Source organism: Acidithrix sp. C25, assembly GCF_904848545.2.
The window spans coordinates 346,029-461,371 of record NZ_CAJHCI020000007.1 but is presented as its reverse complement, the minus strand read 5'-3'; the positions used below and the strand labels follow the sequence as shown (position 1 = coordinate 461,371).

86 protein-coding genes and 2 tRNA genes (2 of these 88 cut by a window edge) are annotated in these 115,343 nt (G+C 47.5%); 35 read left to right on the top strand and 53 right to left on the bottom strand.

What is annotated here, in order from left to right; genetic code table 11:
- A protein-coding gene (locus ACIDITHRIX25_RS83560) for an amidohydrolase (RefSeq protein ID WP_201731991.1) crosses the window boundary here: on the top strand, positions 1-678 show its 3' portion. Its footprint begins 513 nt before the window's first position; the window shows 678 of its 1,191 coding nt (coding positions 514-1,191); the start codon falls outside the window, past its left edge; its stop codon occupies positions 676-678.
- A 1,012-nt stretch (positions 679-1,690) separates the two neighbouring features.
- Here the strand turns inward: ACIDITHRIX25_RS83560 and ACIDITHRIX25_RS83555 are convergent.
- The 6 genes from ACIDITHRIX25_RS83555 to ACIDITHRIX25_RS83530 all read right to left on the bottom strand — a co-directional run bounded on the left by ACIDITHRIX25_RS83555 (position 1,691) and on the right by ACIDITHRIX25_RS83530 (position 9,653).
- Positions 1,691-3,046, bottom strand: coding sequence for a dihydrolipoyl dehydrogenase family protein (locus ACIDITHRIX25_RS83555; protein ID WP_052604512.1), 1,356 nt, complete (start codon positions 3,044-3,046; stop codon positions 1,691-1,693).
- Positions 3,047-3,055: 9 nt separating this feature from the next.
- Positions 3,056-4,639 (bottom strand): acyl-CoA mutase large subunit family protein, encoded by a 1,584-nt coding sequence (locus tag ACIDITHRIX25_RS83550; protein WP_201731990.1) that lies wholly within the window; start codon positions 4,637-4,639, stop codon positions 3,056-3,058.
- Between the two features lie 557 nt (positions 4,640-5,196).
- Positions 5,197-5,733, bottom strand: a complete 537-nt coding sequence (locus ACIDITHRIX25_RS83545; RefSeq protein WP_201731989.1) for a hypothetical protein — start codon at positions 5,731-5,733, stop codon at positions 5,197-5,199.
- On the bottom strand, positions 5,730-6,518 hold the full coding sequence (gene istB / locus ACIDITHRIX25_RS83540) for an IS21-like element helper ATPase IstB (RefSeq protein ID WP_201731988.1): 789 nt from the start codon (positions 6,516-6,518) through the stop codon (positions 5,730-5,732). Before istB ends, ACIDITHRIX25_RS83545 begins: the two co-directional genes overlap by 4 nt.
- Positions 6,505-7,743, bottom strand: a complete 1,239-nt coding sequence (istA, locus tag ACIDITHRIX25_RS83535) for an IS21 family transposase (protein WP_201731987.1) — start codon at positions 7,741-7,743, stop codon at positions 6,505-6,507. Before istA ends, istB begins: the two co-directional genes overlap by 14 nt.
- A gap of 269 nt (positions 7,744-8,012) precedes the next feature.
- Positions 8,013-9,653 carry an NRAMP family divalent metal transporter gene (locus ACIDITHRIX25_RS83530; RefSeq protein ID WP_201731986.1) on the bottom strand — a complete coding sequence of 547 codons (1,641 nt, stop codon included), beginning with the start codon at positions 9,651-9,653 and terminating at the stop codon, positions 8,013-8,015.
- Between the two features lie 163 nt (positions 9,654-9,816).
- Here ACIDITHRIX25_RS83530 and ACIDITHRIX25_RS83525 point away from each other — a divergent pair, with 163 nt between their 5' ends.
- The gene (locus tag ACIDITHRIX25_RS83525; protein ID WP_201731985.1) at positions 9,817-10,035 is read left to right on the top strand and encodes a hypothetical protein; all 219 of its coding nucleotides are present in this window, start codon (positions 9,817-9,819) and stop codon (positions 10,033-10,035) included.
- An 87-nt stretch (positions 10,036-10,122) separates the two neighbouring features.
- Here ACIDITHRIX25_RS83525 and ACIDITHRIX25_RS83520 read toward each other — a convergent pair whose 3' ends face one another.
- The 4 genes from ACIDITHRIX25_RS83520 to moeB all read right to left on the bottom strand — a co-directional run bounded on the left by ACIDITHRIX25_RS83520 (position 10,123) and on the right by moeB (position 13,849).
- The gene (locus ACIDITHRIX25_RS83520) at positions 10,123-10,863 is read right to left on the bottom strand and encodes a GntR family transcriptional regulator (protein ID WP_052604515.1); all 741 of its coding nucleotides are present in this window, start codon (positions 10,861-10,863) and stop codon (positions 10,123-10,125) included.
- A 2-nt stretch (positions 10,864-10,865) separates the two neighbouring features.
- Positions 10,866-11,306 (bottom strand): DUF1634 domain-containing protein, encoded by a 441-nt coding sequence (locus ACIDITHRIX25_RS83515; protein WP_052604516.1) that lies wholly within the window; start codon positions 11,304-11,306, stop codon positions 10,866-10,868.
- A complete protein-coding gene (locus tag ACIDITHRIX25_RS83510) occupies positions 11,307-12,143 on the bottom strand; it encodes a sulfite exporter TauE/SafE family protein (protein ID WP_052604517.1) in 837 nt (278 codons plus the stop codon).
- Positions 12,144-12,664: 521 nt separating this feature from the next.
- Positions 12,665-13,849, bottom strand: coding sequence for a molybdopterin-synthase adenylyltransferase MoeB (gene moeB / locus ACIDITHRIX25_RS83505; protein WP_052604519.1), 1,185 nt, complete (start codon positions 13,847-13,849; stop codon positions 12,665-12,667).
- 191 nt (positions 13,850-14,040) lie between these two features.
- Between moeB and ACIDITHRIX25_RS83500 the strand changes: the two genes are divergently transcribed.
- Together ACIDITHRIX25_RS83500 and ACIDITHRIX25_RS83495 are read left to right on the top strand one after the other, a co-directional pair.
- The gene (locus tag ACIDITHRIX25_RS83500; RefSeq protein WP_052604520.1) at positions 14,041-14,649 is read left to right on the top strand and encodes a nitroreductase family protein; all 609 of its coding nucleotides are present in this window, start codon (positions 14,041-14,043) and stop codon (positions 14,647-14,649) included.
- Between the two features lie 625 nt (positions 14,650-15,274).
- The gene (locus ACIDITHRIX25_RS83495; RefSeq protein WP_052604522.1) at positions 15,275-15,970 is read left to right on the top strand and encodes a hypothetical protein; all 696 of its coding nucleotides are present in this window, start codon (positions 15,275-15,277) and stop codon (positions 15,968-15,970) included.
- 240 nt (positions 15,971-16,210) lie between these two features.
- Here the strand turns inward: ACIDITHRIX25_RS83495 and ACIDITHRIX25_RS83490 are convergent, their stop codons facing one another.
- Both ACIDITHRIX25_RS83490 and ACIDITHRIX25_RS83485 read right to left on the bottom strand, forming a co-directional pair.
- Positions 16,211-17,686: a leucyl aminopeptidase gene (locus ACIDITHRIX25_RS83490; protein ID WP_052604523.1), complete on the bottom strand. Its 1,476-nt coding sequence runs from the start codon at positions 17,684-17,686 to the stop codon at positions 16,211-16,213.
- A gap of 252 nt (positions 17,687-17,938) precedes the next feature.
- Entirely contained in the window at positions 17,939-18,478 is a 540-nt protein-coding gene (locus ACIDITHRIX25_RS83485) for a cob(I)yrinic acid a,c-diamide adenosyltransferase (protein WP_052604524.1), read from the bottom strand.
- A 68-nt stretch (positions 18,479-18,546) separates the two neighbouring features.
- Between ACIDITHRIX25_RS83485 and metH the strand changes: the two genes are divergently transcribed.
- Complete coding sequence (gene metH, locus ACIDITHRIX25_RS83480; RefSeq protein ID WP_052604525.1) at positions 18,547-22,011, top strand: methionine synthase; 3,465 nt, start codon at positions 18,547-18,549, stop codon at positions 22,009-22,011.
- 280 nt (positions 22,012-22,291) lie between these two features.
- Positions 22,292-22,876: a class I SAM-dependent methyltransferase gene (locus tag ACIDITHRIX25_RS83475; protein ID WP_152625840.1), complete on the top strand. Its 585-nt coding sequence runs from the start codon at positions 22,292-22,294 to the stop codon at positions 22,874-22,876.
- Positions 22,877-23,619: 743 nt separating this feature from the next.
- On the opposite strand, the gene ACIDITHRIX25_RS83470 is transcribed toward ACIDITHRIX25_RS83475, so the two are convergent.
- From ACIDITHRIX25_RS83470 to rpe, 3 genes are all read right to left on the bottom strand, one after another.
- Positions 23,620-24,564 (bottom strand): phosphoribulokinase, encoded by a 945-nt coding sequence (locus ACIDITHRIX25_RS83470; RefSeq protein ID WP_052604528.1) that lies wholly within the window; start codon positions 24,562-24,564, stop codon positions 23,620-23,622.
- A gap of 128 nt (positions 24,565-24,692) precedes the next feature.
- Positions 24,693-27,626: a transketolase gene (gene tkt / locus ACIDITHRIX25_RS83465; protein ID WP_201731984.1), complete on the bottom strand. Its 2,934-nt coding sequence runs from the start codon at positions 27,624-27,626 to the stop codon at positions 24,693-24,695.
- Between the two features lie 65 nt (positions 27,627-27,691).
- On the bottom strand, positions 27,692-28,381 hold the full coding sequence (gene rpe, locus ACIDITHRIX25_RS83460) for a ribulose-phosphate 3-epimerase (RefSeq protein WP_082058457.1): 690 nt from the start codon (positions 28,379-28,381) through the stop codon (positions 27,692-27,694).
- A 321-nt stretch (positions 28,382-28,702) separates the two neighbouring features.
- Between rpe and ACIDITHRIX25_RS83455 the strand changes: the two genes are divergently transcribed.
- Together ACIDITHRIX25_RS83455 and ACIDITHRIX25_RS83450 are read left to right on the top strand one after the other, a co-directional pair.
- Positions 28,703-29,389, top strand: a complete 687-nt coding sequence (locus tag ACIDITHRIX25_RS83455) for a response regulator (RefSeq protein ID WP_235347556.1) — start codon at positions 28,703-28,705, stop codon at positions 29,387-29,389.
- A 69-nt stretch (positions 29,390-29,458) separates the two neighbouring features.
- A complete protein-coding gene (locus tag ACIDITHRIX25_RS83450; protein WP_201731983.1) occupies positions 29,459-30,610 on the top strand; it encodes a GAF domain-containing sensor histidine kinase in 1,152 nt (383 codons plus the stop codon).
- Between the two features lie 95 nt (positions 30,611-30,705).
- On the opposite strand, the gene cbbX is transcribed toward ACIDITHRIX25_RS83450, so the two are convergent.
- The 3 genes from cbbX to ACIDITHRIX25_RS83435 form a co-directional block, all read right to left on the bottom strand.
- Positions 30,706-31,647 carry a CbbX protein gene (gene cbbX, locus ACIDITHRIX25_RS83445; RefSeq protein ID WP_052604530.1) on the bottom strand — a complete coding sequence of 314 codons (942 nt, stop codon included), beginning with the start codon at positions 31,645-31,647 and terminating at the stop codon, positions 30,706-30,708.
- 243 nt (positions 31,648-31,890) lie between these two features.
- A complete protein-coding gene (locus tag ACIDITHRIX25_RS83440; protein WP_201731982.1) occupies positions 31,891-32,328 on the bottom strand; it encodes a ribulose bisphosphate carboxylase small subunit in 438 nt (145 codons plus the stop codon).
- A 21-nt stretch (positions 32,329-32,349) separates the two neighbouring features.
- On the bottom strand, positions 32,350-33,828 hold the full coding sequence (locus tag ACIDITHRIX25_RS83435; protein WP_052604532.1) for a ribulose-bisphosphate carboxylase large subunit: 1,479 nt from the start codon (positions 33,826-33,828) through the stop codon (positions 32,350-32,352).
- Between the two features lie 241 nt (positions 33,829-34,069).
- On the opposite strand from ACIDITHRIX25_RS83435, the gene ACIDITHRIX25_RS83430 reads away from it, so the two are divergent.
- Positions 34,070-34,981, top strand: coding sequence for a LysR family transcriptional regulator (locus tag ACIDITHRIX25_RS83430; protein WP_052604533.1), 912 nt, complete (start codon positions 34,070-34,072; stop codon positions 34,979-34,981).
- A gap of 566 nt (positions 34,982-35,547) precedes the next feature.
- Here the strand turns inward: ACIDITHRIX25_RS83430 and ACIDITHRIX25_RS83425 are convergent.
- From ACIDITHRIX25_RS83425 to ACIDITHRIX25_RS83415, 3 genes are all read right to left on the bottom strand, one after another.
- Complete coding sequence (locus ACIDITHRIX25_RS83425; RefSeq protein WP_052604534.1) at positions 35,548-36,744, bottom strand: aminopeptidase P family protein; 1,197 nt, start codon at positions 36,742-36,744, stop codon at positions 35,548-35,550.
- A gap of 133 nt (positions 36,745-36,877) precedes the next feature.
- Positions 36,878-39,097 (bottom strand): heavy metal translocating P-type ATPase, encoded by a 2,220-nt coding sequence (locus ACIDITHRIX25_RS83420; RefSeq protein WP_201731981.1) that lies wholly within the window; start codon positions 39,095-39,097, stop codon positions 36,878-36,880.
- A gap of 132 nt (positions 39,098-39,229) precedes the next feature.
- On the bottom strand, positions 39,230-39,436 hold the full coding sequence (locus tag ACIDITHRIX25_RS83415; protein WP_052604536.1) for a heavy-metal-associated domain-containing protein: 207 nt from the start codon (positions 39,434-39,436) through the stop codon (positions 39,230-39,232).
- 85 nt (positions 39,437-39,521) lie between these two features.
- On the opposite strand from ACIDITHRIX25_RS83415, the gene ACIDITHRIX25_RS83410 reads away from it, so the two are divergent.
- Positions 39,522-39,848 carry a metal-sensitive transcriptional regulator gene (locus ACIDITHRIX25_RS83410; RefSeq protein WP_052604537.1) on the top strand — a complete coding sequence of 109 codons (327 nt, stop codon included), beginning with the start codon at positions 39,522-39,524 and terminating at the stop codon, positions 39,846-39,848.
- Between the two features lie 493 nt (positions 39,849-40,341).
- On the opposite strand, the gene lipA is transcribed toward ACIDITHRIX25_RS83410, so the two are convergent.
- The 5 genes from lipA to ACIDITHRIX25_RS83385 form a co-directional block, all read right to left on the bottom strand.
- On the bottom strand, positions 40,342-41,985 hold the full coding sequence (lipA, locus tag ACIDITHRIX25_RS83405) for a lipoyl synthase (protein ID WP_052604539.1): 1,644 nt from the start codon (positions 41,983-41,985) through the stop codon (positions 40,342-40,344).
- A 142-nt stretch (positions 41,986-42,127) separates the two neighbouring features.
- On the bottom strand, positions 42,128-43,576 hold the full coding sequence (locus ACIDITHRIX25_RS83400; protein ID WP_201731980.1) for a dihydrolipoamide acetyltransferase family protein: 1,449 nt from the start codon (positions 43,574-43,576) through the stop codon (positions 42,128-42,130).
- Complete coding sequence (gene lpdA, locus ACIDITHRIX25_RS83395; RefSeq protein WP_235347560.1) at positions 43,569-44,969, bottom strand: dihydrolipoyl dehydrogenase; 1,401 nt, start codon at positions 44,967-44,969, stop codon at positions 43,569-43,571. Before lpdA ends, ACIDITHRIX25_RS83400 begins: the two co-directional genes overlap by 8 nt.
- A gap of 398 nt (positions 44,970-45,367) precedes the next feature.
- The gene (gene rnhB, locus ACIDITHRIX25_RS83390; RefSeq protein ID WP_052604542.1) at positions 45,368-46,060 is read right to left on the bottom strand and encodes a ribonuclease HII; all 693 of its coding nucleotides are present in this window, start codon (positions 46,058-46,060) and stop codon (positions 45,368-45,370) included.
- A gap of 58 nt (positions 46,061-46,118) precedes the next feature.
- Positions 46,119-47,225 (bottom strand): adenylate/guanylate cyclase domain-containing protein, encoded by a 1,107-nt coding sequence (locus ACIDITHRIX25_RS83385; RefSeq protein ID WP_201731979.1) that lies wholly within the window; start codon positions 47,223-47,225, stop codon positions 46,119-46,121.
- Between the two features lie 50 nt (positions 47,226-47,275).
- Here ACIDITHRIX25_RS83385 and ACIDITHRIX25_RS83380 point away from each other — a divergent pair, with 50 nt between their 5' ends.
- Positions 47,276-47,989 (top strand): glycosyltransferase family protein, encoded by a 714-nt coding sequence (locus ACIDITHRIX25_RS83380; protein ID WP_201731978.1) that lies wholly within the window; start codon positions 47,276-47,278, stop codon positions 47,987-47,989.
- A gap of 41 nt (positions 47,990-48,030) precedes the next feature.
- The gene (locus ACIDITHRIX25_RS83375; protein ID WP_152625842.1) at positions 48,031-48,786 is read left to right on the top strand and encodes a PIG-L deacetylase family protein; all 756 of its coding nucleotides are present in this window, start codon (positions 48,031-48,033) and stop codon (positions 48,784-48,786) included.
- 636 nt (positions 48,787-49,422) lie between these two features.
- Here ACIDITHRIX25_RS83375 and ACIDITHRIX25_RS83370 read toward each other — a convergent pair.
- The 5 genes from ACIDITHRIX25_RS83370 to ACIDITHRIX25_RS83350 all read right to left on the bottom strand — a co-directional run bounded on the left by ACIDITHRIX25_RS83370 (position 49,423) and on the right by ACIDITHRIX25_RS83350 (position 57,771).
- Entirely contained in the window at positions 49,423-50,961 is a 1,539-nt protein-coding gene (locus ACIDITHRIX25_RS83370) for an AMP-binding protein (RefSeq protein WP_235347561.1), read from the bottom strand.
- Positions 50,962-51,162: 201 nt separating this feature from the next.
- Positions 51,163-54,078, bottom strand: a complete 2,916-nt coding sequence (locus ACIDITHRIX25_RS83365) for a relaxase domain-containing protein (protein ID WP_201731977.1) — start codon at positions 54,076-54,078, stop codon at positions 51,163-51,165.
- 478 nt (positions 54,079-54,556) lie between these two features.
- Entirely contained in the window at positions 54,557-54,820 is a 264-nt protein-coding gene (locus ACIDITHRIX25_RS83360; RefSeq protein WP_052604547.1) for a DUF6295 family protein, read from the bottom strand.
- A gap of 11 nt (positions 54,821-54,831) precedes the next feature.
- Positions 54,832-55,572: a dienelactone hydrolase family protein gene (locus tag ACIDITHRIX25_RS83355; protein WP_082058460.1), complete on the bottom strand. Its 741-nt coding sequence runs from the start codon at positions 55,570-55,572 to the stop codon at positions 54,832-54,834.
- Positions 55,573-55,833: 261 nt separating this feature from the next.
- On the bottom strand, positions 55,834-57,771 hold the full coding sequence (locus ACIDITHRIX25_RS83350; protein WP_201731976.1) for a helix-turn-helix transcriptional regulator: 1,938 nt from the start codon (positions 57,769-57,771) through the stop codon (positions 55,834-55,836).
- A gap of 680 nt (positions 57,772-58,451) precedes the next feature.
- On the opposite strand from ACIDITHRIX25_RS83350, the gene ACIDITHRIX25_RS83345 reads away from it, so the two are divergent.
- Together ACIDITHRIX25_RS83345 and typA are read left to right on the top strand one after the other, a co-directional pair.
- Entirely contained in the window at positions 58,452-59,357 is a 906-nt protein-coding gene (locus ACIDITHRIX25_RS83345; RefSeq protein ID WP_052604549.1) for a cytochrome c oxidase assembly protein, read from the top strand.
- A 153-nt stretch (positions 59,358-59,510) separates the two neighbouring features.
- Positions 59,511-61,337: a translational GTPase TypA gene (typA, locus tag ACIDITHRIX25_RS83340; RefSeq protein ID WP_052604550.1), complete on the top strand. Its 1,827-nt coding sequence runs from the start codon at positions 59,511-59,513 to the stop codon at positions 61,335-61,337.
- Positions 61,338-61,555: 218 nt separating this feature from the next.
- On the opposite strand, the gene ACIDITHRIX25_RS83335 is transcribed toward typA, so the two are convergent.
- The gene (locus ACIDITHRIX25_RS83335; RefSeq protein WP_201731975.1) at positions 61,556-62,776 is read right to left on the bottom strand and encodes an acyl-CoA dehydrogenase family protein; all 1,221 of its coding nucleotides are present in this window, start codon (positions 62,774-62,776) and stop codon (positions 61,556-61,558) included.
- A 240-nt stretch (positions 62,777-63,016) separates the two neighbouring features.
- Here ACIDITHRIX25_RS83335 and ACIDITHRIX25_RS83330 point away from each other — a divergent pair, with 240 nt between their 5' ends.
- The gene (locus ACIDITHRIX25_RS83330) at positions 63,017-64,168 is read left to right on the top strand and encodes an acyl-CoA dehydrogenase family protein (protein WP_349632177.1); all 1,152 of its coding nucleotides are present in this window, start codon (positions 63,017-63,019) and stop codon (positions 64,166-64,168) included.
- A gap of 60 nt (positions 64,169-64,228) precedes the next feature.
- Complete coding sequence (locus ACIDITHRIX25_RS83325; RefSeq protein ID WP_052604552.1) at positions 64,229-65,086, top strand: 3-hydroxybutyryl-CoA dehydrogenase; 858 nt, start codon at positions 64,229-64,231, stop codon at positions 65,084-65,086.
- Between the two features lie 191 nt (positions 65,087-65,277).
- Here ACIDITHRIX25_RS83325 and ACIDITHRIX25_RS83320 read toward each other — a convergent pair whose 3' ends face one another.
- Positions 65,278-67,635: a xanthine dehydrogenase family protein molybdopterin-binding subunit gene (locus ACIDITHRIX25_RS83320; protein WP_201731974.1), complete on the bottom strand. Its 2,358-nt coding sequence runs from the start codon at positions 67,633-67,635 to the stop codon at positions 65,278-65,280.
- A gap of 244 nt (positions 67,636-67,879) precedes the next feature.
- Here ACIDITHRIX25_RS83320 and gltX point away from each other — a divergent pair, with 244 nt between their 5' ends.
- The 3 genes from gltX (at position 67,880) to ACIDITHRIX25_RS83305 (ending at position 70,037) form a co-directional block, all read left to right on the top strand.
- Positions 67,880-69,262: a glutamate--tRNA ligase gene (gene gltX / locus ACIDITHRIX25_RS83315; RefSeq protein ID WP_201731973.1), complete on the top strand. Its 1,383-nt coding sequence runs from the start codon at positions 67,880-67,882 to the stop codon at positions 69,260-69,262.
- Positions 69,263-69,305: 43 nt separating this feature from the next.
- Positions 69,306-69,935 carry a YdcF family protein gene (locus tag ACIDITHRIX25_RS83310; protein ID WP_052604555.1) on the top strand — a complete coding sequence of 210 codons (630 nt, stop codon included), beginning with the start codon at positions 69,306-69,308 and terminating at the stop codon, positions 69,933-69,935.
- A gap of 30 nt (positions 69,936-69,965) precedes the next feature.
- Positions 69,966-70,037: transfer RNA gene (locus tag ACIDITHRIX25_RS83305), tRNA-Gln, on the top strand.
- Between the two features lie 443 nt (positions 70,038-70,480).
- Here the strand turns inward: ACIDITHRIX25_RS83305 and ACIDITHRIX25_RS83300 are convergent.
- A tRNA-Glu gene (locus ACIDITHRIX25_RS83300) sits at positions 70,481-70,556 on the bottom strand.
- Between the two features lie 346 nt (positions 70,557-70,902).
- Here ACIDITHRIX25_RS83300 and ACIDITHRIX25_RS83295 point away from each other — a divergent pair.
- The 6 genes from ACIDITHRIX25_RS83295 to ACIDITHRIX25_RS83270 all read left to right on the top strand — a co-directional run bounded on the left by ACIDITHRIX25_RS83295 (position 70,903) and on the right by ACIDITHRIX25_RS83270 (position 77,822).
- Complete coding sequence (locus ACIDITHRIX25_RS83295; protein ID WP_052604556.1) at positions 70,903-71,736, top strand: aminotransferase class IV; 834 nt, start codon at positions 70,903-70,905, stop codon at positions 71,734-71,736.
- Between the two features lie 52 nt (positions 71,737-71,788).
- Positions 71,789-72,805 (top strand): XdhC family protein, encoded by a 1,017-nt coding sequence (locus tag ACIDITHRIX25_RS83290; protein ID WP_201731972.1) that lies wholly within the window; start codon positions 71,789-71,791, stop codon positions 72,803-72,805.
- A 373-nt stretch (positions 72,806-73,178) separates the two neighbouring features.
- Positions 73,179-74,234 carry an alanine dehydrogenase gene (locus tag ACIDITHRIX25_RS83285; RefSeq protein WP_052604558.1) on the top strand — a complete coding sequence of 352 codons (1,056 nt, stop codon included), beginning with the start codon at positions 73,179-73,181 and terminating at the stop codon, positions 74,232-74,234.
- A gap of 9 nt (positions 74,235-74,243) precedes the next feature.
- A complete protein-coding gene (locus tag ACIDITHRIX25_RS83280) occupies positions 74,244-75,617 on the top strand; it encodes an NAD(P)/FAD-dependent oxidoreductase (RefSeq protein WP_052604559.1) in 1,374 nt (457 codons plus the stop codon).
- Between the two features lie 137 nt (positions 75,618-75,754).
- Positions 75,755-77,020, top strand: coding sequence for an aspartate aminotransferase family protein (locus ACIDITHRIX25_RS83275; protein ID WP_201731971.1), 1,266 nt, complete (start codon positions 75,755-75,757; stop codon positions 77,018-77,020).
- 616 nt (positions 77,021-77,636) lie between these two features.
- Positions 77,637-77,822: a hypothetical protein gene (locus ACIDITHRIX25_RS83270; protein ID WP_213333478.1), complete on the top strand. Its 186-nt coding sequence runs from the start codon at positions 77,637-77,639 to the stop codon at positions 77,820-77,822.
- A gap of 599 nt (positions 77,823-78,421) precedes the next feature.
- On the opposite strand, the gene ACIDITHRIX25_RS83265 is transcribed toward ACIDITHRIX25_RS83270, so the two are convergent.
- On the bottom strand, positions 78,422-79,858 hold the full coding sequence (locus ACIDITHRIX25_RS83265) for a gamma-aminobutyraldehyde dehydrogenase (RefSeq protein WP_201731970.1): 1,437 nt from the start codon (positions 79,856-79,858) through the stop codon (positions 78,422-78,424).
- A 120-nt stretch (positions 79,859-79,978) separates the two neighbouring features.
- Complete coding sequence (locus ACIDITHRIX25_RS83260; protein ID WP_052604564.1) at positions 79,979-81,196, bottom strand: saccharopine dehydrogenase family protein; 1,218 nt, start codon at positions 81,194-81,196, stop codon at positions 79,979-79,981.
- A gap of 494 nt (positions 81,197-81,690) precedes the next feature.
- Between ACIDITHRIX25_RS83260 and ACIDITHRIX25_RS83255 the strand changes: the two genes are divergently transcribed.
- The 3 genes from ACIDITHRIX25_RS83255 to ACIDITHRIX25_RS83245 all read left to right on the top strand — a co-directional run bounded on the left by ACIDITHRIX25_RS83255 (position 81,691) and on the right by ACIDITHRIX25_RS83245 (position 85,847).
- Positions 81,691-82,182, top strand: a complete 492-nt coding sequence (locus tag ACIDITHRIX25_RS83255; RefSeq protein WP_052604580.1) for an Lrp/AsnC family transcriptional regulator — start codon at positions 81,691-81,693, stop codon at positions 82,180-82,182.
- Complete coding sequence (locus ACIDITHRIX25_RS83250; protein ID WP_052604565.1) at positions 82,179-83,567, top strand: aspartate aminotransferase family protein; 1,389 nt, start codon at positions 82,179-82,181, stop codon at positions 83,565-83,567. Before ACIDITHRIX25_RS83255 ends, ACIDITHRIX25_RS83250 begins: the two co-directional genes overlap by 4 nt.
- Before the next feature lie 651 nt (positions 83,568-84,218).
- The gene (locus tag ACIDITHRIX25_RS83245) at positions 84,219-85,847 is read left to right on the top strand and encodes a class I adenylate-forming enzyme family protein (RefSeq protein ID WP_201731969.1); all 1,629 of its coding nucleotides are present in this window, start codon (positions 84,219-84,221) and stop codon (positions 85,845-85,847) included.
- Here the strand turns inward: ACIDITHRIX25_RS83245 and ACIDITHRIX25_RS83240 are convergent.
- The 4 genes from ACIDITHRIX25_RS83240 to ACIDITHRIX25_RS83225 all read right to left on the bottom strand — a co-directional run bounded on the left by ACIDITHRIX25_RS83240 (position 85,844) and on the right by ACIDITHRIX25_RS83225 (position 90,356).
- Positions 85,844-86,620, bottom strand: coding sequence for an enoyl-CoA hydratase-related protein (locus ACIDITHRIX25_RS83240; RefSeq protein WP_201731968.1), 777 nt, complete (start codon positions 86,618-86,620; stop codon positions 85,844-85,846). The two genes, ACIDITHRIX25_RS83245 and ACIDITHRIX25_RS83240, sit on opposite strands and share 4 nt — an antisense overlap.
- 294 nt (positions 86,621-86,914) lie before the next feature.
- Positions 86,915-89,260 carry an MMPL family transporter gene (locus tag ACIDITHRIX25_RS83235; RefSeq protein WP_052604569.1) on the bottom strand — a complete coding sequence of 782 codons (2,346 nt, stop codon included), beginning with the start codon at positions 89,258-89,260 and terminating at the stop codon, positions 86,915-86,917.
- A gap of 83 nt (positions 89,261-89,343) precedes the next feature.
- On the bottom strand, positions 89,344-89,868 hold the full coding sequence (locus ACIDITHRIX25_RS83230) for a MarR family winged helix-turn-helix transcriptional regulator (protein WP_052604570.1): 525 nt from the start codon (positions 89,866-89,868) through the stop codon (positions 89,344-89,346).
- A 350-nt stretch (positions 89,869-90,218) separates the two neighbouring features.
- The gene (locus ACIDITHRIX25_RS83225; RefSeq protein WP_201731967.1) at positions 90,219-90,356 is read right to left on the bottom strand and encodes a hypothetical protein; all 138 of its coding nucleotides are present in this window, start codon (positions 90,354-90,356) and stop codon (positions 90,219-90,221) included.
- A 303-nt stretch (positions 90,357-90,659) separates the two neighbouring features.
- Here ACIDITHRIX25_RS83225 and ACIDITHRIX25_RS83220 point away from each other — a divergent pair, with 303 nt between their 5' ends.
- From ACIDITHRIX25_RS83220 to ACIDITHRIX25_RS83205, 4 genes are read left to right on the top strand one after another with little or no spacing between them, the layout of a single operon-like run.
- Complete coding sequence (locus tag ACIDITHRIX25_RS83220; protein ID WP_052607238.1) at positions 90,660-91,568, top strand: ABC transporter ATP-binding protein; 909 nt, start codon at positions 90,660-90,662, stop codon at positions 91,566-91,568.
- 16 nt (positions 91,569-91,584) lie between these two features.
- Complete coding sequence (locus ACIDITHRIX25_RS83215) at positions 91,585-92,358, top strand: ABC transporter permease (protein WP_052607237.1); 774 nt, start codon at positions 91,585-91,587, stop codon at positions 92,356-92,358.
- An 11-nt stretch (positions 92,359-92,369) separates the two neighbouring features.
- Positions 92,370-93,584, top strand: coding sequence for a sensor histidine kinase (locus tag ACIDITHRIX25_RS83210; protein WP_201731966.1), 1,215 nt, complete (start codon positions 92,370-92,372; stop codon positions 93,582-93,584).
- Positions 93,523-94,224, top strand: coding sequence for a response regulator transcription factor (locus ACIDITHRIX25_RS83205; RefSeq protein ID WP_201731965.1), 702 nt, complete (start codon positions 93,523-93,525; stop codon positions 94,222-94,224). The genes ACIDITHRIX25_RS83210 and ACIDITHRIX25_RS83205 overlap by 62 nt, the downstream gene beginning before the upstream one ends.
- Positions 94,225-94,349: 125 nt before the next feature.
- Here the strand turns inward: ACIDITHRIX25_RS83205 and ACIDITHRIX25_RS83200 are convergent, their stop codons facing one another.
- Positions 94,350-95,495 (bottom strand): EAL and HDOD domain-containing protein, encoded by a 1,146-nt coding sequence (locus ACIDITHRIX25_RS83200; RefSeq protein WP_349632175.1) that lies wholly within the window; start codon positions 95,493-95,495, stop codon positions 94,350-94,352.
- Positions 95,496-97,332: 1,837 nt separating this feature from the next.
- On the opposite strand from ACIDITHRIX25_RS83200, the gene ACIDITHRIX25_RS83195 reads away from it, so the two are divergent.
- A complete protein-coding gene (locus ACIDITHRIX25_RS83195; RefSeq protein WP_213333476.1) occupies positions 97,333-98,166 on the top strand; it encodes an HDOD domain-containing protein in 834 nt (277 codons plus the stop codon).
- 25 nt (positions 98,167-98,191) lie between these two features.
- On the opposite strand, the gene ACIDITHRIX25_RS83190 is transcribed toward ACIDITHRIX25_RS83195, so the two are convergent.
- The 5 genes from ACIDITHRIX25_RS83190 to ACIDITHRIX25_RS83170 all read right to left on the bottom strand — a co-directional run bounded on the left by ACIDITHRIX25_RS83190 (position 98,192) and on the right by ACIDITHRIX25_RS83170 (position 103,448).
- On the bottom strand, positions 98,192-98,377 hold the full coding sequence (locus ACIDITHRIX25_RS83190) for a hypothetical protein (RefSeq protein ID WP_052607232.1): 186 nt from the start codon (positions 98,375-98,377) through the stop codon (positions 98,192-98,194).
- 88 nt (positions 98,378-98,465) lie between these two features.
- Positions 98,466-98,876: a hypothetical protein gene (locus ACIDITHRIX25_RS83185; protein WP_201731962.1), complete on the bottom strand. Its 411-nt coding sequence runs from the start codon at positions 98,874-98,876 to the stop codon at positions 98,466-98,468.
- Positions 98,877-98,910: 34 nt separating this feature from the next.
- Positions 98,911-101,490: a penicillin acylase family protein gene (locus tag ACIDITHRIX25_RS83180; protein ID WP_201731961.1), complete on the bottom strand. Its 2,580-nt coding sequence runs from the start codon at positions 101,488-101,490 to the stop codon at positions 98,911-98,913.
- Positions 101,491-101,917: 427 nt separating this feature from the next.
- Entirely contained in the window at positions 101,918-102,358 is a 441-nt protein-coding gene (locus tag ACIDITHRIX25_RS83175; RefSeq protein WP_201731960.1) for a hypothetical protein, read from the bottom strand.
- On the bottom strand, positions 102,348-103,448 hold the full coding sequence (locus tag ACIDITHRIX25_RS83170) for a lysylphosphatidylglycerol synthase transmembrane domain-containing protein (RefSeq protein ID WP_213333475.1): 1,101 nt from the start codon (positions 103,446-103,448) through the stop codon (positions 102,348-102,350). The genes ACIDITHRIX25_RS83175 and ACIDITHRIX25_RS83170 overlap by 11 nt, the downstream gene beginning before the upstream one ends.
- A gap of 360 nt (positions 103,449-103,808) precedes the next feature.
- Here ACIDITHRIX25_RS83170 and ACIDITHRIX25_RS83165 point away from each other — a divergent pair, with 360 nt between their 5' ends.
- Positions 103,809-105,047, top strand: a complete 1,239-nt coding sequence (locus ACIDITHRIX25_RS83165; RefSeq protein WP_201731958.1) for an NAD(P)/FAD-dependent oxidoreductase — start codon at positions 103,809-103,811, stop codon at positions 105,045-105,047.
- A gap of 134 nt (positions 105,048-105,181) precedes the next feature.
- Entirely contained in the window at positions 105,182-106,558 is a 1,377-nt protein-coding gene (locus tag ACIDITHRIX25_RS83160; protein WP_201731957.1) for an acyl-CoA carboxylase subunit beta, read from the top strand.
- Positions 106,559-106,560: 2 nt separating this feature from the next.
- Here the strand turns inward: ACIDITHRIX25_RS83160 and ACIDITHRIX25_RS83155 are convergent, their stop codons facing one another.
- The 7 genes from ACIDITHRIX25_RS83155 to kdpB all read right to left on the bottom strand — a co-directional run.
- Positions 106,561-107,229 (bottom strand): DsbA family oxidoreductase, encoded by a 669-nt coding sequence (locus tag ACIDITHRIX25_RS83155; protein WP_201731956.1) that lies wholly within the window; start codon positions 107,227-107,229, stop codon positions 106,561-106,563.
- Between the two features lie 96 nt (positions 107,230-107,325).
- Positions 107,326-108,156: a maleylpyruvate isomerase family mycothiol-dependent enzyme gene (locus ACIDITHRIX25_RS83150; protein WP_052606844.1), complete on the bottom strand. Its 831-nt coding sequence runs from the start codon at positions 108,154-108,156 to the stop codon at positions 107,326-107,328.
- Between the two features lie 551 nt (positions 108,157-108,707).
- Positions 108,708-109,163, bottom strand: a complete 456-nt coding sequence (locus ACIDITHRIX25_RS83145; protein WP_201731955.1) for a hypothetical protein — start codon at positions 109,161-109,163, stop codon at positions 108,708-108,710.
- A 48-nt stretch (positions 109,164-109,211) separates the two neighbouring features.
- Positions 109,212-110,909, bottom strand: a complete 1,698-nt coding sequence (locus ACIDITHRIX25_RS83140) for a glycosyltransferase family protein (RefSeq protein WP_201731954.1) — start codon at positions 110,907-110,909, stop codon at positions 109,212-109,214.
- Between the two features lie 1,818 nt (positions 110,910-112,727).
- The gene (locus ACIDITHRIX25_RS83135; protein WP_201731953.1) at positions 112,728-113,405 is read right to left on the bottom strand and encodes a nitroreductase family protein; all 678 of its coding nucleotides are present in this window, start codon (positions 113,403-113,405) and stop codon (positions 112,728-112,730) included.
- Between the two features lie 156 nt (positions 113,406-113,561).
- The gene (locus ACIDITHRIX25_RS83130) at positions 113,562-114,095 is read right to left on the bottom strand and encodes a potassium-transporting ATPase subunit C (RefSeq protein ID WP_201731952.1); all 534 of its coding nucleotides are present in this window, start codon (positions 114,093-114,095) and stop codon (positions 113,562-113,564) included.
- Positions 114,096-115,343, bottom strand: the 3' portion of a protein-coding gene (kdpB, locus tag ACIDITHRIX25_RS83125) for a potassium-transporting ATPase subunit KdpB (RefSeq protein ID WP_052606465.1). It continues 810 nt past the right edge of the window; the window shows 1,248 of its 2,058 coding nt (coding positions 811-2,058); its start codon lies beyond the right edge, outside the window; the stop codon is at positions 114,096-114,098.

The following is a 115,343-nucleotide window of genomic DNA, read 5'->3' as shown; positions in this document are numbered from 1 at the left end:
GTTGAATTCTTGGGAAAAGAATCTCATGCAGCAGCATTTCCTCAACTTGGCATCAATGCTTTAGATGCAATGACGATCTCACAAGTTGCCATCGGACTGCTGCGCCAGTCGCTCTATCCGGGTGAGATGATCCACGGTTTCATTACCCATGGAGGAGAGGCTCCCAACATCATTCCAGCGAGGACAGCAGCTGACTACATCGCTCGCGCAGAGACCCTAAATCAACTTAAAACCTTAGTTCCACGCATAAGGAGATGTTTTGAAGCTGGCGCAATCGGAACAGGATCAGAGCTCAAATTCATTCATAAATTTGAGGCATACTCCGAGTTCATAACTGATGAAACATTAGCTGCAATCTACCGAAGAGAGGCAGTTGCCTCTGGAAGGACGATTTCAACCTCCCCAACCCCAGCCATGAGGGCATCAACCGACATGGCGAACGTTTCAATGGCCATCCCGTCAATTCATCCCATTCTTGGCATTGACTCTCTTCCTGCTGTCAACCATCAACCCGAATTCACAGCCGCCTGCATTACCCAAAGTGCCGATAAAGCAGTAGTGCAAGGTGCTCTAGCCATGGCAAGGACGATCGCCGCAGTCGCATCGGATCAAACATTGAGAGCCGAATTTATAAACGGTAAAAAACGAATTGCCCTCCGCCAGCAGATGGCCAGCTAACCGAAGCTAGCCATAAATCAAGTTTCATCAGCTTTCATCTTCCAACTTAAAAAGACAGCCACCGATGGTGCTTCGTCGTTATCGGTGGCCTCGACCAAGGAGAGCTGATAGAGCTATGGTGCAACTTTCGAATTAGAAATATCTCAGCCGAATCGGTATAAATCATCCCCATGGCTACTGTCACATTGATCATTTGCAACTTGGCGTTGGAAGCTATTAAAAACTCCTCTTTTGATCATCTGAATGATCTCAATATCTTCTAAGACTCTCTGCCAACCGCTAGGTCAGATTTAGCCTATCAATATTATTGATTCCCCATCTAATGATATTTATAAATCTTTAATTTAAAATATATTGGAAATACCAACAGCCATAATCACATAACCAAACCACCAATAAGTGTCAGTCTTGATATGATTTGTAGTTAGATGCAGTCCAAATAAAAATAGGCCAAAGCGACATCTCGATCCAATATTGCTTCATTATAGAATCGATATCCTTGGGATTTGCCAAGCAGAGATGCCTTTACGAACTTGCTCCAAAGGCTCCTCTAACAGCGCCTAATTTAGTCGGTCCAGAAAAATTTTAGTGACTATGACACGAGTCCGGTGACACATGCTCGACATCTTGCTAAATTATAGATGTGGTCTGGCCCAATAACATCTTTTCGATAAAATCCATTATAAGGATCACTTGCGAAACCATATCAAACAATACTCAGTTCATTATTCGGCTCGAATGATAGTTACCTGAATATTCTAATTTAAATCTATTTCAGCTTTTAGCCACATCATATTTAGCAAAATGCCAGACTATGCCGTTTAAAACCAGACCAATTTTACGAATATTTAATTGAATAATATAAACCATATCGTAATCAAACTAGGACAACTCTTAAAAATATGCCCGTGATAAATTAGCCCTTGTAAATATATAATAAAGATTGAATTCAAGCGCAATTGGCCCCTCGGCCGATCGCTTTAGCGATGTAAACCGGCCGACCAAGGCACTACTACTCCGCAGCGTCTGCTAGGGCCTCAGCCAGAGCTGGATGCACCATAACAGACTCTACGATATCATTTACCTTCAAATGTGCAGTCACCGCCAGAGCGATAACCGAGATAAGTTCAGCGGCATTATGGCCCACTATTGATCCCCCAAGGACGACACCAGTAGCTGGATCGGAGACAATCTTTACAAACCCGCGAGAATCACCGTCAATAAGGGCGCGAGCATTGGCGGCAAATGGAACTTTAGTCACTCGAATCTTTCGTCCAAGCGCAAAAGCTTCCGCCTCGGCTAAGCCTACGTCGGCGATCTCTGGTTCGGTAAAGATTGCAGATGCAGCCTTCTCGTAATCAAGATGACGGTGCGTCCTTGAGTCGAGTCCAAGAGCATGTTCTGCCACCTTGCGCCCTTGCATCGATGCCACAGAGGCAAGCGGAAGCTTTCCTGAGATATCACCGGCTGCATAGATATTTCTCAGGTTAGTAACACAGTGGTGATCGACAGGAATGTGGCCTGAACGATCAACATAAACACCAGCAGCGTCTAGCCCTAGCGAATCTGAATTTGGGATAGAGCCAATGGCAAAGAGCACGTGTGAACCACTGATAACCCTCTGATCGTCACATTCAATAGAGACGCCATCCACATCCTGTTTGAGGCCAATAGCCCTTGCCCCCTTATATAGCTTTACCCCCGACTCTAAAAAGTCTGCCTCAAGGGCTGCAGCCACTTCAGGGTCTTTAGCGGGCAATACTTGCTGACGTGAGACGATCAAAGAGACCTTAGAGCCAAAGGATCTAAACATATGAACAAATTCCACGCCCGTAACACCAGAACCAACGACGATCAAATGCTCAGGAATGACAGGCGGTGGATATGCATCCCTCGTCGATAGAATCCTTTGACCATCTACTACAGCCCAATCTGGAATACGTGGACGAGAGCCTGTTGACAAAAGTACTGCATCGGACTCTATCTCACGAATGCCGTCTTCAGCCTCTACCTGGATTCGAGTTGGAGAGACCATTCTTCCTACGCCGTTGATGATAGTCACGCCTTGACTCTTCAAAAGTGCCATCTTGGACGCGGCGAGACGCCCCGTTATCGATGAGACCCGACTCTTTAGCGAGTCCAGATCGATCTGTGCCGTAATTGGCATTAGGCCCATCTTTTCGGCCCGTTTTGTAAGAGCCAGAACGGCTCCAGTGGAGATCATAGCCTTCGAGGGGATGCAATCCCATAGATTGGCAGCACCACCCACGATATCGCGCTCAATCAAAACGACTTCGGCTCCCATACGGGCTGCGTGGGTCGCGGCCTCAACTCCTGCGGGTCCTCCGCCAATAATTACAAATTTCACGCCTCTAGGTTACCCTCTTGGAATATATATCCCAAATACACTTCTTAGCGTATCGGAAACTTCGCCTAATGTTGCATTTGCGCGCAGCGCAGCCTTCATTGGATACATCAGATTTGCATCACCTTTAGCTGCGCTATAGAGCTCTGAAAGTCGCTCTTTCACGGCCGAGTTGTCACGATCGGCACGTAGCTTAGCCACACGTTCACATTGCTCCTCTTGGAGCGCTGGATCAATCGGAAAGACCTCTGTTGCTACCTCTTCCTCTTCGACAAACTCGTTTACACCTACAATTATCTTTGCCTTAGAGTCGATAGATCGCGCGTAATCATAAGCCGCTTGCTCAATTTCATCCTGCATGTATCCATTTTCGATAGCCGCTATCGCTCCACCCATTTCCGCTATCTTGGCGAGATATTCAAGTGCCATCGACTCAACTTCGTTGGTCAAACTTTCAACAAAGTAAGAACCGGCAAGAGGATCAACTGTGTCGGTTACGCCTGATTCATATCCAATCACCTGCTGGGTGCGCAGAGCCAACTTAGCAGCCTGCTGAGTTGGAAGACCCAGGGCCTCGTCAAACCCATTGGTGTGCAAAGATTGAGTTCCCCCTAAAACTGCAGAAAGGGCTTGGATGGCTACTCTCACCAGATTCACCTGAGGCTGCTGCGCAGTCAGAGTGGAACCGCCGGTTTGAGTGTGAAACCTAAGCAATTGGCTCTTTGGATCCTTTGCTTCAAATTGATTCCGCATAATATCTGCCCAAATCCGCCGTGATGCGCGAAACTTGGCCACCTCTTCAAAGAGATTGTTATGCGCATTCCAGAAAAACGAGAGCCTCGGGGCGAATTCATCAACCTCTAAGCCAGCCGTTATTGCCGCCTCTACATATGCAATGGCGTTGGCAATTGTAAATGCAATCTCTTGAACCGCAGTTGATCCAGCTTCACGAATGTGATATCCCGAGATTGAAATAGTATTCCAAGCAGGCATGTGTTCATTACAGTAGGCAAAGATATCAGTGATTATCCTCATCGAAGGCCTCGGCGGGAAGATGTAAGTGCCTCTCGCCACATACTCTTTGAGGATATCATTTTGGATCGTGCCGCCTAGCTTGGATGACTCTATTCCAGCCTCTTCAGCAACCAACTGATATAGGAGCAAAAGGATTGAAGCGGTGGAGTTGATAGTCATCGAGGTTGTCACCCTATCGAGGGGAAGACCATCAAGTAGATCTCGCATATCTTCAATGGAATCTATAGCTACACCGACCTTGCCCACCTCCCCAAAGGCGCGAGGATGATCCGAGTCATAGCCCATCTGAGTCGGAAGGTCAAAAGCACACGACAAGCCTGTTTGTCCTGCCTTGAGCAGAAACTTAAAGCGCTCGTTGGTTGCCTTAGCGCTTCCAAAACCTGCATACTGGCGCATGGTCCACAGTTTGCCTCTATACATATTTGGATAGACCCCACGAGTATAGGGATACTGCCCGGGAGCACCTAATTTTGAGGCTGAATCAAATCCATCCAAATTAGTGCCATCATAAAGTGCGTCAATTTCAATACCAGAATCGGTTCGATGATCACCAAAAGTCATGGCATAGATGATACTCTAATGAGCGCACTGGAGTCGAGTTGACATCAAATCCGCATTAAAACCAAGAACAATTTTACATTTCCTAAAGAGGTAATGGATTAAATTAAGTCAACATCACATTTAGCTCAACTCTAAATAAGATGCCCAAAGACCAATAGATCGATTTGGATCACAATGTGACTATTCCACAACTGGCAACCACTCAATATTGAACCTTGCGACCACCATTAATGTACCTAAAATTCGGTATCAGATGCCTCGTTTATTTGAGATTTACTTGTGCGTCAACCTCCCATTACTGGATTTGAAAGTCATCTTCGTCTCTCCATAAGGATTATGGCCAACCCTAAACTGAGAGTAGTGCTAAAGGGCAGCCCTCTGAAGCTGGAGAAACTCTGGCTCTTCTATAGCGTTCGAGGATGTTCCAGGTGTGTAAACAGCGACGTTTTTTTGACCCACATCAGCGGTTTAAAATTGACCCACCCAATTGAGTTCAATAGTAGTTGTTGGTGTCAGTAAAAGTGTCTCATTTCTAAGTCACCGTGTATCTGAAAATCTCAGTAGAGAAATTCGTTTAGCCGAGCAGTAAGACGTTCTGCATTATCTCTAGTTTGACCGAAGGTGACTATCACTTCTTCATTATCTCGAAGTAACTTGACCATCCAGGATCGCTCCTCTGGTCTACTCCGAGTAGTTGCAGAACCAAAATGTACCTCTGCTCTAATCGGGCCTCTTTTCCTCTGTCTATGAGCTGCCATACGACAAGCTGCTGAGCAATACCTTTGTGGTCTTCCTATGCAATGTTCCGGAAGTATTTGATCACACCCCTGTCTCTCGCAGATCTTTGAGATAGGTAGTTCCGTAACGTTATGAAATGGTTCTCGGGTTCGCTCTAGTGATCCCAGCTGAGATAGTTCCGTAACGTTATGAAATGGTTCTCGGGTTCGCTCTAGTGATCCCAGCTGAGATAGTTCCGTAACGTTATGAAATAGGTATTGGCTCTTCGGTACTTGTATCTCTTCCACTGATTGGAAATCATTTGAGACCGGATTAGGTTCGCTTAGGTAGCGGAAGTGATGATAGGAAGTTTTCATTTTTCCACCTCTTCACCTTTCTTGGCGTTGTCACCAGTTTGTGGGTTGGTATAGATTCCTTGTTTGATTCGATCCTTGAGCCGGTAGCTGTTGCCCTTGATGTTGATTACATGGCAGTGGTGTAACAGTCTGTCTAAAATTGCAGTACTTAGTACTTGATCTGAGAAGAGATCGCCCCACTCGGAAAAGCCCTTATTGGAACTAAGGATTACGGTTCCGGTTTCGTATCTGGCGGAGATAATGTCAAAGAAATAATTCGCTGCCATTCGATCAAGTGGCCTATATCCCATTTCATCGATTATCAGTACCTTAGGAGAGGTGTACTTTCGCATCTTGGTTGGACTGTAGGAACTGGAAAGGTCGTTTGCAATTTTTGACAATGTAGTAAAATAACAAGAGAATCCACCAGCGATTGCCTCAAGACCAAGTGCTACAGAAATATGAGTCTTGCCGATCCCGGGCGGACCCAAAAGGACCAGGTTGGTGGCACTAGAGATAAAGGCCAGAGAACGTAGTTCAGAGATAAATGCCTTATCAATACTTGGACAGAAGTTGAAGTCGAAATCTGAAAATGACTTCCTAAACGGCAGTCCCGCGGTCTGCAGTCTTATCTCATAGGTCCTTTTTCTTTTTGATTCAATTTCAACTCCCAATAGTTCAGATAGAAATGCCAAATAGGAAAGGTCTTTTTCAGTTGCAGAAGATACCTTGGCATCTAATAGTTCAGCCATATGGCCAAGACCCAGTTCTACTAGCTGGTTTTGAGCTAATTCAAGATCTAACATTTGCAGCCTCCACATATTCATCAAGCGAACGGATCTCAACTGAAGTGTCAATGATTTGTCTTACAAGTACCGGAGGAGCCAGTCTGCCAGCTTCAGCAGTGATCCCGCTGTATTGATGAGGAAGGTAAACCAACGAGCGCTTTTGGTAGGTAAGTTGATGAGAAGCTATCAACTCTCCGTTTGAATAAATCTCAACGGTTCGCTCTTTTGGAAGTACCTCTACCTGTGAAAGTGAGTATTTCCAAGGTACTCCGTATTTGACTCCAGCAAATGAGACAAACGAATCAGCTGTTACCTTTCTGATTCTCTTTTCAAAACCGTACAATGTCTCCCGGGTTGGAAGTGGTCCTAAGTGTGGCTGTTCTACTATGAAGGCTTCATTTGGGGTAATACCGAGACTTTGATGAATCCGGTTATCTGCTTCGCTACACCAGATAAGGGCTTGTTGATTTAGATCAGCTAGATCGCTAAAGGTTCTAGCAGGCCAGAAGTTCTCCTTGGCATATCTAATCCCTCGTTCTACCTTGCCTTTGGTTTCTGGCCGTCTCACTCTGCATAGTTTGATTGATATTCCCAAGAAATTAGCCAGATCTGCCATTTGCGAGTTGAACTGATATCCGTCTTTTCCGTTTCCACCGATTACCACGGTCTTCATATGATCAGTGAGAAACACATCGGTTAGTCCACCAAAGTAGAAAAAGGCATTGATCAGACAAGTTATAAGACCGTATATATCGCCACTCAGTGCAAATTCCAGATAACTCCTGCGACTTCGTCCAAGTGTTACATATAGTCCGGGAATATGTCTTTTTGTTCCTCTCGAATCGACATAGCTAAATATTCCCCAATCGAACTGACACTGTTTACCTGGTTGGGTTTCATATCGCCTGATAGCTACCTGTTTTGGCTTTGCCGGTGGTCTGATACTACTGACATATGTTCTCAAGATACTTTCTTTACCGGTATAACCCAGTGGAACAATTCTTGACATGATTGCCGGAACGCTCAGAAGTCCTTCAGATACAAGTCGATCGATCTCAGACTTATAGGGATCGAGTTTTGAGTTTCGTTGTGGCTTTGTCTCGATTGGTTTAGAACTTGCTCCGTCTCTTAGATATTTACGTACGGTGTTTCTTGAATGTCCAGTTTCTCGGGCAATTTCTCGGTAACTGAGACCTTGTTGCTTCAAATCAAATATGTTCATAAGTGGCCTACCCTTCAGCATGTAAAACTCCTTCGTGAAAGTGGATATTCACTCAAGAGTATTGTCTGTTGGGTGGGTCAATTTTTATCGCTGATGGTGGGTCAATTTAATTCCGCTGTTTACAAGGTGACTTCAAAGAGTTGAATATTCGCCAACGGCCGCGCACAGAGAAGCGACTCACGAGTGAGTCGGGGAGAGAAAAAACCACAAGAACCACGAAAGGGACCTTCTGCCACCGGCCCAGCATCACGGAATCACCCCGTGGTGCTGGGCCGACAACAGTCGACATCTCAGCGAACTGCGACCTCGACGATCTTCACGACGACGAGGGCAAAAGCAATGATGAGGTAACCACGGAGCGTCATGAGCCCAATCTTGCGCTGGGTGGACATGACCGGTGTCTTCAGCGTTGCGAGTGCTGGCATCCTCCAGGTCCGACGATCCATTGGCTCGACGCTGGCAACAGCTAGAGCGATCGTCGTCCGACGGGATTGCACGAGCACGTAAAGGCCAAGAACGAGGCCGACTGCCACTCCGCCACCCATCACGGCCACGATCTGCATCGTCGTGATGCTCGGAAAGAGCACACTTGCCGTGAGGATGATAGACAGCAGGACAAGCACCCAAATGATCGCCGACGTGAGGATGTTGAGCTTCCTGCCGTTGACCCACGGGCCCAGCACTTCTTTGTCATTGCAAAGCAGCATGAGGAAGACGACAGCACTTGGTAGGAGCACGCCTGCGAGCGTCTGGACACCTTCGGTCAACAAGCCGAGCGGCACACCCGGAATGATGACGAGCGCTGCTGAGAGCGCTATCAATCCAGCGTAGGAGAGGTAGAAGCCCTTCGCCTTACTCACGGGACGGTGAAGGGAGTGATTGAAACCAAGCACGTCCGAGCTTGCGTACGCCGTCGCAAGGCCGACAGCAGCGGCTCCAATGATGCTCGCATCCAGGAGGGCGATGGCAAAGAGGTCCCCAGCAAGCGGAGAGACATACTTCGCAAGCCCCGCAGAGACACCTGCTGCGTTCGTGAAGTTGCCGAACTCCGGGTGCCCTGCAAACACGGCAGAGGAAAACCCAAACATGGCAGCCGCACCAATGACGACTAGCCCAATCCCAATCCAGAGATCGGCCCGCTCGTAGTTGATGAACCGAGGAGTAATCCTCTTATCGATGACGTACGACTGCTGGAAGAAGAGCTGCCATGGGGCGACCGTCGTTCCAACGATCCCGATGATGAGGAGCATGACCGTCGAGACCTGGGCTCCGTGCGGAAAACCAGGGATGACGAAGTTGTGCACCATCTGCCCGACAGGTGGGTGGACCATCAAGTAGATCGGAATGAGGACAAGCGACCCAGCAACGAGAATGAGGCACACCCGCTCGAAGCGACGGAAGCTCCCCGTGCTCGCTGCTCCAACAACGACGGCGCCTGCCAGGATCACGGACGGGACCTTGGGTAGCCCGAGGTATCCCGTCGCAAGCGTGACCCCGATGAACTCCGTTACGATCGTGAGGGCGTTGAGGATGAACAGGTCGATGACACTGAACGCTCCCCAAAACTTCCCGAACCTTTCCAGTATGAGGCGAGCGTGTCCGACGCCGGACACGGCACCAAGTCTCAGCACCATCTCCTGGCTCACGTACAAGACGGGAACGAGGAGGAGGAGGGTCCAGAGGAGGTGCGTTCCGTAGTTCTGTCCAGCCTGCGTGTAGGTGCCAAACGCACCGGCATCGTTGTCGCCAACCATAACTATGAGTCCTGGTCCAACGATAGCAAGGAGTGTCTTGAGCTTCGCCGACAGGTTACGGCGAGGGGCAACGTCGCCAAGGGCGATCGTGCCGAACGCACCCTGGATGTCGCCGAGGTGAGCGTCATCGAGAACGGCGGTGCCCTCGAGAGCTTCGGTAGTGGCGATCTTTATCATCGACGGCAACCCTCCAACACGTGTCGAGGCGAGCAGTCGAACAGGTGAGCTTGGAACTGGTTCCTATAGCTATCTCCGTGAAGCGTGTTCAACGCTTCAGCAGCAACGAAAAAAATGATCTCGGTCATGGTGGTATCCTGGAATCTGAGAATGGACGCGTCAAATGACGCTTCTGGGGCTGGGAACGAGTGCAGTCTTGGGCGTGCACGAGCAAACTGTTGGCAGGCGTTCTCCAAGCTCAGTAACCGATATGGATCTTGGCGTCCAGGTTGGTCGATCAATGCAGAATCCGACGAGACCACCGGTGGACGTAGGCAACAACTGTGTAGTTAGCCGATGTGTATCAATACCTGAGCAGAAGCTGGAGAACGCCAGTTACTAGGAGGTTCGAGTTTCATTGGCGCACCTCCTTCTCGCTCTTGACACTTAGGTAGTGAATCTATTATACCTGATTATTCCACAACGCTACCTAAAGAGTTGGCGACTCTCCACCGGGCCAATTTGCAACGAGGGCATAGCGATCTCCACGAATTAGACTTCTCCGCCATTCGATAGCCTCGTTTCCAGATATGGCAAGTCGGTTGATCGAAAAGGCCCCCACATCTTTTGATATGCCAAGGCGCATTCTCTCATAACTCGATGGAACGATTGGTTGAATCTTCTCCCAACCACCGGTTATCTTGATACCACAAAAGCGATCAAGTGCCTCGTAGAGGCCCCCTTTGGAGAGATCGGCCTCTAGAAGATTTGCCGCTCGATCCCAGGGCAACCAGGACCGATCCCACCCAATTGGATCGTCACCTGCAAAGCGAATTCTCTCGATATAAATGGCATCCACAACTGAACTTCCTAGAAATTCTCCCGCCTCAAAAGGTGGAGTTTCACGCTTGCGGGCCACGACTTCGCTACGCTCTGCAAAACCTTGCGAGCTCACCGTCGTGGCCATGCTATAGAGAGAGTGGAGTGGCTGCTCCAAAACCGTGCGAGAAACCAATCTGGTCCCTCGTCCCCTTTGACGAACCACCAAGCCCTCGGACTCGAGTCGTCGGATCGCCTCACGTACGGTCTGGCGACTTACTCCATAGAGACGAGCTAGCTCTTCTTCGGTAGGAAAGCGTCCATCAAATTCACCCGTGCCAGCTCGATCTCGCAAATCCTCACAGATTTGCGCCCAAAGCGGAAGTGGGCTTGAGCGATCTATCGCGCTCAAGCTCAAGCTCCTGCCAAAAAAAACGAAAGAATGAGCACAGCAAAGACGTAGATGGTAACGATAGTCATAGCTGGGTCCTTCTCGATTGAAAAAGAGACTATGGCGACCGCGACTCGTAAAACTGGAGTAATAATCAACACCATCGTACCGAGTACAATTATTCCCCTACCCTGTCCTTTGGCGAGCGAATTCCACAAGCCGCTAAATGAATGCGGAAATTGTGATGACGGCGATGTCAAAGAGTGAAAAGAGAGCGAACCCGACAGCTTTGCATATGCGGGGTGATGAGCAAACATCACCACCAAACCAACGATGAAGATTGCCACACTTAGAGCGACTCCGATTCGAAGCACGAGCGAAATGGTGATTTCGGTCATTCGAATCTTTTCGTTCATTACCTTGGCTTGTTCTTCTGTCTCAGGAGGACGCCTGGTAAGCCTCAACTAAAACACCCCCTTCTGCAACATCTCAAGCGAAATGACGATCAACACAACTACAAAGATCAAACGAATTACGTGACTCTTTAGCTTTCCCAAAACCTTCGAACCGACCGTAGCTCCAATTAGAACTCCGATGGCAACGGGGGCAGAGATGATGGGGTCAATCTGACCTCGAGCAAAATAAACCCCCGCACTAGCTGCAGCAGTTACACCGATCATAAAATTACTAGTGGCTGTCGAAACTTTCATTGGAAGATGCATAGCCAAATCCATTGCCGGCACTTTTAGAGCACCCGATCCAATGCCCAGCAGAGCACTCACCAAGCCGGCTACATACATCATGAACAAGCCAAGTTTGGTGCCGGTAACTTTATATGAAATCTCCTTTTGTTCCGCTTCATCAAAGTACTCACCATGAAGCTCTAGAACGTTAGCGATTCGATCGCTCGAGACGCTAAGAGGTGCCGCAGCACGACGACGCTGGAAGGTAGCGACCGCTGAATAGGCAAGAACCACCCCGAAAAGCAGAAACAAGAACCGAGTAGGCAACAGCGTCGTGAGGTAAGCACCCGTTACTGCACCAGTAGTCGTCGCAACCTCCAAAAACATACCGGCCCGTAAGTTCGTCATCTTCTCCCGGACATAGGCTGCTGCTGCACCACTTGAGGTGGCAATAACCGATACAATACTCGCACCAATGGCAAGTCTTATATCAACGTGAAATAGTAAAGTCAACACCGGAACGATGACCACACCGCCGCCAAGACCCACGAGCGAGCCGAGCATCCCAGCGGCAACTGAGATCAACCCCAGAGAAATGACAAAGTCAAGAGGAGTCATATGTACAATTGTACATACAAACGAACACCGATGTGTAAAAAAGACAAATATTTAAAGAGCAACCTCTCGGACCAAATCCTGCTTCATTGCATTGTCCCTAGTATGTTGGCATATGACCAGCCAGACGCCAAAGAGATTGTCTGAGGGCTTAGTGTCTTTTGAATCGTATAACCAAGAGCGACGATCCGTCTTAGCGATCTGCCCATAGAGATACAAGGGACTTCTTCAGACATAAATGTCAAAAAGCTAATAAAACCAGGCCATCACAAGAGTGATACCACAGCTGAAGACAAAACCTTGGTTTTCGCCAATGGCCAATGGCAGCTTTATGCCAAAACAGGCTCTACCACTGGCGCCGTAGTTACTGGCCCTGTGAATTGTCAGATTCTAGCCAAAGGCCGCCTGTATCCTTTGGCCTGAATCAACCGATAATGGCATAAATAGCTTTGGTGAAAAATTCATAATTAGACCAAAAAAGCAGTCTGCAATAACAGGACTGCGATTAGGTAATATCCGTGAATCTAGTGCAGACTCAAAACCGTAGTGGCCGATGGATGGGGCATGCAAAGTTCGTCGTATTCCGAAATCACGATCTCGGTGGGATCTATGGAGCAAGCGGGGCAATTGGGGTCTCGTCGAATCCTGAAGTTCCTAAAACTCTCTTCAAGCGCATCATATGACAATATTCTTCCTGCCAATGTCTCTCCTATGTTCAATAAGATCTTGATTGTCTCCATGGCTTGAATCGAGCCGATAATCCCCGGCAAAACGCCTAACACGCCTGCTTCTGCACAACTTGGCGCCAACTCTGGCGGAGGTGGTTCCGGAACGAAGCATCGATAACAAGGGCCTACGTAGGGTTGAAAGACTGTCGCTTGACCCTCAAATCTAAAAATCGAACCATGCACGACTGGGATCTTTTTGATCAACGACGCGTCATTTACCAAATATCGAGTTGGGAAGTTATCGGTGCCATCCACGATGACGTCATAACCATCAATAACAGAAAGGATATTTTCAGAATTCAAACGTAGATCATAGGTAACCACCGTCACATCGGGGTTCAAGGAAGAAAGGGTCTTCTTGGCCGAATCGACCTTCCTCTCTCCAATTCGATCCATATTGTGGAGAATTTGCCTTTGTAGGTTAGAAGCATCGACGACATCCATATCTAAAATCCCCAAAGTACCAACGCCTGCCGCAGCTAGATACAGGGCGGCTGGCGAACCGAGTCCACCGGCGCCCAGCAGAAGCACCTTTGATTCAAGCAACTTCATTTGCCCTTTAGTTCCGACCTCTGGAAGTAGAAGATGTCGCTGATAACGATTCCGCTGTTGCTCATTTAGAACCTTTGGAACTTGCCAATTGCGTCCCTCATCCTTCCAGCGATTAAATCCACCCGCCATCGATACGACATTTTCATAGCCGATCAAAGTCAACGAATGGACAGCTAGCGCAGATCGAACACCGCCCGCACAATAGACAACCATAGGCTGAGACTTGTCAGAGACTCGACCTTCGATTTGCAACTCTAGATTTCCACGTGGAATAAACAAAGAATCCGCGATTGCACCCTGTTCGACTTCATCCGCTTCGCGCACATCAACCCCAAGCCACCCTAACTCAAACAGTTCCTGGGCCTCTTGGGTAGAAACCTCCCTAATCTGACCCTTTATACTTCCAAGCAAATCTCTAAATCCGGCCACTGTCGTCTCCTTGGCTGAGCTTCCTAAAATACCTTACGAGATAAAACTCTACTATTTAAGTCGACATTCCCAAACGAAGGCTACTCTAAAACGGTGACAAAGGATTTTGAAGCGTTGACAAAGGACGTCTTGGTGACAGATCATAAGGACCAATAGCCTGGAGATTTGTCCGATTTATCATAAGGAGACCAGTGGAATTTTCCGAAGTTTTGAAGAAAAGACGCACGCATCGCCACTTCCTGGAAGACCCTGTTGAAAAAGAAGTCCTAGAGGCAATATTACACGCGGCGACACGGGCGCCATCAGCCGGATTCACCCAAGCAAGTCGGTTCCTAGTCCTAACCAACCCAGAGGCACGGGAAAAATTCTGGTCCATCGTCGCTACACCCCAGTGGCGCGAAAAATCCAAAAGCCACGCAGGGCTTGACAATGCTCCCGTATTGATAATTCCCTTCTCGAATCAGTCCGCCTACATCGATCGCTATCAAAGGGACGACAAACGATATGCGCAAAAAAAGATAGAGAGCGATTTTCCATCACCATATTGGACTATCGATACAGCATTCGCGGCAATGTTGGTCCAGCTAGCCATCGTAGATGCAGGTCTCGCATATCTCTTCTTCGGCCTCCCCGTGGATCGTTCGCTACTTCTTGAAGCGTTCAACATACCGTCAATCTATGAACCTATTGGAGTCATTGCCCTTGGGCATCCAGCCAACAATGATCCATCGGCTTCATCAAAGGTCCAAGTGCGGCTTCATCAAGATGACCTTATCTGGATGAATGATTTCAAGCGTTAACGAGGCTCTTTATAATTTTATATGAATTTTCAATTATCTCAACCTGGTGATTTGGACTTATGATTGCCGTTACGTCGGAAACGCCCAAAGGCAAACAGTGGTCCATTTGCGAAATTCCACAAACATTCAAGACCCTGACCTGGCTATCTATCCATATAACTAGCTGCATCTTCATATCAAATAGGGAACCTATCGTTGTAGATCTAGATAACATTTATTTAACCTAATCAAAAAATATTCAAGCAAATCCGAATCCTTAGGATTGGCCATAACGTTAACTAAGTCGTCATCCATTAGGTAAAAAACTGAGCATCCAAAATAATAGTATCGGAGGCTTCCGACCCTCGCGCATCTTCAAAAATGACCACGCAGCATAATTTGATTTTTTTAGTTCAAAACATTAGACAAGATGAAAAAAACGATGCCTTACAAGTAAATCAGGCTAAATACTGTAAATCAAAATTGATATTCACCGATAAAAAAGTAACTCAATTGGATTTCAGAGTCATATCCGGAAAATAGATTTCCAAAATTTCAAGATATTTCAAGATATTTCGATTTTATTTATGTAATATAGGTCAATCGCAATTATTGCCTCCAATCCCTATATTCGAAAGGTTCTCCTGTGACTGTCGACCGCTCTAATAGAAATCCCATTCCTAATGACTCAAGTGACCACACCAACAATCAATCGGAAATCGAATCTACAGCGATTTCAAATAATGGAATTGAAGAAGAAGACGGCAGAATCATGGTAGGCACCTGGGTAGATCCATTAGTGGAATCACTTGGCTTTGACCCTAGGACAAACTACGTCGAATATTTCTGGCTCCCAATTTTAGGGCCCAGCTGCATCTTTCTTCTGCGACGTATGGCGTATGCTTTCGACCTGAGTGGTGACTTCCGAGAGATGTCACTACACACAATTTCTTACGAAATTGGACTTGGATCACCAAAGGGATTTAGCAGTAGTATCACCCGAACGGTGAATCGATGCATCCAGTTCGACATGGCAAAGCTACTTCCTAATGGTCAGCTTGCCTTCAGGAGGTCACTGCCGCCGTTGAGTCAGCGTCAACTAAATAGACTGCCGATCAGACTTCAAGAAGTCCACGAAGCTCTAATTCTAGGATACGGCACGCCTGTAACACAAGAGGCTAAGGATCAGAGCGTAGCGATTGCCGTCTCGCTTCTTGAGTCTCATGAGTCAGAGGAGAGGGCCATCGAGGATCTAGCCAGGTGGAAGATCGAACCTACGGTAGCAAAGCGGGCTCTAGAAGCTTTGTTTCCACGAGACGATCTAGAAAATAATAAGCAATGAAGTGTGCATTTTTCCGTGCTTTGGATCAGACCAAGCAGATACTTAGTTCTGTCAATCTCGACTGATCGATAAAGTCGATTTGGCACTTTCAGGCCAGATAATAAATCATCAAAGCTGAAAGTGCCAAAGTTGACTAGCGCATTTGAAGCCGATGCGAGCGCTCAAGAAACTAGTCGTCGCCTCAATCTTTCGATGTCGTTCAAAGATCAACCTAGGTCACATCACCTAGGTCATAACCAACTACAGTGATCCCAGCAGCAGATAACACAGGAGCCTGGCACCGAATCCAGTTCCGCCACGGGAGATGTAACCTCGGTCAGAGTCCGATCGCGATGGACCCGCAATGTCAAGATGAGCCCATTTCTGACCTTCTACAAACTCACTTAGAAGCATTGCCCCAGCAGTTGCTCCTGCTTGACCAGCCTCGCCAATATTGCGCATGTCAGCGATCTCCGAACGGATGTGCTTTTTGTAACGTTGCGGAATAGGAAGTTCCCAAAGTGCCTCGCCGGACACTTCTCCCGCATCTATCAAGCGTGAGATTAGCTCGTCACTATTTCCAAGAACACCAGCGATCTCGGTCCCAAGGGCAACTACACACGCCCCAGTCAAAGTTGCCAAATCAACGATATAGTCTGGGGACTCCTCCGAGGCCAAAGTTAGTCCGTCAGATAGCACTAATCGGCCCTCAGCGTCGGTGTTGAGAACTTCAATAGTCTTACCGCTTCTAGTGGTAAGAACGTCACCTGGCTTAGTTGCGCTACCACTTGGCATATTCTCCGTCAACATCGCAAAGCCGATCACCTTCTTGGTGACATTTAGTCGGCCAAGGACCGACATAGCCGAAATTACCGCAGCCGCACCGCCCATATCGGTCTTCATCGTCTTCATTCCATCGAAGCTTTTAATGTTCAGACCACCAGAGTCAAAGGTTATGCCCTTGCCGACCAATGCAATGCTTTGGGTCGCATTTGCTGGGGCATAGGTCAACTTGACCACCCGAGGTTCTTGAGAAGATCCGGCCGCTACTCCCAAAAGCGCTCCCAGTCGCTCGCTTTGAATTCTTTCACCATCCCAAACCTCAATCGAGATAGAAGGATCGCGGGCAAATAGTTCTTCGGCCACCTTCGCGAACACTGTGGGTGTTAGAAACCCGGCTGGCTCATTTACTAGAGTGCGCGCCAGTTTGGTTGCATCCGAGATTGCTTCACCTTGAGCTATCGCTCTATCACAATCTGAGCTCTCTACATCTTCGCCAATCAAAAAGGTTACGTTGCTTAGAAGCGATGCTTTTTTGAGTTCCTTTGGATCGCTCTTATATTTGTCAAAGCGATAGCTAGACATGGCTATTCCCTCAACCAAATAACCTAAAGCATCAACTCCATACCGGGCAATAAAGTCTATGGTCGAAACTACAACCTCGCTAAAGCCATAACTAGCGCGCCCAATCAAAGCTCCAACTTCACGAATCTCATCAGCCTTTAAATCCTTGTTGGCGAGACCAATTAGCCCCATGGGCCCATTGTTCAGCCTTGGCAGGATCAGAACCTCATTTGCCCCAGCGCTAAAGCCCAGAGCATCAACTCCGTAGTCGGCCAAAGTGGCTCCTGCTAGAGCCTCTAGTGGACTGCTAATAGAGTCCGGAGAGACAAAGATGAAATTTGGCAAATCGCCATTTTCGTTAAACGAACTAACTCTATAGGTAACTTGTCCCAAGTGTTTTCAACTCCTTTTCATAAATTCGCCAATAACGACTCAACCGTATGCGAATTAAAGCTATGCGAATCTTATTAGCCAAAATTGCGAACTCTTGGCTAGTGAGAACCATTTTGAGAGGTTTTGATTCCCTGGGAGCCTTGATGTGGCATGGTCAGGCGGAGCCAAAACCTACCTTTTGTAGCTTTGGCCGCTAACCAAGAGTTACAAAAAGATATTCGCGCACCTCTCGCCCTCAAAGATTGGCGCCTACTAACCCCTTGCCAATAGGTGTTCAGCTTCACACCAACGAGCCAAGATCCAAGCAAGGTCGGATAATCTATTGAGATAGACCCCAACGACCGAATCAGGGATCTCTGAACAAAACCCCAAACTAAGACGTTCAGAGCGTCGAATCACGGTCCGAGCAAGATCCAAGGCCGCTGAAAGTTGGTTAGAGCCAGGAACCACAAACTCTTTTGGCATCTCGAACAAATCTGCGATTTCGTCGATCAATTCCTCAATTCGTTCCACCATCTTGGTTGAAACCCTGGAACTTCCCTCTTTCAATTTAGATCGCGATGCCTCAAGCGTTGCTACCTCAGCCATCAGCACCCATAGATCTCGTTCGAGACCAATCAAAATCTCATTCAATTTGCTATTGTTACCACAGAAAGATCTGGCAAGACCGAGTGCTGCTTGTGCCTCATCCACGGCGCCATTTAGCTCTATATGAATCGAATCCTTTGCGACCCTTGCACCATAGAGTAGGCCTGTAGTTCCGTCATCGCCTTTTCGGGTATATATTTTCACGATTTTACGTTGTCTCCTACGATTACCAAATAACTATGTAATCCAAATATCTTGGCTAGGTTAATAATATGAGCGATTATCTAGAGGCAATTAAAACCAGAGTATTACTTTTCGATGGCGCAACTGGTACCAACCTTCAATTGAGGAACCTAAACGCCGACGACTTTGGCGGAGCGAACTTGGAAGGACTGAATGAAAATCTTGTCTTAACCCGTCCTGACGTGGTAAGAGAGCTCCACGCTAGCTTCTTAGAAGTTGGAAGCGACGTAATTGAGACCAATACCTTTGGGTCATTTCCAATCGTTCTTAGCGAATATGGAGTGCAGGATCGAGCCTTTGAATTAAATCGCATAGGTGCATTGTTGGCTCGAGAGGTCGCAGACTCCTACTCCAGTAAATCCCATCGTCGCTTCGTGGCAGGATCTATGGGTCCCGGCACCAAACTTCCCTCGCTCGGGCAATCGACCTTCGATACTCTTAGGGATGGATATCAACTACAAGCAGAAGGGCTTTTAGTTGGCGGTGTCGATCTTTTTATAATAGAGACCGTCTATGACCTTCTAGGGGCTAAAGCTGCAATAACTGGGGCTCGGCTCGCCATGGAAAAGCTCGACAAGAAAGTTCCGATTCAACTCCAGGTGACAGTCGAACTGACCGGGAGGATGCTGCCAGGAACAGAGATATCTGCCGCGCTAATCGCACTTCGCTCGATGGGGATCGACGTAATTGGAATGAATTGCGCCACTGGACCCGAAGAGATGGGTGAGCACCTTCGATATCTCCATCAAAACACCACACTCCCGATCTCCGCGCAACCCAACGCAGGTCTTCCTTCGGTAGTGGACGGAAAGATGCACTACGACCTAACGCCAGAAGGACTCGCTAGACATCACCACCGCTTCATCAACGAACTCGGAGTTCGAATCGTAGGTGGATGTTGCGGGACAACACCCGAACATATCGCAGCAGTAAGAGAGATAATCACCGACCAGGTGCCGAAATTTGTGACCCTAGATGCACCACCAGCACTCGCCTCTCTCTATAGTTCCGCACCAATCACACAAGAACTGTCATATTTTTCAGTGGGAGAGCGAACCAACGCCAACGGATCCAAACGTTTTCGCGAGGCCATGCTCCAGGGTGATTGGGATACCTGCATCGAGATCGCCAAAGATCAAGTAAAAGAGGGTGCTGATGCAATTGACCTCTGCGTCGATTACACAGGCGCAGATGGCGTTGCAGACATGGAGGAACTCGCCAGTCGATTGGCGACGGCTTCAACACTACCGATCGTTTTAGATTCAACTGAGCCCCTTGTGATCGAGACTGGTCTCAAGCACCTTGGCGGGCGAGCGCTTTTAAACTCGGTGAACTTGGAAGACGGAGATGCTCCCGGAACTCGATTTGATCTATTTTGTCGCCTTGCCAAAAAATATGGAGCAGCTGTAGTTGCAACCTGTATCGACGAAGAAGGCCAGGCACGAACTAAAGAATGGAAGGTAGCGGCAGCTAAAGCCATCTATGAGATAGCGACTAATCGATATGGACTTAGCGCGGCAGATATCTTTTTTGACCCATTGGTGCTTCCAATCTCAACTGGCATGGAAGAATCTCGTAAAGATGGAATCGAGACAATAGAGGGCATCCGAAAGATCAAGGAGTCACTACCGGGGGTCTTTACCATAGTTGGCCTCTCAAACATCTCCTTCGGATTGAAGCCGGCCGCAAGAACGGTCCTCAACTCGGTCTTTCTTGCAGAGTGCACTGCTGCAGGATTGGATGCCGCAATCGTGCATCCATCAAAGATCGTTCCCCTTTCAAAGATTCCACCAGAACAAAAGCAGGTTTGCCTCGACCTCATCTACGATCGTCGCACCGCCGACTACGATCCCCTCTCGGCCCTTATCGACCTCTTCGAAGGTGTCAATGAAAAGGCGGCGGTGAAGGAGGATTTAGCGTCTCTTCCCATCTCCGAACGTCTCCAAAGAAGAATCATCGATGGGGACAAAAATAATATCGTCGCCGATCTCCATGACGCGCTAGAGAGTGGAATTCCAGCACTGGAAATTATCAATGAATATCTCCTATCTGGCATGAAGGTAGTGGGTGAACTCTTTGGAGCGGGCCAAATGCAGCTTCCATTCGTCCTCTCCTCGGCCGAAGCGATGAAACGTGCTATCTCGTATCTGGAGCCATATCTTGAAAAAGGACAAGCCAATAAAAAGGGAAGGATCGTCTTGGCCACAGTCAAGGGTGACGTCCACGACATTGGCAAAAACCTAGTAGATATCATCTTCTCCAATAACGGCTATGAAGTACACAACCTCGGCATCAAAGTTTCAATCTCTGAGATGATCGCCAAGGCAATTGAGATAAAAGCAGATGCAATTGGCATGAGTGGTCTTTTGGTCAAATCTACGCTTATCATGCGAGAAAACCTAGAGGAATTGAATTCCAGAGAGCTCTCATCGATTCCCGTCATACTCGGTGGAGCCGCACTGACAAGGACTTACGTCGAACAAGACCTCAGAAAAATCTACCAAGGTCGTCTCTTTTACGGCAAAGATGCATTCGAGGGCTTGGACGTCATGAACAAGTTGGCAGAAATAAGAGAGGGTTCAATACAAGATGACGATTTTGGACGCAAACTCTCCGAGCGAAAACTGGGGCCAAAGCGCTCAGAGACGATGTCATCTCTCCCAGAAGTTGCAGCCATACGGTCCTCTGAAGTTGCGATAGACAACAAGATCTACAAGCCTCCATTTCTTGGAACCCGAATAGTCTCTGGAATTTCAATCGACGAAATCGCAGGTTTTATAAATGAAACTGCACTCTTTCGCAATCAATGGGGATTTAGGCCCGAAAATGGTGAAAGCGACGGAGAATTCAAAGAGAGAATTCGATCAATCTTTCGATTGGAGCTCGAAGAGGCCAAAGCGAGCAACTGCCTAATCCCCAAAGTGGCCTATGGCTACTTTGTGGCTGCTTCAGCGGGAAACCAACTCCTGATATATGAAGACGAAAGCCGATCTAAGGTGATTGAAACCTTTGATTTCCCCCGTCAAAAGGTTGAACCCCACCTTTGCATAGCTGACTTTTTTAGACCTTATGATTCGCCCGAGGTCGACTACATCGCAATGCACGCGGTAACCATGGGATCTGAGGTCTCGGCCCGTACAGCAAAACTCTTTGAAGGCGGTGACTTCAATGCATATCTTCGCCTTCATGGTCTTGGCGTTGAGATGGCAGAGGCACTTGCGGAACTTTGGCACCTACGCATCAGGGTCGAAATGGGCTTTGGAGATGAGGACGACAATTCAGTCCTCGGGCTATTTCGCCAACGTTACCGAGGTGGTCGATACTCCTTTGGCTATCCAGCTTGTCCCAAGCTAGAAGACAATGAAAAGCTCGTATCGCTCTTAGGCGCGACACGGATCGGCATTGAAGTCTCAGAGGGCTTTCAACTTCACCCCGAACAGACAACTACTGCGATAATCTGCCACCACCCCCGAGCTAAATACTTTGTCGCCTAGAAACTCCCCACGGAGCCACTCATTACCAAAATAGCTGCTATCGACATCTTCTTTTACATCTCCGCATCCTATGGGAGACGTAAAAGAAGATAAACCCATGAGTAACAGGCGCAGGCACAATTATCAGAGATGGCGCGTTTTGGTGATTTGAAGGTGACGAAAAAAATCTCGATATACCGTTCTTTTGGCATCACCGCACCTATAGGTCAATCTGTAGTATATACTACAGTTAAAGGCGTAAATAGCATATGACCTCTACAACTTGGAAAGCAGGTTAATCGTGAGTAATGCACAAATGTGGAACGAGCGCTATGCAGGGATCGATCGACTTTGGATTCCAGAACCAGATCCCAAGCTCGCTGATGTTATATCAAACTTTTCCCCTGGCAAGGCGTTAGACCTAGGATGCGGCGAAGGCCGCAATGCAATGTACTTAGCTAAAACCAACTGGGAGGTGACAGCGGTAGATTTTTCCAGCGTTGCCCTTGAAAGATTAGCCAGAGCGGCAAATGAAGCGGGAGTGAAAGTAGATACGATCTGTAGCGACATCTTTGACTTTCTAGATCAAGATGACAGCTATGACCTAATCGTTATTGCTAACATTCACCCTTCAAGAACCTTGCGATTAGAGCTGTATAAAAAGGCCATTAAGAGAATAAGTTTGGGCGGACACCTATTTCTAATTGGACACCATATCGAATCGCTCGGAATAGTCGGGCCATCAGATCCAGACCTACTGATGGACGACTCCGAAGTCACAGAGGCCTTTGTGGATCAGAAGATCGTGCGACTTGAAAAGATCACGGATATCGCAGACCACGGTCATTCGGCACCCTCTCTATTAGCGGTGATCGAAAAACTTTGATCCCCTCGTAGGCGGCAACATCCGCTGAAGGGTTTCACCGTGAACTCACCTTCTTTTCTTTACAAACAGGACCTATGTGCTCACGGACCAGGCATTCAAAGATAGGCAATACCGCTGAAAACCAACCATATAGATTTAGTTTTCAGCGGCCACGGTAATTCACAAGACAAAACGACCTTTGAAGGCTATTACAAGAAATAGACAATCAAAATGGTCGCCTTCTTGCTTATGGCGTTGGCTTCCTGCCGCCAAACCAGGATGACATTGCCCATCTGGTATTGGTCGGGGAGTGGACTTTTGGCTTCAAAGCCTGAAAAGAATATCTTTCGATCAATCTTTGGTAATCGACATAAAAGCCACTATGTACGTTCAGCTGGTAGGAGATGCAAGAAAAGCCATTGACATGACGAACCATCGATTTGCAAAATCACCTATGAAACAACTTTTAGATCTCCCGGTGAAAACCGCCTTAATCTGGCACTTTACATCTAGAGCTAATTGGTTCGATCGCAAATCCACTACTCAATAAGAAATCATTCCGTTAGAGTGATGTCTCTCCATCCTCACCGAAGATAGACCCGACTAATTATTTGGCTGAAACGATGATCCCGTCAGAACCACGCTTAAATTAAGATCATCACAATCTCTAAAATGACAGTTAGAAGTACTCTAAAATAACCGTTACCAAGACTTCGACTAACCATTTGAACCGGGATAAATCCCGATAAGACATGTGACGCCAATCAGCCTTTGGCGGCCTGCAAAAGGTGATAAAGCAGGTACAGCTGTGCGATCGCTAATGGTTCGCTACGCTTCTCATCTGTAATTCGTCCCAGCGAACTTGGAAGAGGCTGGTCGATCCCTAGCCTCGACCAGATCGCCTCTTTTATTTCGCTCGCTACTTCTTTGGATGCATGACCATGTATGTGAAGCACGTCAACTGGCTTATTGTCATCGTCGCGCATCAGCTTTAGATGTATAGCCTCTCTCGTATCGGATGAGAGTAGGTCAGAGATAGCTGGGTGGTCAATCGTTGGCCTAAGAAGGATTGACACCGACAACGGAATCTCCTCGCCTTCGCCAGGTGAAGCCTTGGCGAAGCTCATGACGATATCTGCATTGGCTCGTTGCGGGCGGATATATGCGCCAGACTCCGGCTCACGCTTATCAAGATCTGCTAGAACCTGCTCTTTTGTATAACCACGTTGAGATACGTCGCGTTGTACCTTCCACTCACGTCGAACGCTCTCTGGGGGGTCCAAGAAGACCGTTACATCAAAGCAAGCCCTCGACAACTTAGACCAAAGGGGAAATAGGCCCTCTACAACGACAAAGTCCTTAGGTTCAAACAAAACTGGACGATCCAGAGTCCCGTGATGGTGGCTATAGAGTGGCTTTAGGATTGGTTGACCCGTTGCGAGCAGTTGCAGATGCTGCTCCATGATCTCCAAATAGTTGCAATTAGGGTGCAGCGGAGTAAAGGGAAGATTCTTCCGTTCATTTCGGTCGTAACGATGATAGTCATCGGTACAAAATGAAGATATGTTAGCCGGGCCGAGCGCCTCGACAAGGCCCCGAGTCAGGGTTGTCTTGCCGACCGCCGAATCTCCAGCGATTGCCAACATGGGTACGTGTCGGCGTAAACGATTTCGGTTAGCCCGTTCAATCATCGCAAGTCGATGCGGCATTGGTGCCCTTTCGTTATTGTACTAGTTCATTTTGGATACAAAAATCTAAAGGGCCCTAAAAAAGATTCTAAAATCTTCCTAGGGCCCTGAAATATAGAGTCCTAACTTCAAATCTGGGAATTTACAACCTAGGCAAATTGCGATACGACGGAATAGCTCCCATTTCGAATCAAAGCGCTAGATATGTAGAGGGATCCGTCTCGATAGGTGACGGGTTCCAATACGCCAGCTCCAGTTACAGAGGTTATGGCCACAACTGGCTCTGCTAAAATCAAGGCATCTTGATCAAAGACAGTGTCGATAATTGAAGCGTCAAAAGAAATTATCTGAGCTCGCTCAGCGTCACTCTGGGGGGTCAATTGACCTTGGAATTCACCGCCTAGGGCCTTGGTCATAGCTGCCATAATGATGCCCTCTGGTGCTCCACCAATCCCAAAGAGTGCATCGATATGACCGACAAGAACCTCGAACGCTCCCATCACATCGCCATCTGGGATTTCACGAACCCTGGCTCCAATTTTACGAATACGCGAGATAAGCTCCTTATGGCGAGGCTTGTCAAGTACAACTATCTCAATCTCACCGATCGACTTATCCAAGACCTTTGCCAGAGCTTCAACGTTAGATTCAATCGAATTCGAAAGAGTAAGCGCACCCTTGGCTCGAGAGCCAACGACCATCTTGTCCATGTAATATCCTGGCAGATACTTGAAGGTACCCCTCGGAGCTGCAGCAATTACTGAGACCGCACCTGGCTGGCCTTTTGCTACGTAATTTGTACCCTCAAGCGGGTCTACCGCAATGTCAAAGGTAGGTCCAGCTCCACTTCCTAAGCGCTCTCCGCGATAGAGCATTGGAGCCTCGTCCTTTTCTCCTTCACCAATTACGACTTCAAGTGCAATTGGAGCCTTGTTAAGAGCTCTTCGCATAGCCCCCACTGCCAATGAATCAGCAGAGTTGCGATCGCCCCTACCAACTTTTGAGAAACTAGCCTTAGCGGCGTCGACGCAGGCTAGAACAATATTGCGCTCTAGGACTAGATTTGCATTTAGGTACTCTAGGTCGTGGCTATCTTTTTTGGTCGACTCAATTCTTGACAAAGTTTCACGGAACGATTGCGCAACCTTTTCGCCCGAAAAACCAAAGTGGGCTTGGACTTCTGAGCCTTTACCGGAGGCGCCATACGAATGCATAGCGATTATGTCTGCTTCGCTAGCCACAACTGGCTCCCAGCCAAGAGGAATGCCTGCCTCTACGACAAGCGTGGGAAGTCCCGAAGTTAGAGCCTCGATTCTCCCTCGATAGACGTCCAAGAATCGCTCGCGCCACATTACCGAGACCACGCGCACCGAGATACCGTCATTTTGCTTCAAGATCTCTGCGGCCTCTAGTGCAATTACCACTTCAGATCCGCTCGAGATGATTACCCCTCTGGCATCTTGAGGGTCGGAGATTATCTGCATTCCAGAGTCGTTGACCCAAGCTGGATCACCATGTGTAGTAACGGTTGGAAGACCTTGTCGAGAAAGCACTAATACAGATGGCATCGAAGGGTCCCCAATGGAGGTTGCCCAGGCTGCAGCTGTCTCATTTGCATCCGCTGGACGCATTACACGAAGGTTTGGGATAGCCCTTAGAGCTGCTAGATGTTCAACCGGCTCATGTGTTGGGCCGTCTTCTCCGACTGCAATGGAATCATGGGTGAATACGAAATTGACGCCCAAGCCCATAATGGCTGCTAGGCGCACAGACGGACGACAATAGTCGGAAAAGACCAGAAAAGTTGATCCATAAGCCACAAAGCCACCATGAAGTGCAATCCCGTTTAGGAGTGCAGCCATCCCATGCTCACGAATTCCAAAGTTAATCTCTCTGCCTAGATAATTAGACGATGAGACAAAGTCCAGACCAAGGTTTGTACCAGTCGACTCGGCCAAGTCAGCAGAGCCGCCAATAAGGAAAGGTAGAGCTTCGCTCAACTGGATCAAGACCTCTTTGGAGGATATTCTCGTAGCCAATGCCTTATCTGGACTAAATGGTTTGATCGACCCAGCGATCTCACCTGGAGAAGGCACTACTGGAGAGATTATTTGACGCACCTCATTAGATAGCTCTTTATAACGTTCTCTCCATGCAGCCGCAAGCTTTTCGCCCTTTTGCACGCTAGAGCGGGCGTGGTCATAGATCGCTTGCGGCACTTCAAAGGGAGGATAGGTCCACTTGTAAAACTCTTTAGTGCCCGCGATCTCCTTAGCGCCTAAGGCCGATCCATGTACCGAGCTCTTACCCGCCTTGGTAGGAGCGCCATATCCAATTACCGTCCGCAGTTCAATCAGTGTCGGTCCGCCCGTGTTTTCGCGAGCCTTATTGAACGCTGATTCGATAAGATCGAGATCCTCATGATCTTCTACCAAAATGGTATTCCAACCATAGCTTTCGAAACGACCTCGAATATTATCTGTGCAGGACAGTGTGGCATCGCCTGTAATCGTTATATTGTTGGAGTCAAACAATACAATCAGCTTATTCAAACCTAGATGACCAGCCAAAGAGCCTGCTTCGTGAGAGATGCCCTCCATGAGGTCGCCGTCTGAAGCAAAGACGTAAGTGTGATGGTCTATTACTCCTTTAGCTCCTGCGGCATCAACTCGGCTCGCCATCATAGCTTCGGCAAGGGCCATACCAACGGCGCTAGAGATCCCTTGACCCAGCGGACCGGTCGTCATTTCAACGCCAGTTGTGTGATGGTATTCGGGGTGTCCTGGTGTCTTTGAACCCAATTGACGAAAGCCCTGGAGGTCTTGGACCTCAAGTCCATAGCCAAAAAGGTGCAAGAGCGAGTAGACGAGTGCCGATCCATGGCCAGCCGAGAGTACGAATCGATCGCGATCGGCCCAGGTTGGATCAGATGGTGCATGCTTTAGCACCCGAGAAAACAAAGTATATGCGGCAGGTGCAAGTCCCAGAGGAAGGCCCGGATGGCCCGAATTAGCGTGCTCCACCTGATCTATCGAAAGCATCCTTAGCGCGGTTACGCAAAGTTGATCATTGTCGTTTGTCATAAAATCTTTCCGATCGTTTAACGTTCATACCTCTTAGTTAACGGCTTTATGTCGCAAGAGGGTCTTTAGGCTTTTCGTTTGGCTTGACCTGCTAAATTGCGAATTTCAGTCACTGCGGCCTCAAGGCCGTCGGGATGTTTAAAGAGAGAAGAGCCAGCAACCAATGTTCTTGCGCCCGCACTCACAGCACCCTCAACGGTAGAGGAGGAGATTCCCCCATCAACCTCAATTTCAATTTCATGACTAAACGAGTTTGCCAATTCATAGGCTGAGCTAATCTTTGACTCCATCGTCGAAATGTAGGCCTGGCCACCAAAGCCAGGATTAACCGTCATAATCAGGATTAGATCTAACAAATCCACGACATTCTCTATGGCACAGATAGGGGTTGCCGGGTTCAGTGCCACGCCGACCTTAGCCCCAGCTTGTCTCACGCGACCCAGAGTCCGATGAAGATGTCGAGTTGACTCAGCATGAATGATAAGCAGCTCACAGCCTGCCGCTACATATTTTTCGATATATTGATCTGGATCAACAATCATAAGATGAGCCTCAAAACCAAGAGTCGTAACTTTTCGCGCCGACGCTATGGTATCTGGACCAAATGTAAGATTTGGTACAAAGACACCATCCATAACGTCCCATTGAATTCGATCCACACCCGCTTTTTCCAACTCCACAACCGCATTACCTAGTTGTGAAAAGTCAGCAGGTAGCACCGAAGGGATTACCAAAATATTCTGCTTTACACCCATCGTCAACCCCCTATTTGGAAAAACTGCGTACCTTTAGATCTTTCCTAAAAACAGTTAATCAACTCACAGCCTAAAGCGGTCCGCTGCATAGTGAATAATCCGAATTGATCATTACAATTTAGAAAAGAATCTAGGCGACCTAAACACCTATACTCTTCCCACATAAGAGGGATTTACCAAACTGAGATCGACCAATGTCACATTGAGGAGTACCATCAAATAAGGTGTTCATTATTGAAAAAGTCGCAAGTAACGGCTATCTCGCCCTTAAATTTTTTCTAACTGTAGCTTTCTAGCTATTTTCGCATGGGACCAACAGACGTGGAACAAGATAACGACACTAAAGATGCAATGACAGAGATGATCTCGGTCCTTTTAGTCGACGATCAAGACATCATTCTGGATGGAATCAGTTCAATGATGAAGCGATTCGAGAATCAGATCAAAATTGTGGGCAAGGTTAAGGATGCACAAAGCGCTATCGCCTTTGTCACTACAAACCAATTAGACATCGTAATCACCGACGTACGTCTCAAAAACGACAGCGGCATCGATCTCTGCAGGGAAATCTCCAAGTCATTTCCTGATGTTTCGGTCGTCATGCTAACTGTCTACGATGACGAGCAGTATCTATTTCAAGCCCTACGATCTGGAGCAAAAGGGTTTCTTCTCAAACAGATCACCGCTGCTGAACTGCTAGAGCAACTCCTACGGGTACAAAACGGTGATATCGTCGTCGATCCTCAGCTAGCGGGCAGGGTTGCACTATCTGCGGCACGTCTTCACTCGGGTGAATTCTGGCCAGGAGCACACCTAGGGTTAACGCAAAGGGAGTCAGAGGTCCTTGACCTTGTGACCAAGGGAAACTCAAACAAGGCAATCGCAGCGAAGCTCTTCGTTGGAGAAGAGACAGTCAAGACCCACCTGAGCGCGGTCTATCGCAAACTCGGCGTCAAAGATAGGACTGCAGCTGTAGCACTTGCAATGCGCGAAGCAATCTTTAGATAACAATAATGCAAAAGCCCCTTTTGAAAGGGATAAGGGAAATCCCAAAATGATGAGTCTTTGGAGTTCACATTGAAAGATCACTTGCTTCGTCAAATTATTGACGCAATGCCACACGTCACAGATCTAGAAGAGCTAGCAGATCACGTTGCTGAACTTGTGATAGGGGCTTTCGGTGCAGACGTATGCTTCGTCTATCTCCTAGACGAGGACCAAAGACATATCAGTCTGATTGGCGCGACACCTCCTTATTCGATCCATAGGGGCAAGATTCGCCTAGCCGTTGGAGATGGTATCTCGGGATGGGTCGCTCAATCCAAGATACCTTTAATTGTTCCCGACAAATGGGCGGACAGTAGATACCGTTATATGCCTGAACTGGAGGGGGAAAACTTCAATTTCCTGATCTCGGTGCCGATGATGAGACCTGGTGAGGTAGTAGTTGGCGTCCTAAATGTCCATTGGCGCGAATTGCCAAGCGAGAGCGAATCGATCTTGGTGGACCTGCAATATGTCGCCAACCTATTTGCCGGCAACGTCGAAATGGCCGCCCTCGTTGAAAAACTTGCCCGACGCGAGAGTCAACTTGAAAAATTCGCAGCTGACACTATCGATGCAGCGGAGTTAGAGCGAAAGCGAATCGCAAGAGATATTCATGATGGCCTTGGACAACTCCTACACTCGGCACTCTACCATCTAGATGCTGCAATGTATCCAGAATCGATGAACGCCTCACGTATAGAGATAACTGCGGCCAAAGATCTCGTCGTCTCGGCCATCTCAGAGGTAAAAGAGACAATATCCCGCCTTCGACCAGGAATCCTAGATGACCTTGGTCTTATGGCGGGCTTAGCAAGTCTTTGCAATTCGATAAAAAACCCCGAAGTTGACGTCGAACTTCCCGAGGTCTTCGATGCGATCCTCGCTAGCGCAGCCGAGATCACCATCTACCGAATTACCCAAGAAGCGCTGGCAAACATCATCAAACACTCCGGGGCAACTTGGGCATCGCTGAAGATTTGGCTCGACTACGAACTTCGGATTCTACATGCGATTATCTCCGACGATGGAGCGGGGTTCGATGTCGACGATGTCAATAACGGCCACGGAATTCAAGGTATGAGGGAAAGAGTTGAGCTAATCGGAGCAAGCCTCGAGGTATTTTCACGCGCAAACCATGGAACAAAGATCCACCTCAAAGTACCATTCTCCCTAAATCAATAGAATCATGTTTGGGTAAATTAGATTCCAAGCTCTCATCGCAGAAGCTATATCTCTAGCCAACCCTAAAACCTCCAAACACCAAGGGGTTTCGCGAATCAATCTTTAGGTCCAGGCTCCAAAAATATTCTACTGGCCAAGAAGTCAACATCTTCGATAGTCATTAGGTCTAACCGGGTAAGGCGATCTCCTCGACGTTCAAACAACCTATTCGCCTGTCGAAGTCGGGCTCTATCCAGAGCGTTCCGGATCGATCGTGCATTTGCAAAGAATGGCTGCTCCATCCGCCGTTGTACATATTGTTCAAAGACGGCTTCGGCTTTCCCGCTCATTACGTAGTTCTGCTCAGCTAACATCAACTTAGCGATTGTCACAAGCTCCGTCTTGGTGTAATCAGGGAAGTCGATATGGTGTGCAATCCGAGATGACATCCCAGGATTACTAGTGAAAAACTTGTCCATGCGATCTTTATAACCAGCCAAGATCACGACAAGATCGTCCCTTTGGTTCTCCATAACCTGTAGAAGAATCTCGATCGCTTCGCCACCATAGTCGCGCTCGTTCTCCGGCTTGTAGAGATAGTAGGCCTCATCGATAAAGAGCACTCCCCCCATCGCCTTCTTGAGAATCTCCTTGGTCTTAGGCGCCGTATGGCCGATATATTGACCCACTAAGTCGTCGCGAGTAACCGAGACCAAATGACCTTGTCGTACATATCCAAGACGATGCAGTATCTCTGCCATGCGCAAAGCCACAGTCGTCTTACCGGTGCCAGGATTTCCCGTAAAGCTCATATGCATCGAGGGTGCGCCAGAGGAAAGATCCAACTGACGACGCACTCGATCGACCAGCAAAAGTGAAGCTACCTCGCCAATTCGCGTCTTAACCGGTTTCAAACCAACGAGTTCTTTATCGAGCTTCTCCAAGATACTTGCGATATTCGACTCTTTGTATACCACATCCAAATCAACGAAATCATCTGCCGTGCCCAGAGAGAGGTTGTCTTCGTCGTCACTTACATTAGCGCCAAGGTCATCCATCTAAATTCTTTCTTCTCACTAAGCCACCAATAAGAGGTCCTCACCGCAAACACTCAAGCAAAGAGGCAAACAAGCTGACCATCTAAGTTCATAAATACTCATTCGACTGAGCCAATCACCTTGAATCTATTAGATGTGACAGAGAAAAATAGTGGAGTTTTTGAGAAAACAGCTCATAAAAGCCACCTCAGCCACTCCACCGTCAGTCATAAATAGTATTTTCAATAAAGGCGAGGGGTATCTCTATGGATACCTTTCACCCTCTGGTTGATCCGTGGCATAAGGGGTGATCGAGTATCTAATCGATCGACCATCGACCTCTTGTCGCATAAGTCTAAACCCTGGCTCGTTGGGTGGGCGATTCACCATAAATGACATAGTTGGGCTCTCCGTGCCTCGATCTGAACCAAATGCCATAACACGGATGTAATAGTTAGGAAAGGTCGCCCGGCACTGATTGATCTCCCCCATAATGCCAGCTGGGTCCTTTAGGTCAAACATTGGCATACCATACATCTCCCAGTAGGTATTACGGGGATGGGGGTCGTCGGTATACTCCACGCTAAGCGCCCAACCGTGGTCAATAGCCCACTTTATCTGTAGCATTATCTGCTCGTCGCTAAGTTCTGGAAGAAACGAGAATTGACCCTGAGTCACTCGATTTGCTGGATTGGTCATCATAATCTAATCGTCTCCCTAGATCTAAAAGCTTGCCGTAGGTGTGGGAACAAAATCTGCAGTGTCGGTAGATTCATAGTTGAAGGTAACGTCCTTCCAGGTATCCAATGCTGCTCTTAGAGGAGTACACCACTTTGCCGCCTGCGCCAAGATCTCTGGCCCTTCGTTGAGATAATCCCTACCTTCATTTCGAGCCATGATCATAGCCTCTAAGGCCACACGATTTGCAGTTGCTCCCGCTTGGATACCCATTGGATGGCCAATGGTGCCACCGCCAAATTGAAGAATTACATCTTCGCCTAGGTAGTGAATCAACTGATGCATTTGACCAGCGTGAATTCCACCGGAAGCGACTGGCATTACCTTATTTAAAGATGCCCAATCCTGATCAAAGAATATCCCGTTCTCGAGCGACATCGGAGTACGCACCTCTCGAAGGGTGTCATAGAATCCCTTGATCATCAAAGGATCGCCTTCCAATTTGCCAACTACTGTCCCTGCGTGGATATGATCAACGCCTGCCATCCTCATCCATTTGCAAATGACACGAAAGTTCATCCCGTGATTCTTCTGTCTGGAATATGTCGAATTACCAGCACGATGCAGGTGAAGAATCATATCGTTTTTCCTAGCCCAATTGGCCATCGATTGAATCGCTGTATAGCCAACTACTAGGTCGATCATGACAACAATGGATCCCAGCGATTTGGCGAATTCAGCACGCTCATACATCTGTTCCATCGTCCCTGCGGTAACGTTTAGATAGTGGCCTTTCACCTCTCCAGTTGCGGCTGAAGCCCGATTTACCGCCTCCATTACGTAAAGAAAACGATCGCGCCAGTGCATGAAAGGCTGCGAATTGATATTCTCATCGTCTTTCACAAAGTCGAGGCCACCTTTGAGCGCTTCGTAGACAACTCGGCCGTAGTTGCGACCTGAAAGCCCCAGCTTCGGCTTGGTGGTAGCTCCAAGAAGTGGACGTCCAAACTTATCGAGCCTTTCGCGCTCAACGATGATTCCCGTCGCTGGACCCTGAAAAGTTTTAAGGTAGGCGACCGGAAGCCTCATGTCCTCAAGTCTCAAAGCTTTTACCGCCTTGAAACCAAAGACGTTGCCAATGATTGAAGCAGTCAAATTGGCAATCGAACCCTCTTCAAAAAGATCCAAGTCGTAGGCAATGTAAGCAAAATACTGAGCTTCGGTATTGGTACCGACGCCGGTATTTGGAACCGGATCAACACGATAGGCTTTCGCGCGATAGAGCTCGCAAGCGGTCAATCGATCTGTCCACACGACCGTCCAGGTCGCAGTAGAAGATTCCCCAGCTACAGCAGCTGCTGCTTCCTCTGGATCAACCCCTGGCTGTGGTGTAATTCTAAAAAGTGCCAGAACATCTGTATCCTTGGGGATGTAATCGGGTTCCCAATAACCCATCTGCTTGTAGGGTATTACGCCAGACTTATAACGTTCGTTTGCTTCGCCACCGGCTGATGTTTTATCCATTTGATGGATAGCCTCCTTCGATTGTCAATGCGCAGTTACCGCTAGAGCCGCTCCAATAGATCGCACGGTCCTCAATCCCTACAGAATTTTCAGGGAGAAATAACCGGACGCCTTATAAGAAAACTATGAAAGCCATTAGCGAGCCACGCACCCTCTACATACCCACTCTAGACTCTTCAATAAGTCATACATCTGAAAAAAGCACGGTTTTTGACTCAAACAAGACGGTAAAATCAGCGCTATGACCTTCAATCAACTTCGAACCCTTGTAGCAGTCGTTCAAAACGGGTCGATTACCGGCGCCGCAGACGAACTCTACCTCTCTCAATCTGCAGTCTCTTCTTCTATTTATGCCTTGCGCGACGAACTTGGAATTGAACTTTTCTCTAAATCTGGACGAAACATCGAACCTACACCCGCATGTTTAGTTCTATACAAGCAAGCCAAGGTGATCTTAGGCATGGCGGAGAAGGCAAAGATTGAGGCTATCGCCACGTCAGACACTAAGAAAAGGATACTTAGAATGGCCTCAGTCACCACTGCAGGCGAGGCGTTGCTACCTCGGTGGATACGGTCATATATAGATTCACAAAGCGACGTTGAAATTCGCAGTCATGTTGAAAACCGTTCCCGAGTATTCGAATTGCTCGAATCTCACTCGGTAGACCTCGTTATTGCGGGACGTCCACCGCTTGGAATGGCCTTCAAAACCCTAGCCGTTCGCCCGCATAAGCTGATGCTTGTGGCATCTGCAAATTCCGAGATTGCCAAAATCTATGAAGCTGGAGGTGACGTCACCTCCCTCTTAGCTCGATCTACCTGGCTCATGAGAGAGGAAAAGTCGGGCACACGCAAAAGTCTCGAAGAGTTGCTTGACCTCCTGGCAATATCGCCTCGTATGCTGACGATCGGATCCAACGTGGCACTGCGAGAAGCTGTAGCCCTTGATATAGGTGTGACTTTATTGTCCTCAGATACGGTCAGTACTCAACTTGAAATGGGTATTTTGAAGGAAATTAACGTCCCTCCATTGCCAATTGTAAAACAATGGCATATTACCTCCCGGGACGAAGATGGAGTTCAAGCAGAGATTGCGGCCAACTTTGCCAACCACCTCATCGAGCACAAATTCGTCTCCGCCTTGCCCTCTTAGGTGAAAATATGCTATCTGCTCAACCGACCTTATGGCTGGCGAATTGGGTCATAGATCTCAATTTCTCAAATGAAACCTTAGTGGAACAGGCAAGTTCAAAAACTCAACGATCAAGTCCAAGTCAAGCTAGCTCTCGACAATTTAAACCTTGGCACACTTAAACCTTGGCATTGAATGGCTACCTCTAAACCCCAACTCAGATCGCCAGCCTTGTCCAAAAGCTTACGACAAATTTGGGTTCACCTTCAACGAGGGTAGAAAGTTTAGCTACTTCGTCTTGTGAGATTGGTTGTCTTGCGGGCCGTGCAATATGCAATCTCTTGTTCAAAAGCCAAAATCCAATTTAACATCGTGGCCCCATCCAAAGTAAAAACCAAAACGTAAAGACGAAGGAAGGAGTAAAAGCCACGAAGTAAAAGCAACAGAGAGCTTAAAACTGTTAGTCCCAAGCTCCCTTGAACTTTGCCATGGGTTTAGCGACAAAAGCGAACCCCACCAAAAGATGTAACGATCATTGCTTTGAAATTTAGTAGCTCCAAGTCAACCTCTAAAAAGCCCACAAATGACTAAGAGAGGATGCTCAATTCACGCGATGCTCGGTTCAAAGAGACACCCATATGCTCACCCACGACGCATATGTCCTCGATTCGCGCCCCGAACTTCCCAGGAATATAGATACCCGGTTCAATGGAAAAAGCAGCATAAGCCCCTAATAAAGTCGAGTTCGTAGAGGCAATATAGGGGTCTTCATGTTCCTCTATGCCAATGCCGTGGCCAGTCCGATGGACAAAGAACTCGCCATATCCGCTTGCCTCTATGACATTTCGTGCAATCGCATCTAGTTCTGCTCCTGAAAGCGCGCTAGACATCTCATCTCGCGCCTTGGTCTGAGCTCGACTCAAAACGCCATAGAGTTCAACAAATTCTCCCCCGAGGTCTCCAACTCCTATAGTTCGAGTGATATCGGAGCAGTAGCCGGGTTCTTCGCCCAATCGAAAGACTCCACCAAAATCACATACGACCGCATCACCAATAGAAATTATCCTATCGCCTGCCTCATGATGGGGACTTGCCGAATTAGGGCCAGAACCAACGATCGCAAAGTTGACCTTGGCCAGTCCTTCCGCTACAAGTCGGCTAGAGAGTTCATCGGAGACCTCTGCCTCAGAACGACCCAAAACTGCAATTTCTCCAGCCAACAACTGATCAGCGACTCGATCTGTTATATGTGCAGCCCGAGCAAGCATAAGAAGCTCAAGGCTGTCCTTTTGACCTCTCAAACCCTTCAGAAGACCAGAGGCAGAGATAAAGCGTGAATTTGGACAGGTATTTTGAAGCTCCAACAGTGCTGAGGCCCACATCCGATCGGAGACCCCTACAAGGTCCGCCTTTGAAAGAAGGGATCCAATCATCTCGTATGGATTTGAGCCCTCTTTCCATGGCCGTAATTCAAAAAGTTCCGCGTAGTGGCGAACTCGTGGCGCCTCCAACTCTGGAACGAACAAAACTGGAGCAACACCACGTCTAACCACAAGTGCAGTTAACCTCTCTAGGGGCATTGCTTCATATCCACTGAGCCATGGCAAATCAGCTCCAAGTGAAAGAATCAATGCGTCAACACCAGCCTCCTCAAGGGCAGATTGGGTTGATTCAAGACGGTTCAACCTTGAGGCATGAAAGCCATCATCACCGACGGCCCTCAGAGCATCCTTCACAAATACCTCGTCAGATAATTTGTCAATCAAAAAATGAGACTGAACCAATCAAAACACACCCTATCAATTCATATCGACTTACAGATTGCCCCAACATCACCGCCAGTCACATTGGCGAGACGGCGGTACCACCAAAAGATTCTACCAAAGAGATCTATGACATCGAGGATGCAAATCGTCTCTAGCGTCGCATAAAGCCGAAAAGGCGCAAAGAATTGCCAACGACAAAGACTGACGAGAAAGCCATTGCACTTCCAGCTATGACCGGGTTTATCAATCCGGCCATAGCGATTGGAATCGCCGCGACGTTATAAGCAAAAGCCCAAAATAAATTAGTGTGTATGGTTCTAAGAGTTGCTCGCGCAACCAAGATTGCCGAATAGGCCCCACTGACACCGCCTAAAAATACTGTGATGTCTCCGGACTCTTGTGCTATCGCAGATCCGCTTCCCATCGCCACTCCCAGATCGGCTTGCGCAAGGGCAGCTGCGTCATTAATGCCATCGCCTATCATTGCGACCCTTGCCCCCTGGGACTGTAACTCTCGAATGTAGTCTGCCTTTTCACTCGGTGTTGCACCAGCTACTACCCGTTCAATCCCTAATTGTGACGCGGTAATACGAGCACTTTCTTGATTGTCACCGCTCAAAAGAACAACATCTAAATTTGACTGGCGCATCTTTTTAAGGGTCTCAAAGGCGTCATCCCTTATCTCATCGCCTATGGCCATAAATGCCACGACGATACCATCAAGGCCAATATAGATACGGCTCAACCCAGTTGTAATGGAGACGTTAGAGATATAGGCGTCAACCTTGCTTTGAAAGGAAGTGGAGATTTCGAAGCCTGAACTTAGACAGAAATCCAACTTTCCGATTGCGACAGAATGGCCGGCGACTTGGGCCATGACCCCAGACCCCACATATGACTTGAAGAGATCCGCCTTTTGTACCTCCAGCTCCCTTTCCTCGGAGAGAGAGACGATAAAACGTCCAATGGGATGGGTGGTTGCCGCTTCAGCACTAGCGGCCATCGAAAGTACAAAGTCATAATCAAAACCAACTTCTAGGAGTATCTCCTGAAGTGTCATCGTTCCAGTTGTGAGAGTTCCGGTCTTATCAACAACGACCGTATCAATCTTTCCTGCAGCCTCTAGAGCCTCTGGACCACGGATAAGAATACCCATCTGCGCGGCACGCGACGTTCCAACCAGAATAGCCATAGGGGTAGCAAGTCCAAGGGCACAGGGACATGCGATTACCAAAACCGCGATCGCACTTGAAAATGAGAGTGCGATTGAATCACCGATAATAACTCGAAACAAGAAGGTAGCTATTGCGATTGCAATAACGCTCGGCACAAAGATTCCCGATACCTTATCGGCGATGGCTTGAACCTTGGCCTTTTTTGCTTGGGCCTCTTCAACCATCGACACAATACCTGCGAGCGCCGTATCCGAGCCCACCTTGGTAGCCCTAACGACTAAAAAGCCATCAACGTTCAGCGACCCACCGACGACCTCCATCCCTGACTTGAATCGCTTGGGCTCATATTCCCCGGTCAGCAAAGCCAAATCCAAGAGGGCTTCACCCGATTCGATCTCACCGTCTGTTGGAACCTTCTCCCCTGAACGTACGGAAAACCGATCGCCAGGACGAAGGTCTACAACATCGATTTCAACCTCAATGTCGTTGTTCAATATCTTATGTACGACCTGGCCATTACCTAATAAAAGAGAGCGAAGCACACTGGTGGATCGTCTCTTTCCCTTGGCTTCTAAGTAGCGACCAAAGAGAATTACCGTGATAACGACCGAGGCGGTTTCTAAGTAGATGTCTGGATGATGCGAATTTATCGAGGCCGTCAACGAAAACATCATCCGAAAAGACGGGCCTCCCGCATCGGTAAAGATCAGCGCGTACAAAGACCAAAGATAGGCAGCTAATGAACCAAGTGAGACGAGGGTGTCCATGGACGAGGTCAAGTGTCTCGCATTGGCGATGGCGGCTTTATGGAATGGAAGTCCGCCATAGATAAATACTGGAGTTGCTAGCGCAAGTGCTACCCACTGCCAGTATTGAAATTCCAACGATGGAACCATAGACAAAGCTAAGACAGGAAGCGACAAAATAGCCGAGATGATCAGGCGATTCCTAAGTGGATTCAGGTGATCTAGATATCTCGACTCATCATCAATTTCACCACTACTCCTATCATTCCCCTCAATCAACGACGCTCCATAGCCAATGCCAGATATTGCATCTAGAAGATCCTGCGTCGTCAAAAGGGAAGAGTCAAAAGAAACTGAGGCCTTCTCTGTGGCGAAGTTCACATTTGCGCTCGCACCATCTAAGCGATTCAAGCGCTTCTCAATTCGAGCCGCGCAAGAAGAGCAGGTCATCCCAGTTAAGCATAGCTCCACACTCTCGCCCATAGACTTATCATCTATTGTTGAATTTTCGCCAACCGCCACAGTTGTCTGCCTTTCGATAGTGAAGTCCTATCGAGACTTCGTCTCTTGAGGGTTAGAAGATCAAACCAGCTGAGCTTCGTAGCCCGCTTCATCTACTGCATTAAAGATCTCAGCGTCATCGAGCTTCTCGCCCGAAACTACAACCAATTTCGTCTCAAGATCGACGTCAACCTGCGAAACGCCCGCAACCTTATCGATTTCACCTTTGACCGCTGCCACACAATGGCCACAAGTCATTCCCTCAACCTTGTAAGATTTCGTCTCCATTTTTCCTCCTAAGATATATACCCTACCCCCCTAGTGTATACTTAGATTAAGTATTTATCAAACTGCTAAGCTACAAAGGATCGGAATGGACTCAGAAGATTTAGAAAACTCTCCCAATGAGCTAGTCGGAGTCTCGAGGGGCTACACCTCATCCAAGGGCGATCTACTTGAGCGGATCGCAAAGATAGAGGGACAGATCAGGGGCGTAGCTAAAATGGTCGAAGCGGATCGATACTGCGTTGACGTACTTACCCAAATATCGGCAATTCAAGGGGCTCTCAAAAAAGTCGAACTCGGGTTACTAGAAGGGCATCTGAGACACTGCTTGATTGGCCACGGTGGAGGACCGACCGACCCTAACGAACAGACCGCTGAGGTAATGGGCGTCGTAAAAAGGATAGTTTCCCACTGATTCATCAAATAGCCACATCAAATAGCCATTGGTAAACCACCTTGAAACAGCTTCGCCAACTCGGCCCTAAAAGATCTAGAGCGAAATGACTTCAGCGCCTTAGCAATGAAACTGACCAAATAGGCGTCAGGTCGCTGTTTTGAATTTTCGATCTTGATCCACGGAAGATTCCAAGCCCCCCGTGTTTCGTCGGGACTAAGTCTCCTACATAAGATGATCTCCACGGACACAAATCTCCAAATTTTGAGACGGAACAGAAATGAAGTTCAAGATCGACCAAATTGTTTCACCAATGCAATCACATCGCTCAAAGTCCCAAGGATTCAAAGAGTCAAGATCACAAATTCAAATCCTATGCAATTCCGAGTGAGATCGTCCATCTTTGAGATCTACCCATGTGACATATCCGCAAAATCTAGCCAAAAAGAGAGTGTTGACCCCGTCTTACATAGACGAGAGTCAGCAAAAAACAGATGTAGGTCCCATCATCCAGCTAGACCTTGATACCAAGTCCCGCCTCCTTGGCGTGATAAGACGACCTAGTATTTGGCGAAGATTCGACGTGTCGGATCCCCAATGCTTCCCCATATGATTTCAGCTCGGCGAATTCTTTGGGCGTATACCACTTCGAAACTGGAAGGTGCTTTCTGGTCGGTCTCAAATATTGCCCAATAGTTACAATCGAGACTCCAACGCTAGCCAAATCCCTAAGGGTCGCCTTGAGCTCATCCATCGTCTCGCCCATCCCTACGATAATCCCTGATTTAGTAACCAAACCAGCCTTTACGGCACCTGAGAGAACCGACAAACTGCGCGCGTAGCTCGCTTGGGGTCGCACAGCCCGCTGGAGACGAAGAACGGTCTCAATATTGTGATTCAATACATCGGGAGCTGCCTTATAGATGGCACTTAGAGCGTCTTCGTCGCCCTTGCAGTCAGAGATCAAAACCTCGACCCCGATATCTCGACCAAGTCGTCGAATCTGGTTTATCGTCTCAACAAAACCAATTGCTCCCCCGTCACTAAGATCATCCCTAGCCACGGCAGTAACGACGGCAAAATCAAGGCCCATCTTTTCAACGGCCAAAGCAACCCTTCGGGGTTCGTCAAGATCGAGCGGTAGCGGCCGATCGGTCTTGACGAGGCAAAATCCACATGCTCGAGTACAGTCTTCGCCATTGATCATGAACGTCGCGGTCCCTTGACTCCAACATTCATAAATATTGGGACAACCGGCCTCCTCGCAGACAGTTACCAGATTTAGGCCCCTCATGGTTTCCTTGAGTTCCTGATACTCCGAACCCATCTTGGTCCGAAGTTTAATCCATTCAGGTTTGGTCTTTGAAATCGAAATTCCCTCTGCGGTCCCAACGCCAGCGCTCGCCAGTCTTCTATCTAGAGAGCGAGACTCCGCCATGGCATCAACCTTGGGTGCCACCTTAATGATTGAATCCACCAAGTTTGGATCTTGCATTGAATAGCCATCAGACGAAGAAGCTCCGTAGAAAGATGCCTCAGAAAAACCAAAGATTTTAGGCGCCAAAGATGCCACCACGCCAACAACGTCTTCCACTTGACAGACACTACCCTCGGCTTGCATCGAGGTAACCCCGTATTCGCTGATACCACACGGAACAATGTTAGAAAACATCTCCAAATCTGTAGTTACGTTCAACGCGAAGCCATGCATCGAACGTCCCCTAGAGATTCGAACCCCGATAGCCGCAATCTTTCTGAGACTACCATCCTTAGAGATCGTCCATACACCCGGAAAGCCAGGGTTTCGCTGTCCTACAATTGAAAATTTATCTAGAGTTGCGATTATCAAATCTTCAATCTTCGCGACAAAATTAGGGGTTGAATTTTGCTCCGTAGCTACATCTAAAATTGTATAGCCAACGAGCTGACCCGGGCCATGGTAGGTGACGTCTCCGCCCCTGTCAACCCTAACCATTTCAGCCCCAACTTGTTTGGGGTCTACAAGAATATTGGAGATATCAGCCCTAACGCCCAGGGTATAGACGTGATTATGCTCCAACAGTAGTAGATGCTGAGCTTTCCCAGAGTCAAATAAGCCGTGTTGAAGGGTATAAGCATCCCGATAAGCCACCTTCGACAACCAACGAACCTCTAACATCTACAACTCCATCTTCAAAATTAGATTTACTTTTAAAATTTAGCAAGGGTGTGGATCACTGACCTAAGGTCAGTGATCCACACCCCCGAATCAACAGACTGAAACTTGCCCTTCTATACCCAATAGGGAGCGTTCTAAAAAATTAGAACTCTTGAGCCCAATTCCAAGTCTCAATGATCTCTTTCATTCGCGCTAGATATGCAGCCGCGTAGGCTCCATCAATTACCCTATGGTCAAAGGTAAGCGCAAGAATGCCAACCGAGTGAATCGCTATGCTCTCAGATCCATCTGGAAGGGTAATCACTACGGGTTTACGCTTGACACCATCGGTTGAGAGAATTGCTACTTGTGGCTGATTGATGATCGGAGCCGTCATAAAGGTTCCATAGGGACCAGGGTTGGTGATTGTAAAAGTACCACCAGCCAAATCATCAGCACTCAATCTCTTAGTTCGAGCTCGAGTCGCCAAATCTTTGATATCTCTAGCTAGCCCTGTAAGTCTCTTTTGATCAGCTCCATGAATAACTGGCGCTATCAGACCCTCAAGATCAAGATCTACCGCTATTGAAAGATTCCGATCATGATGGACGATCAGTTCATCATCGCCCACAGATGCATTCAACCGAGGAAAGGTGCGCAATGCCTCCACTGTCGCCCTTGCGACAAAAGGAAGATAGGTTAGAGAGAATCCCTCTTCTCGCTTGAAGGCCTCCTTGAGCGATGCACGAACTCGATCTACCGCTTCGAAGTCAACCTCGATAGCAACTAACGTGTGAGCAGATGTGGCCTTAGATCGAACCATATGCTCTGCTGTGCGTCGTCGAATATTATTAAACGGAATAATCTCATCTCGAGCTCCAGCGGTAGCAGGCGGGAAAACGTCAGCATGAATTGGCTGGCGATTTACGATCTGAGGTACCTGAGAAATAGTCTCCGGAAGACGCGGCGCTGGAGCTGGTGCAGCTACCCAAGCCGGTGCAGCCGGTGCAGCCGGTGCAGCCGGTGCAGCCGGTGCAGCCGGTGCAGCCGGAGCTGATTGCGACCGAGCGACTTGATCCAAATAGTCCAGAACGTCAGATCTAGTAATTCGACCTCCTGCACCAGATCCCTTGATAAGCGAAACGTCCAATGAATTTTCATCAATCAAGCGTCGCACAACTGGAGAGAGAACCAATCCCTCGACATTTCCTAGCACGGCCACAGGAGCTGGGGCTGGGGCTGGGGCAGGGGCTGGGGCTGGGGCTGGAGCCGGAGCAGGGGCTGGGGCTGGAGCTGGAGCTGGGGCTGGAGCCGGAGCTGGAGCTGGAGCAGGAGCCGGAGCCGGAGCTGGAGCAGGAGCCGGAGCAGGAGCCTCGCTGGATTCTCCAACGATTGCCAAAATAGTTCCTACCGCTACGGTGTCTCCCTCTTCAGCCAAGATCGAAGTTAGATAACCGCTGGCCGTAGATGGTACTTCCGAATCGACTTTATCTGTCGAAACCTCAAAGAGCACCTCGTCGATGGCAATTTTATCACCAACTTTTTTTAGCCACTTTGTAATTGTGCCTTCTGTAACTGTTTCGCCAAGCTGTGGCATTAAGATCTCAGCCAACGTGTAGACCCCTTCCTGTTAAAGCTATTACCGTTTCGCCGAATGTCTCGGACAATGTTGGGTGCGGTTGAATAAAGTGTGCAATTTCTTCAGCTGTTGCTTCCCAGTTGACAGCCAAATAACCCATCCCCAGTTGCTCTGTTACCCATGGGCCAGCCATGTGAACCCCAAGGATACGTCCTGCGCTTCCATCGGCGCGCTTTTCCGCAACAACTTTCACAACGCCCTCGGTTTCACCTATAATCCGAGCACGTGAGTTGCCTCCGAATGGGTCCTTCTTGACGATGACATCGTAACCGGCATTTCTAGCCGCTTCCTCTGTCAATCCCGCGAAGGCTACTTCTGGGTGTGTATAGATACACCATGGTACATTGACGTAGTCTACAGGTATCGTGCGCTCTCCAAGAATGGTCTTGATTGCTACTATGGCCTCAGCAAAGCCCACGTGAGCAAGTTGTGCAGTAGCCACTAAGTCGCCAATTGCAAAAACACCTTCCTCAGAGGTCCTCATATATTCATCCGTTTGGACAAATCCTCTTTGATCAAGATTTACAGATGAGTTGCCTCCAAGAAGCTTCTCGCTAAATGGACGTCGACCCACTGAGACGATAACCTTGTCGACATGGACGCTACTTCCGTCTCCGAAGAAGAGGTTGGTCCCCTTCTCCCCGGGAGCATGTCCAGTGACGGCCACTCCGGTGTGCATTGCGATCCCACGCTTCCTGAAGGATCTAACAACGACATCTGCAACATCTTTATCACATCCCGCAAGCAGAGTGGGCATGGCCTCCAAAATAGTTACCTTAACGCCGAGATCTGACATCATTGACGCAAATTCGCAACCGATGGCTCCGCCACCTATAATCGCCACGCTCTCGGGCAGCTCAGACATTGCCAGAACTTCGTCCGAGGTAATAATGACTTCTCCGTCTATTTCAAAGCCAGGTATCGTACGAGGAACGGAACCCGCCGCCAAGATAATAGAATCCCCAGTGACAATCTCGCCACCGTCGATCTCTACCTTACCGTCACCAATGTAAGCACCAAAGCCCTCGATGATTTCGATTTTCCGACCTTTCATAAGGCCGGAAAGACCTTTCCAGAGCTGATCTACGACTCTCTGTTTGCGATTCTGTGTTATTGAGAAGTCGATCGAAGGCGGTGTCGTAAGAACCCCGAACTCCTTAGCTGACTCTACGGCGCGAAAAACGGCGGCACTCTCTAGGAACTCTTTGGCTGGTATGCAACCTCGATGAAGGCATGTCCCACCAACTTTTTCCTTTTCGACTACGCATACGCTCAAACCGGCGCTCGCACCGTATAGCGCTGCTGCGTAGCCTCCTGGGCCACCCCCTATCACGACGACGTCAAAATTTTTAGACGTCGCAATCACCTCCTAAGTAAGTGGTCCCAAACCACAAAAATAAGTCAAAAGAGCAAAACTCTTCCGACCTCACAACTCTATGCCCAAAACACCACAATTGGCAAACCGACACAGATCCAATCTCATATCAATCTATTGTCAATTTCACATCCAAGAAGGTCGCAGACCAAATAATGACTCGTTAATTGCAATTACCCTTATCGATTCTCATCTGAGACTTCCGAAGATAAAATCACCCAAAATCTCCTTAGGGCTGGAACGCGCAACAGCAGTGCCACGTTGGTAATTTAAAATTCAAATCCGCGATCCGACAGGAGATAATATCGTTACCGACGTCCATCTAGGGCCCACCACTGAAGCCATATAGATGAAAAGTATGCCCTAGGTAAAATTAATCGTTTGGGTCCTTAGCCTTCAAGTAGGTGATCTTCCCGAGAGGTACCAAGCGGCGACCAATCACATTGAAGTTTCATAGTTGCCACATAACTCCAGCTAACTCTATGTATCGCCGACAGTCCATAGACCCTCAATGACCTACGATGTTGTATCGAAGGATAGCCCTTGTTTCTCCAAAAAGACCAAAATGGGTACTGATCGTCGATAACTACCATGTACCGGTCTCGATTGACTTTGGCCACAATGCTTGCAGCGCCGATCAAAAGAGATCGGGAATCACCTTTTACAAGAGGAACTACTCGACATCCCGGCGAGACCACGAAGTCCACCCTGCCATCCAAAAGAATGAGCTTTGGCCTCTTCCCCAACGACTCCAATGCACGCGATGTTGCAAGGGATAGTGCTCTCGAGATCCCGTATAGGTCACATTCATTAGCGCTACACGACCCAACTGATCCGAAAAAGACCTCCAAAATCGCCTCATTAGCTATCTCGCGTTTCGATGGCGACAACACTTTTGAATCATCAATCAACCCAATTAGCGGGTCACCCTGCAAAAGAGCCCGTAACTCCCCAGCTGAGATACCGACAACGCCAACGCTCAGCGGCCCAGCCCAAGAACCACGACCCACTTCGTCGACCCCAATTACAAGATCCGAGTCATTCAATCCATCCAAATATCTACCAGTAGTGAGATCTATCACACACGACCCTTTCGACCTCCAAATACCGATCAGATGGAGTCTATGAAGTCAACCTGATTCACAAACTCGACAAGGCAACCTTGGAAGTCGGCCCACTATCCCTAATGACGTAAAGCTCAACAGATCCAATATCCTTGAGATATCGAGGTTGCAGTGCCCGCAAGACAAAATCGCCTTCATCTCGAACATGATCAGCAACCTCTCGGGTTATCAAAACCGTACCTGGCGCCGCTATATTTACGATCCGACTAGCGGTATTTACTATAGGGCCATAGTAATCTCCGTCCTGAGAGAGCATCTCTCCGAAGGCTATTCCAGCACGCACCTCAGAGAGCAGCGAATCTCTGCGATATTCAGCCGCAAGTCTAAGCCCAATTTCACATGCCGCCATTGGGTCCTCTGCGACAAACATAACCTCGTCGCCTATCATCTTGACTATTCTACCACCAGCATTTGTTACGCTGTCAAAACTAACCTGCTCAAATCGACCCACCACTTTCGCAAGTTCTTCATTGCTAAGTTGCTGAGAGATAACCGTAAAACCCACCAAATCTACAAAGCCAATAGCCAGCTCGACGACAGCCACATTCTGTGCTCCGTTATCAAAGGCAAGCATCGCCCGACGCGACGCCGCATGCAGGTGGCGCAGCCAGGTATAGACAAGCAATTGAGGCACAGCTGGCACTACATTGGCGCTATAGCGAGTAAAGCGATCCGCTAAGGATATCGGGTCCACTTCACCAAATTCATCCCCCAGCGCTCCAAAGGCAGAGGATGAGACGATTTCGGCTTCAGCAAAGCGCGCCATCGAAGATCCCATTACACGAGCAAGCTGAAGAGCTATTTCACGAGGCAGCTCACCTTCACCTAAAAGAATTTTTAGTGAGTGAGCAGCCTGCAAATCGAGTTCAGTAAAGACCATCTCGTCGTTCGTAAAATCCCTAAAACCCAGTGCTCGCCATAATCTCCGCAAAACCAAGACCTCGACGCCCGTTGCTTTTGCAATTTGATTCGCAGAGATTCTGCTAGATGGCGGCCCTAACAACTGATCTACAGCAAGAAAGTGAATCGAGCCGTCTTCTAAGGCATTGAGAATGTCGCTGTCACGGACCCCGCGTTCCCGCAACATCTCCACGAGTCTTACTGGCAGTTCGTCCAAGCCCAAGGCGCACTCCTCTTCGATAACATTAATGGTATGGCATTGCGGGGTTCGCGGTGGCATTCGAGCAGCATATGCTCGAAGATTGTGAAGAAAATATGGCCCTAGCAAATCCAAATGAAGAAAATCAACTCAGTGGCCTCGCAGTAATAATCCCTATTAGATCATTCGCGAACGGCAAAACTCGACTTGGCCCTATTCCTTATCAATCTAAAGCCGAAATAATACGTATAATCGCCAAATACATTCTCGATGCCGCATCTCCCATTGAAAGGTTCGTGATCTCTAGCGATCTTGGAGTTGAAGCTTGGGCGACTTCTTTGGGTGTTTCGACCCTCAAAGACAATGGAGATCTCAATACCACTCTTCGAGGGGCAACTAATCTGCTATATAAACAGGGCTATCGTCGATGTGCAATTGTGCTCGGAGATATACCATTACTCCGACACCAAGACGTTCTAGACGTTCTTGGCCATGGAGACTTTGCGATCATTACGGATCGCAATCATGAGGGAACCAATGTAATGGCCTTTGACCTACCGCTATCGATTCAGCTCTCATACGGTCGATCTTCACTGGCTTCCCACAGGGCACTTATTGAAGAAAGTGGCGCAAAATGCGAAGTTTTACAACGCATTTACCCCTGTTATGACATAGACACCCAAGGCGATATCGTCTCCCTTGGAAAACTTATACGCGACGATCCAAAACTACCATCTGATTTGCACGAGCGCATTCAAACGATACTGTCAGTTCTTGGCCATAAATGATGATTAAGTTCTAATTCTAAAACTCAGAAAGCGAGAAAACCTTGACGTCAACGTATCTTCGAAATAGGCCTGAGATCGAAACTGTGATAAAAAGACCAGCTATAACTATGGCCATTGGCGCACACCCTGACGACATCGAGTTCGGCGCGGGTGCCACCTTGGCCAAGTGGTCAGCTCAAGGTGCCCAAATCATCTTTGTAATCATGACTGATGGAGCAAAAGGAACCTGGGACCCAGAGATAAACCAGCACTTGCTTGCGGTCCGTCGTCAAAAAGAACAGCACCGCGCAATCGATAAACTCACATCAAATGGAATAGTAGAGTTTCTCGATGCCATCGACGGCGAACTAACGCCCACCGCACGGCGGATCGCACAGGTGACGAGCCTAATTCGCAAATATAAACCAGAGACCATAATCTCCCACGATCCATGGAAGCGCTATCGTCTTCACCCTGACCATAGAAACACCGGCTTTATCGTTACCGATGCGGTAGTGGCAGCTCGTGATCCCCACTTTCTAAAGGAGTTAGGAAGCCATCATCGGCCTTCGCATCTACTGCTCTTTGAGGCAGACGAACCCAATTATATCGAGCCACTCACTCCCGAGTATGTTCAAGCAAAGATAGATGCCTTAATGTGTCACGAATCCCAACACGAAACATCGATGGAAATAGCTGGCGAATCCACAGATGAAGTTACTCGCTTTGAGAAACTTGTCTTTGCAATGGCCGAAAAAGTGGGAGACAAAGCAGGGGTTTCACTAGGCGAAGAATTCCATATTATCAACGATATCTAAAGGTCAAGCTGTAGTCCGAATCCATGACTATCAACGACTGCTCTAAGGAAACAGCACATCCAAAAGTTCAATAGCATAAAGTGCGCCGCAACTTCGCTCTTGATCTTTTGGTATTTGCCCCTGCAATATCTGACGTTTAAAAGTTTTACGGTTCAATCAAAACCTAGCCTCTATGGCCATGACATAGTTTCGATAGGCTTGATTATTAGCTAATTAGCGCTTTGAAATAACGAGGATTTCATGTTCGAAGAGGGCATTGGCACATTGCGCCTTTCAAGATTACGATATTCCGCTAGGCAACCTCACCTAATTCGAGATTAAAAGTTGGTAGAGTCATTCCGTGCCTATGATGCAGATGCAAAAACGCGACTTAGAAGATAACAGCTACCGCGGAGGTGTACCGCAACCAAAAAGAACTCCGCCCATTCTACAAAGCAGCTTTACAAGACTCTATCAAGACTTGATCGCTATCGCGATACCACTGTGACAGAATTCTAAATGAAAATCAAAATTGATTGGAATGAGCCAAATCAGCCCATTCCAATCAATTCATAGTTATCGAATCTCTAAAATCAATTGCCTAGTTGCTTGTGGCCATACCACTTACAAAACTATACCTTATGATCTCATTCGGTATTAATTCACAAGACGAGACTTGCCTTCCCAATAAGGGGCTCGAAGCTTGAACTTTTGAAGCTTACCAGTGGCAGTCCGAGCAAGTTCGCCTCGAAATTCAACTGTCGTTGGGCATTTGAAGTGTGCCATCTTGGTTCGACAAAACTCAATTATTTCGTTCTCGGTAACTTGAGAATCCGGCCTCAAGACGACGAGAGCCTTGATGGTCTCCCCCCACTTCTCATCCGGAACGCCAATGACCGCAACCTCTAGAACCTCGGGATGCTGAAAGACTGCATCCTCAACCTCGATTGACGACACGTTTTCCCCACCTGTTATAATCACGTCCTTCTTGCGATCAGAGATCGTTAGATAGCCATCCTCTATATAGCCGCCGTCTCCGGTGTGGAACCAACCACCTTCCAGGGCATCTCCGGTGGCCTGGGGATTTTCCCAATATCCTTCAAAGACCTGATTACCCTTTACAAGAACCTCGCCGTTCTGATCGATATGGAGACTGGTGCCAATGACAGGCGCACCTGCTCTAGAGAGCAACTTTGCCCGCTCGCTGATTGGCTTATCATTCCATTCAAAACGGTGACTATTGAAAGTGAGAACCGGCGATGTCTCTGTCAAGCCATAGATTTGCATAAACTTCCATCCAAGCTCGACCTCGATTCGTTCAATCGTCCTAGATGGAGGTGGCGCACCAGCAGTAACAATCCGGACAAGTCCACGTCCAGGAATGTCAACCCCATTTGCGCGCCTCTTCTCGGCAGCCGTCAAAACTGCAGCCCACACAGCAGGTGCTCCGCACATTAGAGTGACGCCGTATTCTTCAATGCGAGAAAGAATATCCTCGCCGTCAACCTTTCGAAGGACTATATGTTTTCCACCCATACCGGTGATCGCATAAGGCATCCCCCAACCATTCACATGGAAAAGAGGCAACGTGTGAAGGTATACATCGTTGTCATCAACCATGGCATGCCAACCAAAGATTGCCGAGTTCATCCACATATTCCTATGGGTTACTTGAACTCCCTTCGGTCGGGCAGTTGTACCTGAGGTGTAGTTTATCGAGCATGTAAATGACTCGTCTGCTTTCCATGGGGTCGGACCCACAGCGTCATCTGGGAGCTCTCTAAAGAGTTGCTCATCTTGAACTCCGTCCAAGATGATCTTAGACTTCACCTGAACTCCCGCTAGAAGCTCCTCATACTCGGGGTCAATCAACAAAATAGAAGAACCTGAATGTTCCACTATGTAGGAAACCTCTTCAACGGTCAACCTAAAGTTGATAGGTACTAAAATTCTACCGTACCCGCTAACTCCATAAAGTGCTGTGATCATCTTGCCAGCATTGGGAGAAAATATAGCTACCCTTTCCCCCTGGGTTATGCCCATATCCTCTAGGACTTTTGCCATATTTCTAGCTCTTTTATAGAGGCTTCCGTAAGTTACGTTTCCCATCGAACTTGCAACATTGGGCTCGTCCACTATCGCTATGCGATCAGGATAGACCTGAGCGGCACGCTCGAGATAATCTAAGACATTCATTTGAATAAGCAACTTTTGGTCCCCCTCAACCGAGCGACCCATCCGGGGTCGCACAAATTTACACGCTAGAGGCTCGATCATCACACAAGTTAATCTGAGCATCGAGCAACTAAAATATATCGAACTTTATCCTTTTTATCAAGGCCGCGGCGACGCTACACATTACAGGAAAGCATTTTCATATTTTCGACGGCATAAGAGCTAAATCCCTAGTGTTGAATTCGACCTTCGTCCAATGGAGCTAAGACGCTGATTTCGCACCTTAAATCTTGAACTATTATGCATGTAATCATCGGCTAAATCCTCCTCCATTTTTTCTTCATTATATCTAATTTGCATCGTCAATAAGCGACGTGAATTTTTTAGCATTCTCTGTGTGCTATGCGAATATTGGTGAGTTTGTTTTCCCTCATCGTTGAGCGAATGTTCAACCAAGCTAAGGATCTTATCAAGACGAACGCCGGTACGACTCTGGTCATCAAGCATCTTATTGCCATCAAAATCGTCGTCAATAAGTGGTATAGCTGCTTTAGATAAGATCACATCGTGAAGACGATGATTCATTTCGATGAGCATTTCATCTCTAATAATAAACCCATTGCTGCCATCCGTATCACCAGACAGAGCGATCCTGGCATGGTTAATTTCGAATAGGTCTCCGATGCTCAACTCCTTATGATTCGGCTTTGACGACCAGGCCACAAGATTTTGACTATCATTTGGCAACAAATTGACAGTTGTAATTCCTTCATAAAAGCCTTTCGCACGAGGAAGATAGCCGCTTTTAGAAAAGACTCCAACGCCACTAAGTATCCTTCTTGACATCAGCTCACTATCTCGACTAGGGATCGACTTGGAGATGGGATCGGTGAGATAATAGCGCTGGCCATCGCCGGTGGCTTCTCGCAATTCATAATTAGAATCAGAATGCTCCAGCCCCGCTTGACTATCGATAGTCTGACTAAGATCACTGTTCCTGGAGTACATCCGTTGTAAGTCTGAGTGCGTAAAGTACCCCAATGTGGCATATCCCGGAGGCATAGCACATTCTTTTGTTTTAGCTTCTTGGCTATAAGAATGAACCGAGCAGACCTCTTGGTAGGACAGAAGAGGCTCATTCGCAGAGTGATTTTTGATCTGACGCACCAGCGATGCGCTCTCCAAGTGGTCGTGGTCTCCCATCTCTTGAATCTTTTGCCAGGTCAACTTGGATAAGGTATCCAAGTTGTATCTATTTCCTACTTCAATGACCTTTGGTAACGGCGCAGATCTACCTCTCTCCGAGGCAACGATAGTGTTGTCGTAGACATAGCCAGCAACCCTTGTCGAAGTCTCTTCGACGAGGGCGCCAAGACTAGGATAATAGACGACCGATGAACCACCTATTTCAAAGTTGAGAGCGACCGCTTTTGAATTTAGCATTCGATGGTGCGACTTTGATAGCTCCAAAGTGTTGTCATCCATCGAATTGGCATCCATCTGGCTCAAAAAACGTCGCCAATTCGATCCCCTACCTATGCTAAGTCCCGAGAGCTCACTCGAGCGACGCTGGTCCACTTGCAGGATCGTTAGTTGTGATCCCTTATCGATCGCATCGAAGATCGCCTCCAAGTGTCCCGGCTCAATTCTTGTCGAGAGCAATAAAGTCCCCCTCTTTATCACCTCAAGATCATCAACCCCGATCCTTCTTATACAGGAGACGACTTGCTCACCGAGGATCTTTGGACCTACTCCAAAGTCATCCTCAAATGAATAAATTGTCATCGACGACGCTTTGGCTTCTCGTAACGCGTTATCTAGGGTTATCACACCGGCTGCATCACCTTGAAGTGGAATAAAAGACCATTTCCGCACTTCATTAGAAGGATCTAAGCCAGATGAAATGGCACCATTTAGCGCCTTTGCGTCATATATACGAGCGCTCACCGGTAGGCCACCATGATTTTGGCCAACTTCCAAAATGGAATCTCCGATCTCCATCTTCTTATCTAAGGTAAAAGAAGAAAAGGTATCTCGAGAGAGTTCAATAAAGGCTTGATCTGAATACCTTGGGATATGGAAGTCGAAGATATAGCTAAGCTCAGAAGCTTTTTGGATCTCCAATTCACCCTTTCTGTAGTAGAACTTTCCCATCAACGACGTCATATCCAAACCGTCACGGGTAATTCGACCGTCTATCCGGGAGATGACATCGTCAATATCACTTTGGAAATAACCCCTCGGTGGAGAAATCTTTGGCATCTCCATGGAGAAAAAGTTCTTTTGTCGAATTATGCCGAGCTGAGCCGTGGCAGCATTCTTCCAGTTATCCACCATCAGATCGAACGAGATCTCGGGGGGCTTCTCGTTCTTTGTGGCAAATGCCGCAACCTTTCGAGCCGATCTCGAACGAAATCCACGCTGCGTCGAATAAGTATCTATTTGATTTGAGCGTCCCGAAAAGATCCCCGACGTAGCCAATAGCTTGGAATCGACAACCAATCTATCAAAATCCACTCGTTGCAAATCAAGGCTAGGATCTCGGCTCAGAGCACTCTCAAAGGTACTCAAATAAAGCACCTCCAGAGAGTCGGATGCATATTGAATGCCATCTGCCATCAAAGCTCTAGGGGTGCCACTTGAATCTAGAGCGGAGTTTGCAATCAAAAGGTGCGAATGCAGGTGTGGATCGCACGACCTTGAGATCAAATGCACAAAGTCAATGCCACACCCCTTGACCTGTTCGTAGGATTGTACTCCTTGAACGGTCCGCTTTATATAGAGATAGTTAGCGGTGATCTCCTGGAAGACAGTGGCAACCGCGCTCCTATGCGCACTTATGAGTGCACCCTGCGTGGTAAGATCCGAGATCCCCAGCGCCACAGAAGTCCACTTTGGGGCCGGAACTATCACCTCGAAGGCCTTATATTTTCTTCGATCTAGCTTCGGATCATGCCATCCGATTGAAAAATTGCCTTCACTTTCAAAAATTGAGTTGGGCACTTTCGATAGACCGTGACCCACCATAGCCGTAGGTTCCAAACAAATAGATCCAGCGCCTGTTGTAGAGAGGGCACGGCTTTCCCTCTCAAAATATCCAAAGTCACAAGCAGCCCGACCCGAAACGATAATTGGCATCAAAACCACCCCGCACGAATAACGATCGTTACCTTGGGCAATTGCCAATTATCTAACAAATAAGGACTTCAATAGGCCATAGGGCGTATGAATATCTAGTGGTTTTTCCAGGAGCGTTTTAGTCTCAATGGCCGTTAAATCAAAGCCGCCATCTCAATAATACAACACAAGCCGACTCGAAAATCCAAAGGAGCCAAAGTCTTAACATCTATACAAATAAACCAAATGGGATCTTCAATAGAGCCAACGCACAATCTGACAACGTCGCACACGAAAAGCTAAACCACAAGCGTACCCTAAGCCAAGCCCGAGATATGTAATTTAAAATAGAGATTATCCACAAAAGCCCACTCAGAGCCGATTCGCTTACAACTCCTACCAGAAGACAAAAGGCCCCAACCGCGAGATGCCCTAGCGGTTGGTTAGCCTCCGGCTCATTTGAATTGAGGTGCCTACCACGAACACAGATCGATCTAAGTTACTGTTGTAGCGCGAGCGGGGCTTCCTCAAGTACTGCCAAGATTGTATTGGCTAAATTTCGAGCACTATTTGCATCCAGCTCGAGGGCGACTCGATAGGATGCATCCATCTTAGAATTCGTAACATCAATATTCAACGTATGCGGCGTCATGGCATGTACCGGGTGGTCAAACGAGACCGTCGCTCGATCGACGTCGATCCACCCCTTTGTACTCTTAGCGCTACCCTTCGCAGGTATAGTCTCAACTATATAGGTACACATCTGCGAACCTCCTAAAGCATTCGATTGAAGAACTCTTCAACCAAAACCCATCCTTTATTTGCCGCTTCTATACGATAGCTGGGACGGTCGGCAGCGAAAAATCCATGACCGGCATTTTCAAAGGTGTGAAACTCATGGACCTTATCAAGAGATGTCAAGATTCTCTCAAGTTCCTTTACTTCATCGGGAGAGGGGAAGGTGTCTTCGATCCCAAATAAACCCAACAACGCACCGCTAAGATTTGCAGCTTGGTCCGCCACGGGAAGAACGCGAATTGGAAACTCTGGAGCAGGCGAATTTACAACGAATGCGCCATAACAATCTACAACTGCATCAAAGTCAAGGTTGCAAGCCGCGAGAAATGCTTGACGACCACCCGAGCAATAACCTATTACACCCATGGTGCCACTGGAATTATCGAGCGATCGCAAATACTCGCTTGCCCCTGCGACGTCGCCAATCAAGCGATCGTCGGGAACTCCGCCGTTGGCACGACTGGCTGCTGCTGCGTCATCACTTTGCGCCTTCGGAGCATCTCTGTAGTGTAGATTTGGGCAAAGGGCGTTAAAACCCATATCAGCTATTCGCCGCGCTATCGCCTTCGTCTCTCGATCATAACCAGGCATGTGATGAATCACAACTACTGAACCTGTCGAAGTTTCACCTACGGATTTAGCCAAATATCCTTCAATAATGTCACCATTGAATCCGGGGAAATTGACGGTTTCACAATAAATGCTTCTATCTCTCAACTCAAACTCCTAAAAAATCTCCATCGGGTTAACTTCAAGGCCGATCCAAAACTGATGATCCATACCACCAACCTCAAGATCTCCACAAATGCGAAATTACTCAAATGCTTCACTTTGGACCTCGTAGCCGAGGCGTCTCGGAACCTTAGAGGTATCCTAATATCAATACAATCAGTTCATTTACCATGAATTGACCGTGGTTTCAAAAAAATACCCATGCACGGGATGAATCGCTGGTATAAAAGACCAAGCCACACGCTATCAACCAAAGCGACCGCGCAGTTTGAACAGAGCGTCTCGTAAACCAGCGACAACCTCATTGGGAAAGATAACCTTTACGTCACCCACGGAAGAAGCTACGAAATTCCTCAACCAGATCTTCGAGACTATGTTAACTTCGGCAACTAGATAACTTGGATTACGCGTACTTTGAATTGTTCGATGAGGAATCCTTGCGATCCTCCATGAACTATTGGAGTCTATGACTAAAAGAACGCTATCGACGTCTTGATCCGACCCGAAATTAAAGTCTGTTGCATTCAACTCCTCGTCGGTTGGAAAAACGGAAATCGCCTCGTCAAGAACGACCACCTCCGCCACACGATCCAATCGGAAAGTCTTCAAAGCCTCAGAGCTGTGACACCATCCAAGTAAATACCAATGGCCATCACGCACAAAGAGGCGCAATGGATCGACATGTCGCTCTGAAAAAGCTTGATTGGTCAAAGAAAAGTATCCAAATCTAAGCGACTTCTTATCGCCTTGAGCCCTACGGATCTCTGTGAGATTTCTGGTACCCTCTACGTCTAAGACCAAGGAGTCGCTGAGATCGCTATCGAGCCCAAAGACATCAAATATCTTGCCTATTGCACTGGTAAGTTCCTTTTGACCAACAAAATCCCCATGGGCTAAGGCCAACTTGGCGCTCAAAGCTGCAACAAAAAGGTCGGTAGCACCCAACCTTAGACCGCTAGCAAAGTCTTCAGAGATGCGGGCAGTGATCTCATCGCCATCAACGATAATCTCTATCAGTTGATCTGGCGTAAAAGGTGGCAGACCACAACAGGCCACTGTCTCTAGAAGTCCACCAACTGCCGACTCGGGAATTCCAAACAATAAGGAGATCTCTTGAGTTGTAGTATTTGGGTTTCGATACAACCAGGGCAAAAGCGACATTATCCTTTTGAACTTTGAAGTTCCAGATTCACGTCCAGCCTTCTTGGTGGACGGTGACAATTCGGCGGCGATGAGACTTTGATATTCCTCTATGTATTCAGTCTCTTCTTCTAAAACTACTGTTTGAAACTCCAGCGAACGGCTTAGCAGATCGAAGGCTCTCCCTCTAGCACGTGGTGGAGCTACCAACTCAACCTGATCACCAAATTCGATCAAAATCGAGACAAATGCACCAAATCCAGAGATCGCAGCCGAGGCGTGCACCGTTTTATTGTCGATTGTATTTACAACCAATTGAGGCAACCTGTCGATTACAATGCTCAAAATCTCTTGAGGAAACTCCAGCTCGACGATCTCTTCATCTTCCCATCGAACCGACGTCGGACTTTCGGGAAGCACAGTAGAGACATCTACGCGATCTCCGGGGTCGAATTCCTCGGAGGTAATCTCTATATCAGGATCAAAGTTCTCAATTCGAAAACTCTTAACGAGCAATTGGCCTTCTTCTCTGGCGATCAAGTACCAAGTGCCCCAACGAAACAAGACTCCAAATGGAAGAAGACGCCGCTCGATGTTGTGATATCTCGCCCTCACCACTCGATAACGTTGGATTGCCTCAAAAAACTGTGAAACGAGAGGAACTCTAGGGACATAGGCCAACTCAATCCGCTCACCCTCCCAAACGCAGCCCAGTTTTCTCGCTGAATCGAGCCCACTCTCGTTGCCAAACTGCACCGAGGCCATGGCACCGGCCAACGCGAAAGCCTCATCTAAATTAAGCATCGGTGCAATTCGAGCCTCTTCCTTTTTAGTTACCAAGTAGGCATCGCCACTAGTTTGTGGATGAGCGACCGTAGTGATTGGAAGTCCTAGCGCTTTTAAGTCTCGCTTAGCGCGTTCAAAAGCCTGCCGTCGTGCTTCGGGTGAGTCGGGAAAGCCACCTATGTGATCGGTGATCTCAGCCAGAGAGAGCGGCCGACTTGCATTGGATAACAAAAGATATAGATTTAAAAGTCTGCTCAAAGGGTCTGAAGTGCTCATTATCAATTGATGCTACCAAACAATTCAAAGCTTGGTACGATACTTTTACACCATTTGAGAAGGGATTGGTAGCTCTTAGGACAACTCCTTTTGGCCCAGGTCCAGGATGAGTTGCAATCAAGTAATTAACATATTTTCCAAATGGGTACAGATGCCACAATTACCCTTTAAATAAATCCCCATAAACCGCTCTTTTTATGAAACCTAAAAGCCTCATTTTACGACGTCTAAACTTGCTGTACTATCGACAGGCAAAAAAATGCCAACTCACTTGACCCCTTGGGAGATCAAAAGCACACCTAACGATTGCAGGATCTCCGAACTCTCAGAGTCTAAACTTCCAACTTCTCATGAAATTCGCTAACCATCAATTCATAACTTAGCAATTTAGGAAAAGCCAACAGGGCGCCATGTCTAACATTCGAATTTTCGGGATTATAATCTTCTAGTTCACGCCCTGGAGAATTCCACCGGAGTTAACCATGTCATTTCGATAGGCGTTGACAAAACCTTAATTTGTCCCCTGGATTTAAAGACCAAATCAACTACGGGTTACTAGCGGACCATATGATGTATCATCTTATTCCAAGGTAATTATTTAATGTTCATAGATGGGAACAAGCCCTGCTTCTATCGTACTTAGCGAGTGAACTTGGATCGAGATGATAAAGCACAACCCTTTGACATTCACATTCCATCTCTTTGTATTTGCCCTAACACTGTTTTTAGCTATCTTCTATCCAGTGTCGCTTACAGTAGCTACTTGGAAGCGACAAAAGCGCGCCTCCACTAATAAAATCCCACGAGGTTCCAACCTCACCCTTATTGCACTAACGCATACATCGCGTCGAAAGGTACTTAGTTTCTATTCGGGCATCGCACTTGGCTTTATAGCCCTGAGCTGGCCAATTGGAGATTTAGCGCGTCACTACTCCCTCTTTGTCTACCTTGTCTCAAATTCAATTCTTCTGCTGGCCGCCCTACCTTTAGTCTTATTGGGTCTGCCAAAGTGGTTTTATGCCGAAATTACGCGATCTCGCCAACTTGATCGCCTTGCTTCAATTGCCACCAACCCCATAATCTCGACCATCGCATTTTCCAGCGTTGTAATTGCCTCAATGGTCCCATCGGTAGTCTCCTGGGAGACCTCTTCGGCTTTATATTGGAATCTCTTCCACATGGCTGAATGTGTTGGTGCGGCGATGATGTGGTTTACGGCTCTCAATCTTCTTCCTGGCCTGAGAGGTCTTGGGTCGATCGCAAGAGTTGCCTTCTTGTTCGTTCAATCACTGCTACCTACCTTCCCCGCCATTGTCTTGATCTTCGCAAGGCATTCGATGTACAATCCATATTCGCATGAAGCCAAAAAGATAGGAATTAGCCCACTTGCCGACCAGCAGTTAGCAGGGGGAACAGTAAAAATAATTTCGATCATAGTTTTCTGGTCAATAGCTGCAATAATTCTGGCAAGAGCTGCAAAAGATGAGGAGTCTGGATCCTCCGGCCCCAGTTTCACTTGGGACGACGTAGAACGAGAATTTCAGCGCACTGCACCTATAGATCAATAGAAGGTCACTACCAAAACCTCTCGCAGCCCCACCGCTGTGACCACGGAATCTACAGGAAAGGCGAGATTTCCTATTATGCTAACCTAGGTTAATTGACCCAAAAGGTCTACCGACTCCCCCATTCTCTCCTAATATAGCTTCCCGGAGTTCTTTGTGCCTATAAGAAACGATTTACGTAACATTGCCATAATTGCCCACGTCGACCACGGCAAAACAACACTTGTCGATGCAATGTTGCGACAAAGCGGCGCATTTAGCGAGCGCGCTGAGCTGACCGACCGCGTCATGGACTCGATGGATTTAGAGCGCGAAAAGGGAATTACCATTCTCGCAAAGCAAACAGCCATCACCTTTCGTGAGACCAAGATAAACATCGTCGACACGCCAGGTCACGCCGATTTTGGCGGCGAAGTTGAAAGAGCACTCGCAATGGTCGACGGCGCCTTACTCTTAGTCGATGCCGCCGAAGGGCCCCTTCCTCAGACTCGATTTGTGCTTAGAAAAGCACTCGCAAAGCATCTGCCGATGATATTGGTCCTCAACAAAGTAGACCGACCAGATGCACGCGTGAAGGAAGTTCTAGACGAGGTCTATGAGCTCTTTTTAGACCTAGATGCCACCGAAGAACAGATCGACTTTCCAATTTTATATGCCTCCGGTAAAAACGGATGGGCAACTCCAGAGCCAGACACTCTAGGGGAAAACCTCATACCCCTCTTTGAGACTATCGTTGCACGCGTTGCTCCTCCAACGTATGACTCAGACGAAGTCCTCCAAGCTCTAGTTACCAACATTGACGCAAGTCCATATCTAGGTCGCCTTGCAATTTGTCGAATCATAAACGGTAGGATGTCAAGGGGTGAAAATGTGATCTGGTGCCGCCGGGATGGCACCAATCAAAGGGTAAAGATCTCAGAGCTCTTCATCACGAACGCGCTAGAACGTAGCTCCGCTGAAACAGCCGGACCTGGTGAAATTGTAGCAATCGCTGGAATTCCAGACATTACAATAGGCGAGACTCTAGCTAATCTTGAAAACCCAGTCGCATTACCTCTCCTTCTAGTGGATGAACCATCTATATCCATGACAATAGGTGTTAATACGGCGCCACTTGCTGGACGCGAAGGCACCAAGGTAACTGCTCGTCTCATAAAGAACCGACTAGATCAGGAATTGATCGGAAACGTCTCGCTTCGAGTTCTCAACACTGAACGACCCGACACTTGGGAGGTCCAAGGTCGTGGCGAATTGGCTCTCGCCATCTTGATCGAGATAATGCGCCGCGAAGGTTTCGAGCTGACAGTTGGAAAGCCACAAGTAATCACAAAGATCGTCGATGGAAAAGTTCACGAGCCGGTCGAACAGCTTGAGATTGATTCACCTGAAGATTTCCTTGGGCCTCTGACACAGATCCTCGCAACCCGCAAGGCAACTTTGGCAGAGATGATAAACCACGGAACCGGTTGGATAAGGATGATCTATTCAGTACCATCTCGTGGATTGATAGGCATTCGAACGGAGATTCTAACCCAGACCAAGGGCACGGCACAGATCCACCATGCATTCGATCGCTACGAACCATGGTTTGGCGAAATCAGAAGCCGCCTAAGCGGCTCAATGATCGCCGATAGAACTGGAGTCGCCACTTCCTATGCGCTGTTGAATCTACAAGAGCGCGGATCGCTCTTTGTCTCTCCGACCGAGGACGTCTACGAAGGTATGATCGTCGGCGAAAACTCACGCCAAGACGACATGGACGTCAACCCCACCAAGGAAAAGAAGTTGACAAACGTTCGATCCTCCACTGCGGAAGAACTAGTTCGCCTGACTCCTGCACGGCCAGTGACCCTAGAAGCCGCACTTGAATTCATAATTGAAGACGAATGCATTGAAGTGACTCCTAAGTCGGTTCGATTGCGAAAGGTTGCTCTTTCAATGCAAGAACGATCTAGATTACGTTCCAACAAGAGCAGAAACTAACTATAGCATCAGAACTTGTTTTTTGACGGCTTCTCGAAGAAGTCAAAAAACGATTAATTGATTTCTAAATAGAAAAAGGCCACGAAATCTAAGATTTCGTGGCCTTTTTCTATTTAATTTATATCAGTTGCTACTCGCTGCTCCATTCAAGCGTATCGATAGGAGCCGCGAAATTTGATGCCAACGTCTCTAAATAGATGCGAGGTCTACGGAATAAGTTAGTTTTTAGGCACTTCGCTCCAGGGGATATCTTTGTCCACCCGAGGGTCACCCGGAAGGCCTAGAACCCTCTCGGCCAAGATATTGCGCATAATCTCAGAAGTGCCACCTTCGATTGAATTAGCGCGCGAACGCAGAAATATCTTTGGAAGATCCCGTTCGCTTCTCATATTCACACCAGAAAAGTCTGGACGAATCATCTCGTAACTCGAATATTCAAGGCCACCTGCACCCAAAAGATTCATGGTAAATGAATAGATCCTTTGATTAAGCTCCGCATAAGCCAACTTAGCCACCGAACCCTCTGGCCCTGGATTTCCCGCTCTTCGAAGTTGGGCAGCTCTTATATTGGTGAGCCGATTGACCTCAGCCTCCACCCAGAGCCGTATCAATTCATCTCGATGGCCGCTGGTTTTATTGCTTGAATCACCCCACACCTTCAGGGCCTCAGATATTGCACCTGATCCCCTTGGCATAACGTTTCCGCCAATTGAAACTCGCTCATTCATCAAGGTTGTGATAGCGACATTCCAACCTCTACCCACATCGCCTAGGCGCTGAGAATCCGGGATTCGAACGTTATTAAAGTAGACCTCGTTGAACTCCGCCTCTCCAGTCATCTGGCGAAGTGGTCGGACTTCAACCCCGTCAGACTCCATATCTACCACAAAATAGGTCATTCCTGCATGTTTTGGAACGCTTGGATCCGTGCGGGCCACAATCATGCCCCAACGAGCGACGTGAGCCAAAGTCGTCCAAACTTTTTGGCCTGAGATAATCCACTCGTCACCATCTCGCTCAGCCTTTGTCGAAAGTGACGCTACGTCGCTTCCGGCGTTAGGCTCCGAAAAGAGTTGACACCAAATATGCTCACACGTAAACATGGGGCGGAGAAGCTTTGACGCCAACTCCACCGATGCGTGAGTTGCTAGTGTCGGAGCTCCCATTCCGATTCCGATGGGATTGCGAGCGAAATTATTAGGGATGCCACGAGCTCTTAGGGTAGATGCGACCATCTCTCCTAAGGCTGGAGATACCCCGAGACCCCCTAGGCCTATTGGGAAATGAACCCAAGCCAACCCAAGGTCGTATTGAGCGCCCCAAAAATCACGAGCAGAAGTTTTTTCTGGAGGAAATTCTGTCAAAAGCAGATCAAGCTTTTCCTTAACCAAATTCACTTGATCCTGATCTACTTCGGTGGATCGATCCATTACTGACATTCATGCTCCCGTTATCAAAGGCTCCGATTTTACGGTAGTGCTTTAAAACTTCCGATCTGGATCTAGCAAAGATGCGATCGCATCTATCGCCACCTAATCGGCTCGCAGCACCTACCTCTTATCTAGAGATGTTACTACGAATCGATAAAAGATGTTTTGAATCAAACGATTTGCAACTACCTGGAGCGCTATTGTCGAAAATTTCTACCAATTTTGTTTCGGATCCGATTAAGTGGCAAGATTAATGTTGTGAGTGTATTTCAATTAAACGAAGAACAGCGGCAGTTCGCCTCAATAATGAGAGAATTTGCCGAAGCAAAAATTGCACCCCATGCAGTTGAAGTTGACAAAAGCGAGACCTTTCCATGGAACTCTTACAAAGAGTGTCTAACCATGGAACTTCCATCATTGGGCGTTCCATCAGAGTATGGAGGTAGTGGCGCCGACCACGTAACCCAAGCGATAATGGTGGAGGAGCTTGCGCGAGTATGTGGCTCCACATCGCTTACGATGTTGATTTCTAAACTAGGAATGATTCCAGTTATCAACTGGGGATCAAAGTATCTAAAAGAAAAATACCTTCCTAGCGTAGCATCGGGCAAGGCTCAGGCATCATATGCACTGTCGGAGGCAGATGCGGGGTCCGATGTAGCATCGATGAAGACAACAGCGGTTCGCGATGGTGACTTTTACATCTTAAATGGTGCAAAATATTGGATAACCAATGCCGGAATCTCAGATACCTATACCGTATTTGCCAAAACCGACTCCACTAAAGGACATCGCGGGATCTCAGCATTTGTTGTAGAAGCGAAATGGGGCGTAAAAGTTGCCAAGTTGGAGCACAAACTTGGGATGCGTGGTTCTCCCACCGGTGAGGTCATCTTCGAAGACGTAAGGGTCCCCGTTGAAAACAGAATAGGTGATGAAGGACAAGGCTTCTACATTGCAATGGGAACGCTAGATCGTTCGCGACCAACTATTGGGGCCCAAGCCGTAGGAATAGCTCAGGGTGCGCTCGATTATGCCGCCCAATATTTAAAATCAAGAAATCAATTCGGCCATCCAATCGCAGAATTTCAGGGCCTTCAATTCATGGTCGCAGATATGGCAACTAAGATCGAAGCTGCGCGAGGCTTGGTCTATCGAGCCTGTTCGTTGATCGATTCTGACCCAGAAAACGAGCTCTCAAAGATAGGTGCTATGGCCAAGATGTTTGCATCAGACACTTCTATGTCCGTAGTTGTCGATGCACTTCAGCTATTGGGAGGCTACGGATATACGACTGACTTTCCAATGGAACGATTCTTGCGCGACGCAAAGATAACGCAAATCTACGAGGGAACGAACCAAATCCAAAGAGTGGTAGTTGCTAAAAAGATTCTGGGATAAATCGCCCAAACACCTAGACCACAGATACTTTTAGACACTTCGAAGGGAAATAAAAAAGATATGGAGAAAATAGGCGTAGTTGGCTGCGGCCTCATGGGCTCAGGCATCGCCGAAGTAGCGGCACGTCGAGGATTAGACGTTATGATAACAGAGGCAGACCAAGCGTCATTGACGCGCGGCAAAAGCCGAATTGAATCCTCATTATCGCGTGCCGCGAAAAACGGAAAGATCTCAGCAAGTGACGTTGAAGCGACCCTAGCTAAGTTACATTTTGAGACCGATCTTTCAGCGCACTTTGATCGGGACCTTGTGGTCGAAGCGATAGTTGAGAATGAATCGGCCAAGATTGACATCTTCACGATCTTAGATAAGGTCGTAGAGTCGCCAACGGCTATCTTGGCTTCAAACACCTCATCGATACCGATAATGAAACTCGGCGTCGCCACGTCACGACCCCAACAGGTCATTGGAATCCATTTTTTCAACCCAGTGCCGGTACTTCCACTAGTCGAACTTGTCACTTCACTTTTAACCTCTGATGAAACCGCTATATCGGCTACCAATTTTGCTAAGAATACGCTAGGCAAACGAGTGATTAGGTCAAAGGACCGAGCCGGATTCATCGTAAACGCGCTGCTGATTCCTTACATTCTCTCTGCAATTAGGATGATGGAATCTGGATTTGCCACAGCAGAGGATATCGATGCCGGAATGGTTGAGGGTTGCGCTCATCCAATGGGGCCCCTAGCACTTTGTGACCTAATCGGCCTGGACACCACTATGGCAGTTGCCGATTCACTCTATCAAGAGTTCAAAGAGCCCCTATACGCTCCGCCACCCCTGTTGTTGCGAATGGTCGAAGCTGGCCTAATGGGTAGAAAGTCTGGTCGAGGCTTTTACGACTACAAAAAAAAGTAAATTCGACAAACCTATTAGCTAGCTCAGAGAAAGCCTGAACTAGCTAATAGCCTGGCAAATCCTTGAGCAGAGCAAAAACACCACTAAAAGATCGAAGTCTCCTTGGTTTACCCAAGAGGTAGACCAAGGAGACAAGTCAAAAATCTTAAATTATCAAAACTGCTGTTCAAAGACTATCTAAAACCGCAGGACTAGATATCAACCTCTTCTGGAGCCGAGCCAGAATCCGACTTTTTAATCTCGCTAAAGATAGAGGGCGGTTCTGACCATAATGGCCCGTTGCTTCCTTGTGAAATTGCCTGCCAAACTCTTTCGGGAGTCATGGGCATATCGATATGTCGAACTCCAAGGTGTGAGAGGGCATCCACAACCGCATTTTGTACCGCTGGTGTTGACCCAACCGTTGCAGACTCACCGATGCCTTTAGCACCCAGCGGGTTCAAAGGAGACGGTGTCTCGGTATTCGAGGCAACAAAATTTGGCATCTCCGCAGCCGATGGAACGAGATATTCTGCAAATGAACTGTTTAGGGGATTGCCATAAGCGTCAAAGTAAACCTTTTCATAAAGGGCCTGTCCTATGCCTTGTGCAATTCCACCATGTTGTTGCCCCTCAACCACTAGAGGGTTCAAAACACGCCCACAATCGTCCACAGCAAAGTGTGATATCGGCCTAACAAGGCCAGTCTCCAGATCAACTTCAACCACGCTCACATGCGCCCCAAAGGGAAAAGTTGCTCCGGCTTGATTAAAGTCTCCCCTGTATGCGAGCTCAACACCGGCTTGCTTGGCAACGTCCATCAAATCTGTCCACGACAAAAAGTGGCTGGGACTTCCCGCAACGCCTATCGTTCCCTCTTGGCTGACGATAATATCATCAACGCTAGCTTCAAAATGTGACGCCGCTAAATTCTTAGCGACATCTAAGACCTGAAGAGCTGCCGCGTTTACAGCAGAACCGCCTAGCTGCAGTGAACGAGATCCGCCTGTGCCACCGCCTCTGGGAACCTCTTTGGTGTCACTTTGGATAAATTTGATCTTTTCAAGGGGTATCTTCAAGGTATCTGCAACCAACATAGAAAAGGTAGTTGGATGACCCTGGCCATGGCCCGAGGTTCCAACCCTAATCTCTGCCCCTCCATCGGGAGTGATGTCGACGGCACCGTACTCCGAAGCGCCACCGCCAGCAGTCACTTCCACATAACAGCTAACCCCAATTCCAAGCACCACAGTCTCGCCAGCTTGCCGACGTCGTAATTGCTCGCGACGCAAATCTTGGTATTTGGAGACCTCGGCCACGGCATCAAGAGCTTTAACAAAGTTTCCTGAATCATAGAGTGGTCCCATCACGCTCTGGTACGGAAAAGAGGTGGAAGAGATTAAATTCTTTCGACGAAATTCAATCGGATCCATCGAGATCTCAGCCGCCGCCATGTCCACAATTCGCTCCAGAAACGCAGTCGCTTCAGGTCTTCCTGCTCCTCGAAGTGCTCCAATTGGGGGAGTATTCGTGGAGGCTACTGCTGCTTTGTAGCGAATCTTTGGTATCGAGTAGACCCCTTGAGCCATCGAACGGGTCGAACCAGCTACTAAGCCGCCGCCGAAGCCGCCATAGGCGCCTGCATCGCCCACCATTCGAGCATCAAGTCCAAGAATTAGTCCATCCCTAGAGATCGCCATCTCGACGTATTGAACTTGACCTCTTCCTTGCATCGAGATCAGGTTCTCACCTCGCTCTTCCATCCATCGAAGTGGTATGCCCAACATCAAAGAGGCGCCCACGACAGCTACGTGTTCTTGGATGACACCGGCCTTGCCGCCAAAACCGCCGCCGACATTCGGGGTAATTACTCTTAGAGAGTCCTTTGGAATGCTCAAAATCGAAGACAACTTTGTCTGTATGACGTGTGGCATCTGTGTTGACACCCAAACCGTGATCCCCTCGTCGCCATCTCCATCTGGATTGACAGCAATGGAGTTCGGCTCCATAGGAGCAACCGACATCCGTTGATTCTCGAATCTACCCCGTACGACTACTTCGGCACCATTGAGAGGATTATCGATATTGCCACCTACAACTGAAGCAACAAGATTTCTGGCAACCTCCGGATCAATCTGACGGGCATTGATACTCAGAGCATCTTCCATGTCGACAACAGCATCCAAGGGCTCATACTCCACTTCGACCAGTTCAGATGCATCGACCGCAGTTGACCTATCGGCAGCAATAATCATTGCAATCGGATCACCTACAAACTTCACGACTCCACTAGCTAAAACCGGACGCTTTAGGTGCTCATTGAGGGGAAAGAAAGGTACAAAAGGTTCAATGTCATAGTCTGAAGCAACCAAGACGGCCCTAACACCTGGAAGTTCTTTCGCCCTTGCGACATCTAAAGAGGCGATCTTGGCCGCAGCTACAGTTGAGCGAACGAAGTAGCAATAGAGTGCACCGGGGTGCTCTAGGTTGTCGACATATGTGGCCCTGCCCTTCAGCAGTTCAGGGTCCTCTAGACGAATAACTCGCGTACCTAATATCGATCCGTTCATTTCTCACTCCACAATCTGTTTTTCTCAACCTTATCTTCTCATTATCTCACCTCAGTCAGGCTTGAACCCAAGACATGGTTAAATCGTCAATTGAAAAGACCTCTCATTCGCCTAAGCTTATGGTAGTAAGCACGCGCCATCTTTTGTCAGGACCAAGCCTGACTAACTCGACAACAACGCTTGGACACCCATCCAACGTCCAGACAAAGAAATGGCTCGCCACATCGAAAGTTCAGATTGTTATATGAAAGTTAGATTCGCCCCATCGCCCACAGGCTACTTCCACGTAGGAGGAGCGCGAACGGCATTTTACAATTGGATGCTCGCCAAAAACTCTTCGGGAACATTCGTTCTTAGAATTGAAGATACAGACTCAGAACGCAATAAGGAAGAGTGGGTCGATGGCATTTGTGACGCACTTTCGTGGTTAGGAATTACCTGGGACGAAGGGCCGTATCGCCAAAGTCAAAGACTCCACCTTTATCTAAATGCGGCCAATGAACTATTTGAAAATGGCTTTGCTTATTATTGCCTATGCAGCCGCGATGAGATCGACGCAAGAAATAAAGAGGCAGGTTCAACCCCTGGCTACGATGGTTTTTGCAGAGATCGCGGACTTGGTACAGATAGCGGTGGTGCGCTTAGGTTCAAAGTGCCCAAACCTGGAGAAACTAGATTTATTGACCTAGTCCGAGGCGAAGTCGTCTTTGACCACAACCATATCGAAGACTTTATTCTGGTAAAATCCTCAGGCGCCCCACTCTTTGTGCTAGCAAACGTTGTGGACGACATCGACATGGAAATAACTCATGTGGTTAGAGCTGAAGAGCACCTCCCAAATACACCTAAGGCAATCTTGGTCTTTCAAGCTCTAGAGAAACAACCTCCAACCTTTGGACACGTTCCCGTATTGGTCAACGAGAAAAGGCAAAAACTTTCAAAGAGACGTGATCGAGTCGCCGTTGAGGACTATCGCAAACAGGGAATAATAGCTCCGGCAATGTTAAATTACTTAGCACTCCTGGGCTGGAGTCCAAAAGAAGATAGAGAATTCATGACCGTCTCAGAGATGGTAGACGCATTTGACATGGCAAATGTCGGTCACTCCCCCTCGTTCTTTGATGAAAAAAAACTTGCCCATTTCAATGGGGTCTACATTCGTGCACTCGACAACGTGGAATTCATGGAACTGTCTATTCCATTTATTGAACAAAATACCTGGTGGACGGGGTCTAAAGAGGACCTTGAAAAATTTATGGCAGTGGCCGCACTCGCTAAGGAACGAGTCTCGTTGCTCGCTGAAGTAAGTGAATTGATTCGGCCAATCTTCGAAGAAGAACTTACCTTCGACGATGGAGCGCTGCAAAAAGAGATTAAAGACAACCCAAATGCACAAAAGATAATTGAGGCTGTGATTAAAGCGCTAAGCGAGGCCGACCCCTTCGAAGCCGGAACGATCGAACTAGCCGTCAGATCTTGCTCTAGCTTTCTGGATATTCCCCTTAGAAAGCTTCAAGCGCCAATTAGGGTTGCAACTACTGGGACAAAGGTTGGACTTCCGCTCTTTGAGACCTGGTCAACCCTGGGAAAGTCAGTGGTTCTCGATCGGCTAAACGCACAGATCTAAAGATGAAGCCATCCCAGAGTGGCTCACTAAATTAAAGATAAAGATGAAAAGCACTACTGCAAAAAAATCCGTCCTTTACCTACTTTTTTTGATTGTTGGAGTTCCACTCATAATCTTCTTGGTTCTATTGGGGAAAATTTACACCTTCGGAAACCATGACTTCATTCAAAAAGCAAAGATTGAAGTAGTTTTAGGTGCCGCAGAATTTAACGGAACCCCTTCAAACGTTCTAAAAGCACGACTGGACCATGCGGCACTCTTATACAGACAAGGATTCGCGACCACCATAATCACCACCGGTGGCTCTCAGAACGGGGACCTCTACACCGAAGCCGGTGTCGGTAGAACCTATCTAATCTCGCTCGGGATACCGCCTGCAAATATTATCGCCGACGCTACCGGAAATGACACCTACCAGACAATGGTGGCAGTCAGCAAAACGCTCAAATCTTTCGGCGCCACTAATGCAATATTTGTCTCCGATCCATTCCATGAATATCGGGTCTACCTAATCGCTTCTCAGCTTGGGATCTCGGACATATCGTCGCCTACACGAACCTCACCCATACGCGGTCTGTCATCGATAACCTATTACTTGCGTGAGGCCGTCGCAATTGAGATGGCAAAATTAGTGGGATTCAAATTCCTTAGCGTTCTCAGACACGGAAGCTAGTGTTTGGCCATTAGATTGTTTAAAAGCCTTTCGGGGGTGGTGTAATCGGCAACACAGCAGGTTCTGGCCCTGCTATTGGGGGTTCGAGTCCTCCCCCCCGAGCTTTTGACTTTGGCCAATCTAACTTTGGCCAAATACCTAGGTCTTGGACTTGCAAAGACAAACATTACAAGGTGATATTACAAGGTGATATTACAAGGTGATATTACAAGGTGATATTACAAAAAGTCAGCACGATCAAAGTCTCTCCAATAATTAGAGTCCTTCCAATAGTAGAGATTATCTAAAATACGTGTCGAAACGTATGCAGATTCCACTCATGCTCCACCCAAGAACGAACTGGTGAAATTGCCAAAGTGTGGTAACCAAAGTGTGGTAGTCCTGGCGAGTAACATTTGGTCGAGTGACATTTAAAGAGATCAGAGATTTGACCTTCGCCAAACCACAGAGCCGCCTTTAGTGATGGCACGGGCGAAAATGGCATCAATGAAGCTCGATAGATTGGCGCTCTGAATCATTCAAGATAATCCAAATATTGGCAATAGTGGCAGCCCCAACGGGGTTCGAACCCGTGTCTTCACCGTGAGAGGGTGATGTCCTAGACCGCTAGACGATGGGGCCTCGCGTGTAGGAGAACATTCTATACTGCGCCTTTAGGTCGTCCTACCTTGAAATGAAAAAACACAACAATGTGGCTTAGAACTATGGATCGAATTCTAGATCGGTGAGACTACGGCTCATTTTTAGCTATTGAAAGATAGCTCACCTGACCGCCACCTTAGCTCGTAGCACTCAGATCCCACCAAAGCCTCCCAACAAGGCGAATTCGGGCTTCGATAAACTTCACAGATATCAATTACTCTCCAACGACAGACCGCGCTATCTCGCGTCAGCTAGAGTTGTTAATCACCATCTATCGCAATAATAGAATCGCCTGAGGATCCCGATTTAGAAAGCAGAGACTCCCATGAGCCACACGTACATCAACGGTCGACTTTTTGAAACGAATGATGCTGCAGTTTCAGCTCATGACCATGGACTGGTAACCGGCGATGGAGTCTTTGAGACGCTAGCGGTCTACGATGGAACCCCCTTTGCCGTACGACGCCACCTGCAGCGGCTAGCTCGGTCAGTCGCGGGAATACGACTCGCACCTCCAGATTTAGACGAAATTGAAAGAGCTATCTTTGAGGTAGTGGCCAAGGATGAGATCTCATTTGGAAAGGTAAGAGTGACCTACACCGCTGGAAATGGGCCACTTGGTTCCGACCGAGATAAAGACGCATCCCCGCTCTTGGTAGTGGCGGCAAGTCCACTCGCTCCACTATCACGGACTGCCAGGGTATCGATAGCTCCATGGCCCAGAAACGAACGAGGCGTTCTTTCGGGGCTAAAGACAACATCCTATGCAGAAAATGTAGTAGCGCTCGATTGGGCGCTTTCACAGGGATCGAACGAAGTCATCTTTGCAAACACAAAGGGCGACCTATGCGAAGGATCAGGTTCTAATATCTTTCTCGTGGTTGATGGGCAGTTGATTACCCCTACCCTTGAATCGGGATGCTTGGCTGGCGTTACAAGAGATCTTATAATTGAATATCTTGGCGCAAAAGAGATGGACGTCCCTATCTCAACCTTGGTCTCAAGTCGCACCTCCGAAGCCTTCCTTGCCTCAACCCTAAGAGATGCTCAATCCATCACCCACGTCGATGAAACACCTCTACACAACGCCATTGGGCCAGTATCACTTCGCATCGCAAAAGAGCTCAAAGAGCTGATCATGGATAACCTAAACCCCTAAAACTTCAAGGCGTATATGCTCATGACCGACCCAGCAATTCAGGAGTAAACCATTGGAACAGCATCTAATCGCCCGATCTATTATTGACGAGAATGCCAAGAGCCCGGTTGCTCTGGCGCGAATTATATCTATGAGTGGTTTCGGAGGACGGACATCCGGAGAGTTTCTTGCCCTTGGCTCGCGTTTGAAGCTGGGATCTCTAATGTTTGGATCGATGGATCGCGAAATCGAAGAGGCTGCACGGCACCTCGTTGCGACTTCATCCAAGGGAATTCTCAAGAATATCGATCTCGGTGATCGCGATGCAGTCGCAGCGGGTCTCGCATGTGGAGGTAGCGCAAGAGTCGCTCTTCAGCCTATCAATGGGATTTTGCTGGAGTCAATCCTTGCCATATCCAAACGAGATGTCGTTGGCGTGGTTTCACAAATCGCAGATGACTCGGTAGTTACCTTGGGAATGGCGCAACTCAATGAAAAGGCTCGATTCGACGACGACTTTCAAAAAACTCCTGCCCATGCTAAGACATCTGAGCGCCTTGTAGAATTAGTTACACACCGTAGGTCTGTCTCTACCACCGAGACTATCGAGGGGTTAGAGCTTCACTTTGAAGTCTTTTCTCCACCCTCTACCGCTGCCATCATCGGTGACTCTGAGCTAGCTAGGGCCATTGCTGCGCAGCTTTCTCTTTTGAATATCACCTCCCGTATAACGGATACGGTCGAGACCGCAATGGATATAATTTCGGGTTTCGGAGCCAACGATGCGCTAATTGTCTTGAGTCATGACCACGCCATTGGAGTTCCCTTGTGTGCAAAGCTGTTGGAGATCAACGGGGCTTACGTCGGCGCACTTGGGTCTAGGCATACCCAATCGATTCGAAACGAAGCACTCATAAAATTAGGTGTTGCTCCCAGCAAAGTGTCGATGATCTATGGACCTATAGGACTTGACATTGGCGCTAAGACACCCGCAGAAACTGCAGTTGCCATTGCAAGTGAATTTCTAGCCCATCGAAGTGGCCGTGCTCCTTCGAGCCTAGTTAACGGAGATGGACCGATAAACGGCTAAGTCAGACCTAGGAACTCTCCTTAAAAATTAGATGAACCAACCAAGATGGGCTAATAATACCGTCGTCCATCTTGGTTTCCGACTCCCTTAGACGCCTCTTTAATCCTCCATAATAGGGCCAGACCTTAGGTAACTGCCTTGGGGAGTAAATTCTAATTAAAGACAATTTTTGAAATCCCTTTTGTATTTAATTCCAATATCGTAGGCGACCAGCCGCGCCTATCTTCATAATTCTGAAACATCACTTGGTGTAGCCTTGATTAAGTTGAGACGTAAAGCGTTGCGCATCAGCGCGCACCCTCTTCGTCGACACTAATAACAGGTACATAATCGTCAGAGCCTTCCATGGTGACGATTCGTCAAGGGGATGAATATGATTCGCACAATCGGAATTCCAGCCGAAACAAAAGACGGCGAACGAAGGATTGCGCTTGAGCCATCTGCGGTCAAGATGGCAATATCGGCTGGCTTCGAAGTCCGTATCCAGCAAGATGGGGGAGTTGGCGCTGGCTTCACCAATGAAGACTACCAAGCAGTCGGAGCAAAAATTGTTCCTACGGCAGCCGACGTTTGGGAATCCGATCTAGTTTGCAAGGTAAAAGAACCCCAGCCCAGTGAGTGGGGGTACTTCCGTGAAGGTCTTCACCTATTTGCCTACCTACATTTGGCTGCAGAACCAGACCTTGCGCGTGCTCTAATGTCCTCTGGAGTAGAAGCATTTGCATTTGAGACTCTCTCATATCCTAAGGGCCTTCCTTTGTTAGCTCCAATGAGCGAAGTTGCAGGCCGGGCGGCTGCAATCATGGGTGCATATTACCTAGCGAGCGGTTCAGGAACTCTTCTTGGCGGATCGGCTGGTGTTCTTCCGGCGCGCGTTGTCGTGGTAGGAATGGGAGTAGCTGGAACTATGGCTGCTCGAGGAGCTCGCGGAATGGATGCCGAAGTCACAGGGGTTGATATTGATCTAGCCAGACTTCACGAGCTACAACAACAAGGGACAATTACCGCATCTTTGGCATCGTCCGAAATGGCGATAGCTGAAGTTGTGAAAAACGCCGACCTTGTCGTAGGCGCTGCTCTCGTGCCAGGTGCAAAAGCACCTAAATTGATCACTCGGGAACACATTGAATCAATGAAGCCAGGTTCAGTGGCCGTCGACCTTGCAATCGATCAAGGAGGCTGCATCGAGACCTCACGTCCGACCTCTCTATCTCATCCAACCTTTGTCGATTCCGGAGTGGTCCACTACTGCGTAACTAACGTACCTGGCCAATACCCGCGCACATCGTCGAGGGCACTTAGCGCTGCCGTTGCACCGCGACTGGTAGACCTTGCTAGGGACCCTGCTTCAGAACGACTCGCTGGGGCACTAAATGTCTCCAAGGGCAAGATCGTCTATAAGGCCGTCTCAGAATCTTTAGGATTTTAAGGTCAATAAATGCTAACTTGGCCTTCGCCAAAGAGTCTTTGGCTCGCGCAACTTGATCCAATCGTTCCCACAAATCCCATCAACAAGGACTTGACGATAGACATTGGAATTGCTGGTGGAGGCTATAGCGGTCTCTGGAGCGCCTATTACCTCAAAAAAGCCGATCCTTCATTGAGAATCGCGATCTTTGAGGCAAAATTCGCTGGCTTTGGCGCCTCTGGAAGAAATGGGGGCTGGGCTTCGGGCTTATTCGCCTCATCTAAACAAGCCATTGAAGATCGATACGGTCGACAGTCAGCAATCGCCCTATATCGGTCTCTCAATGACTCGATCGACGAGATCGGCAAGGTCACTCAAAGCGAAGGCATAGAAGCCGACTTTCACAAGGGCGGCACCATTATGGTGGCACGCAATAAGGCTCAGCTCGATCGTGCCTCGGCATTCGTTCAATCTGAGCAAAACTTCGGATTTGGCGAAGACGTACAACTGCTCGATGGCGCTCAAGCACAAAAACGCCTCAATGCGACCGACACTTTAGGCGGCGCATTTACGAAACAATGTGCTCGAATTCACCCAGCAAAACTAGCTCGAGGCCTAGCACAAGTAGTACTTGGAATGGGCGTTCAAATCTATGAACAATCACTGGTGACAAAGATTGGTCCACATGACCTTCAAGTGAATGGCCGAGGGATAAAGTGCGAAGTGGCAATCGATGCCCTCGAGGGATACCGATCACTCCTATCTGGGCAATCTCGAGTGACAACGCCCATATACTCGCTTATGATTGCAACAGAACGCCTTTCCGACCAGCAATTCGCCGAGATCGGCCTTGGGGACTGTGAAACCTTCGCCGACGAACGCAATCTGATCGTCTATGGCCAAAGAAGTGCCGACAATCGAATTGTCTTTGGTGGTCGCGGAGCTCCCTATCACTTTAAATCAACCATTTCACCTAAGTTTGATTATCAAAGTGACGTCTTTGACAACCTAAAATCGGCATTAATTGAGCTCTTCCCATCATTGCGCGCTACCAAAATCCAATACCAATGGGGTGGTCCGCTGGGCGTTCCCCGCGACTTTTTTTCATTTGTTCGTTTCGACCTAGGACGAGGTATTGCGAGCCTTGGAGGCTACGTAGGTGACGGTGTCACTACATCCAACCTCGCTGGCAGGACACTTTCGGATCTTATTCTCAATAAAAAAAGCGATCTAAGCGAACTCTGTATCGTAAATCACAAAGCAAGAAAATGGGAGATGGAACCACTTAGATACCTAGGTGTAAACGCTGGCTTATGGGCAGCAGCTCAGTCAGACAAATACGAAAATCAAGGACTCCCTCAACCATTAACGGCGACGATTCTCAATCGACTTACCGGCCAATGAACTAAAGATCAGACCAATTACCCTCTAGGCCGAACCCTAAACGGTTTCGAAAATATAAAGCATTTTGATCGATGGCCCCTAGTACGCCTTCAACAAAATTGCCACCATGGTGGCATAAGACAAAAGGAGAAACAAAGATGACTCAAAGATCTCATCTGTCACCAGTGTGGTCCCAACTAACGGGGCTAGACGTTGTTAGCGGCTCTGGGGCGACAGTTAAAACCCAAAGTGGTGAAGAATACTTAGACTTTACAGCTGGCATTGCTGTAACTTCGACCGGCCACTGTCACCCCAAGGTCGTGGAAGCGATTACTAATCAAGCCGCCCGCTTCATACACGCGCAAGTGAACATCTACAAGCACGACCTTCTTGAGCCATTAGCTGAAAAGTTAAATGAAATAACGCCTCAATCGATCGATACCTTTTTCTTTTCCAATTCCGGAGCTGAAGCTACCGAAGGTTCAGTCAAACTAGCCAAAGCAGCGACCAAAAAGCCCCACATAATCGTATTTCAAGGGTCATTTCACGGTCGAACTGCTCAAACCATGGCTATGACGACGGCAAAAACTGGTTACAAAGCTGGTTATGCTCCTTTTCCATCGGGAGTGTTCGTATCAGAGTTTCCCGATCCAAGCACCAGTGGCCTTGACGAAGCGGCAGCAGTCAAGAGGGCCCTCGATAACTTCGATCTTTTGCTAGCAACACAGACCGCCCCGAGCGAAACCGCTGCCGTAGTTGTTGAACTAGTACAAGGCGAGGGAGGGTATCGCCCGGCGCCCAAGGCCTTCGTCCAAGGATTATATGAGCGAGCCAAAGCAAAGGGTATTCTCTTTGTCGCTGACGAAGTTCAGTCAGGTTTTGGGCGCACCGGCAAGATGTTTGCACTCGAGCACTACGGGATAGAGCCAGACATTATGGTAATGGCCAAAGGTATCGCCTCTGGGTTTCCATTCTCGGCGATAGGCTCATCCTATGAAATCATGGAACGTTGGCCCGTAGGCAGCCACGGAGGAACCTACGGAGGAAATCCAATAGGCGCCGCCGCAGCACTGGCAACAATTGACATCCTGAGATCTGAAGGATTTCTTGAAAATGTGGTGGCAAGAGGTGCTCAACTTAGATCAGGTTTAGAAGAACTCAAAGCTCAGTATGAAATCATAAACGACGTACGTGGCCTTGGAATTATGTTAGGTTGCACGATTGTCGACCCAGCAACTGGGTTACCAAACGGTGAACTTGTCAATCAAATTCTCAGACACGCACGCGAAAATGGCAAAGTAATCCTTATGAATGCCGGTACCTACAATAACGTCATTCGGTGGATGCCACCTCTGATCATCAATGAGAGCCAAGTTGCGCAGGCACTCGCTGCATTTGAAGCTGCTATCAAAGCAAATCTCTAACTTATGCTCCCTTGATAGAGAAGATCGACAATGAGCGACCGCGAAAACTCTTCACGGTCGCTCATTGTCAAAATCCCAGGGTCCATCCCGCCTGAGACAAGGTCGAACTTATCTCCTCGTTGCAATCAGAGTCGCCCATGGACCGTGGGCGAAACCAAGTAATAGCTAAAACAATGTCCGAGCGAGCCAGGCAACCCTCAAGAGGCCAAGGGCGGCCTTTGTATTGTTCACAGAAATCTAGCGTGAGGCGACAAAGCACGACAGGGCCAACTCCAACTTTAGGATCATTGACACTTCATCGAGCATCATTCCAAGGGGCGGCCATGGGCAAGATTTTGACACAGGCACGCTAAGGTTTACTCACACTCGATGCATCCGCTCACTTCTACCTAAAATTCGACAGAGCACCATCCCAATCAGCCTTTGGTACCTTTGTAAAATTGGTGGAACTCCACTCGAACGCAAATAAAGTTCCGAGCGTCAACCTTACCCTAGATTCGAAACCAAGCGATGCCATCACTCTCATCTCCGACGAAGAGATTGGGTCGAAGAGGACTTTGCAACTATTGAATCGCCAGAAACCGGCGTTATATTTCCACCCATGCAGAGCAATCTATTGATTAGGATTGTTGGAGTTGCTCCAGAGATCGCCTTTGACGCTGCGAAAACTGTGACTTTACACTCATGGGTCACAAACTATCTAATCGCCAGCCGAACCATCTTTTCCTCCCGATCCAATGGAGATATGACGGGTTTTATCGATGGTAGGAAAAATCCAGAGATAACAAAAGCCAATGGCTAAAGCTCAATCTCTTCGTCAGCAAAATTAGCGGCAGGAACTACTCTTGCACTGGTGCAAGAGTGGCATAATAAGCTCGACGCTATCGAAGGTTTATCGCTTAAATCCAAAAAGTAATTGGCCGAACCAATTAGGAGGCTCTTGAACTCGACGACAGCCACATCTCCATTGATTTTCACATCTCCAAAGCCATCTAAGGAGTTCAGCTGTCGCGAAATAGAGATCTGTAGAAATCTTTTGCCTATCGGCACTCTTCATCGATTCCGCTAGGGCCGACCTCGTATTTGTGGCATTCCCTGACAATCAAAGGTTTCCAACTGGCTATATTTACAGACCATATTTAGGGGCCATTATAGGAATAGCTTACGGCATTCGAAACAGCCCAACTAGAGGTTCGTGGTGTAACACTCCAATTGGAGTGTTACACCACGAAGTAAGTTCAAAGATCACCTCATTCAGATAGGATTTTTGTGCGTGAGGTTAGACGATCCCAGAGTTCCAGAAATGCCATCTTGATAAAGGACTAAATTTCGAGTAAAGACCCATCTGGAAAATTCATAGCCCAAAACTCTTTCGGCCCTGATTTTATGGCCAAGCAGGGTCTATCCTCCTATATAGCTCATGACGTGCTTGATCCTCGTATAGTCCTCAAAACCATACATTGACAGGTCTTTTCCGTACCCGGAGTGCTTGAAACCTCCATGTGGCATCTCGGCAACAAGAGGAATGTGCGTATTGATCCATACTGCTCCAAAATTCAGCGACTTAGCCATTCGCATGGCCGTACCGTGATCCTTGGTCCAAACTGACGATGCAAGTCCGTACTCAACATCATTAGCAGATTTTAAGGCTTCGGCTTCATCGGAAAACTTTTGAACTGTAATTACTGGTCCAAAGATCTCAGATTGAACGATCTCATCTCTCTGCAAAAGGCCACTAACTACCGTTGGAGTCAAAAAGTATCCGTCCTGGCCAACCCTTTCGCCGCCAGTTTCAACTTGGGCATGATCTGGTAATCGCTCAAGCAGTCCCATCACTCTAGAGAGCTGATTTGAGTTATTCAAAGGACCAAAGTCAGCTTCGTCAGCAGGCTTGCCGACCTTAGTTGCCTTAGCGGCTTCAGTCAATGCGGCCACAAAGTCACCATAAACCTTAGATCCCACCATCACACGTGCCGCAGCAGTACAGTCCTGTCCAGCATTGAAATAGCCGGCAATAGCGATCCCTTGGGCAGCTTTCTCGACATCGGCATCGTCAAAGACTATTACAGGTGCATTTCCGCCTAACTCCAGATGGACTCGCTTTAGATCTCTAGCAGCCGTCTGGGCTACCTCTATGCCTGCACGGACCGAACCGGTAATAGATACCATCTGCGGTATCTTGTTCTCGATAAGAGCCCTCCCCGTATCGCGTTCGCCACAAACCACATTGAATACTCCCGCCGGAAGAAACTCTGACATGACCTTGGCCATAAAGAGCGCTGACATCGGTGTGGTATCCGATGGCTTCAAAACCATGGTATTTCCTGCAGCCAGAGCAGGCGCCCACTTCCAGACCGCCATCATCATTGGATAGTTCCATGGAGTAACACTCGCACATACTCCTATGGGCTCGCGCCTGATCATCGAGGTATGGTCACGCATATACTCCGCTGCTGAGCGACCCTCAAGATTACGAGCTGCTGCGGCGAAGAAGCGAATCTGATCGACCATCGGAGGAATCTCTTCCGAAATAGTCAAGCCAATGGGCTTGCCTGTATTACGGGATTCAATCTCAACAAGCTCCTTAGCATTCGCCTCTAGGGCATCGGCAATCCTAAAAAGCGCCAAGGATCGCTCCGAGGGCGTCGTCTGCCCCCATTCTTCAAACGCACTTGCCGCAGCCTGACAGGCGAGCTCAATATCGCTTGCGTCAGAGAGGGGTGCACTGGCATAAACCGCACCTGTTGATGGATCAATAATATCTGAGGTGGAACCAGAGCGAGCATCGACCTCTTTGCCCGCAATAAAGTTCCTGATAGTTTCCTTAGACTCGCTCAATTTGCGCTCCTTGTTCCTAATTGATTCGAATTATACCCCAAGACCAGCTAATCCTGGGAGTAAGTCGTTCCTGTTATAGTTTGAATTTCCTGTAATATCACCTAAAAAAACAACATTTAATTAGACAATCTCCTCACGCATCCCCCACGGCGATTCATGTTTTACCAGGGAATCTAGGAATGGATCAGGGTCAAATGCCTCCGGTCCTAGAACTCCCCTCGCGGCCCATACCCCACTAGAAATTAGCTCCAGTGCTATTACGGGGTTTATCGCTGTCTGCCATACGACTGCTTGGCATCCCCATTTCGCCATCGTCTCGTCATTGTCCACGACGTGGTAAAGATATACTGCCCTAGCTTTAGAGTCCTTATCGAGACCACTTACATACGTCCCTGCACAAGTCTTTCCATGCATCATTGGACCTAAATCTATTGGATTGGGCAAACATGCACCTACGACATCGCGAGGAGAGACTGAGACTTCACCCACTGTTATCTTTTGCGCGTTATCCAGCCCAAGTTTATGAAGGGTCTTTAGGACTGATATGAACTCATCGCCAAGGCCATATTTGAAGGTAACTCGATTTGCTTTGAGCCATTTTGGAATCAACACAACCTCTTCATGCTCTACGTTCACACATTCGACTGGGCCAATTCCGCCAGGGAAGTCAAAGACCTCTGCCTCAGAAAATGGCTCCGTTGTGTAAAAACCTTTATTTGCTTCGTAGATCAAAGGGGGGTTGAGGCACTCTTCAATCGTCGTCCATATTGAAAATGTCGGAGCAAAGTCGTACCCCTCCACTACCAAATTCGCTCCATCTCTCACCCCTATCTCGTCGATCTGTGAGAAAAGATGCTTGCTCGCATACGCCGCGAAGATGTCGCTCAGTCCGGGTTCGACGCCAACGCCAACTAAAGCAAGTAGCCCCTTCTCCTCCCAGAGGTTAGCCTTTTCAAATTGCGCATCCCCCAGCATTACGCCGCACTTAGAATAGGGATCGCTCGGATGTGGCTTAGAGAGCGACATTGCCATATCGACATAAGTACATCCATACTCGTATGCAGCATCAAAGATCGGCATTACAAAACGCGGGTCACAGGCGTTCATAATCGCATCTATCTCAAAAGCAGAGGCCAAAGCCACTATCTCCGTCACAGAACTCGCGTCTAATTTGCTATAGGCAACCGCGGAGTCATCAAGATTGGTCTGTCGTGCAACGTATCGCGCCCTGTCCTCATCGATATCCGCGACACAAATAAAACTAAAGCTTTCGAACTTGGAAGAAATCTTTACAATCGCTTCCCCAACGCCACCAGCACCTATCACTAGGACTCGCATTCAACTCCCCTAACCATCAAAGACACCACCAGAAAGCAATCACATGAAATAAAGCCAGATCCACCAGCACATTCAAATACGGTAAATTGGAATAACCTCTAACTCAAGCCAACAGCTCCGCGGTAGGAATCGTATTGTTCACAACCACAAATATCCACCACTGCTGCCGCCGAGAAAAATAAATCAACCGATCCGTAACCAAATGGGCACCGACTCCGTCGTATCATCAATGATCCACTGCCTAAACTACATTGAAAACGCGGTCGAAGTATGGAAAACGCATAAAAATGGACAGAAATTTTCGGAATCGCTAGAATACGCATACCAAAAATGTAAGAATCCTTCGTAACGATCTTTTTCCAAGAACAATTCGCGATACAATTGCGCACAGAACTGTTGGAATCATATCTTTCCATGAACTTATATCTTTTGGAGTAATCAAAGTGGAACGAGCATTACGCCCGGTGAGAGGCGGCGGGGGAGCAGTAGCGCCCATAACAAGAAATGTGGAACCTTTAAGAAATGACAGTCGAGGACTTTTTACCTTAGACGACAAATCAAAACAGCTGATTGAACTTCTACAGATTGACGGTCGCCGTTCCTATGCAACTCTTGCGAAAGAGGTTGGCCTTTCAGAGGCAGCCGTTCGCCAAAGAGTTCAGCGCCTTATCGACCAAAATGTAATGCAGATCGTGGCTGTGACAGACCCTCTTTCGGTTGGTTTTACACGCCAAGCGATGATTGGTATAAGAGCCGATGGAGACCTTCGAAAAGTATCAGAGACAATTGCAAAAATAAAGGAGGTTGACTACGTAGTAGTTTGTGCAGGTCGGTACGACTTGCTCGCTGAGGTCGTCTGCGAAGACGATGCCCACCTGATGGAAATCCTCAATGACACCATTCGAAACGTTCCCGGCGTCTCGTCGCTGGAAACGTTTGTCTATTTGAGACTGGAAAAACAATCATATGCCTGGGGTGCAAGATGAACGATAAAAATAATTACAGTAAATTCGATTCCGACAAGCTATCCGAAATGGCGCGCCGTCATCTTTGGATGCACTTTACACGTCTCTCCTCCTATAACGAAGCAGAAATTCCCATCATGGTAAAGGGAGAAGGCGGCTACGTTTGGGACTCCCATGGGAAGCGCTATATCGATGGTTTGGCTGGTCTTTTTGTGGTTCAAGCAGGACACGGTCGTCACGAACTTGCCGAAGCGGCGGCCAAACAAGCTAGCGAACTTGCCTACTTCCCCATATGGAGTTACGCACACGCTCCAGCGATTGAACTTGCCGAAAGGTTAGCTTCGTTGACTCCTGGAGATCTAAATCGCGTCTTTTTCACCACGGGCGGCGGTGAAGCTGTCGAAACCGCCTTCAAGCTGGCTCGGCAATACTTCAAACTAACCGGCAAACCAAAAAAGACCAAGGTTATCTCCCGAAACATCTCTTACCATGGCACCACTATGGGAGCGCTCTCTATCACTGGTTTAGCCGGCATAAAAGCTGATTTTGAACCACTAATACCCGGCACCTTCAAGGTGGCCAACACAAATCGCTACCGTTGTGTCGATTGTGCGAATTCACCTGCATGTACTCTTCACTGCGCTGACGACATTGAGCGAATGATCAACTACGAAGGGGCAGATACAATAGCTGCTGTCTTTCTTGAGCCGGTTCAAAATGCCGGAGGATGCTTCACGCCACCCGATGGATACTTCGATCGGGTTCGAGAAATCTGCGACAAATACGATGTGCTACTGGTAGCCGACGAAGTAATCTGCGGTTTTGGTCGTCTGGGCCACTACTTCGGATCGCAAAAATACAACTTTGTACCTGATATGATCACTGTCGCCAAAGGTATGACATCGGGGTATTCTCCAATCGGCGCTCTAATAGCTTCCGATCGAATTATCGAGCCTTATCTAAAGGAGACCAATACCTTCTTACATGGCTTTACATTCGCTGGTCACCCAGTATCAAGTGCTGTTGCGCTAGCCAATCTTGACATCTTCGAGCGCGAAAACCTCCTAGGAAATGTACTAGCCAACGAGGGATACTTTAGGGAATCTCTTGAAGGGTTGCGAGATATCTCTATCGTAGGTGACATCCGAGGAACTGGATACTTCTACGGAATCGAACTCGTCAAGGATCGATCATCCAAGGAGACCTTTAGCGACGACGAATCAGAACGACTGCTTCGTGGCCTTCTGACGCCAAGGCTCTTTGAGGAAGGCTTGATCTGTCGAGCCGATGATAGAGGTGATCCCGTCATCCAACTATCGCCTCCACTAGTCATAGGTAGGTCGGAGATAGACGACATAGTCGGAATCCTAAGGGGCGTTCTAAGCGAAGCCGCGGCGTTGATCTAAGACTACCAAATTCAAAATCTCCATAAAGATCGCCTCTAACATTCAAACTTTGGAGGCGATCTTTATGGCTTTCATACAAGTCAATCTCTCTTTTTTGCCGAACATGTAACAGGATCATCAGCTACAAATGGCTCGAGCACCAAGAACTTGAGTTCTCTCTCGTTCGGCCTTTGTTTGAGACCCCCAGCCTCTTTGAAATTTAGCCACAAACGTCACCACTTGGCTCACAAATATCTCTAGGTCATTTGGAATAATCCGCAATATAGAGACGCACAAGCCATATTTGTCAGAGGGCACTACTCGCAAAGATGGCTATCTCGTGGAATCTCGACAATGGTTCAAAAGGCAAAATTTCACCAACTCTATTTAAGATTTTCCGCTTTAGCACCAGAGGTCTGACCCTTACCAAAGAGACCTCGGCCGATCCCTTTCTATAACCCCAAAGGCCGCCAATGCAAGAGGCCTTGATTTACCAGAGCGCCACAGAGCACAGTTCTTGGCCCAGTGCTCAACGGGCCAATGATGCAAGGGCATATCAATTGCCGGTTCATTCAAGATGGCACCTTCGTTCTGCCAGATCAAAATATACCAGTCAATCAATAATAGGCAGATTGATCACGTCCTCAAATGGTGCCTAACTAAAATAAAGAAGTGCCACCACTCAATAACGACGGATCTCCATCCTTTATCAAGATAGTCACCAATGAAACCCGTTTTGACCCACTCGATCTAACTATCGCTTCGATAAGCGAGCTCAACCTAAAGCAAAACCATTCGAACTTCATCCATTCAGCCAGAACTGGCTGGTTAAGTGGGGCTCAATTCTATCAAATTGCACAAGGTCAGGCCAAGATGCTAAGTTCGACCTTCGATTTGACGCCTGGATCAAGAATTGCCCTCAGCGGACGAGGTTCAGTTTCTTTTGCCACGACCTTTCTTGCAGCCCAAATTCTGAGATTGGTAGTCGTTCCGATAAACCCCAACTACACAGAACGAGAGCTCACTTACATCTTGAAAGACGTGCGTCCCGCCCTATTCGCCTGCGATGCAATTGATCAACCCAATCTGGAGTTCATCACCAAACTCCGCTTTGACAAAGATCCATATATTGGCCCTGGATCGCACCTTCCGACCACGAATAGCTCCATATCTCTAATCACCTACGATGAAATCAATAGACGAGGCACGGATCAGTCCAGCCTTTATGAAGGCGAGTCTCCGTATGGGAAAATAAATGTAGATGGACAAACGACCCTTCCCTGTAGTGGCAGTCCTTCTGATATAGCCCTATGTGCATATACCTCAGGAACAACAGGTAACCCCAAGGGCGCACTTTTGAGTCACAGCAATCTCATCTCCTCGATACAAGGGCTATCTGTGGCATGGGATTGGAAGTCGTCCGATCGGCTACTCCTAACCTTACCCCTATTCCATATGCACGGTCTAGGAGTGGGGTTGATCGGTTCAATGGTAGTTGGATCGTCGATTGTACTAGAAGAAAAATTTGATCTAGAAGCGGTCTTTAGCGCTATCTCGGCCCATCGGCCCTCGCTCTTTTTTGGAGTACCAACGATCTATGGACGATTAGTTGGAGACTCTCGATCAAGTAACTTTTCAAAGTTCAGACTTATAGTTTCAGGATCTGCCCCGCTCTCCCCACAAACATTCGCCAAAATAGACCAAGTAATGGGACAACCTCCCCTGGAGCGATACGGAATGACAGAGACCGTGATGAACACCTCCAATCCATTCGACGGAGCTAGAAAGGCCGGTAGCGTAGGCAAACCGCTATGTGGAGTCAGCGTTGGAATCGATAACCGAGGTGAGATTTGGCTCAAGGGTCCCAACGTCTTTCAGGGGTACCTCGGTCAAGAAGAAGCTACAGCAAAATCTTTTGCCAACGGCTGGTTTGCGACCGGCGACGTCGGAAGGTTTGATGAAGATGATTATCTAATTATCGATGCTCGCCTAAAGGATCTCATTATCACCGGCGGATTTAATGTTTACCCACGAGAGGTCGAGGATCAGTTGCGCGCTCTCCCACAAATAGCAGAGGTAGCAGTGGTCGGACGTCAAAGTGAGATATGGGGCGAGGAAGTAGTGGCATTCATAGTTTGGAGGAGCCTCCCACTGAAAACCTCAGATCTGGTAGATCTTCTAAAAGCTCAATTAGCACCTTATAAGGTTCCAAAAGACTTTATCGCAATAGATGCTCTTCCTAAAAACGCGATGGGCAAAGTCTTATCAAAAGAGCTAAGAAAAATGGCCCAAGATATCTAACGTCCTTCGAACTTTGGCTGTCGCTTCTGAGAAAAAGCCTCTAGCGCCTCTAGATAATCTCTCGATGAGAGTGTCTTTTCGCTCATCTCGTTCGCCACATCAGCCACAGAGTCGCCGCCATTACTAAGCGCCTCAATCACTCGCTTAGTAGCCATAATAGATAAGGGTGCATTCTCGGAAATCTGGCGAGCAAGATCATCTACATATTCCCAAATCGCTTCCGAAGCGACGCTCCTAATGAGTCCGATCGACTCCGCTTCGACTGCACTTAGGCGAGCCGCGGTAAAGATCATCCACTTGGCATTAGTCGGACCAACCAATTCAACCAAGCGCGAGAGCGAACCAAGGGGGTAGGAAATTCCCAAACGAGCTGGGGGAACTTGGTAGATCGAATTAGCTGCTCCAATTCTAAAGTCACAAGCTACAGCGATTGAGACACCCCCTCCGATACAATATCCCTCTATCAAAGCGATGGTCACCTTAGAGGTCCTACGAAGACGCAAAAGTGCCTTCTCGGTATTTTCATCGTAGGTATGCGAGCTTTGGCCACTTTGACGCAGGTCTTTAAATTCAGAGATGTCAGCACCGGCCACAAAGTTGCCATCGCCACCATGTACTATGACCACTTTGACGTAATCATTCGAGTCAACGAGGCGGATACTATCGTCGAGTTGACCCCACATATCCTGCGATATCGCATTTTTGCGCTCAGGATTAGTAATTAGTACCTCTGCAATTGAACCGATTACTCGTGTGGTTACACTTCCTGACATGACGTCCTTTCTAGGGAATGTCCTTCGAGGCCCTTCATGACATATTAAACGATTAACTCAGAGATTTGGCCGAGCGATGCGATTTCTTATCGGAGTGAAGCTCTAATAGGACCAGGGAATCGGCTCTTAAAAGTCGCTATGACTAGACTCTAGCAAACAACAGATAGGGCCGAAAACGGTTCAGAACAAGTGCCGATTCGACAAAAATCCCGCCTTTTTGAGATGAAAATAGTCTCGGCTCCATCGCATCATCCAATGAGCAACAAAGCCGAGACTATTGGTCAAAGAGCTAACTTACTTCACGCCGATAGTCACATCGCCGCTTGGTTCATTTGGGTTATCCATTTCAGCTTGCTCAGCCTCCCACCTAGCAGCCTCGAGGTCAGAGTGTGATTCCTTGAAAAGATGAGATGGCCACCAATTCCAATGACCCAAAAGGACCACAACACTAGGGACCAAGAGAGTTCGGACCAAAAAGGTATCCATAACGATTCCAAGAGCAAGGCCAAAGCCAATCTCTTCTACCTGGGAATTTCCTAGTTGGGCGAGAGCCAAAACCGCAAAGGTACCAGCTAGGACCATTCCCGCCGATGTCACAGTCGACCCAGTAGCATTTAGGGCGACCTTCACTGCAGAGCGAAGATCTCTATGTTGGGCCTCTTCGCGGATTCTTGTCATAACCAAGATGTTATAGTCCTCTCCCAGTGCTAATAGGAAGAGGAATAATAGGAAGGGTAAGACAAAGTTGAGTCCGCTATTTCCGCCGAAGTAGATAAAGACAATAACGTCAGCCCCAAGTGCGGCAAGATACGAGAGAATGACGGAGATCATCAGATAAAGAGGCGCCACACCACTTCGTAGAACTAAAGCTAGCAGAACACCAATAATGATGATGACCACTGGAACAATCTTGACAAGATCCGAACTCGACGAAGATGCAATATCGTATGCCGCTGGAGCTAGACCAGCAACTCCATATTTTTCAGCCCCGAACTTATTCGCAACCGCTCCCACCTGAGAGCGAATCAACGGTGTAGCATTCAGCGCAGCGGTCGAAGCTGCATTTCCAGCGCTCAGACTTGTTACGAATAAAATGGTTCTTCCATCTTTGGAGATGAACTGATACTCGCTACGATACGCCTGATATACCTTCGGAGGAATTGATAGGTTTGCCGGTTCTATGGCTGGCAGTCCAGCTGGTGAACCCAACTGTGCATTCAGTGCACTTAGCTGGCTTGCGCTAAATTTGGTAGCTAACACATTGAAGGGACCAAACACAGACTTTAAGGTCGACTGGTGCGAAAGATCGGTTTGCATAGCCTCTATATTGGATAGATTTGACCAAACCGATCTCTTGAACTTGAAGATTACCTCCGTCGGATTGAAGCTCGATGAAGGGAACTCCTTGTTTAGGATTTGAGTACCATAGTAAGAGTCAGAGCCCTTAGGAGCGGTGCTTGCCGAGGCAAACCCAGATGGCGAATTGCCAAATGATGCAACCGCCAAAGAACCAAAGATAACGAGACCTATGATCAATGTAGTTACAGGCCTAGTTACAACCCTCGCTGCAATCCGTCCCCAGAGTCCTACTTTTGGTTCTCCAGGACGAGTCGAGGTTGGCCAAAAGACGGCGCGACCCAGAACCGCTAAAATCGCTGGCAATAGAGTAAGGCCTGCGATCAGCATCAGAGCAACGCCGATAGCTAGCGGCCAGCCGAGGCCCCGATAGAAGCCAAAAGAGGCAGTCACCAAGGACAAAAGCGCTGCGATAACCGTCGCCGAAGAGAAGGTAATAGATTCTCCGACTTTCTCAAGCGCCCTAGATACGGCAGCTTTAGGCTCTAGTCCGCGACGAAGCTCTTCCCGCACTCTAAAGACCAAGAAAAGACCGTAATCAGTTCCGGCACCGATGATCAAAATAATAAAGAGAAGCTGGGTGACAAATGATACCGTAAATCCAGCTTTGGAGGCCTCCGCGATAATTGGACCTCCAGCTAGTACTACGAATACAGCTGGAAGCAGGGTTACAAACGGAGCCAACACAGCACGAAAGACAATGAGAAGAATAACTACAACCAGCAGAACTGAGTAGTTCTGAGCATTGCTTGGACCAGCGCTGTTACCGGAGTTTGAATCAACAGTAACCGCTGTCTGTCCTGCCAAGTGAACAGAAAGGTCACTCGGGACAGGTGTTGCCTTGATGGCAGAACGCAGGTTGCCCACTAGTGTCTTTAGACCCGTGGCACCAAATGGACCAGTCTTTGAGATTATCACTCCCTGGATAGCACGTTGGTCAGGCGAAACCCCTGCCACCTTAACCGAAAGTACTGTCGGCTCCTTTTTCATCGAAGCCAGAACGGCAACAAATGCAGCCCTATCTGTTGGGGAAAGTTTACTTTGACTAGTCTGTGCAACCACTATGACCTGGGAGTCGTTGGAGTTTAGAAATGGCGACGCTAAATTAGCGGCCTGTATCGAGGGAGAGCTAGATGCAAGAAATGCCCTATTGGAATTGGTAACCACCGAACCAAGCGACGGCAAGAACTGAATCGATGCAAAAGTGCCAGCGATCCAAAAGACAATGATAAACCATCGATACTTTACCGAAAAATGGCCTAAGCCTCTAAAAAATTTTTGCATATTACTCCTATTAGCAAATGATGACTCACTCTAAAATTTGGCGAATAATCGATAATCCAAAAACAACTATCTACCCTGGATTGTCAAGTCTCCACCTCCCGATCCAACACCGTAGGATTGCGTGGATTCGACTCTATCCCTTCCAAAAGTTCATCCAAAAGTTCACATAACATTCGAAATCGATCATTTCCCATCTTGTTGATGCCGCCTATGATCGGTTCCATTCGCTGATGAATCAATTGTGCAGCTACAGTTCCTTTATCCTTAGAAAGCGTTACCAACGTCCGTCTATGATCGTTGGGGTCTTCAGTTCGATCCACCAGCCCTCCATTGCTCAATTGGCTCACCAGATTCGAAGTGGTAGCCAAAGAGACGTGAAGATGTACCGCTAGGTCAGAGACTGAGATTGGCTGGAATATCACGATATGAGAGAGTGCAATAATGTGACGAGGCGAAGGTTCTGGAACATCTCCTACTATCTCTTTTATGTTGGTATCCCGAAGAGTTTTCAACACGCCCGACATCCTAGACAGAAGCTCGAACGGCCTAGCATCGCGTTCAGTCTCACCCTCAAAAGGATTTCCTGAAAGATTGTTTCCCTCGGGCAAAACTTATTTCCCTCTCTTTTTGGTAATATTCCAACTTCACTCAACCCCAAAGGGGCCTACTTGGCCATTCGTCCAAAGGTCTTGAGTTGAAAGATGTATGTCTAATCATTAATTACTTCAAATAACAAAACTATATTAGGTTCAAAATAATTTCCGGAGTTACAATAATCTTTGCCTTGGCGAGACGAGAAAATGATCACTAGGTGATTTGAAGGAAGTCAACTCAGACCACCTCAAACCAACTCTATTGACTCTGAACTACTACATGGATGTTCAACTAAACAAAATCATGCTAAATCACCACTAACAATAAATCGACAGAAGTGATAGCAAGAATCACCGATCGCCATTTAGATCTCTCTAAGAACGATTTGTCTGTCATCCAAAAGTTGTAGACCACCTTTTAGCACTGCGATTCCAACTAACAAGAACAAGAGCCAATTGCAAAGGGGAGATGCCACAAGGCCGATTCTGTTTTCTTTGGCCATCTCCAATTCGCATCGACTTGTTTAGATCTAATAGGCCAGAACCTGGGGTAAACAAAGATGCCGGAGTTACCATGTCTGCCCGCCTAGGGGCACGAACTATTCATCTATGGTCATCTATGGTCATCTAAGAGTGAGCGAGGACTATCGAAAAGCCTGGTAGAACCACAACTTATCGAACCACAACTTATCGAACCACAACTTATCGAACCACAACTTTCGGATGAGCCCTGAAATCATCCCTTGGATCATTGGTCGAATCAAAAATGGCGACTTTACTTATCTAACATGGAAAACAACTTTGCAGTGAGAACTGAAGGTCTCACTAAAAAATATGGTGACAAGATCGCAGTTAACTCCGTTGATCTTACGATACCTAGAGGCGTCGCCTTTGGCTATCTTGGCCCCAATGGCGCAGGAAAGACCACTCTGATAAGGATGCTGCTTGGTCTTACGCCATCCACATCCGGGCAGATGTGGATGCTAGGCGAAAAAGTCCCCGAACACCGCTCTCTGGCACTTGCTAAGGTTGGAGCAATCGTAGAGGAACCTCGGTTCCACGAATATATGACAGCGCTAGAAAACCTACGCATCGCTGCAGCAGTCCGCGGACCCGAAGCGGAGAAACGAATCGGGGAATCGCTCGAACGGGTCGGCCTGGGCGAACGATCAAAAGACAAGGTTAAGTCGTATTCATTGGGGATGCGACAACGTCTAGGAATTGCTCGATGCCTATTGACTGACCCCGAGCTCTTGATTCTAGATGAGCCAATGAACGGCCTGGATCCTGCTGGAATAATGGAATTTAGACTTCTGATTCGAGCATTTGTTGGCGAGGGCAGAACGGTTGTCATCTCTTCTCACCTACTTGATGAGATTGAAAAGACGTGTGATGCTGTCTCAATCGTGGACCAAGGGCAAATCATCCGCCAGGGAAATCTCTCCGAGATGTTCGGAAATCCATCGGGCGAAGTTGAGATAGAGGTCGGAGACAGCGAAGGTGCCCTTAGCGTACTCTCCCGCCTCTCCTATGTTTCGAGCGTCGAGTTAGTTGGGAAAAACCAACTGAAATTTGAGCTCAACCCCGAGGTAAAGCCATCGCAGGTCAACTCGGATCTGGTATTGGCGGGCGTATTAGTAGAAAAATTCTCACCGACTCGCAAGACTCTCGAAGACGAGTTCCTGTCGATTACCTCAAATATGGGAATTCACTAGAAAGAAAGATTAACAAATGTGGTTTCTAAGAAAGATGGTCTCCTCGGAGGTACTTAAACTTCGTCGGAACCGAGGGCAATTTTTAACTGCTCTACTCCTCACGGTTGGCGTTGTCATCGTCGACTTCGCAGTCGCAGAGGGGCTACACCTCTACAACTCGACTTCACATGGCCCAGCTGGTGGGACCAGCAATTTCCATAACCTAATCACGATTCTAACCTTCATAGGTTCGACTGCAGCGATTATCATCGGGGCATATGCCGGATCAAGCGACGAAAGCTCGGGGGTATTTCGTGATCTTGTGGCAAGTGGACGATCCAGGACTTCGCTCTATTTAGCTCGAGTGGCTGGAGCAATTCTGTTTTACCTGCCATTTCTCATCGCCGCCCTCGCCTTGGGTATAGTTGGAACGATTATCTTCCACGGTAATCTTCCCAACCCAACAGCCGGTGACTTCTTTAGGAATGCAATAGTGACAATTGCGGTGACGATCTTTTATCTCACCCTCTCGCTCGGCTTTGCGAGCCTCACACTCTCACGATCCATCACAGTTGGGGTTCTGTTAGTTTGGGTACTCTTTGCTCAACGACTAATTGCAGCGATCACTTTTCTTGGGTCATCCAGGAAGGCGCTACCTTTGGTTGCTCAACATGCGCTCAACTCGGCTCGAGGCGGACCATTTTCGGTTCCAATCAATGAAGGCGTTATAACAGCCGTGATAGTTCTTATAGTATGGTCAGCAGTCGTGCTGGGGCTAGGCGCGGTGCGAACTGTCAGAATGGATGCCTAGCATCTTAAACAATGGGAATTTCAACCGACAAGATCTTATCTAGATCGCCCTACCTCATTGGGAATGGAAAGCGCCGATCGACAATCGCTTTCGGCGCTTTGATCGCCTTTTTGATGATCGTGAACGTCGCAATTATGTTTCACGAGCTTGGATCGGTGCCCTCCACTAAGCAAACTGTGGTAGTCATCTACTCAATGGCGGGGTTGATCGGCATTGCCCTACTTTCGCTATCTCGACGATGGCCAACTTTTACGGTGGCCATCGTCTTAATCTTTACAGTAATAGAACGATCATCTCAATACCAGACGGTCTATCCAATTCCACTTCTTATTGGAATCTTCGCCTTTTCGGTCCTTAAGCCACCAAAGAAGATCATCGTGATGGCTGCGGTAGTTACCGTGGCATATTTTATTGATTCGGTAGCACTAGGCATTGGTCACTATTTGGTAAGAGGCGCCTTAGCCGCACTCTCAATCGTTGTTCCGGTTTCATCATTTGGACTTTGGATTGGGACAAATCAAGCCTACGTTAAAGAACTTCGAGACAGATCGGCGCAGCTAGAAAGAGAAAGAGAGCTTTTAGCCGCTCAAGCTGTAAATGATGAGAGGGTTAGAATCGCCCGAGACCTCCACGATGTAGTAGCTCATCACGTCTCGCTAATGATAGTCCAAGCAGGTGCGATCAGGGAGTCGCTACCGCCTGCATCTCCACTTAGGGATTCGCTTGATCAGCTTGCAGATACCGGGCGAGGAGCTATGTCTGAGATGCGCCGCATGCTCAATGTACTTCGAAATGACCGAGAAAATTCAATACTACCTCTCTCGCCAGCACCCGGAATACACGAGATAGAAGCTCTAGTTAGCCGAGCGAACGATGCCGGTTACGCGATCAACTATCGAATAAAGGGCCAAGCGATAGATTTATCAGAGACCCTAGGAACAACGGTCTTCCGGGTAGTCCAAGAATCTCTAACCAATATCGTAAAGTACGGTATCGGAGTAAGTGGTTTTGTAGAGGTCGAATATCGAGGCAAGGAACTTGCCATAACAATAGAAAACTACGGACCGTTTCGCCACCACCTAGGGGGCGATGGCCATGGAATCGCTGGAATGAAAGAACGTGTAAACCTGTTCAACGGCTCTCTCGATGCAGGATATGCATCCGATGATATCTTTCGAGTCGAAGCTCAGATTCCACTTTCCAAAAAGGGAGAACAAGTTGATTAAAGTGGTCATAGCAGACGATCAGCCCCTCATGCGGTCGGGATTTAGGATGATCTTAGAGGCCCAGGAAGATATCAAGGTTGTCGCAGAGGCTGGTGACGGAGCCACGGCGGTATCGTTGTGCGAAACATATCATCCAGATATTGCACTCATGGACATAAGAATGCCCATTTTGGACGGCCTCAAGGCAACACGGCAAATAAAAGATACCAAAGTTCTAATTCTTACTACCTTCAATCTTGATGAATACGTCATAGGCGCACTTCGTGCAGGTGCAAGTGGCTTCCTTTTAAAGGATGCCACTCCCCAAGAATTAGTGAGATCTGTTCGAGCAGTAGCTGCTGGAGATGCCGCCCTAGCTCCAGAGATAACCCGATTGGTCCTTGAAATGGTCCGAGTCCCCCAACAAGATGAAGTGATTGCAAATCGTGCGATAGAAGGTCTAAGCGCTCGTGAGATGGAAGTCCTAAAACTTCTAGCGCAAGGAATGTCGAATTCAGAAGTTGCGGAAAGACTTTTTGTCTCTGAAACCACAGTAAAAAGTCACGTATCTCACCTTTTAGCTAAACTCGGTCTTAGGGATCGTGTTCAAGCCGTCGTAATGGCCTACGAACTCGGAATCATACGTCCCGGAGAGAAATGAATACCAGCAGGATTATCAATAAACGATAAAAACTGATTATTGAATTCCATGAATGACTTTCGATGGCACAAAAGGCTCGTCCCAAACCATCGCTATCTCCAAAGCGGTCGCCGATCTTGCCCGTCTCACGCTAAAAGGGAGGAGACCAGCGCCCTCGTCATCTGGTCGCCCCACTCTACAGCATCTAAATAGACCAGTTGCAACTTTGAGATAGGGATATTGTGTTGGCTAGCAAAATCATCCTCGAGTTCGCCGCTGCCCAAGAATCCGAGCTGGAGAAATTCTGCCTCAGCCAAAATCTTGCCCAGATCACCCTCAAGGAATAGAGCTGCTGAAGCAACCTCTGGATCAATCGGCAGACCAGCCAGGACCTCCTGCACCGGCACCCCCAGCAAAAGGTCGAGACTTGAAAGCAGACCAGTTGTATATGCAGCATTGGCTAGCTCTGGATCTACGAAGATTGCTAGTTGCTCGCAAAGGCGAGCTCTAATAAGCGCAGTCGCAATACGCTGATCGGGTATGTTCGCGGGCTCCACCAAAAGCATCAAGGTAACCCAGGTCTGCAACCTTCTCCAGCCCAGCAAAGCAATCGCCTCATTTAGAGATCTAATCGATCGCTTCATACCGTAAAATGATCCTTCGCTCGCACCTTGAAGAACCCTATAGGCTAAGGCCGGATCTCTCTGGACAATGCACGCAACCTCATCTAAAGTCGAAGCGGGTTTATTGAGTTCCGCTGCTAGACGAATATTGGTAAGATTCGCTGGAGCAAGAGTCCTTCCTTCAATTAGCTGGGGCCTCGAAAGGACATAACCCTGAAAAAAGCTAAAACCCATTTCAGTGAATCTCTCTAGTTCTTCCCAGGTCTCCACCTTTAAGGCGATGGTATTGATATGGAATCTTTTAGCTACCCTAATCAGCTCTGTAATCTCGTCATCACTCCACCTTTGAATATCCACCTTAATAAAATCCACAACCTCCAGGAGCTTCTCTACACCATCGAACCACTCAAAATCATCTAGAGCTAGTAAAAAACCTTCGTTCGAAAGTCTACGTAACGCTATAGCCAATTCATCGTCTTGTAGAATTGTCCGAGGGATCTCGAGCACAGTACGATCCGGGGGGAAAACTATAGGCACCTCCCCTGCTATGATGCGATGATCGGCGTTGAGAAACAAAAGTGCCTCACCGGTAATCCGTTCGATTCCCAGGACAAAAGCATCGACCATCAATTGAGCCGTCATTAGGTCCCCTTTGTCTTGAGAAGCCATAGGGCTTCCTTTCAGCCTCCCCCGAAACAACAATTCATACCCAACAACTTCAAGGAGTCGATCAAATATAGGCTGACGCGCCAGTATCGATTCATTACTCACGGCCGTCTGGTCCATATGCGCATGTGCAAAACTATCCATTTGTTCATTGTCAACCAAACCTTACGGTCTAACTTCATCGCATTCCAAAATTAATCCCAAAAATACAACTTTCTTACAACGAACATCGGAACTACCGAGACTTTGAAGACCCAACTCCATATGTGAATTTATCGGCAAATAAAGCAGTTTCATAAATGATATTAAAACCATATACATCAAAAAAAGTTTGTCATCCACGGAACTCCCGAATAAAAGTCACTAAAAATTTAGGCGGAATAATAAATGCCTTGGCCTCCAAAAGGATTTGTTCAAAGCCATCTTCAAATGACATGATTCAAAATGATCGGTCATATATCGGACCATGTCGAACTTCTTAGCGGCTTAAACCTCTAAATCAATTCTCGTGCAATTTGGCTTTGGGGTAATTTTGCGGTGCTACATTGAAGATGAACAAATATACCATACAGTAAAGGCAGCATATATATTTGGCGCGCTCTCGGTCATGAATCCTTTTTATTGAACACAAAATCGAAAGTTTAAAAGCTCTTTGACGTCGCCGACGTTGCATACAAAAAGATATCAAGATAGCAAAAGGGGCCGGACGGGCACATTATCATTTCGATATTCAGCAAAGTCTGGCGTCACCATGGCCAACAAGCTAACCTATCTAACCGATTTAAAGTCAACACAAATGGCTTATGAACCCAATATCGCCTCCGTCCCAAATAAACTAGCAAACCATAATGTCTAATAATCTAGAAAATAGTAACAAGCAAACCAATCTTGATAATTGCTAAAAGCAAAAATACCTAAAACTAAAAAGTAATTATTAGGTCAGTAATTAGATACTAGTTCTTAGGTTGAAGCGAAATGTAGCAAGAAAAACTCCTCCTAAATACACGCAATGAAACATATTCCTATGTAGAAATCGATAAAATCTCCTCAATCAGAGCCACCTCTAACCGACCAATCGGTCATAAGTGTAGGCATAATCTTATAAATAAAGACTTTTTGGCAACTGCCGAGCATAGCAAAAACCATCGATCGATATTCACGGCGAGTCGGGGTCAACCGGTGCTAAACAGCCAACCCCAAAGATGCGAACCAATGGGTCCAGATAAAGATGAAGGGATTCGATCAATTTAACTATCGTCGTCTAAGAGGTGGCCCTTTTCTTCTTAAAAAACGAGTTCCAGGCACGCATCTATCTGGTGCTCGATTGAAAAGATGGCGCTTTTCGAATAAAAAATCTATTCATCAAAGTAGATTCTCTAGAACAAGTCACCTTGAGCTAATCAATGCGAAAATCACCGATCTTAAAATCTGCCCAAGTTGTCTTTGCGCTCAGCAAGCGAGATGGCGATGCCGGGAGTCAAACAACACTCAAATACACTTTCGCCCGAAAGCTCGTGCCAAAGCACAGCAATCTTCCAAATAGGCCCTGCTCAACTACCCGTTACCTTCATCTAGCAGGAACAAAAATAACAAATTCGCAATCGATACGGGCCAGCTTTGGTAATTTGCTACTGCAGAAACCATCCTGTAACAGACTCTCGAAGGGAGCGCTGTTCGATTTAGACAAACAGTCAAAATGTTATTGACCCGAGCGTACCATCATCATCGGTCGATGGCCCATAAATGCTGACAAAAGAGTCAAAAAAAAATTAATTTGAAGACGCTTGGATGACGATTAGATCATAGGAAAAATTTGAAGCAACCCAACAAGGAGTTCGATGTGCCGCCATCACTCGATGAACTAATCGATCAATTTGACAACGTTACTTCCAGTGAAAGCACTGGGGCAGCCGTGCTTGAACTGCTCCTAGACACTGATATCTCGGTCGGTGAAATAGCTTCGGCTATCGAGGAAGACCCTTCGTTTTCGAGACAACTAATTTCAATGGCGAACTCTCCGCACTACAAAAGAGCCAACGCCACCAATCACCTTCCGACTGCCATCTGTCGCCTGGGGCTATCCACGCTGGAAGCCTTGTCGGCAATGACCATCGTTGACCACGTAGCACCTCTAAAATGGTCAGACTGGTCTAATGCTTTGAGCGTAGCTTATGGATCTTCTAACCTCGCTAGACGCTATCGAGAGGACTCTACAAGTGCATTCAGCGCTGGACTGCTCCACAATGCGGGAGAGATCGTCATGGCCCACATCGATCCAAGCGGATACGAAGTTATCCTATCAGAATGCAAAAACACCGCAAATGCCCGAACCATACAAAAGATAAAGTCAATGGAGATAGAACTCTTCGGCATAGACCACTGCCATTTAGCAGCAGAACTGATGAAACGCCTCCACTTTTCGCCTGACGTAATAGCAGCGATCGCTCACCATCGTGATTTTCAAATCGCGACCGATCCACTCTCAAGGAGCGTGGCCGGAGGGGCCAGGCTGTCTAGCCTTCGAACCATGAGCCCTGAGGCAATGCCATCGGATCTATTGCTTCCGATGGGTATGGATATAAATGACGCCCTTGACCTTGCAATTGAGGCAAGGACTAAGGCTATCGAGACACTAGGCATCTCTGACACCACATTAGGACTTTTGGTAATTTAGCCTGATGGCAAGCATTGCAAAAATATTAAATGTTTCTGGACCCCTTAGAAGATCCTCTTCTCGTCTTTGAGACAAAAAATCCAGCGCCAACCACTACAACCACCAGTACAAAGCCAAAAAATAGCGATGTCATGAGATGAAGTACCCAATTTATAGCCAATATAGCTACTAGTGCAGCCGCACCAATTCCGGCAAATTTAGCGATTCGCATCTTTGCTCCTTATCTATTGAATAAAAATTATCATATCTCCAAAGCCTGTGAATTCCTTTGGAACTACACAAGCAATTGAAAAAATCATTCATCGCTGCAAGAAGCTCCAGCGGGTCACCTCTAAAAAAAAGGCCCTAATCGAGTGGCCAAAAAAGTACCCAGCCGAAACGAAGATCACCCCAACCAAAATAGAGATAACAAAAGGAATAATAAACAAGGAGCCTAACCCAACAAGTTCAGCTACTGCCCTTGCGTTGCCAATAACGTCAAGCCCCATCAAAGCCTTAAAGAGCATCTCCAAAAGAAATGAGACTGTCGATGCGTAGATCAGATAGCGATATCCACGACGTAGCTTGACCAACCCAAAGATCAGGCCCAGCACTATTGTCAGCCCCCAAAGGCCCGAGATTGATATAAGAACCATCACTGCCGTCAAAGTTCCGACAATCAGATATTGCAGCTTTGATGACTTTTTCTGGACTATGGATGGATCAATCATTGAACTACCTTCCAATAAAATGCGAACATAGTGGTCATCGAAGCGTCCAAAGCGCTATCGCCGAGCTCGCAGAGGTTGGAACCATTGGCAGATAACGACCTTGACGCCACGCTAAAGCCTGGTTGGAATATAGCGGTGATATAGGATTCTCGCTTTGGCCACCTGGAATAATACCAACGAACTTAACTCCCAATTCGCCGACCATTCGCCAACTCGGACCGGCAGTGCTCAATAGGTTCCCATCGGCTGCATCTACAGTCCAGGAGTCACCTGCGCCTGGGAACGGCCCATAAGAGAACTGCTTTACTTGAGCCAATGAGACGAACTCGCGTTTATGAACCTTTCCCCACTCGATAGCTGACAAAGAACTGCCATAGGCCTTGTCAAGCTGCGTCACGGTCTGGACGAAAGCTTTGAAGATGATCTTGTTCCTGCTCTGGCCCGAAGTAATCGAGGTATTAAATATTCCCGTAGAGGAAGGGTGTAAAGAAGCAGCCTCTATATCTTCGACAAGTGCAGTCGAGGGAGTTCCCACTACTAAATTTGGATCCTTGGCCGTTGGTACTCCAGAACGAGACCATAACCCTCCAAAGGTATCTGTCATGTAATTCTGGAGGAAGTACCACCAAATCGTTGCCGCAGAAGAAGTCGTGTCCATCGAATAATTCCACTTCTCAAGACTCGACAAATACTGTTTGTAGAGTGGCGATAGTGTGAATGCGCCACTTGGATTCGAAGAAGCAACAGCACCCTTAATCAGCGGCACAATCTCACTAGCAAGTAAATCAACGTTGTTCGACTGGAGTGCCTCCATTTGAGCCATCGTCACTTTTTTCGTACTTGACAGAACTTTCTTTATGGTGCGAGCTCTAAATCCGTTGGAAAAAAAGTTAGCTGAGGTTCCTATGTAATATGGATACTTTGAGGTAACCTCGCGCTGATTGGCCGAAAATGCAAAGTGCGTAGGTGGATCATAGACCATTGGAACTTGGGAATAAGGTATAGTACCCACTACATCGTTTGAGCCATTTCCAGAGAGAGGCAGCCAAGGTCTCGCCGCTTTCACCTGAGGATAGATGCCAGGAGCCACAATTCCTATATTCCCATGGACATCTGCGTAAGCAAAGTTCTGTGTGGGGGCGAGCCAAGTCTTGAGTGAATTGCGAAATTGACTAAAGTTGCTAGATCTCCAGACACCAATCATGGCGCTTAGATCTCCCGAGGGAAGTGCACCCGTCCAATAGACCGAATCTGAAATGCCAAATTTTGAGAGTATCGGACCGTGTACAGTCAGACGAACTTGGTAACTCTTGTAGCCACCACCCCTAAGTGGAATCTTGTAATTAATTACATTCATCTTTCGCCACTTGGATTTCCAGAAATACTCACCGGGTCGACTTGGCGATGTCACCTCTTGATAAAAAAAGGTTGCTTGATTTTGGGTATTAGTTAAGCTCCAGGCAATATTTTTATTATGACCAATTAAAATTCCCGGCAGACCTGGAATTCCAACGCCGGAGATATCAATAGTGGGAGAAGATGCAACCATCTGATACCAAACCGAGGGCAAAGACTGGTGCAAATGCGGATCTCCGGCGATCATCGCATGTCCATTAGCCGACTTAGTGGAGTCCACAACCCAATTATTCGAGTTGCCGCCAACACTTTTGAGTAAGGGCTGGGACGAATTGACCCAATTGAGAATCGATAGATCCACATTTTTCAAAGAAGTAGCTGAAAGCTTGACCGACGATCGCTTCTTAGGTTTGTTCATGACCGTCTTAGCCGCGATAGCTCGACCTGTCGAATTTGGGGTTGTCCCAGGAATGACCTGTGTAATCGGCGAGAGTGGTGCCTTCTTATATGGTCCCAAATCATACGGTGCCTGAGGGTTGTTTGCTACCACTGGAAAGAGCGCCATTGTCTTGGTGTAGCCCAATGACTTCTCTAATAACTGATAGTCGATTGAGGTTACATTGAAATCTAAAACCTGGGTCAAATCCCCTTCAATCAAGAGCGAATCGATCGGCGTCCAATTTGCTGGGGTGTACTTCAGAAGTTTGAATTGCGCAGGCAGGTTGCGATTGGACTTGAACTGCGAAATTTGATAATTGACCCCCGCGGCATAGGCAAGCAAATCCTTGCCCAAAGCCGACTTGCTCCCTATCTTCTTCCACTCAGCTGCAGCGGTTCGATTCAATCCCAAGGTCAGCTCAAGTTCATCGTTGGACAGAGCGCTGTTGCCAACTATCTGAGTCAGAGTTCCCGAAGCCTCTCTGCGGAGTAGATCCATCTCAAAAAGACGAAAGTGGGCATGAATATAACCCATTGCTTCAAAGAGATCATGGTCAGAACTGGCATTTATGGTGGGTACTCCGTTGGCATCAAATGCTACAGTTACGGCCGAGTTCAATCCGGGGAGGCGAAGCGTCTGCGTAACAGGAGGTTTTGCATTATTGGCCATAGTCCAAACCCCTAGAAAAGGATTAAATGTATTTCCAAGAGATGGAACCGTTCCATAACCTGAGATTCCCAGGGATATGGTTACAACAAGAACTAGCGTTGCCACAATAAGCTTGGCAATAGCACGCCCCTTATTCTTGCTTATAGACAACTTCTACTACTTTCCTAAAAAATTCAAGAACTTCCGGCACTCTTTCAAAGATCTACCCCAAAGGAAATTCTCAATCCCTTGTGGTTCGAACGACCACTTCACACCAAGGCGTAATCAAATCGATCCACTGCATGAACATACCATTCTTTTGCTGGCCCGTTGCCCCCAGAATTAGATTTTAAAGAGGTGGTTGACAACTCAATCAGTCAATTCGGGGCCAAGCACCCACATGGCTAAGCCAAATCATAGGCCCAGCCCATTATGGCCCATTGATACAAAAACGAGAGTTAAAAACTTTAAAGCCCTAAGGTCAACTAATTTGCTAGGCGCTTTTAACTCACGACAGATACCTAATCAATAGTCACCATATCTAGGAGTGCTCAGTTCTAGCCAATTGCCGTCATACCTTCAACCGGGCATATGAGCGTTAAATTAGAAACGAAAATGAATGGGCAAACTTATAAGGAAGCGACTTTGGATGTCGGATAGCTAGAACTTTAGATTGCGCCAAGGTATAGATTACGATTTCGAAATTTCCAAGAACTCGATCTTTCTCCTTTACTATAGAGAACTTCGAATTTGCATCTGGAAGTTGAAAAGCAACAACGCAGACGTGAGATCCTGCACCCTTGCCAAGACTTTTCTCAAACCGCCTCACGATATTGTATGGGAGAAGTTTGACCCCTAAGAGGTGCGCATTTTTACCCGCCACATGAAATGAGGCCGGTAACGCCACAAAACACGATGCAGAAGACGTGCCCAACCCAGCCGATGCACCCCCACAGGATGACAAAAGCAAAGCTAAAGAAAGTAAACTTGCCGCTCCAAGAAGCCGCGCCTTAGAGCCAACTTGAAATCTAACTCTCATTTAGATCACCATTTAAAATTTCAACGGGCAAAGATTCAGCTATTGGAGTTGAACTTCGCCGCCGTGCAAAGGAAGTCCAAAGGTATGCGCCCCAGCCAATTGGAATCGTCATCCAAAAGCTTATCAAGCGATAGATCAAAACCGCTGCTACCGCCGACTCTTGAGCGCCCCCATAGGCGACTAGCGCTATGGAAAGACTCCCCTCCACCACTCCTAGTCCGCCCGGTGTAATCGGCAAATTCGCTGCCAGCTGTCCTGCACCGTAGGCGAGAAGCAAGCCTCGCCAGGGAATCGATTGATTGATGGCATAGTATGCAAGCACGAGAACACTCGCATCAAACACCCAATTCAAGGTTGCAACAAATGTCGCCAGTAAGACTCGTCTCAGCGTTGGCCGCGTCTCTTGAAAGGATTGACAGAGCGCATCTACTTCCCCTATGCCTCCTCTTGGTAGGCGAATAAGTCTGTATGTCAACCCCAGAGATGGTCTAATTATCTTTATCAAAATCGAGGGTGAAGATATCAGCCAAGAGAGGCCAACCATTACGACCAACACTCCAGGAATTACCAAAATGAGATCCAAGAACTCCGAACTTCTAATCGAATCAAAGACTCCGATCAAAGCAAGAACAGCCAATCCAGCGCCTGAAAGAAGATTGGTGGAGATTATCACCCAACTATCGAAGATCGAATCGGCCCCCATTTGGCGATATTCACGAAAACTGTAGATCGAAGAAAAGGCCGTGCCTCCAGGAACGCAATTGTTGATGGTGGTCGTAGCTATCGAGATCGCTACAGGATGGAAAAAGCCAGTTCGTAAAAGACGGGTTCGTAAAAGCAAAATCGTAAAGATGCCAAAGGCCAGCACGGAAGCACCTTCTGCGAAGATCGCTAGAACTATATATGGCCACTGCGCAGACTCAATCAGCTCGAGAGAGCCCCCAAGTTCGCCAGACTGCCCACTGATTACATAGACACCAAAGGCCAAAACCCCAATGGCAAAGGCCGAACCAAGAATCCGTCGAGCTCGACGATTCGACTTCAAACCACGAATCCCATTGGATGATCGCGCCGAATTATTTGTCTTCAAGGAATGCAATTCATCACTCTCTAAAGAGACCACCAGAGGCAAAGTCTCAAGGCTTCTGCGCTAATGGAGCTTAGTTACTTTGGCAATATAGCCATTGTAACGACCAAGTATTAACTAAACCTTGGAAGACCAAAAGCACCCCTAGGCACTCACATCAATAATTACATCGACAAATCAATCTCGCCACAAAAGAATATGGGATATTTTCTTGGCCCAGTGTCGCCTTTTGGATTAGCGTCTCTAGCTCATGAGAGAATTACTCTCTGTTGACTCGAGAGTCAAAAAGGCATTTTCCCACCCTAGGCTAACCTCTTAAAAGAACCAGAAATAGAGCCAAGAGTAAATTTAGGATGTTTGAGCGTGATCAGTAAAAAGATTTCAATCGTTGGAGGTGGTTTGGCTGGGCTGTCTGCCGGCTTCTACCTCAAACAAAATGGCTTCGATATCTCGATCTTCGAGGCAAGCGACCGGATCGGAGGAATTGTAGCCACAGATTCAGTAGAGGGTTTTTACTTAGATCGCGGCTTTCAAATCCTAATAGATTCATATCCTGACTTTCGCAGAATTGTTGATCCCTCTAAAATCAACCTAAAACCATTTACCAAAGGTGTCCACTTCGTAGATTCGAATGGTTCTCAGGAGTTGATGAAGTTTCCCGAATCATCCCGGGATCTTATCGATGCAGTCAATCTGGTCAAATCCTTTTCGATTGGAGAGTTATATCCCCTTGCGAAAATCGCCTTTGACCTTCTCAAAGGGCGGCGGGACTCTTACTTCTACATGAAAGAGCAGTCTTCGCTTGGTTATCTACAAAAAGCTGGCGTCTCCGCCTCGGTAATCAACCGATATTTCAGACCATTCTTCAAGGGTGTCTTTTTAGAGGACGACCTCAGCACCTCCTACCGAATGTTATTATTCACTCTTTCAAACTTTCTAACTGGCCATAGCGTAATTCCAGATACTGGAATGGCTGAGATACCAAGTCAGATCGCATCAAATATCGAACCAGAAGATATCCATCTCAACTCAAAGGTAAGATCCGTGTCGGACCGATCGATTACCCTAGAAGATGGAAGCGAGCGTCCCCATGACTTTGTGGTAGTCGCTACAAAACCAGATCAAGCAAACCTTCTTCTGGGCAACAACGCCAAGGTGAACTATCGAAGCGTTGCGTGCCACTATTTTGCAACCGAGATAGAACTTTCAAATGAGCCAACCGTAGTAATACCACGAATGCCCGAGATAGATTTGGCAACCGTAGTTCAACTCGATGCGATTTCAAAAAGCTATGCACCAAAAGGTGTCCATCTAATCTCGGCATCTACCCTAAAGCCAGATATGGACCCAGATGTAATAAGTGATCAGATTGCTATAGTCCTAGGAATTGAAAAAAACGAGCTTAGCCACATAAGAAGCTACGAAATCAAAGACGCTTTACCTGTAGTTTTTAGCTCTGGAAACGTTGGCGACCCATACTTTTTGAATGTATCTCAAAGAACTTTTCTAGCTGGCGACTATCTCCAGAATCCATCCATCGATGGAGCATTGAAGTCCGGACGACTTGCCAGTCAAGCAATAATGAGCTCCAAGCTAGCCTGAAGGTCAAAACGGCGATACAAGACTTGATAGACCAATTCAAAATGACAGATTCCGGTTCGCTTCAGATGGCCTAGAATCTCGTTAAATAAGTTTCATTTTTTGAAAACTAAAAGAACAGGCAAGGACAAAGACGAATGATCTTGGATAGAAATGAGACATCTCGGTCCCAACCACAATTCGGATTAGGAATTAGAATTCCCGGAAGCACCGTAACTGGGATCGAAACCATAGCAGGTAGGCCGGCAATGGTTATCTCATCTATTCCAGCGCCAAACAGAGGAGCCCTAACCCAAGAAGACGGCATCAAGATCGCTAACGCAATCAAAGTAGCAGTTAAAAACGAGCTCCCAATTGTTCTTTATCTATCGACATCTGGAGCGTCAATACATGACGGAATTGCTGCACTAAATGGTTGGGGGCGAGCCGCTAGGGAACTCGCGGCAGCCTCTGGCGTTGTGCCAATCTTAGCCGGACTATTTGGCCCTGCAGTTAGCGGACCCGCACTATTGCTTGGTCTGGCTGACATTGTGATCTCCACACCGGACTCCTATGCCTTTGTCTCTGGTCCAGAGATGGTAAAAGGATACACAGGTGTTGAAGTCGCTGCCGTTGACCTTGGTGGCTCCTACACACTAGCCACCAAAACTGGAGTTAGCCATCTTGAAGCCCAGAACATGCAGGAGATGAAAGAACAGGTGGAAGAGATTCTTTCAATTCTTCCACGTTCTACAAACTACGTCTCCCAAGTGATTGAAACGAATGACCCAGTCGGGCGATTATGCGACTCTTTGACATCGTTGATCCCTAACTCGCCCACTGGATCATACGACGTTAGGGACATAATCTCTGAAATCGTTGACGACGAATATTTTCTCGAACTTCGTCCACTTTGGGCACCCCAGCTAGTTACGGGGATAGCTCGAATAGGCGGTCATGCTGTAGGAATACTAGCCAATCAACCACGAGTCCTCGCTGGCACCTTAGACATTCCAGCCTCACAAAAAGGTGCTCGGTTCGTAAGATTCTGCGATGCCTTTAACCTACCGCTAATATCATTGGAGGATACCCCAGGTTTTCTGCCGGGGAAAGACGTCGAATGGCGAGGAATGATTCGCCATGGCGCCGAACTTGCCTTTTCATATGCAGCTTGCGGAGTTCCGAGGATATGCCTGATTTTAAGAAAAGCATATGGGGGTGCTTACATCGTGATGGATTCCAAGGGAATGGGTTCAGACGTAGTGTTCGCATGGCCATCGGCTGAAATCGCCGTTATGGGCGCACAAGGGGCAGCCCAAATACTAATGAGACGAGCAACCAACCAAGAAAGAGCCCAGTATCAGGAGGATTATCAGGCTAGATATCTCACTCCATACATAGCTGCCGAACGGGGCTTTGTCGACGAAGTCATCGAACCCAGAGATACGCGCAAATCCATAGCTTTGGCGCTGGAACTAATTATAGCCAAAAAAGAGAGTATCCGCATGGCAAAACATGCCAACTCACCGATGTAGCTTTAGATGCTCTTCCATACTCGGGCCGAGAGATAGGGCTTTAGCCTCTGTGCGAGTTCAGCGTCATCGCTAGCATTGCGCGGCTTCTTGAGTTCATAGAGATTGTCAACAGAGACAAACAGACACACCATATCAAGGAGATCGAGAGCCTTTTGACCTTTGGGCGGGGGAAATACGACTGGCCCAAAGAAGGTATGGTCACCATTGAAGGTAATGGTAGGCACGCCAAATGCGCCGTGGGCCTCACGTACAAAATCATGATCTTTTCGCACTATGTCGATTGCCTCTTGAGAATGGATAGATGAAAGCACAAGCTCGGAGTCAATCCCCACCTTCCCTGCGAACCGAGTAGCAGCTTCCAGGGTGTGAATAGGTTCACCCCTGAGATGTATTGCGGAGCCAACCTCAAAGTAAAAGTCATCAGCCAATTTAGGATCTAACTTTTTAGCGAGTGCTGCCACCTTCATCAGGGAGAATCCAAAAGACCAATCACGCTCCCAGGGGTGCTTCTTGCCCTTCTCCAAATTGATCTCTTCTAAAGAAAAAAATCGAAAGTCGATCGATAATCCATAGTGATGGGCGACCTCCCGCATCCAAAGAGATGTTGCAAAGGCAAATGGGCACATTGGGTCGTAAAAAAATTCGACACGTTCTATCTCCGATGCCTTCACTTTTCTCCTTAGCGTTCTCAATTGACAAAATTTAGGTGAGAACCAAATCTACAAAGGCAATATCACCAAAGCCACCGTCACCAATTGTGGAATGGATCATATCAAAAAACCTAAATTCTGATAGACCGCCGTCCCAAGTTCACTATCGCTACCGATCTTTACGCTTCCATCTTCTAAATAACTATGGGCATTGAGGCGTCCTGCAGCGGCAAAGACAAATGCCTCAAAGGTCATGGTCAACGAGGCGTCATCGATCTCTTTGGCATCATCTCGCGCGACCACAGCGCGACCATCGCGAATCAAAATCCTAATAGTATCAACATTACCAGGGTTAACTTCTATCTCAAAGCGGACTTGAGTGCCCTCTTTGGCCTTGACTTTCTTACCAACTACAAATCCTAGACCCGAGACCAATTGATCATATGAAATCTTTCCTGATCTATCGTGTGCAAGAAAGGATCCGCCACTGGATATTCGAATATCTTGTTCATGGACAAAACAATCCATCACCCGAATGACCATAAAGTCTCGATAGGTACCTTTGCCAATCGGCGTCCAGCTCTCTTTCGAAAACTCCTCCTCGGTCATAGAACCGAGCACCTCTAAGCGTTTGGTGACGCAACTTTCAAACTGATCTAAGATTTCGGCTGAGGACTTAGACCTTAGTGACTTTATCCAGGCCTCATTGGATCTTCCGATCTCATTTTTAACGTGCGACCCAACTTGATCGTCGTCCATCACTGGAGTTTGATCTCCGAGAAGACTCCTTTCGGTACCTACGATATGCGAAAGAATATCCCCTACGCTCCAGCCTGGACAGTTCGACAACGCAATCCATTGTTCTTCACCTAACTCACGGCAATAACCCCCAAGGGAGTTCCAAGTCTCAGCAAGTGCAGAAATTATAAATGAAGATGAATATTGCACAATGAACCCCTAATCGATGTCATCTCTTTAACACTACGACAAGTCAGTCATTACGTCGCCATTTTTAAGAATCTATCACAGTAAAAGTTAGAATACCCCCACTGGACCAAATTGCAATTGCCACCATCACATGATCAGCCTCAAAGTCCAACGATCAAAGGACTTGGCCATCTAGCAGTCAATCGCCACTGATAATCCCTATCAGGAGCCATGTCGAAAAGAAGATCAAGCCACAGATCCAAAATACTTTGCCTTCCGGGCCGTAGGGGCAAAACCGCCAGACAAAACAAAACCACAAGATCCTCCAAATTAAACTATTTTTAGACACATACCCGAAATTAAATAAACGCAAATAAAAATCATCTAGTTCAGGTGAACAAAAACACGAAATTTACAAAGGGATCTAATATATTTAGCTTGATTACTCAAGCAATTCATAGATCAAAATGACAGAAATAAAGATCGAAAATCAGACCGCCCGCTGGCATAGAGACGATTATCCGCCCATCGGGTTATCTGTCTTGGAATTTTGACGATAAAATATCCAGCTGCTAAAAAAGATGCCGACCAATTAAGAATCTTTTGAACAAAACGAGATAGCCACCAGCAAGAATCAGGATTAGATTCAAGGAAAGATCCAACCAAAAAATTACCATCACCCATGGGGATACGTAATTCAAAACAATGTGATTTACACCCTTATGTAAGACAAGACCCGTTAAAAAACCATCTGTAGTGATCAGTGGAATTGGAACTCCATTATCGAAAGCATGCTCACCTGGCATAACCTGATCGAAGAGAACCACGAAACCCTGCCTTTTCGCCACCAACGATTCGACGGTTTGATCTGTATCTTTATGAATCGACGTTAAAATCAGATCTTGATTTGTCTGGCTTTTGGGTAGATGATTTCTTGAGATCTCATTTTGGGTAACATATGCAGTTGTGTCTCCTGAGATAAGCGGATGCGCCTTTGAATTGCCGCTAGGACGAATCTCGGTCGGCACAAAGAGTTGACTACTTAAATTCGATATAGTCGAATAGTAGATAAACTTTCAAACGCCATTGAAGGTCACGGATCCTCCATATTGCCATTGAGAAGCTACGTCAATAGAGGTAAAGAGAGAGATCTTGGGATCGCTCTGTTCTTGGGATAGCACCTTCAAATAGATCTCTCGATTAGGGTGAAGCCGCGAATACGATGAATCGCCACTTGAGATTCCCGTCGCCCATTTCAACAACGAAATAGATCTCGAATCCAAATTAAAAGCCGCGCCCAAATCTGGTCGTGAATAGTAAACCCCTAGAAGCGCACTAAGTGCACTTGTAACCTGTCGATTCTTACCAAAAGGGGCAGGAAGGGAACTATCCACCACTTCATAGGAGGTGGCCATCTTCTGTCCTAGGATCAGACCACCGACGCCCATCAGATTCAAAGACTTCAGCGATCCATAGTCTATTGCCACGTTATATAGCGAAGGCGCCAGTGGCCACAACGGGGATAGCGACGAGTGCGTCGGGGCATTTCCAAATTCCAATTTAAGAGTATTTACATATCCCTTAGGAAAAAAGATTCCCAAACCTTGAATACTTGAAAGGTCATTCATCGCAAGGACCGAAGGCAGAAGCAGATCACCTGGCGCTAGAAAAATTGCATGTGAAAATTTGGAGCTCTTGATGACTCGCGCGATAGGCGCTGACATCGCCACGGCCTGAGGAGTCGGAAAAAAATTCCTAGGAAGGTAAACAAAGAGAGAGACGACAACCAAACCAGCAAGAGAAATCTCCGACCAAGCCAAACGATCAAAAAGAACAACAATCACTAAACCAACTAAACAAAAAATATAGAAGATGAATTGACTGGAAAAAGCGGCCACAACTGGAGCCGTCAAAACAGGAAAGGCCCTGGAGCCCTGCACATGTATGAATAGATCGAGAGCTACATAAAAAAGCAAAGGAAATATAAAACCACATACCCTTACCAATTGAGTTGCCGATCGAATAGCTTCAAAGCCGATCGCCGCAAGAACCACAAGCGGCAACCACCACATAAAGGGCAAAAACCTAGGAAGTGCTATAAGCCGTAGGATCGGTAGTGAAAATAGTGCATCGACATAGGCAAAGTTGAAGTCTGCCAGAAAGCCAAAGAGTGCAAAGCCGAGAATAATTCGATGCCAGAGTTGGTACTTCCCCCTGGATAAAACCAAATCCTTGATAATTGCGACTGTTCCAAGAGCCGCCAGTGACCAGAGAATAGGGTTTCCCCACGCCCACTCAGCAAAGGTACCCTGATAGATTCCGCCTATCACGCCTTTCCCAAAGAACCATGGATCCACTAAAGTTACAAGCCATGAAATAGGCGAGTGATGCTTCCATCCATTTGGTGACTGGAGTGCAGCACTCGTTGAAATGGCACCATACAAAGAAGCGGTAGCTATTGCCGATCCGACCAAACCAAGGATGCAGCTAATTATTATCGCAGTTACCAGCCCCATGGAATGGCGCAGTTTATACCCGTTTTTTGTCAAAAGCGCAATCATGAAAAAAAAGATCATGATGGCCAGAAGTGGAACCACTTCATCGAAGCCCGACAAAAATAACTGGCTTACCAAAAAGGCTAAAATCAGTAGCCATCCAACCCTTCGATTGCCCCTTGCGCGAATCACTCGCGAGATTGCCAGCACTAAGAAAAGCGAATCCATAAATGGGTTAAACATATCGAGGTTCAAGTTCGAAACTATTGGTCCGCTCATGCAAACTAACAATGCGCCCAAAGCGGATGGCAACCTACCTAAGTCAAACTCTCTACATAGTAAATATGTGCCAATGGCACACAAGTTGAGGCAGAGTATAAGCCAGAGAGATGGATTAGACGGAAATAGCAGATGAATCAGGATCTCGGGAAAGAACCAGGGAGACCCTTGGTTTCCAGCCAAGTTGAGACCATAGCCCTGATAAGGCAAGATCAAAGGTAGATGCAAATGCGCCCAAGCGTGGGTTACTGCTCTTTCCATCGGTTGAGTTATAGGGCCACCAGCAGTAGGGTCCCCCACAAACGCTGGCCCTTGAGGCCAATTGGTATTTGTTATCAAGCTTTTGGTGCCCACGATGACGGGCCAATAGTTAGCTATCATTGCAAGTGGCAAAACGAAAAAACAAACTATTATGTCATAGATATATCCGGGGAATCTACCTTCTTTTACGTTCCGCCTATCACCATGAACTTCGTCAGTTTGTCCTAATAGTGAACCTCTAAATATCTCGTAAATCGCGAACTTATCCTCTAGAAGTGAATTTAACTAAATAACCTGCAACCAGTGCCCTAAAACACGTCCCCGCAGATCGAAAGCATATGTCGTACAATCCCCGCTCGAACAATTAGCCACAAATAAATCAGCACAAGAGATTCAAGTGTCAAACTAACCCGAAAGCGACTGCCATATTATCGACACTCTCAACCTGGTTTATAATTCAACTTTCCTGAGCTAGCCAACACTCCTCAAAGCATTACTTATCAAAGAGCTCAAATCGTCAGCTCTCCAAGTCGACCCAACACAGACCCATACCATCCGAATCATCTTTCACCCCAGATATGGTAGTGATTTATGCAAAGACAAACTTGCCAACACCTAACGAGGAAGCAGCTCTCAATAGTCGGCTCACAACAAAACCTACCCTTGGTCTTAGCGCTAACTAAAGCAAAGAATTCAAGCACATGGAATGCCACTGAGCGACATTCTCGAATATATGCGATCTATGTTAATAAATTATTAGAGCCTACCTAAAAGAAGTCAAACAGTTCACCAAGAGATCCAAATGAAGTTCCAGCGCGAAGGCGCTTCCAAGAACCAGGCGACTTAAGGATAAATTAAAGTTCGAAACGTCGCTTCAAGGATCATTTTTATGCCATCCAACACCAGTTCAATGGCCCTTTCGCTATGGCACCAAGAACGATCGTGGGTAACGAATCGCCAGTCTCAGAGACAATCCACAGTCGGACTCCATCAATAGATCCAAAATTACTGAATAGATCTAGGATCTCAAAACTCAACGAGAATTAGACCGGTTCGCGAATTGTAACAATTAATCAAAAACGATTTAGCAATATACTTCAGCGTGGAGTCTAAAAATCGATGCTAGTTCCCTCCTGTCGAGCCAACCCATAGGATTTGACGTGCTTGGCTCGAGTTTTTTCAAGCGTATTACCGAAAGGCAAATCATCAAATCTGAACTTAAAAGTTCAATAGACGAATAGAGACCCTCAGAAAATCAAAATCTCAACCTCGAGAGCCGCTCTATTGAGCATTAAAGGCTCTATCATAAGCTATAACGCTGGCACTATCTAGACAAATGCAGTCTCCTGAAACCAACAGCCTCGATTGAAGGCATCTAGAAGTGATTGAAGTGGCTATTTGATATCGATGAAGTAAGTTGCAATTGGATCAAACTCACTATGGACCATCGATATCGGCAAAGTATTTTATAAGAGCCAAAGATTATCAAGCAATAGATCAACAGTAGCTTTCCCCTATTTCAGAGATTACCTAAATCCATAACGTTGAATTGCTCACTCATCTAAAGGGATCGCCATCAAATCGATCGACAAAGGTAAACTCTTCTACAGGAGCTCTCTTTAGGCTCGTCAACTTCTTCTTTGGATATCCAAGCGCAATGAGCGCGGCTAGCCCATATGAACCTGGCATATTTACAAGGCGAGCAACTTGGTCTTCACGCCGACATAGCGTAGTAGTCAAAACTCCTCCGATTCCTTTTGCATTCGCAGCTAGGAGGATGTTATAGGCAAATGGATAGACGCTGGCTCCACCGACGATGCTTTGGCGGTCGAGGCCATTATCTAGAACCGCAAGCGCACCCATATCTACAAAAACTGCCAAAAGAACCGGTACCTTATCTAAGTTATCACTAAAGTAAAAAGGTGTACGTGTCTCAAAGGCGATGCTCAAATCGACTGCCGGTTTAGTCCATTTTCTATTCTCGATCGGGGCAAAAGGTACTTTACCTACCCTTTGGTGAGCCTGGTATTCAGCCCAACCCTCAACGTATAAGTCTCGAATACTCTCGCGAAGTTGTCGATCTTTAATTACAAGGACCGTCCATCCCTGACGGTTTCCACCACTGGGCGCGAAACGTGCTAGCTCTAAAAGCTCATAAAGATCGGCGTCGCTTACATCTCGATCTTCAAACTCCCTTACGCTTGCGGTAGTTCGAACCACTCGATCAAATTCCATATCTTGATCTTACACCCAGCTATAAGATACGCCCAAGCTTTATCATTGCTAAAGCAGTAGCGTGGATCTCTCAAATTACAAGGTCACCACGCTGCTGCTTTTTTAGATCTACATAAGCCCTTCAAAATGGCTGAGTCTCATCCCGTGTTATGGATGCTATTTGGCCAGCTTTAGAAGAGATTGATTCAGACGTAACACATTGACCGTGTTCTCTCCCAAGAATCCAAAGTCACGCCCACTTTGCTGACTCAGGATCAATCGCCTAAGTGCCGACGGTGCAATGCCTCGGGCCGCTGACACCATAGGTATCTGCACCAAGGCAGAATTAACTGAGATGGAAGGATCGAGACCGCTAGCAGAGGATGTAACCAGCTGCGATGTCGGATTGACCCCATGAGAGTGATAGAAGGCGTAGGCCGCTGACACCTCCTTGCGCAGAAGGATCGAACGTGGGCCATAGTTGGTACCCCCACTTGCCATCGCATTGTAGCTCCCAAGTCTTCCATGGAACCAAGTAGGGCCAGTAAAGCTCTGTCCTATAAGGGGTGAGCCACTGCTTTGGATCTGACCGGTAACCTTCGAGCCAAAAAGTCCACTTCCTATCAGGGCCAAACTAACAGGATAAATAAGCCCCAGAAGAACCCCAAAGGCGATCAAGAAAATAACAGAACGACGAACTGCATTCAACATCTAGTACAACCTCGTAAAAACTAAGATCAAATCGATCAACTTGATACCAATGAATGGAAGTATCAATCCACCCACGCCATAGATCATCACATTTCTTCGAAGGAGGTGCGAGGCACTCGCTGGCTTGAATCGAACTCCACGTAACGCCAATGGAATGAGCACGATGATAATAATGGCATTAAAGATCACAGCAGATAAAACAGCTGAGGTCGGTGAGTGAAGAGCCATGATATTCAGGGCCTTCAGTCCCGGGAAACGAGCCACAAAGAGAGCCGGAATGATAGCGAAATATTTTGCTACATCATTCGCAATCGAAAAGGTAGTGAGCGCACCTCGAGTTATCAAAAGCTGCTTTCCAATTTCAACTATGTCGATGAGCTTGGTCGGATTTGAATCAAGATCCACCATGTTGCCGGCCTCTTTAGCGGCATTGGTTCCGCTATTCATGGCCACACCTACGTCGGCTTTAGCGAGCGCTGGTGCATCATTAGTCCCGTCACCAGTCATCGCTACAAGCTTTCCGCCAGCCTGTTCTGAGATTATCAACTCCATCTTACGCTCAGGCGTAGCCTCGGCTAAAAAGCTATCCACACCTGCCTCTGCTGCTATTGCCGCAGCGGTAATTGGGTTATCCCCAGTAATCATTACTGTGCGGATGCCCATCGCCCTTAGCTGGGCAAAGCGCTCTTTAATCCCATCTTTTACTGTATCCTTGAGCTCGATAACTCCGAGAATTCTGTTTCCATCCAAGACCAAAAGCGGCGTTCCACCATGGCTCGAGACTCGATCGGACAACTGGTCCACCTGGGGTGTTACTGTTCCGCCGCGACTAACCGCAAATGCTTTAACCGCTTCGGTAGCACCTTTACGAACCATTCGGTCCCCGATATCAACTCCTGACATCCTCGTGTAAGCCGAGAACGGAACAAAGATATGATTGTCCCCCATGGTCTGTCCTCTAATGCCAAACTTCTCCTTGGCAAGAACTACTATCGATCTACCCTCTGGCGTTGAATCAGCAAGCGAAGACAACTGGGCAGCTAGAGCTAGCTCCTGCTCGTCGACGCCGTCCATTGGATAAAAGTTGGCAGCCATTCGGTTACCTAGAGTTATAGTTCCGGTCTTATCTAACAATAACGTAGAGACATCACCGGCGGCTTCGACGGCTCGACCTGAAGTGGCAAGTACGTTTTTTTGAACTAGCCGATCCATTCCAGCGATTCCGATAGCTGATAACAGCGCGCCAAT

What these genes read in the sequence shown, in the direction of transcription:
- ACIDITHRIX25_RS83430 (WP_052604533.1), top strand. Translation starts at nt 34,070, where the DNA reads ATGACCTTCAATCAACTTCGAACCCTTGTAGCAGTCGTTCAAAACGGG.
- ACIDITHRIX25_RS83260 (WP_052604564.1), bottom strand. Translation starts at nt 81,196, where the DNA reads ATGCGAGTCCTAGTGATAGGTGCTGGTGGCGTTGGGGAAGCGATTGTA.
- lipA (WP_052604539.1), bottom strand. Translation starts at nt 41,985, where the DNA reads ATGTTAGAGGTTCGTTGGTTGTCGAAGGTGGCTTATCGGGATGCTTAT.
- ACIDITHRIX25_RS83140 (WP_201731954.1), bottom strand. Translation starts at nt 110,909, where the DNA reads ATGAGCGGACCAATAGTTTCGAACTTGAACCTCGATATGTTTAACCCA.
- ACIDITHRIX25_RS83365 (WP_201731977.1), bottom strand. Translation starts at nt 54,078, where the DNA reads ATGCCAATTATCGTTTCGGGTCGGGCTGCTTGTGACTTTGGATATTTT.
- gltX (WP_201731973.1), top strand. Translation starts at nt 67,880, where the DNA reads ATGAAAGTTAGATTCGCCCCATCGCCCACAGGCTACTTCCACGTAGGA.
- ACIDITHRIX25_RS83295 (WP_052604556.1), top strand. Translation starts at nt 70,903, where the DNA reads ATGAGCCACACGTACATCAACGGTCGACTTTTTGAAACGAATGATGCT.
- cbbX (WP_052604530.1), bottom strand. Translation starts at nt 31,647, where the DNA reads ATGGATGACCTTGGCGCTAATGTAAGTGACGACGAAGACAACCTCTCT.
- ACIDITHRIX25_RS83320 (WP_201731974.1), bottom strand. Translation starts at nt 67,635, where the DNA reads ATGAACGGATCGATATTAGGTACGCGAGTTATTCGTCTAGAGGACCCT.
- ACIDITHRIX25_RS83190 (WP_052607232.1), bottom strand. Translation starts at nt 98,377, where the DNA reads ATGCGAATCGCTAAATTTGCCGGAATTGGTGCGGCTGCACTAGTAGCT.
- ACIDITHRIX25_RS83240 (WP_201731968.1), bottom strand. Translation starts at nt 86,620, where the DNA reads ATGTCAGGAAGTGTAACCACACGAGTAATCGGTTCAATTGCAGAGGTA.
- metH (WP_052604525.1), top strand. Translation starts at nt 18,547, where the DNA reads ATGAGCGATTATCTAGAGGCAATTAAAACCAGAGTATTACTTTTCGAT.
- ACIDITHRIX25_RS83130 (WP_201731952.1), bottom strand. Translation starts at nt 114,095, where the DNA reads ATGTTGAATGCAGTTCGTCGTTCTGTTATTTTCTTGATCGCCTTTGGG.
- ACIDITHRIX25_RS83470 (WP_052604528.1), bottom strand. Translation starts at nt 24,564, where the DNA reads ATGCCGCATCGACTTGCGATGATTGAACGGGCTAACCGAAATCGTTTA.
- istB (WP_201731988.1), bottom strand. Translation starts at nt 6,518, where the DNA reads ATGTTAGATCTTGAATTAGCTCAAAACCAGCTAGTAGAACTGGGTCTT.
- ACIDITHRIX25_RS83370 (WP_235347561.1), bottom strand. Translation starts at nt 50,961, where the DNA reads ATGAATGTCTTAGATTATCTCGAGCGTGCCGCTCAGGTCTATCCTGAT.
- ACIDITHRIX25_RS83550 (WP_201731990.1), bottom strand. Translation starts at nt 4,639, where the DNA reads ATGACTTTTGGTGATCATCGAACCGATTCTGGTATTGAAATTGACGCA.
- ACIDITHRIX25_RS83235 (WP_052604569.1), bottom strand. Translation starts at nt 89,260, where the DNA reads ATGCAAAAATTTTTTAGAGGCTTAGGCCATTTTTCGGTAAAGTATCGA.
- ACIDITHRIX25_RS83135 (WP_201731953.1), bottom strand. Translation starts at nt 113,405, where the DNA reads ATGGAATTTGATCGAGTGGTTCGAACTACCGCAAGCGTAAGGGAGTTT.
- ACIDITHRIX25_RS83175 (WP_201731960.1), bottom strand. Translation starts at nt 102,358, where the DNA reads ATGAGAGTTAGATTTCAAGTTGGCTCTAAGGCGCGGCTTCTTGGAGCG.
- ACIDITHRIX25_RS83360 (WP_052604547.1), bottom strand. Translation starts at nt 54,820, where the DNA reads ATGTGTACCTATATAGTTGAGACTATACCTGCGAAGGGTAGCGCTAAG.
- ACIDITHRIX25_RS83205 (WP_201731965.1), top strand. Translation starts at nt 93,523, where the DNA reads ATGATATCTTTCGAGTCGAAGCTCAGATTCCACTTTCCAAAAAGGGAG.
- ACIDITHRIX25_RS83420 (WP_201731981.1), bottom strand. Translation starts at nt 39,097, where the DNA reads ATGACCTGCTCTTCTTGCGCGGCTCGAATTGAGAAGCGCTTGAATCGC.
- ACIDITHRIX25_RS83225 (WP_201731967.1), bottom strand. Translation starts at nt 90,356, where the DNA reads ATGGCCAAAGAAAACAGAATCGGCCTTGTGGCATCTCCCCTTTGCAAT.
- ACIDITHRIX25_RS83410 (WP_052604537.1), top strand. Translation starts at nt 39,522, where the DNA reads ATGGACTCAGAAGATTTAGAAAACTCTCCCAATGAGCTAGTCGGAGTC.
- ACIDITHRIX25_RS83310 (WP_052604555.1), top strand. Translation starts at nt 69,306, where the DNA reads ATGAAAAGCACTACTGCAAAAAAATCCGTCCTTTACCTACTTTTTTTG.
- ACIDITHRIX25_RS83545 (WP_201731989.1), bottom strand. Translation starts at nt 5,733, where the DNA reads ATGAAAACTTCCTATCATCACTTCCGCTACCTAAGCGAACCTAATCCG.
- ACIDITHRIX25_RS83440 (WP_201731982.1), bottom strand. Translation starts at nt 32,328, where the DNA reads ATGATGACCAATCCAGCAAATCGAGTGACTCAGGGTCAATTCTCGTTT.
- ACIDITHRIX25_RS83435 (WP_052604532.1), bottom strand. Translation starts at nt 33,828, where the DNA reads ATGGATAAAACATCAGCCGGTGGCGAAGCAAACGAACGTTATAAGTCT.
- ACIDITHRIX25_RS83285 (WP_052604558.1), top strand. Translation starts at nt 73,179, where the DNA reads ATGATTCGCACAATCGGAATTCCAGCCGAAACAAAAGACGGCGAACGA.
- tkt (WP_201731984.1), bottom strand. Translation starts at nt 27,626, where the DNA reads ATGACAAACGACAATGATCAACTTTGCGTAACCGCGCTAAGGATGCTT.
- ACIDITHRIX25_RS83200 (WP_349632175.1), bottom strand. Translation starts at nt 95,495, where the DNA reads ATGGCTTCTCAAGACAAAGGGGACCTAATGACGGCTCAATTGATGGTC.
- ACIDITHRIX25_RS83525 (WP_201731985.1), top strand. Translation starts at nt 9,817, where the DNA reads ATGACGCTTCTGGGGCTGGGAACGAGTGCAGTCTTGGGCGTGCACGAG.
- ACIDITHRIX25_RS83215 (WP_052607237.1), top strand. Translation starts at nt 91,585, where the DNA reads ATGTGGTTTCTAAGAAAGATGGTCTCCTCGGAGGTACTTAAACTTCGT.
- ACIDITHRIX25_RS83210 (WP_201731966.1), top strand. Translation starts at nt 92,370, where the DNA reads ATGGGAATTTCAACCGACAAGATCTTATCTAGATCGCCCTACCTCATT.
- ACIDITHRIX25_RS83250 (WP_052604565.1), top strand. Translation starts at nt 82,179, where the DNA reads ATGAACGATAAAAATAATTACAGTAAATTCGATTCCGACAAGCTATCC.
- ACIDITHRIX25_RS83335 (WP_201731975.1), bottom strand. Translation starts at nt 62,776, where the DNA reads ATGTCAGTAATGGATCGATCCACCGAAGTAGATCAGGATCAAGTGAAT.
- ACIDITHRIX25_RS83345 (WP_052604549.1), top strand. Translation starts at nt 58,452, where the DNA reads ATGATAAAGCACAACCCTTTGACATTCACATTCCATCTCTTTGTATTT.
- ACIDITHRIX25_RS83160 (WP_201731957.1), top strand. Translation starts at nt 105,182, where the DNA reads ATGATCTTGGATAGAAATGAGACATCTCGGTCCCAACCACAATTCGGA.
- ACIDITHRIX25_RS83325 (WP_052604552.1), top strand. Translation starts at nt 64,229, where the DNA reads ATGGAGAAAATAGGCGTAGTTGGCTGCGGCCTCATGGGCTCAGGCATC.
- ACIDITHRIX25_RS83510 (WP_052604517.1), bottom strand. Translation starts at nt 12,143, where the DNA reads ATGACTCCTCTTGACTTTGTCATTTCTCTGGGGTTGATCTCAGTTGCC.
- rpe (WP_082058457.1), bottom strand. Translation starts at nt 28,381, where the DNA reads ATGGGTGTAAAGCAGAATATTTTGGTAATCCCTTCGGTGCTACCTGCT.
- ACIDITHRIX25_RS83415 (WP_052604536.1), bottom strand. Translation starts at nt 39,436, where the DNA reads ATGGAGACGAAATCTTACAAGGTTGAGGGAATGACTTGTGGCCATTGT.
- ACIDITHRIX25_RS83530 (WP_201731986.1), bottom strand. Translation starts at nt 9,653, where the DNA reads ATGATAAAGATCGCCACTACCGAAGCTCTCGAGGGCACCGCCGTTCTC.
- ACIDITHRIX25_RS83280 (WP_052604559.1), top strand. Translation starts at nt 74,244, where the DNA reads ATGCTAACTTGGCCTTCGCCAAAGAGTCTTTGGCTCGCGCAACTTGAT.
- istA (WP_201731987.1), bottom strand. Translation starts at nt 7,743, where the DNA reads ATGCTGAAGGGTAGGCCACTTATGAACATATTTGATTTGAAGCAACAA.
- ACIDITHRIX25_RS83275 (WP_201731971.1), top strand. Translation starts at nt 75,755, where the DNA reads ATGACTCAAAGATCTCATCTGTCACCAGTGTGGTCCCAACTAACGGGG.
- ACIDITHRIX25_RS83185 (WP_201731962.1), bottom strand. Translation starts at nt 98,876, where the DNA reads ATGATTGATCCATCCATAGTCCAGAAAAAGTCATCAAAGCTGCAATAT.